Origin of the sequence: uncultured Stenotrophomonas sp. (genome assembly GCF_913778665.1) — a bacterium.
Taxonomy (GTDB): domain Bacteria; phylum Pseudomonadota; class Gammaproteobacteria; order Xanthomonadales; family Xanthomonadaceae; genus Stenotrophomonas.
Genome location: NZ_CAJYVQ010000008.1, coordinates 168996 through 283371 on the forward strand (window position 1 = coordinate 168996; position 114376 = coordinate 283371).

Sequence of the window (114376 nt, forward strand, 5' to 3'; positions counted from 1 at the left end):
CCGGCCGAAACCATCGGCGAGGCGGTGCAGGCGGTACTCGATGGTGGCCTGTGGTTCCCGGCGATGGCCGCCGAGCGCTCCGAGGCCGACGCGCTGCTGGCCAGCCGCCTGGCGCAGCTGACGCCGCAGCAGTTCCGGGTGCTGCTGTGCCTGGCCGATGGCCTGCTCAACAAGCAGATTGCCTATGAGCTGGGCTTGGCCGAGAACACGGTGAAGGTGCATGTCACCGCGATCCTGAAGAAGCTCGAATGCCACAGCCGCACGCAGGCGGCAGTGCTGGTGAAGGCGCTGGAGCCCGAAGGCGATGCGCGCGCTGGGATGGATGGCTGATCGCGGCAAGGCATTGAATTGACTCGTTAACAGGTCGTTGTTGATTCTGTTCCGCTTCCTCGATCAGTTTCCGCTGATCGAATTCAGTTCCGGATCGGTAGAGAACATGAATCTGTTCTCGAATTCCGCGCCCAGACCCACGGATGTTTCGACGTAGCCGTATGTGGGAGACGATCGGTCTGACGCCAACCTCTGGCCCCATGCCTGGTGATCGGCATTGCTTCTGGCTCGAGCGATGCCAATGCATATGCTCAGGCCGCACGCGAGGCGCTCAAGAACCGCGTTCTGACCCATTGCGCGGGTTAAAGATGATCGATAGTGCCTGGTCAGGTCCTGCGCATCAGGGCTGGATGCTGCGTCGATGGTCATGCGTTCGATTGCTTCAGAGGTACTACGGCTGGACCGCAGAAGGTCTTCAGCAGTCTGGCTTGAGATGCCTCCATTTGCCATGAATCCAGATTCGGCCTGGAGGTGCTCGGATGTGCGTTCAATACGATTCATGACCAATGCCGATGCGCTTTGGTTCGAAGATGTGCGGCCACGCGGATTGGCTGACTCGGATATGTCTGGATGACGCTGGCTGGTGCTGCTTTCTTCTGTCGTTCTCTGTTGATTCCCGTCTGCTGCCGGTGATTTTCCATCGATGCATCCGCTGCAGCAAAGGCCGAGAAGCGCCGCCGCGATCGGGCGGAAGTATCTTGCAATTGCAGGAGATGCGGGAGAAACGGGCACGATCAATGCCTCTGGTCTGGCTGGCCGATTGGCCCGGTCATGCAATCTTCCGATCTTCAGCAACGGTGGTAAGTAGGGCAATTACTCGTCTGTTGTTCAGACTATGCCCATCCTCTGTTCATGGGTGGACCGCTTTTCAGCCTCCCCTCAAAGAGCGGCCGATGGTCCTCGCGGGGTGCAGCACCTTTACCCGCGATGCCGCAACAGCAACTGCGTCATCAATGCACGCAGCGCCGGTGGCCGCACCGGCTTGAGCAGGAAGCCCCAACCGTTCTCGGCAGCATGCGCCTTCAGCGCATCATCGCGCTCAGCGGTTACCAGGATCACCGGCGGCCGCGCCTGCCACAGCTTGCACAGCGCTTCATACAGGTCCGGTCCGTGCCATTGCCCCATGCGCACGTCCAGCAGCAACAGCTGCGGCACGTTCAACGCGCTGGCGATTTCCACCGCGCCCTGCGGGCCGTCGGCAAGTTCCACATGGCAGCCCCAGCGTTCCAGCAGCGCACGGGTCGCCGCGCAGACGTGGGGGTCGTCATCGATGCTCCATACCCGACATTGCCGCAGCGGGCTGTCATCGGACGGTTCGGTCGCGATGACCGGCGCCGTCGGCGGTGCAATCACCTCATCGGCGCGCCCGAGTGCCACGCTTACGGCGAATACGCTGCCCTTGCCCAGCGTGGAATGCAGGCTGATGCGGTGGCCGAGCAGGCGGCCGATACGCTCGACGATGGCCAGGCCCAGGCCGGCGCCACGTTCCTGCTCCACGCCGTCATTCAAGCGGCGGAATTCTTCGAAAATCTCGCCCTGCAGGCTTTCCGGAATGCCCGGCCCCTGGTCATGCACCTCGATGCGCAGCTGGTCACCTGCACGCCGGCAACCGATCAACACGCGTCCACGTGGCGTGTAGCGCAGCGCATTGGACAGGAAATTCTGCAGGATGCGCCGCAGCAGCGCTTCGTCGCTGATGACCACCGCGCGGGTGTCCACCCAGTCAAGCTGCAGACCGCGGCTCTGTGCGGCGATGCCGAACTCGCGCGCCAGGGTTTCCAGTAAAGGCGAAAGTGAAAAAGCGCGCACGCGAACCTGCAACGATCCCGATTCCAGCCGCGAGATATCCAACAGACTGTTGAGGATCGCATCCTGCGCCGCCAGCGCGGCGTCGATATGGTCGCTGGTCTGTTGCTGTGCGGGGTCACTGAGCTTCCCGCGCAGCACCGACACGAACATGCGCGCGGCGTTGAGCGGCTGCAGCAGGTCGTGCACCGCCGAAGCGACGAAGCGGGTCTTGTAGCGGTTGGCCTGTTCGGCCTCGCGGCGCGCTTCGTCCAGGTCGCGAGTGCGCTCGGCAATGCGGTGTTCCAGTGCATCAGCCAGCGAGCGCAGTTCGCGCGCGGCATTCTTGTAGCTGGTGATGTCGGCGTAGCTGGTGACGAAGCCGCCGTCGGGCAAGGGATTGCCACGGATTTCCAGCACCGTGCCGTCGTCCTTCTCGCTCTCGCGCATGTGCGGGCGACCACTGCGCAGGTGGTTCAGGCGACGCTCGATCGCTTCATCGACGGGACCGGGGCCGAGCAGGCCGCGACGGGCGTTGAAGCGGAACAGTTCCTCGATCGGGCGGCCGACGCGCACCAGGTCCATCGGGAAGCGGAACAGTTCCAGGTAGCGCGAATTCCACGCGACCAAGCGCAGGTCGCGGTCGATCACCACCACGCCCTGGGGCAGGTGTTCGAGGCTGCGGCTGAGCCCGCTGTCGGCGTCGGTGGCGGCCTGCAGCAGGCCGTCCTGTGCGGTACGCAACTCCTGCGCATGCTGCTTGAGCAGGGTTTCCAGTTCGCGGCGGCTGCGCAGACGGTGTTTGGCCAAGCGCCGGCGCTGCTGCACGAACAGCACCAGGAAGCCCAGTGCCAGCCATGCGGCACCGCCGGTGAGTGCGGCCGCGCGCCCGGCAGAGGTGGCTGCACTCGCATCGTGCAGCAGGTGCAGGTTCCAGCCTTCGGCAGGCAGCGGCAGGCTCTGCCACAGCATCGGCTGCGGCAACGCCGGGTCGAGCAGGCGCACCATGCGGCCGCCGTCGGCCAGCACGTCTTCGGTGCGCGCACGCAGCGGCTGCAGGGCACGATCGGCGTACTGGCGCGCCTCTAGCATTTCGCGGCGCTCGTCGGCGCCCAACGGGCGCAGCAGTCGGTAACGCCAGCTGTCACGGTTGGCCAGGAACACCACGTCGTGGTCATCGCTTGCCAGCACCACGTCCGGGCTGCTCAACCATTCCTGTTCCAGTGCGGACAACTCGACCTTGATCACCACCACGCCCAGCCGCTGGCCGTCTTCCTCGATCGCCTGCGACAGGTAGTAGCCGGGCACGCCGGTGGTCATGCCGATGCCGTAGAAACGGCCGCGGCCCTTGGCCAGTGCCTGGCGGTAATAGGGGCGATAGCTGTAGTTCTCGCCGACGTTGCTGGTTGGCTGGTCCCAGTTGCTGGCCGCCACCGCCACACCGTCGTGGCCGACCAGGGTCAGGGTGGAGGCGCGGGTGACTTCGTTGGCGCGTTGCAGCTTGAGGTTCAGTCGCTGCCGTTCGGCAGGTGAGGGCGGCACCCGCAGCGCGTGCAGCAGGTCCGGATCAAGCGCCAGTACCTGCGGCAACGTGCCGAAGCGGTCGATGCGCTGTTGCAGGCCCTGGCCATACAGCTGCAGCTGGCGTTGCACCTGGCTGCTTTCTTCGCCCAGTGCACGGCGCCAGGCGTAGTGGCCGGCGGCGACCGCACACAGCACCGTGCCGCCGACCATCACCAGGACGGTCAGCAACAGCATCCGGTGGCGGCTGAGCCAGTACATGGCGGCAGTCTACGCAGGGCCGGCGGGCGTGGCGTGCACGCCCGCCGGGATCTGACGTGGAAGGGGTCAGAAGTGCATCTGCGCGCGCAGTTCGAAGATTTCCGGCGTGCTGTGCACGCCACGACGGCTGGCGTCGACCTTCACGTAGTTGGCCTGGAACTTGAAGTGGCTGGTCAGGTACCAGTTCGCACCGACGGTCAGGTCGTGCTGGCGGCCACCGAGGATGCTGCCGTCGTCCAGGTCCAGGCGGCTGTAGCGGGCCACCAGTTCCACCGCGCCGTAGTCATGTGCCGGCTTGATGTTGGCCACCGCGCCGGCGTTGTACGGGCGCGATTCGCCGGTCAGTACCCAGCTGGCCATTGCGTACTGGCCGCTGCCGGTATAGTCGGGCAGGCCCTTGCGGGTGACGGTCGCCTGCAGGGCTTCGGCCTGCAGCGAGAACGGGCCGCGGATCCAGATGCCTTCCAGGCCGGTGCGGCTGATCTGGTCGGCGGTGACCAGCGCACCGGAATCGACGTAGCGGATGTCGGTCAGGCCGGCTTCCGGGCGTGCGCGCAGGCGTGCGCTGGCCTCATGATGCACATCACGGCCATCGCTGTAGCCACGCGGATTTTCCTGCGAATAGGCCACGCCCAGGTGGATCACATCACCCGGTGCCTTCACCGGCGTCCACACCGCACGCACCGCCTGGGTGGTGCCGGGGTTGTCGCCCTGCAGGTCCTTGCCGCCGTAGGCGCCGGCCTGCAGCAGGTACTGCGGGCGCTCCAGCACCCATTCCACGCCGGTGCGGCGGCCAGCGTAGAAGGCCTGTACGGGCAGTGCGGTTTCCAGGAACGTGCCGGCGCGCGAGGACGTGTTCGCGTCCAGGCCGACCGGGGTCTTCATGTAGCCGAAGCGGAAGCGGCCGACATCACGGCCGAAGAAGGCCTTGCTCTCGAAGCGCACGAACACGTCCAGCCAGGTATCGGCCTGGAAGTCGTAGTAGACCATCGCGTCGTACACGCCCTTCTTCTTCAACGTTGCGCCGAACTCCTTGCGACGCACAGCGTCGTCGTCCTCAAGGCCGCTGGCCGAGGAGAAGTCGTTGTAGTCGTAGGCGATGTTGGCGGTGGCGGCCAGTTCGGTGCCGTCGCCGAAGGTGTACTTGGTCGGCCAGTTGTCGAAATCCGCAGCCGAAGCGAAAGCAGGAAGGGCGGCCAGGGACAGGGCCAGCAAGGTGGGAATCGGGCGCATGTTGGGTGCGGCTCTCTCAGATTGCGTGTGGACAGGACAACAACGGCCGCAGGGGCCGAAACTTTCGCAAGGACACGCCCGGCCGTTCAGCCTGGGCCACCGGCCTCCCCAGGATCGGGCGGTGCGTCGCCAGTGTAGGCATCGCCGCCACCTGAACCGGGGGGCTAGTACCAATAGGTTATCTGCGCCGGCGTGCCCGGCGCGTACAAAGGCGTCCATTGGTCGCACCCAGCGCGTGCTGCGCGGGGCCTGCGAGCAGTTTCCACGGTAACGGCCCAGGTGCATCCCGGGACCGTACGTGCCTGAAAACGCCCCTTCCGGAGTCCGCCATGCACATCCCGACCGCAGCACCGGCGCCTGTCAAGCCGTTGCCGATCTATCGCCAGCTGTATTTCCAGGTGATCGTGGCGATCGTCCTGGGCGCCATCCTCGGCCACTACGAGCCGCTGATCGGTGAGAAGATGAAGCCGCTCGGCGACGCCTTCATCAACCTGGTGAAGATGATCATCGCGCCGGTGATCTTCCTGACCATCGTCACCGGCATCGCCAGCATGACCCACCTGCGCACGGTGGGCCGGGTGTTTGCCAAGGCGATGGCCTACTTCCTGTTCTTCTCCACGCTGGCGCTGATCGTCGGCATGGTGGTGGCGCACGTGGTGCAGCCCGGCGCCGGCATGAACATCAACCCGGCCGAGCTGGACCAGACCGCGGTGCACAGCTACGTCGAGAAGTCGCATGACCTGACCCTGGTCGGTTTCCTGATGGACATCATCCCGAAGACGCTGCTCAGCGCCTTCGTCGACGGCAACATCCTGCAGGTGCTGTTCGTGGCCGTGCTGTTCGGCATCGCGCTGGCGATGGTCGGCGAGAAGGGCAAGCCGGTGCTGAACTTCCTGGAAGCGCTGGTCGCCCCGGTGTTCAAGCTGGTGCACATCCTGATGAAGGCCGCCCCGATCGGTGCATTCGGCGCGATCGCCTTCACCATCGGCAAATACGGCGTCGGTTCGCTGATCAACCTAGCCTGGCTCGTCGGCTCGTTCTATCTCACCGCGTTCCTGTTCGTGGCGGTGATCCTCGGTGTGGTCTGCCGGCTGTGCGGGTTCTCGGTCTTCAAGCTGGCGCGCTACCTGAAGGCCGAGCTGCTGCTGGTGCTGGGCACGTCGTCGTCGGAGTCGGCGCTGCCGTCGCTGATGGAGAAGATGGAGCGCGCCGGCTGCAGCAAGTCGGTGGTGGGCCTGGTAGTCCCGACCGGCTATTCGTTCAACCTGGACGGCACCAACATCTACATGACCCTGGCCGCGCTGTTCATCGCCCAGGCCACCAACACCGAACTGACCCTGGGCCACCAGATCGCCCTGCTGCTGGTCGCCATGCTCAGCTCCAAGGGCGCGGCGGGCGTCACCGGCGCCGGCTTCATCACCCTGGCCGCGACCCTGGCCGTGGTGCCGGAAGTGCCGGTGGCCGGCATGGCGCTGATCCTGGGCGTGGACCGCTTCATGAGCGAGTGCCGCTCGCTGACCAACTTCATCGGCAATGCCGTGGCCACCGTAGTGGTCTCGCGCTGGGAAGGCGCGCTGGACCGCAACCGCCTGCAGCTGGCGCTGGACGGTCGCGAAAGCGAGCTGCCGCCGCCGGTGGACGCGCTGCCCGAGGCGCTGCCGGCCAAGGGTTGATCCAGGTGTGTGGTACCGCGGGGCCGATCACGACAGTGGTGCGGCCCCGCGGCGTTTCAGGGCGTCCCCTGGCTGTCATGGGAGACGCCGAAGCTGGTACCCGGTACCGTCGCATACGGCACGGAATTGTGCGGTCGCAGCATGGCTGCGACAGGATAGCGACAGGTCCGGACGCTCCAACGGGGGTATCATCCCCTGTCCCTTCTGCCCATTCATGTAACCCACATCGATGTCCAACGAAGATTTCAAACAGGCCGCCCTCGATTACCACCGGATGTCTCCGCCCGGCAAGATCAAGGTTTCCGCTACCAAGCCCATGCTGACCCAGCGCGACCTGTCGCTGGCGTATTCGCCGGGCGTGGCGTACGCCTGTGAAGCGATCAAGGCCGACCCGCAGCAGGCCAGCGAGCTGACCGCCCGCGGCAACCTCGTTGCGGTGATCTCCAACGGCACCGCAGTGCTGGGCCTGGGCAACATCGGCGCGCTGGCCGGCAAGCCGGTGATGGAAGGCAAGGGCGTGCTGTTCCAGAAGTTCGCCGGCATCGATGTGTTCGACATCGAAGTGGACGAGACCGACCCGGACAAGCTGGTCGACATCATCGCCTCGCTGGAGCCGACCTTCGGCGGCATCAACCTGGAAGACATCAAGGCGCCGGAATGCTTCGTGGTCGAGCGCAAGCTGCGCGAGCGCATGAAGATCCCGGTGTTCCATGACGACCAGCACGGCACGGCGATCATCGTCGGTGCGGCGGTGCTGAACGCGATGGCGATCACCGGCAAGAAGATCGAGGAAGTGAAGCTGGCGACCACGGGCATGGGCGCGGCCGGCATTTCCTGCGTGAACATGCTGGTGCAGCTGGGCCTGAAGCCGGAAAACATCCTGGCCTTCGACCGCGAGGGCGTGATCCACACCGGCCGTACCGATCTGGACCCGGAAAAGCAGCGCTATGCGCGCGACACCGACAAGCGCACCCTGGCCGAGATCGTCGACGGTGCGGACATCTTCCTGGGCCTGTCGGCGCCGGGCATCCTGACCGCCGAGATGGTCAAGACGATGGCGCCGGACCCGGTGATCTTCGCGCTGGCCAACCCGACTCCGGAAATCATGCCGGAAGTGGCGCGCGCTGCGCGTCCGGACGCGATCATCGGCACCGGCCGTTCGGACTATCCGAACCAGGTCAACAACGTGCTGTGCTTCCCGTATCTGTTCCGTGGTGCGCTGGACGTGGGCGCGACCGCGATCAACGAAGAAATGAAGATCGCCTGCGTGCGTGCCATCGCCGCGCTGGCACGTCGTGCCGCCACCGACATGGGCTCGGCCTACGGCGGTGAGACCCCGAGCTTCGGCCGTGAATACCTGATCCCGCGCCCGTTCGACCGCCGCCTGCTGGTGGAGCTGTCGGCTGCCGTGGCCCAGGCCGCGATGGATTCGGGCGTGGCCGCGCGTCCGATCGCCGACATGGGCGCCTACCGCGACAAGCTGGCCCAGTTCGTCTACCGCACCAGCCTGATGATGAAGCCGGTCTACGACCGCGCGCGCAGCGACAAGCAGCGCGTGGTGTACGCCGAGGGCGAAGAGGAAGTGGTGCTGCAGGCGGTGCAGAACGTGGTCGATGACGGCCTGGCGCACCCGATCCTGATCGGACGCCCGGAAGTGATCGAGTCGCGCATCGAGCGCCTCGGCCTGCGCCTGAAGATCGGCGAGAACGTTGAAGTCACCAACATCAACGACGATCCGCGCTTCAACGAGTACTGGCAGTACTACCACGGCCTGACCGGCCGTCGTGGCGTGACCGTGGCTGCGGCGAAGAACCTGATGCGTTCGCGCCCGACCCTGATCGCGGCGGTGATGGTGGCGCGTGGCGAAGCCGATGCGATGCTGACCGGCATCGTCGGCCGTTTCCACAAGAAACTGGGCTACGTGCGCAGCGTGCTGCCGCTGGAACCGAAGGTCACCTCGACCTCGGCGATGACCGGCGTGATCAACCAGCAGGGCGTGTTCTTCTTCGTGGACACCCACGTGCAGGAAGACCCGACCGCCGAACAGCTGTGCGAAGCGACCCTGCAGGCGGCTTACCGCATGAAGCTGTTCGGCATCGAGCCGAAGGTGGCGCTGCTGTCGCACTCCAACTTCGGCAGCCACGATTCCAAGGACGCCCTGAAGATGCGCCAGGTGCGTGAGCTGCTGCTCAGGCGCAACCCGCGTCTGAACGTGGATGGCGAAATGCAGGGCGACACCGCGTGGGACGAAGCGCTGCGCCAGAAGCTGCTGCCGGGCTCGACCCTGCAGGGCCGCGCCAACCTGTTCGTGCTGCCGAACCTGGAAGCGGCCAACATCGCCTACAACCTGGTGCGCGTGTTCACCGACGGTGTGGCGATCGGCCCGATCCTGATGGGCGTGAACAAGCCGGTGCACATCCTGACCACCAGCGCGACGTCGCGCCGGATCCTGAACATGACCGCCATCGCGGCGGTGGATGCGCAGATCCGCAAGCAGCTGGAAGCCGAAAAGAAGGCATAAGCCTTCTCTCCAGCGACAGCTGCAGAAACGCGCCCTACGGGGCGCGTTTCTGTTTCCGCAACACGGAAACGGGCAGGGTCGGCTGTTAGTCGACTGCTCTTCGTCCAGCCACCGAAAATGCCGCGCTTCGCGCGATAGTGGACCACCGGTCGACTCTACCGGTCCCCGCGCGGGGACCGCCGCTGCCACACGCGCGACGCCACCTGGTCATCGCCCTGCAACGCCGTTACGGCCCAATACGCCCACGCGGCCCGGCCGTGGAAGGAGCCGGACCGGGCTTCCCACCCTGGGCCCGCCCCACTTTTCATCAACGAGGGTGTCATGCGCAATCGAGCGACGCGGCGGTACTTCCAGCAGCTGTTCGCGCTGTACGCCGGCTTCGCACGTTCACGCTGAAGCCGCGCCGCCCACGGCGGCTCATTGCAGTGGGGGCGGCGCCAGCAGTTCGATCTCGGCCAGCGGCAGTCGTCCTGGCGCCGTGAGGCGCAGGCGGTACTCACTGTAGCGGCCGGGCTTCGCGATGCGGAACGGACGGGTCTGCCGGGCTGAATCGAAGTCTTCCGCGCTGCGCTGGTCGAGCGTGATCCAAGCGCCGCCGCCAGTGCGTGCTTCCAGAGTCCACGCACCGCCACGGATGCTGCCGTCACCGCTGGTCAGCGTGTACATCGTCGGGGTGCCATCGCTCAGCCCGGTCAGCGCGACGGTCGCACCGCCACCGAGGCCCACCGTGGTACCGGCATCATCATCGACCAGTGCGGGCAGCGCGCGGCCATCAGCCAGCGTCGCCTCCGCGCTGTGGCCAAGCAGATCGTGCAGCACCTGCGGATGCTGGCCACGCGCGGTCAACGAGCGCGGCACATCGTCCACGCCGCTGCCCCATCGCGACGGCTGTGGGCCCATCACGAAGTCCAGTGTGGCGCCCTTGGCGATCAGCTCGTGCGGCACCCAGGTTTTCGTCCACGGCGTGCCGTTGATCTTCAGCGATTGCACGTAGACGTTCTCGCGCGAGTTGTTGGCCGCGTTCACGGTCAACACCGCGCCGCCCTGCAGTTCAACACGCGCATGCCGGAACGCTGGCGAACCGATCACGTACTCCGGTGCGCCCATTCGCAACGGATACAGGCCCAGCGAGGCCAGCACGTACCACGCCGAGGTCTCGCCGTTGTCCTCGTCACCCGGATAGCCCTGGCCGATCTCGCTGCCCACGTACAGCCGCGACAGGATCTCGCGCACGTGCTGCTGGGTCTTCCAAGGCTGCCCGGCGTACAGGTACATCCATGGGATGTGGTGCGCCGGCTGGTTGCTGTGCGCATACATGCCCATGCGCACGTCGCGCGCTTCGGTCATTTCATGGATGGTGCCGCCGTAGGAGCCGGCGAACGCAGGGTCGGCGGTTTCCGGCGTGGCGAAGAAGGCGTCCAGCTTCGCCGCAAGCTTGTCGCGGCCGCCGTACAGCGCGGCCAGGCCTTCGCCGTCGTGGGCGGCGGTGAAGGCGAAGGTCCAGCCATTGGATTCGGTGTAATCGTGGCCCCACACGCGGGGGTCGTAATCCTTGGCGTCCACGCGCCAGCGGCCATCGGCAGTGCGGCCCTGGAAGAAGCCGGCGGCCGGATCGAACATGGTCGTGTAGCTGGCGGCGCGATAGCGGAAGTACTCGGCCTCGGTGCTGTAGCGCTCGCGTGCAGCCGGCGTGGTGGCGTGCTTGGCCAAGGCATCGGCCATGTTGGCGATGCCGAAGTCATTGAGCGCGCCTTCCATCGTCCACGACATGCCTTCGTGCACGTCCGCGCTGGCGTAGCCACGGAAGGTCGAACGGTCCATGCCCTTGCGGCCGACATGGCGGTCGGGCGGGACCACGGTCGCGTTCTTCAGCGCGGCGGCGTAGGCCTCGGCCGGATCGAAGCCACCGATGCCCTTCAGCCACGCATCGGCGAAGGCCACGTCCGAGCTGGTGCCGACCATCAGGTCGGCGTAACCCGGCGACGACCAGCGCGCGATCCAGCCGCCGGCGCGGTACTGCTCGATGAAGCCCTGCACCAGCTGGCCGGCATCGTCGGGCGTGAACAGCGCATAGGCCGGCCAAGTGGTGCGGAAGGTGTCCCAGAAGCCGTTGTTGACGAAGACCTTGCCGTCGCGCACGCCGGTGAAGCTGCGGTTGGCACTGCCGTCGGTGTTGTCATCGCTGGCGCTGGCCTGGTTGGCGTAGCGCCAGTCGGGCGCCGCCGCCGTGCCGGCATTCTCGTGGCCGGAGTTCGGGTACAGGTACAGCCGGTACAGGCTGGAGTACAGCGTGGTCTTCTGGTCGTCGCTGGCATCACCGATGTCGAAGCGGGACAGGCGCGCATCCCACGCATCCTGTGCGCGGCCGGCCACGCTCTCCAGCGTGTCGGCGGCGGCGATTTCCAGCGCGAGGTTGTGCCGCGCCTGCTCCAGCGAGATCAGCGACGTGGCGATGCGCATGGTCACCCGTCGCTCGCTGCCTGCATCGAACTTGATGTAGCCGGTCGGGCGGCCGGTGTCGAGGCGACCGCTGCTGCGCCAGGGTTTGTCGAAGCTGGCTACCACGTACATGCGGCTGGCGCCGTTGGACAGGCCGCTGCGCGTATCGGTGTAGCCGGACAGCGTCTGCGTGGCCGCATCCAGGCTCAGCCCACCCCGTGCATCGACGTTGTCGAACAGCAGGTTGGCGTCGCCACCCTCGGGGAAGTCGAAACGGAACAGCGCGGCGTGGTCGGTCGGTGCGATCGCGGCGTTGATGCCGTTGTCGAAGCGCACGTCGTAGCGGTAGGGGCGGGCGCTTTCGTGGCTGCGATCGAACGACAGCGCGCGCTTGCGGCGATCGGCCTCCGGCACGCCACGGCTGGCCGAGGGCATCACCTGGAAGGTCTGGCGGTCGCCCATCCACGGGCTTGGCTGGTGGCTTAGTGCAAGCGCCTGCAACTGCGGACGATTCTGTGCGTCGTTCTGCTCGTTCCAGCGGTACAGCCAGTTCAGCGCGCCGGCGTCGGTCACCGGGGTCCAGAAGTTGAAGCCGTGCGGCACCGCTGTGGCGGGGAAATTGTTGCCGCGTGAGAAGGTGCCGTTGGCCTGGGTGCCACGGGTGGTCAGCACCCAGTCGGAAGCACGCTGCGGCTGGTGCCGTGGCTGGTCACCCAGGCGCACATCGTCGATCCAGCCGGACACCGGCGCACCGCCGGCGCTGGCCACCTCCAGTTCGATCGCCACCACGCGGCGACCCTTCAATCCCGGCACATCGCCCAGCCGCACGGCCTTGCGTGCCCACTGCTGCGGGTACAGCGTCTTGGAATCGCCCTGTGCACGTGCGCCGATCGCCACGCCGTGCTGGTCGCGTGCTGCACCGGCCGAGACGCGGCTGCCATCGTCCAGGCGCAGATCCAGCGAGACATAGGTCGAGGCCACCGTGTCCTTGCCCACGATTTCCGGCAGCACCAGCCACGACAGCGTGGTGTCGGCCTCGATCGGCAGGTCGGTCTTGAACAGTTCGCGCCGCGCGCTGCCGCCGTCGCTGCTGTAGCGCAGGGCATGCAGGCCGCTGTAGCCGGCGTTGCGCTTGGCCGTGTAGGGCGCGGCCGGGCCGTTGCCGATGGTGACCTGCAAGGCGCCGGCGGCAGCCGCCGGGGCCGGCTCTCCGGGTTCGAACGAGGTCTGCAGCCCCTGTGCCAGCACCGGCGTCGCAGTGGTCGCACATGCCAGGGCCAGGGCGAGCGGAAGCAGGGCGCGGCGAGGATCGGACAGGGTCATGCAGGGGCTCCCGGAAGGGCTGGCGGCGGGCAGAACCCGCATCGGCGGACACCACGGACAGCATCGCTCTGCCCGCCACAGTGGCAGTGGAAGAGGCGATGCCGGTCCGGTGGGGGCGGGCCATGCGATCGGGTCGGATTGGGCAGGTCGGGTTGCGACCTGGGCCGATCCTGCAACAGCCGCCGCAGCCTGACAAGTGCCATTTAGTTCGATCCAAATACGGGAAATATGCGATTTGCCTGATTTCCGGCCACAACCCTGCAGATCCACCATGGAGTTTGAGAGGCCGGCGACAGCCGGCGTGCCTGCCCAGCTGCGCAGAATCGTCCCGCTGCGCCCCCCCCCCCTGCTGCACGCCATGTCGGGGCGGCCCGGATGCTAGAATCACGGGCCTCGCAACCCGTTCACCGACACCCGCCATGAGCCATACCGCCACCGCGCCCGCCAATGCCGAGAAGCGCTACACCGTGCACCGCAGCGATCTGCCGCTGAGCTGCCCGACCCCGGAAATGGCGCTGTGGAACTCGCATCCGCGCGTGTACCTGCCGATTGAAGACGAGCCCAACGGCGAAGCGCAGTGCCCGTACTGCGGTTCCGTGTTCGTGCTGGCCGACTAAGCGGCCGCCCCGTCGATGCGCCGATTGACCGTGGTGCAGTTGCTGCCGGCGCTGCACTCCGGCGGTGTCGAGCGCTCGACCCTGGAAATCGCCGCGGCACTGGTTGCTGCCGGGCATCGCGCGCTGGTGGTCTCGGCCGGTGGCCGCCTGGTGCAGCCACTGCTCGATAGCGGTGCCGAGCACCTCACCCTCGATATCGGCCGCAAGTCACTGCTGACCCTGCGCCACCTGCCGACCCTGCGCCGCCTGTTTGCCGAGGTTGGCGCGGACATCGTGCATGCGCGCTCGCGCCTGCCGGCCTGGCTCGGCCTGTACGCGATCCGTGCCATGCCCGTGGCACAGCGCCCGCATTGGGTGACCACCGTGCACGGCCTGAATTCGCCCAGCCGCTACAGCGCGGTGATGACCAGCGGCGAACGCGTGATCTGCGTGTCCAACAGCGTGCGCGAGTATGTGCAGCGGCACTATCCGAGCGTGCCGGAACAGACGCTGCAGGTCATTCCGCGTGGCGTTGATGTCGGCCAGTTCCCGCGCGTAGCACGTGCCGACCGCCGCCCGCGCCTGGCGCTGGCCGCCGATTACCCGTGGCTGGCCCGGGTCGACGGCCCGCTGCTGCTGCTGCCGGGGCGCGGCACCCGCCTGAAGGGCCACGCCCACGCGTTGCAGCTGCTGGCCGATGTGCGCGCCGCAGGCGTGCCGGCCCAGGTGTGGATGCTGGGCACCGATGAGCCGGGCCGCGAAGCCTACGTGGCCGATCTGCGCCGCCAGGCCACCGCGCTTGGCGTGGCCGAGGCCGTGCACATCAGCACTCCGACCGCGCGTATCGCCCAGGCCTATGCGGCCAGCGATCTGGTGCTGCAGCTGTCGGACAAGCCCGAAGCCTTCGGCCGCACCGTGGTCGAGGCACTTTCGGTGGGCCGCCCGGTGCTGGGCTGGGACCACGGCGGCGTCGGCGAACTGCTGCAGCAGCTGCAGCCCAGTGGTGCAGTGCCGTTCGGCGACGCCCGTGCACTCGGTGAACGTGCGCTGGCCCTGCTGGCGCAGCCGCCATCGCTGCCGGGCCGTATCCCGTTTACCCTGCAGGCCATGCAGCGTGACACTCTCCGCCTCTATGCCGACCTTGCCGGCTGATTCCGCCGTCAGCCTGCGCGATGATCGCGCCGGGCGCTGGGCGCCCTGGTGGGTGCTGGCATACGTGGCGCTGTGGCCGTTGCCGGGCATCGCCGAAACCGTGCTCGGCCTCGGTGCGCTGTATGCCGCCGCGCGCATGGTCATGCGGCGCCTGCAACGCCGCCCGCACCTGCTGAGCACGGCGGCGTGGGCGCTGACCTCGATCCTGTTCCTCGGCTATTGGCTGCCGCAGGCCATTTCCGCATTCGATGCCATCGACCCATCGGCGTCGTGGACCAAGGCTGCGGCCGGCCTGCGCTATCTGCCCTTCATGTGGCTGGTGGCGATCGCGGTGGCGACACCGGAGCGGCGGCGGCTGACCTTCAGCGGCCTGGCCCTGATCACCGGCGCGTGGACGCTGGATGCACTGGTGCAGGCCGTGGCGGGCACCAGCCCGTGGTTCTGGTCGCTGGAGCAGCTGAAGCTGGCGGTCAGCGGCCACGCGTTGTGCCCGGCCAACGAGGCCGCGCTGGCCGACCGTCTCAGCGGCGCGTTGGGGCCGTGCAATCTGAAGTTCGGCCAGGTGCTGGCCAGCCTGTCTCCGTTCCTGCTGCTGCCGGCGGCGCGCCGCTTCGGCAACGCGGGCTGGCTGCTGGCTGCCGCCTCACTGGGTGGCGTGCTGCTGCTGGCCGGTTCGCGCGCTTCATGGATTACCTTTGCCCTGGTGCTGGCTTACAGCGGCGTACGCCAGCTCGGTGTGAAGCGGATGCTGCTGCTGGCGCTGCTTGGCGTGCTGGGCGCCGGCGCGCTCACCGCCAGCGTGCCGCAGCTGCGAGAACGCTTCGCGCGTACCTCGATGGCGTGGGGCGGCGGCGAACGCGGCGTTGACGAGGCGCTGTCGGGGCGTGCGCGGATCTGGGAAGCCGCCGTCTGCATGATTGAAGAACACCCGTTCAACGGCGTCGGCGCACGCGGTTTCCGCGATGCCTATCCGGCCTGCGTGGCCGAAGCGGGACCGGCGGTCTGGGGCGATGCTCCCGCGCTGCATGCGCATCAGATCGTGCTGGAAATCCTCGCCGAAACCGGGGTGATCGGCCTGCTGCTGTGGCTGGCGGCAGTCGCCCAGGCCTGGCGTGCATGGCGCTACGCGCCGGGCAGTGCCCGCGAACGCGCACGCCCGGCGATGCTGGCCCTGGCAGTGACCGTGTTCCCGCTCAATACCCACCTGGCGTTCTACTCGGCGTTCTGGGGCGGCCTGACCGTATTGCTGGCCGCGCTGTTTGCCGGCAGCCTGCTGGCGCGCGACGCAGATGAATCACCGGCGCTGAAATAACGGCGCGTCCACGCATGATGTGGATCTACTGCAATAGCGGGACGAACATTGTCATGGTGAATCTGCGCTACGCGTGGATGGCACGCATCCCGATGCCCGATCATCTGCACTGGCTGATGAAGCTGCGCGGAGCAACCCTGGCCGAGTGCATGTCCCTGCTCAAATCACGTAGCAGGATGTACATCATGGCCAACCCGGTCCGCGCGGGCTGGGCGTGCGCGGTGGGGGAGCACCCTTGCGCCAAGTGCCGCTGGCCGTTGTGATCCCCCCCCGCCGGTTACCTGTAAAAATCGCTCCGCCCGCCCGGCTGCCGCTTGAATCGGCGGTGGATCCACAGGTACTGGTCGGGGGCCTCGCGCACCATCTCCTCGATGGCCTGGTTGACCCGCGTGGTATCGGCTTCCACATCCTCGCTGGGGAAATTCTCCAGCGGCGCGCCGATCTTCAGGAAGTACCTGCCGCCCTCGCGGCGGTGGAAGTACGGGATCACCGCGCAACCGGTCATCCGCGCCAGCTGGTGGGTAGCGGTGATGGTGGACGCGGTGTGGCCAAAGAACGGCACGAACACGGTGTCCTTGCCACGCATGTCCTGGTCCGGCGCATACCAGAGGAAGCCACCCTTCTTCAGGTGTCGCACGGTGGCGCGGATGTCTTCGTTGGCGAACATCGCCTTGGCGTAGCGCAGGCGGCCGAACTTCACCGCCCATTCGTACACCGGGTTCTTGTGCTTGCGGTACATGCCCGAAAGATCAACGTAGTCGCACAGCAGGCGCCCGCACATTTCCAGGGTCATGAAGTGACCCGACACCAGCAGTACGCCACGGCCCTCGGCCTGCATCTGCCGCAGGTGTTCCAGGCCTTCGATCTGCACCTGCGGGCGGATGCGGTCGATGCTGCCCCACCATGCGCGGATGCACTCGAACACGCCCACCCCCAGGGCATCGAAACTGTCGCGCACCAGGCGCTGGCGCCAGGCCTCGTCCTTCTCGGGGAAGCACAGCTGCAGGTTGACCTCGGCAGCGCGGCGGCGGCTGCCCAGCAGGCGCCAACTGATCCAGCCTACGCCCCGGCCCAGCGCGCGCTGCAGCATCCACGGCAGGCGGGCGATGGCGAAGGCGCCCAGCATGGCGGTGAACATCGGCCAGTGGCGGGGGTCGCGCAGCGAAGGGCGGACGGCGGTGGTGGCATCGGACATTGGCCCATTCTACCAAGGCGGCCGCGTGTCTTTCCCAAGGGCCTCCCGTATCCTTGCCGCATGCGCAAAGACCCTGTCGAATGGATCCTGCGCGGCCTGTATTCGGTCGTGCTCTACATCCTGCTGCCGATCACCGTGTACCACCTGGTCTGGCGTGGCTTCCGGGTCCGTGAGTACTTCCGCCGCTGGGACGAGCGCTACGCGTCCTATCCGCAACCGACCGGCCAGCCGCGGGTCTGGCTGCACGCGGTGTCGGTGGGCGAGGTCAATGCTGCCGCACCGCTGGTCAATGCGCTGCGCCAGCAGCGCCCGGACATCCGCTGGGTCATCACCACCATCACCCCGACCGGCTCCGAGCGCGTGCGTGCGCTGTGGGGCGATGCGCTGGACCACGTCTACCTGCCGTATGACGTGCCCGGCAGCGTCAACCGCTTCCTGGGCCATTTCCAGCCCAGCCTGGCCCTGATCCTGGAAACCGAGCTGTGGCCGAACATGCTGTTCGGCTGCCGCGACCGCGGTATTCCGGCGTACATCCTCAACGCGCGCCTGTCGGCCCGTTCGCTGCGCGGCTACCGGCTGCTGGCGGCACTGATCCGCCGCGCGCTGCGCACGGTGACCTGCGTGGCTGCACAGTCGCAGGATGATGCCGACCGTTTCGTACAGCTGGGGGCGGAGCCTGGCCAGGTGCAGGCCCTGGGCAACCTGAAGTTCGATATCACCACGCCGGACGTGCAGGGCTTCGTCGAACAGTTCCATGCCCGCGTTCCGGCGGGGCGACCGGTATGGATCGCCGCCAGCACCCACGATGGTGAAGAGCAGGCGGTGATCGATCTGCACCGGCGCCTGCGCCAGCAGCACCCCGGGCTGCTGCTGTTGTGGGCGCCGCGCCACCCGGAACGCTTCCCGAAGGTGGAGGCGCTGGCGCGTGAGCAGGGGTGGAGCGTCGCGACGCGGCGCGCGCAACAGTGGCCACAGGCGGACTCCGACGTGTTCGTCATCGATACGCTGGGCGAGCTGATGCCGTTCTATGCCTGCGCGCAGGTGGCGTTCGTCGGCGGCAGCCTGCAATCGATCGGCGGCCACAACCTGCTGGAGCCGGCCGCGATGGGGACCGCCGCGGTGACCGGTCCGCACCTGCACAACTTCTCGGAGATTTCGCGGCGCATGCGCGAAGCCGGCGCCCTGCTGATCGGCGAGGACGTACAGGCGGTCGGTGAACTACTGCTGCATCTTCTCGACAGCCCGCAAGCGCGCGAGGACATGGCGCGTGCGGGCTGCACGCTGATCAGCAACGGCCGCGGCGCGCTGCAGCGGACCCTGGCGCTGGTGGCGCCGCATCTGCCGCCACCGCGCAGCTGACAACGCCGTGCGGTCGCGCGGGCACACCGCCGCACTGTCGTGAACGACTGTATCAAGCCTGCTTAGCGACCGGATCGCTGTCGTCGCTGGACCGGAATTGCCTCATCGAGCGTGCCGGCGATCACATCCCTGCAGATGTGGCATCAAATCCGGTACCGCCGTGCCGCGTGGACTGCCAGCCTGCTGTCGACCGCGCTTGGGCGGATATCAAGGGAACTTGCGATGGACAGCGACAGTGGCAGCCTGGACGACATGGGACATGCCCGGCCCGGGACCGATCATCTTGCGGTGGTGGCGCTGACCCTGTTGCTGGGCGGCAGCGTGATCGCGCTGGTGGGTCAGCACACGGCGGCACAGGCCGGACCGGCGATCGTGCTGAGCCTGTTGCTGGCCGCCCTGGCGGCCGGCCTGGTGCTGTGCTGCGTGCGTGGGGTGCACCGGCACCTGCCTGGAACGGCCGGCTTGCACGGGTTGCTGGCGGCAGGTTGGGGCGGCAGGGTGGCGGGCCTGCTGGGTGCTGCCTTGCTGCTGGAACTGCTGGTGACCCTGGCCGGTGCCGCGCAATCGATGGCCGTTCATCTGCAGGTAGCGCTGGCCAATGCCGGCTTCGATCCGGGGTACGGCATGCCCGTCCAGGTCATTGCTGCGGCCGGCCTGGGGCTGTGGGGCCTGTGTGCGCTGATGCCGCCGCGGCGGGCAGTGCTGGCGGCGTGTGCCCTGGTGACGGTGAAGGTCGGCGTCGGCGCGTTGCTGTTGGTGCTGGCGGCCCGCCATGTGCACTACGCGCACTGGATACCCTGGCTGCCCGAAGCGATCGCGCCCTATCGGTTCGGGGTCGGCGGCGTACTTGCCGCAACCTTGCCGCTGCTCGGGGTCTTCGCCAGCGCCGGATTGGCGCTGGGACTGCCCGGCCTGCGCCGCAAGACCTCCGGCCGCCATGTGAACGCGTTGCTGGCGATGGTGCTGGTGGCAACACTGCTGTTGATCGCGCTGGCCGCGCTGCAAGCGGGGCTGGTCGAGTTCCCGGCGCTGGCCAGCTCGCGGCCGTTGTCGGTAGCGTTGCACGGCCACCCGTCCCTGCAGTGGCTGCTGCCGCTGCTGCCGCTGGCCGGGGTGGCCGGCCTGGCGGCGCTGCAGGTGGTGCTGTTGCTGCTGGCCGCGCCACTGGCAACGGCGATCTGGCCAGCAGATGGTACAGGGCCACGCTGCGAACGGCATCGCCGCGCCACCGTGTTCCTGGTTCTGGGCGCGATGCTGCTGGCATTGTGGGTGCCGATGGGCATGCTGCCCGCGCTGCCGGGCGCCGTGACCCTGCTGGTGATGGCTGCGCTGTGCCTGGCCGCGTTGCGCGTGGAGGCGGTGATGCCGCGCGTGATGCCGCTGCTGGCGCCATCGGCGGCGGCGCTGTGCCTGCTGGCGGCCGTCGACCGGATACGCTCCTGGCCGGTGTGATGCCCCGTGGATGCCAAGCTGCACGGAGGCTTCGCCCACAAAAAAGCCACCCTTGCGGGTGGCTTTTCCGTCGCAGGCAGAGCGACGACTCAGCGCGTGGTCGTTGCCGGGTTGCCCGCGTCCTGGGTCAGCAGGCGGTTGACGTCCTGCAGTTCGGCCACGTCCAGCGCACCCAGCGACTGGCTCAGCAACAGGCGGTTCTGCAGGAAAGTGTAGCGGGCCTGGGCATAGTCCAGCTGCGCCGAGAACAGGATGCGCTGGTTCTGGATCACGTCCAGCACCGTGCGGGTACCGACTTCCAGGCCGACCTGCGACGCGTCGTAGGCGCTCTGTGCCGAGACCACCGCCAGGCGGCGGGCTTCCACTTCGCTGATGCCCTGCACCAGGGTCTGGTAGGCATTGCGGGTGTTGCGGTCCAGGGCGCGCTTCTGCTGCTCGTAACCGTCCTGGGCGATGTCACGCTGGGCCAGTGCCTGGCGCACGCCGGACTGGGTGGCGCCGCCGGAGAAGATCGGTACGCTCAGGGTCAGGCCGATGCTGTTGGTGCGGGCATCGGGGGACAGCGAGCCGGAGCCGGTGCTGTCGCCCCAGGTCGCGGTCTTGCCCCAGCTGCCGCCCAGCGACAGGGTCGGGTAGTGGCCACCACGCGCGGCCTGCACGCCGGCTTCCGCGGCGCTGACCTTCAGTTCCTGCGCCTTCAGCGCCGGATTCTGGGTGGTGGCCTGGTGCACCAGTTCGTCGATGTTGCCGCGGTTGGCCGGCACTTCCGGGCGGAAGTCGGCCGGCAGGCCACGCAGGTTGACCACCGGCTGGCCGGTCAGTTCGGTCAGGGCCTGGTAGTTATCGGCCAGCGTGTTCTGCGCAACGATGGTGTTGGCGCGCGCCTGGTCGTACTGGGCGCGGGCTTCGTGCACGTCGGTGATCGGCGCCAGGCCCACTTCCAGGCGCTTGTCGGCGAAGTCGAACTGCTTCTTCGCGGCCGCTTCATTGGTCTGTGCGGCGTTCAGCGATTCGATCGCCACCAGCACGTTGAAGTAGGCCGCCGAGGTGCGCACGATCAGGCTGTCGTTGGCCGAATCGAGGGTGAAGTCTGCGGCCTTGCTCAGCTCGCGCTGCGAACGCAGGTTGTTGATCTGGGTCCAGTTGAACAGCGTCTGGCTGCCGTCGATCGTGTAATTGCGGCGCTTGTTGGTGAATGAGCCGGAGTTGATGTCGGCGTTCGGCTCGCTGCGCGTGCGGTTCAGCGTGGCCTGGCCATTGATCTGCGGCAGCAGGGCGGCGCGTGCCTGCACGGCGCCTTCCTTGTCGACCAGCCGGGTCGATTCGGCGGCGGACAGCTGCGGATCGCCGTTGCGCGCCATTTCGTAGACCTGCAGCAGGTCGGCGGCATGGGCGGACAACGGCAGCAGGGCAGTGGCCAGCGCAACAGCGAGGGATCGGCGGATCATTGCGGCTTCCTTGGACTCAGAGGTGGAACTGGGGGGCCGGGGCGGCACCACGCAGGTAATCGATATCGGTCTCGAACAGGGACTCGGTGCTGCCGTCGGCCTTGACCAGCAGGGCCTCCATTGCCGGCGAGCGACCGTGGATCACGAACAGGCGGCCACCGGGACGCAGCCACGAGGCGAACTGTGACGGCACCACGTCGACGGCACCAGTGACACAGATCACGTCAAAGCGGCGCTCGGTCTGCCAGGCCAGGGCATCGGCCACTTCGACGCGGATATTGCTGCCCAGGCCGGAAGCGTCCAGGCGGGCGCGCGCGGCGGCAGCCAGTTCCGGGTCGATCTCCAGGCTCAGTACGTCGCGCGCCAGCGCGCCGATGCAGGCGGCCAGGAAACCGCTGCCAGTGCCGATTTCCAGCACTTCGTCACCCGGCTGCAGGTCCAGCGCCTGCAGGGTACGGCCCTCGATGACCGGCTTCATCATCTTCTGGCCGTTGCCGATCGGCAGTTCGACGTCGGCGTAGGCCAGCGCCCGATGCGCGTCGGCGACAAAGGCCTCGCGCGGCAGGCGGGCCAGTACGTCGAGCACCTTGATGTCCAGCACGTCCCAGGGACGGATCTGCTGTTCCACCATCAGTTCGCGGGCGTGGGCGTAATCAATCGTCATGAGGTTCAAATCCAGCGCAGTGGGCCGGCCATTTTACCGGTGCCGGAGGCCGGCGGCGCGCCCAGAGCATCAGCTGCCGGGGGGCCGGGGTCGCAGTGCCGGAAGTCATCGCGACCTCCGGTTCATTCAGGTTTGCCGTTTCAGCCGGTTGCGGCCCCTCGCGGCGCGTAGGCGCGCAGGAAGAAGTCGATGCTGGCGGTCACGTGGGTGAGAGGGTCGCACTCCACCGGTGACAGTGGCATGCCGCACATCATATGCATGTGCACTTCGCCCTTCACCAGGGTCAGGAACTGCTGGCCGGCAAGGTAATAGTCGGGAATGTCCAGTTCGCCGCGCTCGCCGCGGGCGCGCAGGAAGTCGGCCAGGGCCTCGCAGGTGCGCTCCGGGCCGGCCTGCCAGAACAGCTCGCGCAAGCGCTCGTCGGTCTCCGGCGCCATCATCATGCGCTGGATCGAGATTGCCGCATCGGAGGTGATCAGCTTGAAGAAGGCCAGGCCGATGCCGATCAGCTGGTCGCGCAGCGGGCCATCGGCGTCGGCCACGAACAGCGCGTCGGGCAGCATTTCAATGCATTTGGACTGCACGGCCTCGGAGAACAGGGTCTCCTTGTCGCCGAAGTGGCTGTACACGGTCAGCTTCGAGACGCCGGCCTGGCTGGCGATGCTGTCCATGCTCACGCCGGTATAGCCCTGTTCGATGAACAGGGCCTTGGCTGCTTCAAGGATCGCCGCGCGCTTGCCGAGGTCCTTGGGGCGCCCGGGGCCGGCGGCCTTGGCAGCGGGCTTGGCCGACGGCTTGCGGGAAGTGGAAGAACTCATCGCATCAATACTAGACCAAGCGGTTCGATATTTATACTATACCGGCCGGTTTACTAAATTGGGCCGGTTGTCGCGGCTCCCCCTTGTTGGACCCTGCGTTTCAGGATGTTGACCGATGAAGATCGTGCGCTGGATGGGCGGTATGGTGTGGGTGGCTGCGCTGGCAGCCTGCTCGGGACAGGAACAGACGCCGCAGGCGGCCGTGCCGGTGCTGGTGGTACATCCGGGCGAGCAGGCCGGTCAGGCGCCGGCGGCGTTCCCGGGCACGGTCCGCGCCCGCCAGGAAAGCCCGCTGTCGTTCCGCGTCGGCGGCAACCTGGTCAAGCGCTACGTCGATGCCGGCCAGCGGGTGAAGAAGGGCGAGGTGCTGGCCGAGCTGGACGTGGCGGACTTCGCGCTTCAGGCCCGTGCCTCGCAGGCCCAGCTGGCTGCGGCCGAAGCTGACCTGGCGCGCGCCCGTGACGACCTCAAGCGCTACCAGGTGCTGGCCGACCAGCAGCTGGTCAGCCGCTCGCAGCTGGACCAGCAGTCTGCTGCGTTCAAGGCCGCACAGGGCCAGGCCAATGCCGCTCGCGCCAACCTCGATGTGCTGCGCAACCAGGCCGGCTACGCGCAGCTGCGCGCACCGGCCGACGGCGTGATCGCGAGCCGCGAGGCCGAAGCCGGGCAAGTGGTGCCGGCGGGCCAGACCATCTTCAATCTGGCCGCCGACGGGGGCCGCGAAGTGCTGATCGATCTGCCCGAAGCCACCATCCGCGACTACGCGGTGGGCCAGCCGGTCGCGGTGGAACTGTGGAACCGCCCGGGCCAGCGCCTGCCGGGCACGATCCGCGAGATTGCCGCCGCCGCCGATCCGCAGGCGCGGACCTATGCCACCCGCGTCAGCCTGGCCGCCGAAGCGCTGGCCGATGTCGAACTGGGCCAGAGCGCACGCGTCTACAGCAGCGCCGGCCGCCTCGGCACCCTGCAGTTGCCGCTGGGCGCACTGCAGCGCGGTGCCGACGGTGCCGCCAGCGTGTGGGTGGTCGATCCGGCCAACAGCACGCTGAAGGCTGCAGTGGTCACCACCGGTGCCTATGGCAGCGAGACGGTGCCGGTGCTGTCCGGTGTCGGTGCGGGTGACTGGGTGGTCGCCGCCGGCGGCCATCTGCTGCGTGCCGGCCAGCCGGTGATCGCGGTGGACCGGCAGAACCGCCCGGTACTGAAGCCGGCCGCCTCGCCCGCCGCTGCCAAGGCCAAGGAGTAAGCCGGTGCGCCGCTTCAATCTTTCCGAGTGGGCGCTGGCCAACCGCCCGCTGGTGCTGTTTGCGATGCTCGCCTTCGCGCTGATCGGCGCGTGGTCGTACAAGCACCTGGGCCAGTCCGAAGATCCACCGTTCACCTTCAAGGCGATGGTGGTGCGCACGTTGTGGCCGGGCGCCACTGCCGAGCAGGTTTCGCGGCAGGTGACCGAGCCGATCGAGAAGGCGCTGATGAACACCGGCGAGTACGAGTTCATCCGCTCTTACTCGCGCCCGGGCGAATCGCAGGTGATCTTCATGGCCCGCGACAGCCTGCGTTCCAAGCAGATTCCGGACCTGTGGTACCAGGTGCGCAAGCGCGTGGGCGACATCCGTGCGACGCTGCCGCGCGAGATCGTCGGTCCGTTCTTCAATGACGAGTTCGGTGATACCTACGGCAACATCTATGCGTTGACCGGCAAAGGCTTCGACTACGCCGTGATGCGTGATTATGCCGACCGCATCCAGCTGGAGCTGCAGCGCGTGCCCGACGTCGGCAAGATCGACCTGGTCGGCCTGCAGGACGAGAAGGTGTGGATCGAGTTGTCCAACACCCGCCTGGCCACGCTGGGCGTGTCGATGCAGCAGGTACAGCAGGCACTGGCCGACCAGAACGCGGTGACCGGCACCAGCTTTTTCGAGACCGCCACCGATCGCGTGCAGCTGCGCGTGACCGGCCAGTTCAATGACATCGAAGCGATCCGCCAGTTCCCGATCCGCGCCGGTGAGCGCACCGTGCACCTGGGCGACATCGCCGAGGTCAAGCGCGGCTTTGCCGATCCGGCGTCGCCGAAGATGCGCTTCATGGGTGAAGAGGCGATCGGCCTGGCGGTGGCGATGAAGGATGGCGGCGACATCCTCAAGCTCGGTGCCAACCTCGATGCCGAGTTCGAACGCCTGCAGAAGACCCTTCCAGCCGGCATGCAGCTGCGCAAGGTGTCCGACCAGCCGCAGTCGGTGGAGGAGTCGGTCGGCGAGTTCGTGCAGGTACTGACTGAGGCGGTGGTGATCGTGCTGCTGGTCAGCTTCTTCTCGCTGGGCCTGCGTACCGGCCTGGTGGTGGGCGTGACCATTCCGCTGGTGCTGGCGATGACCTTCTTCGTCATGCACTACTTCGACATCGGCCTGCACAAGATTTCGCTGGGCGCGCTGGTGCTGGCGCTGGGCCTGCTGGTGGACGATGCGATCATCGCGGTGGAAATGATGGCCACCAAGATGGAGCAGGGCTTCGATCGCCTGCGCGCGGCCAGTTTCGCCTGGGAATCGACCGCCTTCCCGATGCTGACCGGTACCTTGATTACCGCAGCCGGCTTCCTGCCGATCGCCACTGCGGCCTCGAGCACCGGCGAATACACCCGCTCGCTGTTCCAGGTAGTGACCATCGCGCTGGTGGTTTCATGGATCGCAGCGGTGCTGTTCATCCCGTATCTGGGCGACAAGATGCTGCCGGACCTGTTCAATCCGCAGCCGCCGAAGCCGGGCAGCCTGTCCGCGCGCTGGCATGCCAAGCGCCAGCAGTGGGCCGACCGCTACCCGTCGCTGGCCAACCTGATCGCGCCGCCGCAACACGGGCATGACCATGATCCGTACCAGCGTCCGTTCTATCGCAGCTTCCGCCGCTTCCTCGATACCTGCCTGCGCCACCGTTGGTGGGTGATCGCCGCGACCGTCGCCCTGTTCGTGTTCTCGCTGATGATGTTCCGCTTCGTGCCGCAGCAGTTCTTCCCGGATTCGACCCGGCCGGAGCTGATGGTGGACATCGAGCTGGCTGAGGGCGCGTCACTGCGCTCGACCCAGGCCCAGGCCGAGAAGCTGGAGAAGCTGCTGTCCAGCCGCGAGGGCATCGCCAACTACGTGTCCTACGTGGGCACCGGTTCGCCGCGCTTCTACCTGCCGCTGGACCAGCAGCTGCCGGCGACCAACTTCGCCCAGTTCGTGGTGCTGGCCAAGGACATCAAGTCGCGCGAGAGCACCCGCGACTGGCTGCTGCACGAGGTGATCCCGAAGTTCCCGGACGTGCAGATGCGCGTGACCCGCCTGGAGAACGGCCCGCCGGTCGGCTATCCGGTGCAGATGCGCATTTCCGGTGAGCACATCGAGAAGGTGCAGGCGATCGCGCGCCAGGTCGAGGCCAAGGTTCGCGAGAACCCGCACGTGATGAACGTCAACCTGGACTGGAGCGAGCCGAGCAAGGTGGTGCGGCTGGTGATCGACCAGGAGCGCGCCCGCGCGCTGGGCGTGAGCAGTGCCCAGGTCAGCCAGTTCCTGTCCAGTTCGCTGGCCGGGCAATCGGTGAGCGTGTACCGCGAAGGCAATCGCCAGATCGAGATGCTGCTGCGCGGCCCGGCCGATGAGCGCAACCAGCTGGAACTGCTGTCGAGCCTGTCGATGCCCACCGCCAACGGCGGCAGCATCACGCTGTCGCAGGTGGCGACGATGGAATACGGCTTCGAGGACGGCATCATCTGGCACCGCAATCGCCTGCCAACGGTGACCGTGCGCGCCGACATCAGCGATGGGATGCAGCCGCTGGACGTGGTGCACCAGATCCTGCCGACGCTGGACGGCATCCGTGCCGAGCTGCCCAGCGGCTACCTGCTGGAAACCGGCGGTACCGTGGAGGATTCGGCACGTGGTCAGAACTCGATCAAGGCCGGCATGCCGCTGTTCCTGGTGGTGGTGGCCACGCTGCTGATGCTGCAGCTGCGCAGTTTCTCGCGCGCGGCGATGGTGCTGGTGACCGCGCCGCTGGGCATCATCGGTGCGACGTTGTTCCTGCTGCTGTTCCGTGCGCCGTTCGGCTTCGTGGCACTGCTGGGCACGATTGCGCTGGCCGGCATGATCATGCGCAACTCGGTGATCCTGATCGACCAGATCCAGCAGGACATCGATGCCGGGCATGACCGTTGGCATTCGATCATCGACGCCACGGTGCGCCGCTTCCGCCCGATCGTGCTGACCGCGCTTGCCGCTGTGCTGGCGATGATTCCGCTGTCGCGCAGCGCGTTCTATGGCTCGATGGCGATCTCGATCATGGGAGGCCTGATCGTGGGCACCGTGCTGACCCTGGTGTTCCTGCCGGCGCTGTACGCCGCGTGGTTCCGGGTCAAGCCGGACGAATCCGGGGCGTAACGCCAACCAGGGTCGGATCCCTTTCCCTCGGGGAAAGGGCTCTGACCCCACCCATGCCGGTTGTTCCCTTCCCAGGTGGGTGCCAACCTTGGGTGGCACGAATGCATGGATCCACGCATGGCGTGGATCTACTGCAGCTGCAGGCCGGACCGCAGCACCGGCAACAACCACTCGATGAACACCTGCACGCGTTGCGCACGGTGTTGCCGATGAGGCTGCAGCAGGGTCACCGGCAGCGGCTGCGCCACGTACTGCGGCATCACTTCCACCAGTTCGCCGGATTGCAGTTCCGCCTGCACGTCGTAACGCGGAATCTGCAGCAACCCCAGCCCGGCCACGCAGCACGCGATCGACGCTTCTGCGCTGTTCACCCGCACCCAGCCGGGCATCGGCAATGTGCGCAGCTGCGCGCCCTCCTGCCACTCCCACGGTTCCACCCGTGCCGTGGTCGGCGAGGCGTAGTTCACTGCACGGTGCTGCTGCAGGTCGGCAGGCTGCTGCGGCATGCCGTGTTCACGCAGGTACGCCGGCGCGGCGACGTTAACGAAGTCGAGCCGGCCCAGCGTGCGCGCCACCAGGCTGGAATCGCCCAGCTGGCCGACCCGCAGCACCGCATCGCAACCGTCTTCGATCAGGTTCACCGCGCGGTCGGTCATGCCCAGATCCACTTCCACCTGGGGGTGCCGCGCGAAGAAATCCGGCAGGGCCGGGGCGATGATGCGGCGGCCGATGCGGCTGGGCACGTCGATCTTCAGCAGGCCCGTAGGCTGCGCGTCGTCCTGGCGGAACAGGGCTTCGACGTCTTCGACTTCGGCGATCAGGCGCAGGCAGCGCGCATGGAACACGTCGCCATCGTGGGTGGTGGAGACGCGGCGGGTCGAGCGCTGCAGCAGGCGGGTGCCGAGCCGCTGCTCCAGTTCGGCCACCGCTGCCGAAACCGTCGAGCGGGGCAGGCCGAGCTGGTCGGCGGCGCGGGTGAAGCTGGCACAATCAACCACACGGGTGAAGATACGGAAGCGATCGATCCGGTCCATTGTTCGCTGACTCTGGAAAGTTAAGTCAATGTGGCGGGCTTTATCCGCTTTTTCTGCACGATATCGTCGTCAGGGCAGGGTTGCCACCCCGGGCAGCCCCCTCCCGAGACCGAACCCATGTCCGATCATTCCCTCAAGGGCAAGACTGTGCTGATCGCCGGTGGCGCCAAGAATCTGGGCGGCCTGCTGGCCCGTGATTTCGCCGCGCAGGGCGCCCAGGCCATCGTCATCCACTACAACAGCGCCGCCACCCACGCCGATGCCGAAGCCACCGTCGCCGCGGTGCAGGCCGCCGGCAGCAAGGCCGTTGCCCTGCAGGGCGACCTGACCTCGGCCGCAGCGATGGAGCGCTTGTTTGCCGATGCCGTGGCAGCGGTCGGTCGCCCCGATATCGCGATCAACACCGTGGGCAAGGTACTGAAGAAGCCGCTGCTGGAGATCAGCGAAGCGGAGTACGACCAGATGAGCGCGGTCAACGCCAAGGCCGCCTTTTTCTTCCTCAAGGAAGCCGGTCGCCACGTCAACGATGGTGGCCGCATCTGCACCGTCGTCACCTCATTGCTGGGTGCGTACACGCCGTTCTATTCCAGCTACGCCGGCACCAAAGCGCCGGTCGAGCACTTCACGCGTGCCGCGTCGAAGGAGTTCGGCGAGCGTGGCATCTCGGTGACCGCGATCGGCCCCGGCCCGATGGATACGCCGTTCTTCTACCCGGCCGAGAGTGCTGATGCGCAGGCGTATCACAAGACCGCAGCGGCGCTGTCGGCCTTCACCCGCACTGGCCTGACCGACATCGCCGACATCGTGCCATGGATACGCTTCCTGGTGACCGATGGCTGGTGGATGACCGGGCAGACGATTCTGGTCAATGGTGGGTACACCACCAAATAAGGAAGCTACGCATGGAGTGGCTCTACAGCAGAGCCACCCCATGGGTGGCTGCGCACAGTTCAATGTCGGGCAGCGGCCACGACGGGTTGCCCGATGGATCAGGCCAGCTTTGCCAGTACCGCGTCGGTGGCGGCGGCCGTGCTCACTGCCTGGCCCCTGGCGGCCAGGTCGGCAGTGAACACACCCTCATCCAGCACCGCATGCACGGCCGCTTCCACCGCTGTTGCCTCCGCTTCCAAGCCCAGCGAATGGCGCAACAGCATCGCCGCGCTGAAGATCGTTGCGTACGGGTTGGCGATGCCCTTGCCGGCAATGTCCGGTGCCGAACCATGGATCGGTTCGTAGATACCCACCGCGCCCGGCTCTCCCAGCGAGGCCGAGGGCAGCAGGCCCAGCGAGCCGGCCAGCATCGAGGCCTCATCGGTGAGGATGTCGCCGAACATGTTCTCGGTCACGATCACGTCGTATTCGCGCGGCTTGGCCAGCAGGTGCATGGCCATCGAGTCGACCAGCTGGTGCTCCAGGGCAATGTCCGGGAATTCCTCGCGGCCGATGCGCGCGGCCACGTCACGCCACAGGCGCGAAGTCTCCAGCACGTTGGCCTTGTCCACCGAAGTGACCTTGCCGCGACGCTGTTGGGCCAAGCGGAAGGCGCTGCGCAGCACGCGCTCGATCTCGCCCACGGTGTAGCGGCACAGGTCGCTGGCGCTATCGGCGTCGCGGGTCTTGTCGCCGAAATAGATGCCGCCGGTCAGTTCGCGCACCACCACGAAGTCCACGCCCTGCAGCAGCTCGGCCTTGATCGGCGAGGCGTGCAGCGCGGCTTCATGGGTGCGCACCGGGCGCAGGTTGGCATACAGGCCCAGTGCCTTGCGGATCGCCAGCAAGCCCTGCTCCGGGCGCACCTTGGCATTCGGGTCGGACCACTTCGGGCCACCCACGGCGCCCAGCAGCACCGCATTGGCGGCCTTGCAGGCAGCCAGCGTCGAGGCAGGTAACGGTTCGCCGTGGCGGTCGATGGCGATGCCACCGATATCGTGCTCGCTGAAGGTGAAGGTGTGGTTGAAGCGCTCGGCGACAGACTTCAGGACGGCGACTGCTGCGGCGGCCACTTCCGGGCCGATGCCATCACCGGGCAGGACAACAATTTCAGCGTGCATGCTCACTCTCGTAACGTTCGATTTCAGGGACGCGGCCCAACAGATACCCCAACTGGTCGACACCTTCCAGCAGGCAGGTCTGCGAGAAGCCATCCAGCGGGAAGGAATAGACGCGGCCATCGGGGGTGCGCAGTTCGCGCGTGGCCACGTCGATGGTCAGCTCATCGTCCGGGCGCTGCATCAGCACCTGCACGTCGGCTTCGTCCAGCACGATCGGCAGCAGGCCGTTCTTCAGCGAATTACCGCGGAAGATATCGGCGATCTCGCTGCTGACGATGGCGCGCAGGCCGAGGTCGGTCAGTGCCCAGGGTGCATGCTCGCGCGATGAGCCGCAGCCGAAGTTGCGCCCGGCCAGCAGGATGCTGCGGCCGGCGTTGTGCGGCTGGTTGAAGGCGAAGTCGGCCACCGGCGAACCGTCGGCCTGCCAGCGCCAGTCATTGAAGGCGTTGCGGCCCAGACCGGCACGTTCGGTGGTGGACAGGAACCGCGCCGGAATGATCTGGTCGGTATCGATGTTGGTCTGGCGCAGCACCACGCTGGACGAGGTCAGGGTACGGAAACCGGCCATCACGCCACCTCCTGTGCGAACAGTTCGCGGGTATCGGCGACGTGCCCGTTCACCGCGGCCCACGCCGCGCTCATCGGCGACGCCAGCAGCGTGCGCGAACCGGGACCCTGACGGCCTTCGAAGTTGCGGTTGCTGGTGCTCACGGCCAGCTGGTCGGGTGCAACCAGATCGCCGTTCATGGCGATGCACATCGAGCAGCCTGGCTCGCGCCACTCCGCTCCGGCCGCACGCACGATCTCATGGATACCCTCGGCCTCGGCCTCGCGCTTGACGATCTCCGAGCCCGGCACCACCAGCATGCGAACCCGGTCAGCGACGCGACGACCGCGGAGCACCTGCGCCACCTCGCGCATGTCGCTCAGGCGGCCATTGGTGCACGAACCGACGAACACCACGTCCACCGGCGTACCGGCCAGCGCCTTGCCGGCCTGGAAATGCATGTAGTCCAGGCCTTTCTGCGCGGCGGCATCGTTGGCGGCCGGAATCGGCGCGTCCACGGCGATGGCCGTGCCCGGGTGGGTGCCCCAGGTCAGCGTCGGGCGGATGTCGGCCGCATCGATATGCACTTCGCTGTCGAAACGTGCGCCCTCATCGCTGCGCAGCTGCTTCCAGCGTGTGACGGCGGCGTCGAACTCGGCACCCTTGGGACCACGTGGCGTCCGGGCGACGAAGTCGAAGGTGACCTGGTCCGGCGCCACCATGCCGGCACGCGCGCCGGCTTCGATCGACATGTTGCACAGGGTCATGCGCTGTTCCATGTCCATCGCCTCGATGGTGCTGCCACGGAACTCAATGACGTGGCCGGTGCCACCGTTGACGCCGATCACGCCGATGATGTGCAGCACCACGTCCTTGGCACCGACGCCGGGCGCCAGCGGGCCATCGACGGTGATGGCAAAGGTCTTGGCCTTGCGCTGCAGCAGGCACTGCGTGGCCAGCACATGGCCGACTTCGCTGGTGCCGATGCCGAACGCCAGCGAGCCGAAGGCACCGTGGGTAGAGGTGTGGCTGTCGCCGCAGACGATGGTCATGCCGGGCTGGGTGAAGCCCTGTTCCGGCGCGATCACGTGGACGATGCCGCGGTTGTCCGAGGCCATGTCGAACAGTTCGATGCCATGTTCGGCGCAGTTGCGCGCCAGCGTGGCCACCTGCGCTTCGGAAGCGGCGCTGGCATAGGGCAGCGTACCGTCGGCGGCGGCCGGCAGGGTCGGCGTGGAGTGGTCCATCGTCGCCTTGGTGCGGTCCGGCCGGCGCGGCGACAGGCCACGCTCGCGGAGCTCGGTGAAGGCCTGCGGCGAGGTGACCTCGTGGATCAGGTGCAGGTCGATGTACAGCACGGCGGGCGCGCTGTCGGATTCGGGAACCACCACGTGGGCGTCCCACAGTTTGTCGTACAGGGTGCGGGGTGCGGAAGTCATGCGTGTGCCTGGCGGAAGTACGAAGGTGCGGACATCAGGAAAGATAGCGAAAAGTGTTGAGTCAGCGGCGGCGGGCGAGGACCCGCAGCCGCACGTAGTCGGCCAGCGGCTGGCCGGCGGTGTTGCGCGGCAGATCGGCCAGCAGTGCAGCCGCGGCGTCGCGCACAGTGGCACGGGCATTGGCGGGCAGGTCATCCAGCAGCGGCGCGGCGAAGACGCGCAGCCAGCCGGCCACGCCGGTCGGCAGCGCCGTCGGGCGCGGCGTGCATTCGATCAGCTGCACCTGGAAGCCATGCTGGCGCAGGCGGTCGGCGTAGGCATCGGCGGTCGGGAAGTACCACTGGAAGGCACTGGCGCCGTAGCCATGGGCCACGCGTGCGGCCTGCAGCGCTGCGATGATCGTGGCCACGTTGCCATGGCCGCCGAATTCGGCAACGAAGCGGCCGCCAGCGCGCAACGCCCGGCGCACGCCTTCCAGCACGCGGTCGGGGTTGCCCATCCAATGCAGCGCGGCGTTGCTGAACACCGCATCGAACTCACTGTCGAACGACAGCGCATGGCCGTCCATCACCTGCGCGTCGACACCGCGCGCGCGGGCGGCGATCACCAGTTCCGGCGAGGCATCCACGCCGTGGATGCGCGCACCGCTCAGCGCCAGCTCGGTGCTGAGTACGCCATCGCCACAGCCCAGGTCGAGGATGCGCTCACCGGCGCGCGGATCGAGCAGGCGCGCCACCGCGCCGCCGAGCAGTGGCACGAAGCCGGCATCGATTGCATAGTCCTGGGCATTCCACTGCTGGCCAGCGGCGCTGGTCGGGGTGGGGGTATCGAAGGCGCTCATCTCGGCTTCCTCAGGCGGTGGCGGGGGTAGCAATGTCGGTGCTGCTGTGGGCGGCGGCCTGGCGCTGGCGCAGCAGGCGGTTGGCAACATCCAGCCAGGCCAGCGCGGACGCTTCGATGATGTCCTTGCTGGTGCCGGTGCCGTCGTACTCCACGCCCTCGTGGCGCACGCTCAGGTTGGCTTCGCCACGCGCATCGGCGCCGATGCCGACGCTGTGCACGTGGTAGCTGTCCAGCATCAGCTGCACGCCTGTGGCAGCCGACAGCGCGCCAAACAGTGCATCGACCGGGCCGTCGCCCTGCGCGGTCTCGGCCACGCGGTTGCCGTCCGGGTCGGACAGTTCAACCAGCGCGTTGGCGCGGCTGCCGACGTCACTGATGGTCATCGAGGCCAGACGGTAGCCCTGTGCATTGGAGCCGCCCTGCATCAGCGTCTGCAGGTCGGCATCGGTGACCACGCGCTGCTGCTCGCACAGGCCCTTGAACTGTTCGAACACCAGCTTCAGCTCGTCTTCGTCCAGCCAGAAGCCCAGCGCGCGCAGGCGCGCTTCGACGGCGGCGCGGCCACTGTGGCGGCCCAGCACCATCTGCGAGTCCTCCCAGCCCACGTCTTCCGGACGCATGATTTCGTAGGTGCCGCGATGGCGCAGCATGCCGTGCTGGTGGATGCCCGATTCGTGAGCGAAGGCATTGGCACCGACGATGGCCTTGTTGCGCTGTACCGGCATGCCGACCAGGCGCTGCAGCAGCTGCGAGGTGCCGACGATGCGCGGAGTGTTGATCGAACTGTCCTGCTCGTAGAAGGCCTGGCGCACCTTCAGCACCATGGCGATCTCTTCCAGCGAACAGTTGCCGGCACGCTCGCCGATGCCGTTGACGGTGCACTCGACCTGGCGCGCGCCACCTTCGATGGCGGCCAGCGAGTTGGCCACGGCCAGGCCCAGATCGTTGTGGCAGTGCGCGCTGAAGATCACGTTGGCGGCATTGGGTACGTCGGCGACGCCGGCGATGACCTGCTGGAACATCGCGCGGATCTCTTCCGGCGTGGTGAAGCCGACGGTGTCGGGCAGGTTGATGGTGGTGGCGCCGGCGGCGATCGCCACGCGCGAGACTTCGATCAGGTAGTCCAGCTCGGTACGGGTGGCATCCTCGGCCGAGAATTCGACATCGTTGATGTAGGAGCGGGCCAGCGCTACATGCTTGTGCACCGACTCCAGTACCTGCTCGCGGGTCATGCGCAGCTTGTGCTCGCGGTGCAGCGGGCTGGTCGACAGGAACACGTGCAGGCGCGGATTGGCCGCCGCTTCCAGCGCACGGGCGGACGTTTCGATATCGGCCTGCAGGCAGCGCGACAGCACCGCCAGGCTCAGGCTCGGGCGGCGCAGTTCGCGGCCGATCAGTGCCATCGCCTCGCGGTCGGACTGCGAGCTGGCCGGGAAGCCGGTCTCGATGATGTCCACGCCCAGTTCGTCCAGCGCACGCGCCATCACCAGCTTCTGCGGCGGACTCATGCTGCAGCCGGGGGACTGCTCGCCGTCACGCAGGGTGGTGTCGAAGATGCGGATGCGCGGGGTGGTAATTCGTTCGATGGTGGTCACAGGGAAATCTCCTCGACAGCGGGCGTTGCGGCTTGCAGGTGGGAAGGGGAAGAGGTGGGGGCGGACGGCGTGCTGGCCCTGTCGGGCGAGCGGGGTGTTTCGCTGCGCCGTCGCCGCGGTTTGCGTGGCGGGCGCGGACGGATGTCGGTCAGCAGGCCGGCCAGCACGCCGGCATCAATGTTGCCGCCGGACACTACCGCGCACTTGCGGCGGCCGGCTACGCGGCGCCCGGCGGCCAGGGCCAGCGCGCCGGCTCCTTCGGCGATGATGTGTTCTTCCAGCGCCAGCCTGACCAGGGTTTCGCGCAGCTCGGCTTCGCGCACGATCACCACGTCGTCCAGCAGCGAGGTGCACAGGCGGCGGGTCAGGAAGCCGGGGATCTTCACTCGCACGCCATCGGCCAGCGAGGCGACGGGGGCGATCTCACGGATATCGCCGCGGATCGCGCGCGCCATCGAGTCAACGCCTTCCACCTGCGCACCAACCACGCGCACGCCCTGTGATTTCAGCGCCAGTGCAACGCCCGAGGCCAGGCCACCGCCGCCGATCGGCACGATCACCACGTCCGGTGCGTGCGCGGCCAGCTCGATGCCGACCGTGCCCTGGCCGGCAATCACATCGGCATCGTCGAACGCGGACAGGAAACGGTAGCCGTGGCGCTGCGCCAGTTCGACCGCGAAGGCGTAGGCCTCATCGTAACTGTTGCCATGCTGGCGCACGGTGGCGCCCCAGTGAGCGACGCCGGCGATCTTGGTGGCCGGTGCGCCGTGCGGCATCACGGTGATGGCCGGCACATCCAGGCGATAGGCCGCCCACGCAACGCCCTGCGCATGGTTGCCGGCCGAGGCGCAGATCACCGGCCGGGTGTCACCGCGCTCGCGACCGGCCAGCAGCGCATTCAATGCGCCGCGTACCTTGTAGGAACCGGTGCGCTGCAGGTTCTCCAGCTTCAGCCAGGTACCGAAGCGTTCGGCATGGTGCAGCGGGGTTGGTGGCAGGAAGCGGCGCAGGCGGGCCTGCGCTGCCAGGACGTCGGCAACGCTTACGTCGCCGACATCGCTTTCCTGGCTGGCATCAGCGGCCGGCATGGGCCACCAGCGGGGTGCGGGCGACCGCCGCATGCGGGCACGGGCGGCGAAGAAGACGCCTCCGTACCGGCACCGTGGTCGCTACGGTACGGGTGTTCATGACGATACTCCTTCCACGGCGGTGACCTGCACGGACACGCAGTCGTAGATCTTCTCGATCTGCCGGCACAGCGTCTCGGCGGGGCGCTCACCGTCCACCACCAGTTGCAGGTGCCAGCGGCCATCGTCGGCGGCCACGGGCGCACCGCTGATCGCACGCGGTGCGAAACCGCGGCGTTCGGCCATGCCGATCACGCGCAGCAGCGCGCCTTCAGCCGGGTGCAGCACCAGGTCAAGCCGGTAGTGCATTGGGGGTCTCCTGGCGAGCATGGGCGGGGTTGCTTTCCAGCATCGTGCTGTTGGCAGTGTTCGGCGGCACCAGAGGCCACACGTTGGCGCGGGCATCAATGGCCACGTGCAGCAGCGCCGGGCCGGGTTCGGCCAGCAGTGCGGCCAGGCCGCCTTCGACGTCGTCGCGTGCATCGATGCGGCTGGCGGCGATGCCGAATACCTGCGCCAGTGCCACGAAGTCCGGGTTGTCGGACAGGTCGATCTCGCTGTAGCGCTCGGCGAAGAACAGCTCCTGCCACTGCCGCACCATGCCCAGCGAACTGTTGTCCAGCAGCACGATCTTCACCGGCAGGCGGCAGCGGGCGATGGTGGCCAGCTCCTGGACGTTCATCATGAAGCTGCCATCACCGGACACCAGCACTACGGTGCGCTCGGGGCAGGCGAACTGCGCGCCCATCGCCGCCGGCAGGCCGAAGCCCATGGTGCCCAGCGCGCCGCTGGTCAGGTGGTTGCGCGGGTGGTTGAAGCGGCAGTGCTGGGCCACCCACATCTGGTGCTGGCCCACGTCGCAGGCGATCACTGCATCGGCTGGCGCCAGCTCGCTCAGGCGCTTCAGCAGCGCCGGGGCGTAGATGTGCTGGCCCGGTGCGTCATAGCGCGCGGCGAAGCGATCGCGATGCTGTGCACAGCGCCTGCGCCATGCGTCCTGGTGGGCCTTGGGGGAGGGGAAGGCCGCACGCAGGGCGCGGATCGCATGGCCGACATTGCCGGGCACGGCAACATCGGCGCTGCGCAGCTTGGAGATCTCATAGGCGTCAGCGTCAATATGGACTACGCGCGCGAACGGTGCGAACTCGGCCAGCTTGCCGGTGGCGCGGTCATCGAAGCGTGCACCCAGCACCAGCAGCAGATCGCTTTCCTGCACTGCCATGTTGGCCGCGCGGGTGCCGTGCATGCCCAGCATGCCCAGCGACTGCGGATGATGCGCCGGCAGCGCGCCCAGGCCACGCAGGGTCATCACGGTAGGAATCGCGCTGGCTTCAACGAAGTCGCGCAGGTCCTGCACCGCATCACCCAGCGCGATGCCACCACCGGCGTAGACCACCGGCTTTTCGGCTGCAGCCAGTGCGGCGATGGCGTCGGCGATGGTGGCGTCGGCCGGCGCCGCCGGTGGTTCGATGCTGCTCGGCACGTGCGCCGGCAGATGGCTGGCATCGGCCAGCTGCACGTCCTTGGGCAGGTCGATCAGCACCGGGCCGGGACGGCCTTCGCGGGCAATGCGGAAGGCGTCGGCGACCACGCGCGGCAGGTCATCGACGCTGCGCACCAGCCAGCTGTGCTTGACGATCGGCATGGTCAGGCCGAACACATCCAGCTCCTGGAAGGCGTCGGTGCCCAGCAGCGGGGTGCCGACCTGGCCGGTGATGCAGACCATCGGCACCGAATCCAGCATCGCGTCGGCGATGCCGGTGACCAGGTTCGATGCACCCGGGCCAGAGGTGGCCACGCAGACGCCGACCTGGCCGCTGGCGCGGGCGAAGCCATTGGCTGCCAGCGCCGCGCCCTGCTCATGGCGTACCAGGATGTGCTTCAGCGACGAATCCACCAGCGCGTCGTAGAACGGCATGATGGTGCCGCCGGGATAGCCGAACAGCGTGCGGACACCCTCGGCCTCCAGCGCCTGGGTCAGCCAGCGCGCACCATTGGGCGGCGCGCTGCGATGTGTGGAAGAGTTCATGGGGGAACCTTGCAAAGCGGGTGGGGGAGGGCCGCGCGGTTACGCGGCCTGTCCTTGCAACCAGACCATCTTGGCGCGCAGTTCCTTGCCCACCTTTTCGATCGGGTGCTCCAGGTCGGCCTGCTTGAACTTGTTGTAGTTCGGCAGGCCCGCTTCGTACTCGGCCACCCAGTTCTTGGTGAAGGTACCGTCCTGGATGTCCTTCAGCACTTCCTTCATGCGCGCCTTGGTGCCGGCGTCGATCACCCGCGGGCCACTGACGTAGTCGCCGTACTGCGCGGTTTCGGAGATGAATTCCAGCATGCGCGAGATGCCACCTTCATAGAACAGGTCGACGATCAGCTTCAGCTCGTGCAGCACTTCGTAGTAGGCGATCTCCGGCTGGTAGCCGGCTTCGACCAGGGTCTCGAATCCGGCCTGCACCAGCGCCGAAGCGCCGCCGCACAGCACCGCCTGCTCGCCGAACAGATCGGTTTCGGTTTCTTCCTTGAAGGTGGTCTGGATCAGGTTGGCGCGGGCACCGCCGAGGCCACCGGCATAGGCCAGGGCGTAGTCGGCGGCCTTGCCGCTCTTGTCCTGGTAGACCGCCCAGATGCACGGCACGCCGCGGCCGATTTCATACTCGCGGCGAACCAGCGCGCCCGGGCCCTTCGGTGCGACCAGCACCACGTCGAGATCCTCGCGCGGCTTGATCATGTCGAAGTGCACGTTCAGGCCGTGCGCGAACAACAGCACCGCGCCCTGCTTCATGTTCGGCGCCAGCACGTCGTCGTACAGCTTCTTCTGCACCATGTCCGGGGTCAGCACAGCGACTAGGTCGGCATCCTTCACGGCTTCGGCCGGTGCCTTGACGGTGAAGCCATCGGCCTGCGCCTTGACCTCGGTGGGGCCGCCCGGACGCAGGCCTACCACCACATCGAAGCCGGATTCGCGCAGGTTCAGCGCGTGGGCGCGGCCCTGGCTGCCGTAGCCGATGACGGCGATCTTGGTCTGGGGCAGGTCGTTGGTGCTCATGGGGGAGGTTCCTTGCGGTGGGAAGAAAAAGAACGGCCGGTCGTCGAGGTGACGTGCCGGCCGGTCAGGGGAAAACGGTGGAGGAGGCGCCGCGCATCGCACAGGCACAGCCCCCACGAGGCGTCGTGGAGGTGTGGGTCCGGGTTTTGCGATGGGCGGTGTGCATGGTGGTTGCGTCTGAAACCAGGTCCTGAAATGAAAAAACCCGCACCGGGGCGGGTGCGGGTTTTTGATGAGTTCCGGTGTGTTTGTTGCTTACACGCTGGCTCGTCCCGCACCTGTAGGTTGGGTAATAAGTACGAGCACAAGAATCGAACGCAGCGAGGCGGCGCCGGTGTCGGCGGCTTCGATGTGGGTTCGCGGTGGTGTGTTGTGATGCAACATGCAATCGAGAGAAACACAGCCATTTCGGCGGTGTCAACCCTCGTCGAAGAATTTTTTACGGTTTCGCAAGCATCCGGCGCAATCGCTTGCGGCACAAGGATGGTTGCCGCTGAAATTGTTTCGGTGAACCCGAATTCACTCTTTTCAGCACGTTTTTTGCGCGGATTCCGGGTGATTCTCACCCATCGAAAGACCATCGCCCATGACCTCTGCCCGATGCCCGCTGAGGGCTACAGCGGTGAAGATCGGGGAACCACCCTTCCATCGGAACCCGACCGTGTCCCGACGCCTTGCCCGTTCCCTGCTTGCTGCCGCCGTGCTTGTTGCCCTGCCGGCGCTGTCCTTCGCCGCCGACCGCATCACCGGCCACACCTTCGCCACCCGCTCGGAGGTGATCGCCCCGCATGCCATGGCCGCGACCTCGCAGCCGCTGGCCACCCAGATCGCGCTGGACGTGATGAAGGGCGGCGGCTCCGCGGTGGACGCGGCGATCGCCGCCAACGCGGCGCTCGGCCTGATGGAACCGACCGGCAACGGTATCGGCGGCGACCTGTTCGCCATCGTGTGGGACCCGAAGACGCAGAAGCTCTACGGCTACAACGGCTCGGGCCGCTCGCCGAAGTCGCTGACCCTGGCCGAGTTCCAGCGCCGCGGCCTGAAGGACATCCCGGCCACCGGCCCGCTGCCGGTGTCGGTGCCCGGCGCGGTCGATGGCTGGTTCGCCCTGCACGACCGCTTTGGCCGCAAGCCGATGGCCGACAACCTGGCCCCCGCCATCCGTTACGCCCGCGAAGGGCACCCGGTGGCCGAAGTGATCGCCTACTACTGGGACCGCTCGGTGCCGAAGCTGTCGAAGTACCCGGGCTTCAAGGAACAATTCACGATCAACGGCCACGCTCCGCGCAAGGGCGAGATGTGGAAGAACCCGAACCTGGCCAGCACTCTGCAGAAGATCGCCGACGGCGGCCGTGATGCCTTCTACAAGGGCGAGATCGCCCACACCATCGGCGATTACTTCAAGGCCAACGGTGGCTACCTGAGCTACCAGGACCTGGCCGACCACCACGGCGAGTGGGTCGAGCCGGTCAGCAGCAACTACCGCGGCTACGACGTATGGGAGCTGCCGCCGAACAGCCAGGGCATCGCCGCGCTGCAGATCCTCAATGTGCTGGAAGGCTACGATTTCTCGAAGATTCCGTTCGGCTCACCCGAGCATGTGCACCTGTTCGTGGAAGCGAAGAAGCTGGCGTTCGCCGACCGCGCGCGCTTCTACGCCGATATGGCGTTCCAGCCCGCGCCGGTGCAGAAACTGATTTCCAAGGAATACGCTGCGCAGCGCCGCGCGCTGATCTCGATGGACAAGGCGTTGAAGGAAGTGCAGCCGGGCACGCCGAAACAGCTGGAAGAGGGCGACACGATCTACATGACCGTGGCCGACGCAGACGGCATGATGGTGTCGCTGATCCAGTCCAACTACCGTGGCATGGGCAGCGGCATGGCGCCGCCGGGACTGGGTTTCATCCTGCAGGACCGCGGCGAGATGTTCGTGCTGCAGAAGAACCATCCCAACGGCTACGCGCCGGGCAAGCGCCCGTTCCAGACCATCATCCCGGCGTTCATCACCAAGGGCGGCAAGCCGTATGCCAGCTTCGGCGTGATGGGTGGTGCGATGCAGCCGCAGGGTCATGCGCAGATCGTGATGAACCTGGTGGATTTCGGCATGAACCTGCAGGAAGCCGGTGACGCACCACGCATCCAGCACGAAGGTTCGACTGAACCGACCGGGCAGGCCATGGCGATGACCGATGGTGGCGAAGTGAATCTGGAAACCGGCTTCCCCTACGAGACGGTGCGCGCGCTGATGCGCAAGGGGCATCGCATCGTGTTCGCCGACGGCCCGTATGGCGGGTACCAGGCGATCATGCGTGATCCGGATACGGGCGTGTATTACGGCGCGTCGGAGAGCCGAAAGGATGGGCAGGCGGCGGGGTACTGAGTTTCCCGGCCATCGGGCTGAGCCCCCTCGCGGCTGATCGCCAGAGCAGGTTCATGCGCTGGGGCGTGCGGGTGGGAGTGTCGGGGGACGCCGTAAATACGTCCTTGTAGGCTTAGCCGCGCCATCCATGGCGCGGATACCCCCGCCACTCCCACCCGCACGCCCCCCGAAAATTTCCGTGCGCGTCAACCACGGAAGAGAAAGAAGAAGATCAAAAGCAAAGGCAACAGCAACAGCCGCGCGCTGTGAGTTGGGGTCGGATCCGTTTTCCGAAGGAAAACGGATCCGACCCCCTCTTGTTTTCCGATACGCCACATCCACGCATGGCGTGGCGAACCAACCGTCACCGGAAAACTGTCGGAGGCGGGGAGGGGCAGATGGCGGGACCGTCCACGGCATGGATGCCGTGGACGAGCCTACACGGACATACTTGCGGCGTGTCCCGCCATCTGCCCCTTCCCGCCAAGCCAAGTAGTAACCCAGAGCCGCTCTGGCTTTTGAACTTGCACTTGCCTGAAAAAGCGGTGCAGCCGCAGGCTGCAAAACACCCTCAATCCCGATCCTGCGCGCGCGCCGCCTCCGCCTGGGTCTCTTCCTGCGCCGCCATCTCGCGCGCGATCCACGCATCGATCATGTGCCGCTGGCGCTGCGCCTGCAGCCGCTCGCGCGTGTATTCCTGGTCCAGCACCCGGTGCAGCGACACCATCACCAGCACCATCAGCAACGCGAACGGCAATGCCGCGATCGTGATCATCCCCTGCAGCGCATCCAGTCCACCCGCCAGCAGCAGGGCGGCTGCGATCAGGGCCACCGCGATACCCCAGGCCAGCTTGCGCTTCAACGGTGGATCGCCGGCCTCGTCGGTGGACATGCTGGCCAGCACCAGTACCGCTGAATCGGCCGAGGTCACGAAGAAGATCATGAGCAGCACCAGCGCGATGCACGACAGCAACAGCGGCAGCGGCATGCTGTCGAACAGGGTGAACAGCACCGTCTCATAGCCATTGCCCAACGCCTGCACCAGGTCGGCGTGGCCGAAGATCTGTGCCCACAGCGCGGTGCCGCCGAACACCGCGAACCAGAGGAAGCCCAGCAGTGTCGGGGCGAGCACTACGCCGATCACGAACTCGCGCACGCTGCGGCCACGCGAGATGCGCGCAATGAACGATCCCACGAACGGTGCCCACGAGATCCACCAAGCCCAGTAGAAGATCGTCCAGTCCGCCACCCACGTGCTGCCGGAGAACGGTGACATGCGCAGGCTCATCGTCACCAGCTGGTTGAGGTAGGAACCCAGCGTGGTAGTGAACGTATCGAAGATGAATCCGGTCGGCCCCAGCACCAGCAGGGTCGCCGCCAGCAGCGCGGCCAATGCCAGGTTGAAATTGGACAGCCATTTCACTCCGCGTTCCACGCCACTGGCGGTGGAGGCCATGTACAGCACGAAGGCAACGGCAATGATGATCATCTGCACTGCGACGGTGGCCTGCATGCTGAAGACGCGTTCGATACCGGCGGCAATCTGGATGGTGCCGAAGCCGAGCGTGGTGGCGACACCGATCGCGGTGGCAACCACCGCGGCAATGTTGACCACGCGCCCGATCCAGCCGCGATGGTGGCGGCCGATGATCGGCTGCAGCATGTCGCTGACCAGTCCGCGGCCATTGCGGTTGAACTGGAACCATGCCATCGCCAGGCCGATCAGCGCATAGATCGCCCACGGGTGCAGGCCCCAGTGAAAGAAGGCGTAGCGCATCGAGGCGCGCGCGGCGTCCATGCTTTGCGGCGCCAGTCCTTCCGGTGGCTTGCTGAAATGCGAGATCGGCTCGGCCGCACCCCAGAACACCAGGCCAATGCCCATGCCGGCGGCAAACAGCATCGACATCCAGCTGGCGCGCGAGAATTCGGGTTCGGCGTCCTCGCCGCCGATGCGCAGGTTGCCGAAGCGGCCGAAGGCCAGGTACATCAGGAACACCAGCGCCAGGAATACCACCAGCAGGTACAGCCAGCCGACACTTCGGATGACCTCCGCCAGCATGGACTGCACAACGGTATTGAAAGGGCCGGGCGCGATGCCGGCCAGCAGCACCAGCAGCAGAACCAGTGCGATGGAAACGCGAAACACCATGAAGGAGCTTCTCCGATCAAGGGGATTGAGGGGAGCGAGCAGAGCTTGCAGCAAAGGGCCGGCGTCATGCAGCGCGAACCGGGCAGGGGCCGCGGAGGCGGCGAGGGACGCATCGATCTCAGCGACGCGATGGGCGTGCACGTTACTGAACGCGGCGTCATGGTTCTGTTAACGCCGGCCCTGCGGTTGTTCAGTAGGTCCACGCCATGCGTGGATGAGCGGTGGGGGAATTCAGTGTCTTCTATGCTCTAATGCGTACCAAGAAGCGGGGGTACCGCGGCCATCTGGCCACGGTTGAGACAGTCCCTTGGAACCTGATCCGGCTCATACCGGCGTAGGGAAGCTTTGCAATGCAGCCATGCCCGGACTCCGCCCAAGGAGCGTCCGCGCGGGGGGCAGTGCGCCGCCGCTTCGTCCCTGACCTTCCTGGACGATGCCCGATGAACGCACAGCTCTCCGCCCTGCAGCAACAGGCCCAGCAACTCTCCGAATCCGTGACCCGGCCCATTCCCGGCTCGCGCAAGATCCATGTGCCCGGCTCACGCCCGGACCTGCAGGTGCCGATGCGCGAGATCGCGCTGACCCGCACGCCCACGCTGTTCGGCGGCGAAGAGAATGCACCGGTCACCGTCTACGACACCTCGGGCCCGTACACCGATCCGGAGGTGCGCATCGACCTGTCGGCCGGCCTGCCTGCATTGCGCCGTGCGTGGGTCGAGGAACGCGGCGATACCGAACAGCTCGACAGCCTCAGTTCGTCGTTCGGTCGCGGCCGCGAGCACGATCCGAAGCTTGATGCCGTGCGCTTCCCCGCGCGCACCCTGCCGCGCCGCGCGCGCGCCGGTGCCAACGTCACCCAGATGCACTATGCGCGGCGCGGCATCATCACCCCGGAGATGGAATTCGTCGCCATCCGCGAGAACCAGCGCCTGGAAGCGATCCGCGATGCCAGCCTGCTGCAGCAGCATCCGGGTGAAGCCTTCGGTGCGTCGATCCAGAAGATCATCACCCCCGAGTTCGTGCGCGACGAGATCGCCCGCGGCCGTGCCGTGCTGCCCAACAACATCAACCATCCGGAAAGCGAGCCGATGATCATCGGCCGCAACTTCCTCACCAAGATCAACGCCAACATCGGCAACAGCGCGGTGTCCTCCGGCATCGCCGAGGAAGTGGAAAAGCTGGTATGGGCGATCCGTTGGGGCGGTGACACGGTGATGGATCTGTCCACCGGCAAGCACATCCACGAGACGCGCGAATGGATCGTGCGCAACTCGCCGGTGGCGATCGGCACCGTGCCGATCTACCAGGCGCTGGAAAAGGTCGATGGCCGCGCCGAGGCGCTGACCTGGGAGATCTTCCGCGACACCCTGATCGAACAGGCCGAGCAGGGCGTGGACTACTTCACCATCCATGCCGGTGTGCTGCTGCGCTACGTACCGCTCACCGCCAAGCGCGTGACCGGCATCGTCAGCCGCGGTGGTTCGATCATGGCCAAGTGGTGTCTGGCGCACCACAAGGAGAATTTCCTCTACACGCATTTCGAAGAGATCTGCCAGATCATGAAAGCCTACGACGTGACCTTCTCGCTGGGCGATGGCCTGCGTCCGGGATGCATCGCCGATGCCAATGATGCAGCGCAGTTCGGTGAACTGGAGACACTGGGCGAGCTGACCAGGATCGCCTGGAAGCACGAGGTGCAGACCATGATCGAAGGCCCCGGCCACGTGCCGATGCAGCTGATCAAGGAAAACATGGACAAGCAGCTGCGCGAGTGCGGCGAAGCGCCGTTCTACACGCTGGGCCCGCTGACTACCGACATCGCGCCGGGCTACGACCACATCACCAGTGCGATCGGTGCGGCGATGATCGGCTGGTTCGGCACCGCCATGCTCTGCTACGTAACGCCGAAAGAGCACCTGGGCCTGCCCAATCGCCAGGACGTGCGCGACGGCATCATGGCTTATCGCATCGCCGCGCATGCCGCTGACCTGGCCAAGGGCCACCCCGGTGCACAGGTGCGCGACAACGCGCTGAGCAAGGCGCGCTTCGAGTTCCGCTGGGAGGACCAGTTCCATCTCGGGCTGGACCCCGAGAAGGCCAAGGAATTTCACGATGAGACGCTGCCGAAGGACGCGCACAAGCTGGCCCACTTCTGTTCGATGTGCGGCCCGCACTTCTGTTCGATGAAGATCACCCAGGATGTGCGCGACTACGCCGAGGCGGGCATGAAGGAGAAGTCGGAGGAGTTCCGCGCCGCCGGCGCCGAGGTGTACCACCAGGGGTGATGCCGCACCGGTAGCGTCGGGCCATGCCCGGCGGGTGCAGCGGCGCGGGAAAGACGCCGGGCGTGGCCCGGCGCTACCCGCTATGCTCCGATCATCGCCCAGCGGAAAGGACCCCATGCCCATCGCCTTGACCACCCGCTGGCTGGCGATCGCCCGCCGCCATCCCTCGGCCTGGCTGCTGGGGGCGCAACTGCTGGCGGTGCTGTTGTACCCGGCGCTCGATGACACCGCCGGTGGCCGTGCGGCGCTGGGCATGTTCGGCATGGCGGTACTCGGCCTGGCGTTGTGGGTGGTGCAGCGCAGTCCGTTGGGCACCTGGCTGGCATTGCTGCTGGCCATCCCCTCGGTGGTGTTCTCGCTGGCCGGCGCGCTGCTGGACCGCAGCGCATGGCTGACCACCGCGCAGCTGCTGGAGAGCCTGCTGTACTTCTACACGGCGGGCGCGTTGATCGCCTATATGCTGCAGGACCATAAAGTCACCCGCGATGAGCTGTTCGCTGCTGGCGCGACCTTCACCCTGCTGGCGTGGGCGTTCGCGTTCGCATTTTCGGTCTGCCAGCAGTGGTATCCGGGCAGTTTCCACGGCACCGGCGGCGAACCTCAGCGCAGTTGGATGGAGCTGCTTTATCTGAGCTTCAGCTTGCTGTCCGGTGTCGGACTGAGCGACGTCGTGCCGCTGCACCCACAGGCACGGGCGTTGGTCATGCTCGAGCAGTTCGCGGGCGTCATGTATATCGGCCTTGTCGTGTCGCGACTGGTCGGTTTGACGATGCTTCGGCGCATGTGAAAATGAACGCCAGATAAAAATTTCGCGCCCAAAAGGGCGCGAATAGTGATGCAGATTATGTGAATGCGTCGGCGAGAGAGAGCCTGAGTGTCGACCCGACATAGGCGGGGTAACCGGCTTAGGCTAATATCCGTAGGCGTTAGTGTTTTTGCGGTATGCGCCGATGCTTTGTGCGGAATCTGGCTTTTCGATGACCCTGTCCAGGGACGGTGGGGACGGTATTGCTGGTGAACCCTGCCCAGGTCCCGTCCCTACTGTATAGCGGAAAATGAACAGCAGCGAAGTCACGCCCCTCGAGGCCGACCGCATCCAGGTCGGCGACTGCGTCATTACCTTGTCCTCGCGAGAGGTCGAGGTCGAGGGTGCGCGTCGTCCTCGCCGTCTGACGCCGAAAGCGCTGGGCGTGCTGCGGGTGCTGATGCGCCAGCCGGGGCGAGTGGTCACCCGCGAAGAGCTGTTTGCCGAGGTCTGGCCGGACACGCTGCCCACCAATGATGTGCTCACGCAGGCCGTTACCCAGCTACGCAAGGCCTTTGCCAACGACGACGACAACGGCCAGCCCTACATCGAGACCATCGCCAAGAGTGGCTATCGGCTGCTGGTACCGGTGCAGGTGCTGGATGAGCTGGAGCCGCCGCTGGAGGCGGAGACGCTGGCCGAGGTGATGCCGCCGCTGGCCGCTGCCAGCGCGATCCCGATCGCGCCTCTGCCGATGACCCCGTCGCGCCGGCGTGGCTGGCGCCAGGTGCGCCGCCATCTGCTGTGGGTGCTGGGTGTGGTCATGTTGGCGGCCTTGGTGGTGATGGCCGCGCTGCTGCTGCGCCGAACGCCTGAGCCGAGTTCGGCTGTGGATGCGGCGGTGGAGAATGGCGTGCGGGTGATCGGCAGCCCGCAACGGCCGTATCGCCTGATCACCGCGACCAGTGGTTTTGAGACGTACCCCACACTTTCTCCCGACGGCTCCCAGGTCGCCTATGAAGGCGCCAATGAGGACGGTGCCGGCGGGGGCGCCATCAAGGTGCAGACCTCGGGCAATGCGCCAGCCCGGCAGTTGGCACTGCCGCCGAAGGGCGCCAGTGACCGCTTCCCGAGCTGGTCGCCGGACGGGCGCGAGATCGCTTTCGCCCGTTTCAGTGCCGATGGCGGTTGCCAGGTGCTGATCGCCAGCGCCACCGGCGGCGGCGTGCGACAGGCCACCCGCTGTGACGGCACCGAGCTGCTCAGTTTCGACTGGACACCGGACGGCCGCGGCCTGGTGTTCGGCAGCATGGTCGGGCGCTATGCGCACCGCGGCATCCGTGTGCTCGACCTGGGCAGCGGCCAGTGGCGCGCGCTGGATTACGCGGTCGATGCGAATGACTTCGACTACGCGCCGCGCTATTCGCCCGACGGCAAGTGGCTGGTGTTCGTGCGCAATCCACAGATGGGCGATCTGTGGCGGATGCCGGCAGGCGGCGGCCCGCTGGAGCAGCTGACCAACGAAGCCGCCGAACAACGCGGCTGGGCTTGGCTGGGCGATGGCCGCAGCATCGTGTTCGGCCGGCGCGTCGACAGCGAAGTGCGCTTGTACTACCTGGATGTCGAGCGGCGCACGCTGCGTGACGCCGGCCTCGATGATGCGCAATGGCCGGCGGTGTCACGCCATGGCGATGTGTTGGCGTTCGTGCATCGCCGCGCCCAGTTCGGCGTGTTCAAGGTACCGATGGCCGGGGGCGCTGCCGAACGGTTGTTTGCCTCCAGCGGGCGCGACGGACAGCCGATGGCGGCGCCTGACGGACGCCAGCTGGTCTTCACCTCGGACCGTTCCGGCAGTTTCGCGCTGTGGTGGGCCGACATGGAGCGGCCGGATTCGCTGCGGCCGATCGAGGGCCTCCGCCCCGAAGGGCGGCAAGCGCCGGACTGGTCGGCCGACAGCCGCCAGTTGCTGGTGGTCGGACGTGATGAGCATGGCCGCACCGTGGTCTACGAGATCGCACCGCGTGACGAGCGGCTGCAGCCGTTGCCGGTTCCGGTTGAGCAACCGCTGCAGGCCCTGTACGGCGCCACCCCGGAGCAGCTGCTGGTGGTGGAACGCGACGCGGAGCAACGGACCCGGCTGAGCCTGTTCGACCGCAGCGTGACGCCCTGGCGGCGCCTCGCCAGCATCGACGGAGTGTCGCAGGCGCGGTTCGACCGCGGCGCTGGCCGGGTGTTGTTCACCCGCCTGGCGGCCGGCGGGCTGTGGTCGGTGGACGCGAGGCTGTCACCGGCCAGCGTGCAGCAGGTCAGTGAAGACCTGCCCAGCCGCTGGCGCTACCGCACCTGGACCGTGGCCGGCACCGATGGCGTCGGCTATCTCGGCACCTCTACCGCCTGCGGCACCACGCTCGTTCACATCCAGGCCGGCGTCGAAGCCCCGGAACGGTGCCTGGACCGGCAGCGCCTGAGTGCAGGCAATGGCATCAGTGCCAGTGCCGACGGCAGCGACCTGTACATGGCGCTGGCGGTCAGTGACGGTGCAGACATCGGCGTCATGCAGTTGCCGAAGACCGCTCCGGCCCTGTTTCCGGCATTTCTCAAGTCTTTGATCCTGAAGAGAAATATTCATTCGTAATTTCTTCGTGCGGTTCTCGCCGCGAATTCGTGGCGATCTCGGCGGTTTTTCCTGACGGATTCACGCCTGATTAGGCAAAACGGAAGCCTGTATCTGGCAAACCCGTGGTGCTCCATGCGTCAACTCTCGCTGGCCGATCGTGGCCAAACCGTCTCCCTCGACAAGGCGATCGATGATGTCGCGCCTACCTGTTTGGGCGTCGCCCGGCTGGGCAGCCTGCAGACTGCGGGCAACAGCTTTACGGTCTGGCTGCAGGTGCGCGGCAATTCCTGGGTGGAGGCCAAGGAAGGACGCTTCCGTCTGCGTCACGGCGAGTGGATCGCCTTCGAGAAGGAGTCACGCCCACTGGTCCAGGCAGGGCGTAACGGGTTGTGCGTCGGCCTCAGCCTGAATGCGGAAGCGTTGCGGGTGCTGACCGAGATGGCCGATTGCGGCCTGTACGCGGGGCGCGGTCGCATGAACCGCAACGACGCACGCGTGGCGCTGCGCCTGTGGCGCGATGCGCTTGCCAGCGGTCTGCCTGCGCAGGCCCTGCGTCCTCTGCTGCTGCATCTGGCGGGCCTGCAACGCGATCTGGCCGACAACGTGCAGCGTTGCCCGGGCCGTTCGCGCAGCCGCAAGCGCCAGGTCTTCGGCCGCATGCAGCGTGCCCGCCTCTATCTGGAGGGCAACAGCCACCGCGTGGTGCGCATCGGCGAGCTGGCCGAACTGACCAACTTCTCCAGCTGGTACCTCTCCAAGACCTTCCAGAGCCTGTATGAAGAAAGCCCGCAGTCGCTTTCAGCACGGTTGCGCCTCGAACGCGCGGCCGATCTGCTGCGTGACACCGACATGATGGTGGGTGAGGTCGCTGCCGCCAGCGGTTTCGACAACTGCTGCAGCTTCGCACGGGCCTTCCGCGCCCGTTACGGGCAGTCGGCTTCCAGGTTCAGGGAGAACGGCGGATTGCTCCCGCCACACTCTGCAAAGTCTCCGGTTGGGTCGCGCAAATACAGCATCGCAACGCAATCGTAACGTGCTGGAGCGTTTTAACACGCTACTAACACGTACCTTGGAGAGATTGATGAACGTTCGCACCCCTGCCGTGCGGCTGGGCCTGCTGCCCGCCGGCATTGCGCTGGCGCTGGCACCGGCATTTGCTTCCGCACAGGAAGCCAGTGCCCCGACCACCCTTGATCGCCTGGAAGTCACCGGCTCCCGCATCCGCTCGGTGGATGTGGAAACCTCCCAGCCGGTCCTCACCGTAAGCCATGAGGACATCCAGCGTTCGGGCCTGGTCAGCGTCGGCGACCTGCTGCAGAACCTGTCCGTGGCAGGCACCCAGACCTTCAGCAAGGCGGCCGTGCTGGCGTCCAACCCGGAACAGGGCGGCCAGTACGTCAGCCTGTACAACCTGGGTGAGCAGCGCACGCTGGTGCTGGTCAACGGCAAGCGCTGGAGCTCCAGCCTGGCCGGCTTCACTGACATGTCGACCATCCCGACCTCGCTGATCGAGCGCATTGAAGTCCTGAAGGACGGCGCCTCGGCGATCTACGGTTCCGACGCCATCTCCGGCGTGGTCAACATCATCCTGCGCAAGAACTTCGACGGCGCCGAGGCCAGCGCCTACTACGGCCAGAACAGCCACGGCGACGGCGCCAAGACCCAGTACAGCCTGACCCTGGGTGCCACCGGCGAGCGTTCCTCGATCGTGTTCGGTGCGAACTACATCAAGGAAGATCCGGTGTGGGCCAAGGATCGTGGCCTGACCCAGTACACCTATGGCCAGGGTCACAAGGAAGACGGCCTGAGCCCGGCAGGTCCGTGGGGCCGCTTCACCGATCCGCGTGCCGAAGGCACCGCCGGTGCAGGCTCCTACAACAAGGCTGGCAAGTGGGTACCGAATACCTGGGTGGTCAACCACACCGGTTCCTGGGATACCCCGGTCGGCGTTGGTGAAGCCTCCAACAACTTCAACAACTACCACCTGATCGGTCTCGACGACTACTACAACGCCTCCCAGCAGATGATGCTGAACCAGGGCGCTGAGTCGAAGACCATGTTCACCTCGGCCAGCTACGACATCAACGACAACCTGCGTTTGAAGTCGACGGCGATGTACTCCGAGCGTGACTCCAAGCGCCAGATCGCCGGCTACCCGCTGACCGGCACCTCGCAGCCGCAGTTCCCGGTGGTGATCAGCAAGGACAGCATCTACAACCCGCTGGGCAACCTGGCCACCAATGGCGCCGGTGTTGACATTGCCGGCTGGGGCCGTCGCATCTTCGAACTGCCGCGCGTCACCGAGAACAACGTCAAGTCGCTGCACTTCGACGCGGCCCTGGAAGGCAACTTCGACTTCAACAACCGTCCGTTCGACTGGGATGTGGGCATCAACTACAACCAGTATGACGTCACCCAGACCAGCTCGGGCAACATCAACCTGCTGGCACTGAAGAACGCCCTCGGCCCGTCGTTCATCAACGCCAACGGCGTTGCCCAGTGCGGCACCGCTGCCAACCCGATCGCGCTGGGCACCAGCCCGGGCAGCTGCATCCCGTTCGACCTGCTGGGCGGCGCCAGCGCCGCGAACCCGGACGCGCTGAAGTACATCAACACTCTGCTGAACTCGACCGGCCAGAGCAAGAGCAAGCAGTACTTCGCCAACATCACCGGTTCGCTGTTCGACATGCCGGGCAATGCAGGCGAGTTCGCCTTCGCTGCCGGTTACGAGCACCGCGAAGTGTCGGGCTACGACCACCCGGACGCGCTGTCCTCCTCGGGTTACACCACCGAGCTGGCTGCACGCCCGACCGAAGGCAAGTACAAGACCAACGAGTTCTACCTGGAACTGATGGTCCCGCTGCTGCGTGACCTGCCGGGTGCGAAGGAGCTGTCGCTGGATGTCGCCAGCCGCTACTCGGACTACGACAAGTTCGGCAACACGCTCAACAGCAAGTTCAGCGTGACCTGGAAGCCGATCGACGACCTGCTGGTGCGTGCCACCTACGGCGAAGGCTTCCGTGCCCCGACCCTGGACGACACCTTCGGTGGCGGTTCGCAGACCTTCGACAAGTTCACCGATCCGTGCGATGCCGTGTTCGGCCAGCGCAGCAACCCGGCCGTCGCTGCACGTTGCGGCGCCGAAGGCCTGGCGTCCGACTTCCGTCAGACCGACGCTGCGGGTCGTCCGATCACTGCCCGTGACACCCAGGGCAACAACCCGTTCAACTCGGGCGTGGGCAACGACAAGCTGCAGCCGGAAACCAGCAAGACCCGTACCGCGGGCCTGGTCTGGAGCCCGAGCTTCGTCAGCGGCCTGAACGTCTCGCTGGACTGGTACAAGATCACCGTGGACAACGTGATCACCGCGCTGTCGGCGAACTATGTGCTGAACCAGTGCTACCAGAACGGCGTGCAGGCCTTCTGTGACCAGTACAGCCGTGGCGACGTCGCCAACGGCCAGCAGGTCACCGGCCTGAGCCGCGGCAACGCGAACCTGGGCTCGCTGGAAACCGAAGGCTACAACTTCGGCGTCCGCTACCGCCTGCCGGAGTACAGCTTCGGTACCCTGTCGTTCAACCTGGACACCAATTACCTGACCAGCTTCCGTCAGCAGGCCACCAAGGGTGCTGCATGGGATGACTACGCAGGCTACTGGAACTACCCGCGCGTCCGCGGCACCCTGGCCAGCACCTGGACCAAGGGCGACCTGTCGGCCACCTGGACCATGCGCTACTACGGTGGCTTCCGCGACTTCTGCTACGACCAGGAAAATGGCCTGGAGTGCAACCAGCCGGATTACTACACCGAGAACGGTGGCTGGAGCGGTGGCCTGGGTGCCAACAAGAAGGGCGCGATCGTCTATCACGACATCTCGGCCACCTGGCAGGCTCCGTGGAACGGCAGCGTGACCGTCGGTGCCCGCAACGTGTTCGGCAAGACCCCGCCGATCACCTACGCGGTGACCAACGCCAGCGCCGCACAGCTGGACCCGATGCTGGATTACGATCGCTTCCTGTTCATCCAGTACAACCAGCGCTTCTGATCCATCGAAGCCTGAAGGCAGGACCAGGAGGGCGGGCCGCAAGGCCCGCCCTCTTTCTTTCCGTCAGTAGACTTTCTGCGTGCTGTGTCGTCGCAGCAAAAAAAACGGGCCGTGCGGCCCGTTCTTCATTGCATGTGGTGCGCGCGCCGGCTTCATGCCTCGCTCGGCGCAAGCCCCATCAGGCTATTGGCGTGCTCGCGCCATTGCGGCAGCTTGTTGAGCACGCCCGCGCGCTGCAGGTAGTCCTCATCCACCGGATCGCCATTGACCAGCGCCAGTGCCACGTGCACCGCACCGGTCACCCAGAAGCTGCGGGTACTGGCGCGCTGCGGTTGCAGATGGAATGCCACCGCTTCGATGATCGGCATCGGCAGGCCCCACAGGCCCAGCAGGTAGGCACCGGCTTCGGCGTGGCCGGGGCGGAGGTCGCCGTCCAGCGCCGGTTCGCTGCGCTCGTTGCGTACGCCCGGCAACAGCAGGCCGATGTCGGCCAGCAGGGCCGCGGTCGCACCCAGTTCGGCACTCGATTCCGGCAGCAGGCGCGCAGCCAGGCGCGAAGCGAGCAGGGCACGCTGCTGCAGCGAATTGCGCTCGGCGGTCGACAGCGTCGGTGCCGAGAACACCTCACTGGCCAGCACCAAGTCGCGCAGCGTGGCCAGGCCCAATCGGGTCACCGCAGTGCGCAGGTCAGCGATGGTACGGCCCTGGCTGAAGAACGCCGAGTTCGACAGCTGCAGCACCTTGGCGGCGATCGCCGGATCGGCGGCGACCAGCTTGGCGACGTCGGCACTATCGGCATCGTCATCGTGTTCCAGCGCCTGGGTCAGGCTCAGGTACAGGTGCGGCGGTGATGGCAGTTTTTCGATGCGACCGATGGCGTCGCGCAGGCGCGGGCTGTCCAGCACTTCGCGCAGCTCTTCCAGGCTGGTCAGTGCTTCCAGTAGCACTTCCGGTGCCAGCGGCAACGGCAGGAAGCGATGGGCAACACCAATGAGGCGAGCCGGTGGTGGCCGGTTGCCATGCTGGGCGTCGACCAGCGCGATGCGGATGGTTTCCGGACGCAGCGTCCGGATCTGGCCCAGCAGCGTGGTGGCATTGAGGTCCGGCAGCTGCGGGCAGACAATCACCGCGTCCACGCCCTGGGTGGCCACCGCAGTCATCGCGGTGTGGCCATCGGTGGCGGTCAGCGGCTGCCAGTCTTCCCCAAGATCGGCAATGAATTCGGTCAGCTCAGCCGGCAGGCTGGCTGCATCCCCTACAAGCAGAATACGCACGACACATTCCCCTGGCTGTCTCGACGATGGATGTCGATGACGTGTGAAGTGACGCAATTTACCTAATACGACGGCAAGAGTGATGTGCCGTCGTCATGAAACGTGACCCGCATCGCTCCGACGGCCTATGTCGGAGCGATGCCGTTCAGGCTCAGGCCTTGCTGTCGAGGTGGCGCTGGTGCGCCTCGATCAGGATCTGCTTGGCCTCAGCCGCGCCGCCCCAACCGTCCAGCTTCACCCACTTGCCCTTCTCCAGGTCCTTGTAATGCTCGAAGAAGTGGCCGATGCGCTCCAGCCAGTGGCTCGAGACCTGCTCGATGTCTTCAACGTGGGCATAGCCGCTGAAGATCTTCGAGACCGGCACGGCCAGGATCTTTTCGTCGCTGCCTGCCTCATCGCTCATCTTCAGCACGCCGACCGGACGGCAGCGCACGACCGAGCCCGGCACCAGCGGCAGCGGCAGCACCACCAGCACGTCGGCCGGGTCGCCGTCGCCGCACAGGGTGCTCGGCACGTAGCCGTAGTTGCAGGGGTAGCGCATCGGGGTGGACAGGATGCGGTCGACGAAGATCGCACCGGTCTCCTTGTCCACTTCGTACTTCACCGGCTCCGAATCCTTCGGGATCTCGATGATGACGTTGATTTCTTCCGGCGGGTTCTTGCCGGGCGAGACGAGTTCCAGACCCATGGTCGTGCTCCAGGTGGGGGATATAGACGGATAGCCCCCCATTTTATGCCTTTGCCGGGCGACGTGCAGCGGCAGTGTACCCACCGCCGGTCACGGTGCTGGACCACCCGTCGGCAGGGGCTTTCCCGATGGGTACGGCGTGGGGCGCGGCGCAGGCTGACTACTCATCCCCAAGGAGTCCTGTCATGCGCTGGAAGACCTTGTGCTGTGCCGCCATCGCACTGCTTGTCCCGTTGCCCGGCCTGGCACGCGGGCCCCATGTGGATCTGATCGACTACCCGCAGCCGGAGGCCAACTGGAACCGGGCCTACGATCTGGAAGCGGCCCTGGCCCGCGAGTTCAGCGCGATCTGCGCCGATACCTTGTGCGAGGGCGAGTACAGCAACTACCGGGTAATGGAATTCCGCTGCGCCGTGCTGGCCCGCCGGGGCACCGTGCAGCGCTGCGTCTGGGTGATCGCCGCCAGCGAGCTTTCCGTGCACGCCGACAGCGGGCAGGTACAGGTCGACAACGGGCGCTGGACCTGCCAGCTGGCATTGCAGCCCGGCGTGCCCGTCGAGGCGTTCCATGCCGCGCTGGAGGCCCCCGGCGGCTTGACGTCACCGCTGCCCGGCCTGGACCACGGGCTGTTTGACCTGCTGCCCGACTGCCTGCGGTCGCAGGGGAGGGCCGGCTGATGCGGATCGTCCTTGAGTCAACCCTGCGGGTCGTACTGCTGCTTCTGAGCGCCGGTGCCGCGCAGGCGGGTCCGGCGTTCGTGGACGCGCGTGATTACCCCACCTCCGCCATGGGCCATGAGCGCTTCCTGGCCGCCGAACGCCGCCTGGTGCGCGGCTTCGACAATATCTGCGGAGACACCTTCTGCGAGGGACAGTATTACAACCTGTGGGCGATGCGCCTGCGCTGTTCGGTGCAGCGTGATACCGGCGTGGTCGGAAGCTGCGTCTGGACCTTCGCCGGCAGCGATACCCGGGTGCGCAACACCGGCCGGATCGACGTTGATCTGGGCAGCTATGCCTGCGTGCTGCCGGTGCCGCCCGGAACCCCGCTGAGCCAGTTGCTGGAGGTGTGGGAGACGGGTTCCGCGGACGACGCCCTGCATGCACCGTTGCCGGGCACCGGGCAGAACACATACGACGCGCTGGTCGATTGCCTGTAGCGCTTGCGGGGTCAATGCAAACGTGACGGATTCGCATTAACGGAGTAGCATGCGCGGCGCCTCCCCGTTCGTCGCCGGCTCCGCGCATGTCCTCCAATGCCGCCACCCTTACCGAACTGCTGATCCGCGAGCGGCCGGCATTGCTGCGCCGCGTGCAGCGCATCCTCGGCGGTGACAACGGCGCCGAAGACGTGATCCAGGCGATCTGGTTTAAGGCCCGCGGGGTCGACGACAGCCAGGCGATCGACAACCCCCGCGCCTATCTCTACCGGCTGGCCACCAACCTGGCCACCGACCACGGCCGCGAATCGTCCCGGCGCAATCGGCTGCTGGCGGACCACTACCTGTGGGGGCCGGACGAAGTGATCTCGACCGAGGAGCAGGCGATGGCGCAGGACGAGCTGCAGCGCGTGCTGGACGCGGCCGGCCATCTGCCCGAACCCACCCGTACGATCTTCCGGCTCAACCGTCTGCAGGGACTGACCCAGGCCGAGATCGCGCGCCGCCTCGGCGTGTCGGTGACCACGGTCGAGAACCATGTGCGCACCGCGCTGCAACGCCTGGCCTGGGCACGCAGCGGTCGATGATCGCACCGGCTTGGGACTGGGCCTCGCTGAAACGTCTTGATCACTGGACCGCGGATGCGGTCTAGTTCTCCCGCCCGCGCTTGAATGCGCCTGTCCGCCAGCCGATGAGCCCGCCGAACACGCTGCCCGCCGCCACTGATGATGTCCTGGCCGAACAGGCCCGGGAGTGGATTGCGTGGCTGGCCTCGGGTGACCTGACCGATGCGCGCATGCAGGCGTTCGAGCTGTGGCTGGCGCAGCCGGGCCATCGCCATGCGTTCGAACACGAACGCGCGCTGTGGCGCAGTGTCGGTCCGCGTCCGCAGGTTGGTCCGAGCGTGCGACGCCGGCCGCAGCGCTTGCGCTGGGCAATGGCTGCTGCGGCTGCACTGGCGATGCTGGCGGCGTGGCCGGAGGCCTGGTTGCGCCTTCAATCCGATCACCGCAGCACGCACGTCGTGCAGAACGTCCGCTTGCCCGATGGCAGCCGTGCCGTGCTGGATGTCGACAGCGCGATTGCCGTGCGTTTCGATGCGACGGCCCGCGACGTGGTGCTGCTGCGCGGCCGTGTCTGGTTCGAGGTCAGCCCTGATCCGCAACGGCGTTTCAGCGTGCATGCCGGCAATGGCGTGGTCGAGGACATCTCGACCGCCTTCAGCGTGGCACGCGGCGACGAACGCGTGGAAACCCAGGTCGGGCAGGGCCGGGTGCGTGTGGCGAGCCCGGCCGATGGCGGCTGGACCTATCTGCAGGTGGGACAGCGCGCGTCTTACAGCGAGCACAGCGGCGTGACGCGCCAGGGCGATGTGGCGGCCGACAGCGTAGGGGTCTGGCGGCAGGGCGAGCTGCTGCTGGAGCAGGCCAGCGTCGCCGATGCGGTACAACGGGTGGGACGCTACCGTGCAGGCCCGACTTTCGTGCGCGGTGACCTGTCACGGTTGCCGGCGGTGAGTGCGGCGCTGCGCATCGATCGACCGGAGCAGGCGCTGGACGCGCTGGCCGCGACCGCAGGTTTGCGGGTGACCCGCCTGCCGTTCGGCGTCGCCATCGTCCAGTAGATTCACGCCATGCGTGGATGATCATCGCCTTGCGCCGAACAACGATCGGCACTCACCGCTGCAACCTGCCGAGTATCGGTCGGCACCCGCCAGCACTCATCCGATCGAAAATTCCTCTTGGGGCTCTGGCCGGTCCACCCGTCTTACCCCGCGAACGTACCCGCCGCCGCCACGTACGTCCGCCGTGTCCGCCTGTGCTGCGGATGACGCCGCGCCCGCGGCACCGATTACCTGACAGGTTCCCCCATGTTCGATTCTTCCCGTCCGGGCCGCGTGGTGCGCCCGTCCCGCCTGTGCATCGCCCTGCTGGCGGCCGGCCTCGCCGGCGCCGCGCCGTCCGTATGGGCGCAGAGCGCTACCGGCGAGCACGCTGCCGTGCAGCGCTTTGAGATTCCTGCGCAGCCCCTGGCTGGGGCCCTGCGCAGCTACATGCGTCAGTCCGGCGTGCAGGTCGTGTATCCGGCCACCCTGGCCGCAGGCGTGACCTCACGTGCGGTCAGTGGCAGCCTGTCGGCCAGCGCGGCGCTGCAGCAGCTGCTGCAGGGAAGCGGCATGGCAGTGCGCCGGGTCAGCGCAGACGCGGTCAGGCTGGAAGCGGCGACGCCGGTGCAGGCCGACAGCGGGGTGATCGTGACCGGTACGCTGAGCGTCGCCGGCGACCGCATCGATCCCGGCACCGGCAGCGACGAAGCACGCCTGCTCGACAGCTACCGCAGCGTCGGTTCCACGACCACGCTCAGCCGCACGCACCTGGAACGCTTCCGCGGCACTTCCAACGGCGACATCGTCAAGGGCGTGGCCGGTGTCACCGCCGGTGACCCGCGCGTGGGCAATGGGTTCGACGTCAACATCCGTGGTATCCAGGGCCAGGGCCGCGTGCCGGTGATCATCGACGGTGGCCAGTCCAGCATGGATACCTACCGCGGCTATGCCGGCCAGTCGCAGCGCACCTACCTCGATCCAGACCTGATCTCCAGCCTGACCATCACCAAGGGCCCGAGCCTGCAGGCCAACGCCTCCGGTGGCATCGGTGGCGTGGTCGAGATGGAGACGCTGAAGATCGGCGACGTGCTGCGCGAAGGCCGCGGCGTCGGCGTACGCGTGCGTGGCGGCCTGGCCAACGCCAGCGCCAACAACCTGCCGTCCTACAGCGCCGCGCCGCGTTCCGACCGCAGCGCCACCGGCAGCCAGTTCTTCAACGTGGCCGCAGCCGGTCACTGGGACCACTTCGATCTGGTCGCCGCCTATGCTTACCGCGACAACGGCAACTATTTCTCCGGCAAGCACGGTTACGACGACTTCCCGCAGACCCGTCGCACGCTGGCACCGCTGAATCCGCCGCGTACCGAAGTGTTCAACACCTCGTCGCGTTCGAAGTCGGCGCTGCTCAAGGGCACCTGGCGCATCGACGATGCGCAGACGCTGGAAGCGGGCTACCGCCGCTACGAAGGCACCGCCGGCGAGATCATGGCCTCGCAGATCATCCGCGTCGACCGCGATCGCATTCCGCAGTGGGACCCGGGCCATGTCGACATGGACAGCTACACCCTGCGCTACCGCTTCAATCCGGACAGCGAGCGGGTCGACCTGCGTGTCAACGCCACATACACCGATACCGACAGCGTGATGTACAACAGCCTGACCGGCATCACCCCGTGGTACTTCGATCGCCGCACCGAGTGGTACGACGCTCCCAGTTTCAGTGGCGACCCCGGCTACAAGGATGCCTACCGCAATCCGCTGCGGCAGAAGCGCCTGGGCCTGGATGCCAGCAACACATCGAAGTTCGACACCCGGGCCGGCGCGTTCGCGCTGGACTACGGCCTTTCCTACAGCGACGAGGACATCGCACCGGGCAGTTCCGGTCCGGTCATGCACGACGATCTGGTCAACAACCGCTTCCTGCGCAACGCCCAGCGCAAGGAGTACAGCGCGGTGGCGTCATTGAAGTGGCAGCCCGACGAGCATTGGGAACTGCTGGCCGGCGGCCGCTGGAACCGCGTGGATGTGCATGACCGCAACCGCCTGGCCACGCCCGACGCCTATGAGGTACAGGGCCAGTACCGTTACACCGAACTGCTCAATGGCAACCCGGCGCTGCCGTCGTGGCGGGCCAAGCGCATCGCGCTGCTGAACTGGTACCCGGATGCCAACGGCGATTTCACCCGGGAATCGCTGCTGGCCTCGCCATACAAAAAGGGCACCGTGGGCGACATCGCCGGTTGGAATTTCTATGACGCCGGCGCGCCGCAGGATCTGGAAGTGCCGGTCAGCTGGACCTGGTCGCAGCCGATCCGCCGTCGCGACAACGCGTTCTCGCCGACTGCCAGCGTCGCCTACCGATTCAGCGAAGACACCATGGTCTACGTGAAGTACGCCGAGGGCACCAAGCTGCCGAGCCTGTTCGAGACCACGCTGGGCCTGTTCACTGCCGCCAAGCCGGTTGGCGAGCTGAAGCCGGAGCGCGCGCGCAGCTGGGAAATCGGCGCCAGCACCCTCCGCTACGACCTGTTCACTGCCGGCGACCGCCTGGCGCTGAAGCTGGCGTATTTCGATACCCGCATCGACGATCTGATCACCCGCGACTACCGCACGCTGTCGGCGGGCCTGATCCGCAATGTCGACCAGTTCAAGGTGTCGGGCATGGAGTTCCAGTCCAGCTATGACAGCGGCAAGGTGTTCGCCGATCTGTCCGCGCACTACTACTTCAAGGCCAAGACCTGCGCGCCGGACATCGCCGCCGAGCGCCGCGCGTACGGCGTGCAGCGCAGGAACGCGGAGCTGGCCGGCACGCCGGACTGCGTGGATGGCGGCTTCGAGGGTTCGTACACCAACACGCAGAACCCGCCGCGCTACATGGTCAACCTGACCCTGGGCTCGCGCCTGTTCGACGAACGCCTGACCTTCGGTACCCGAGTGATCCACAACGCCGGCCCGATCAGCAAGCTGGACAAGGAATGGAACGTTGGTCTGTCGGCGATCCAGCAGCTGTACCGGCCGAACACGCTGGTGGATCTGTTTGCCAGCTGGAACTTCAACGACCAGTGGTCGGTGGAAGCGGGCGTGGACAACCTGACCGACCGCTACTACCTGGATCCGCTCGCACTGGGCGTGATGCCGGCCCCGGGCCGCACCGCGCGCCTGGCGTTGACCTGGAAGTACTGATCGGTCGCGGATGAGCGGTGGGGTCGGATCCCTTTCCAGCGGAAAGGGCTCTGACCCCAGCGAGCCCCAACCGCCCTCGGTGGGTGCGGACCTTGGTCCGCACCGCCTTTGACGTGCGGAAGACTCCGCTTGCCCGGAACAACCGCTCTATATATTGGTTCTCAATCCGTTGGCTGGAAGGTCCAGTGAGAGCTCGACATCCGCCCAGTCTTCCTCAACCGGGAGGCGGTGGAAAAGGCTGAGAAACAGTTCGCTCAAGTAGCCAGCCCTGTTCCCGACTTCACCAAGCGGAAGTTCGTGTGGAATCAGGTTTCGCCAGTGATCTTCAGCGCTGTTCGTCCCTGCAAGGAAGCCCAGAGTGCTGCGGACCTGGGCACGGGCAGCGGGACCGAATGTCTCCAGGACTTTGACCATCTCACCGAACAGCCAGGCTCTGTCCTGCGCATCGTTCATCTCGAACGCCGCCAGTTCATCGTCCGGCATGGACAACAGCGGGTAGTAGAGGTAATGGATGTAGTTGATGTTCGCTACGTTCGCCATGGCGGATCAGCCTTGCTATTCCGCTCATCGTGATGGAAATGACGCGCTTCATCGAGGGCTGATTGCGACTGGGGTTTAGAATTTTCTCGGCAAGGGAGTTCATCCACGCGTGGCGTGGATCTACCGGACAACGGGTAGCGCCGGGCAGGGCCCGGCGAACGCTTACAGCCCGGTCGCGGCCTTCACTGCATCTTCGTGCAGCGACTCGTTCAGCTCATCCACAACGGTGCTCCACGCCGCATCGGCCTGCAGCGATTCGGACAGGAACTGGCGCTGGGCATCGTTCCAGTACGGTGCCTCGACCACTTCCACATCGGTGGCCAGCTGGTGCTCGCGGATGAAGCGGGCGATGCCCTCAGCACTGGCATCCAGGCCCAGCTGCAGGAACAGGTTGGTCATGCGCGGTTCGGTGGTGATCATCATCGGTTCCTGGTGGAAGTAGGGAGTGCCCCATTATCGGCACACACGGGCTTGGGGAAAGCCCCGCGGCGAACGTCTACAGCAGGACGACCCTCCCGACCTTCCCATGAACGCACATATCGCCCCTGAAGACAGCCGCAGCCTGCGGCTCAAGGCCGCCACCCGCGACAGCCACGGCGCGCTGGACAAGCGCATCATGGCCGGCGACATCTTCGCCGACCGCAGCAACTTCGCCCGCTTCCTGCGCGTGCAGTACCGTTTCCACCGCAGCATCGATGCGCTGTACGCCAACCCTGCACTTGACGCGCTGCTGCCGGACCTGCACGAGCGCCGTCGCCTCAAGCAGGTGTCACGCGACCTTCAGGACCTGGAGCAGACCCTGCCCGGTGCGGACATTGACGCGCTGCCGGCCGACCTGGCACTGCCGGCAGCGCTGGGCTGGCTGTACGTGGCCGAGGGCTCCAACCTCGGCGGCACCCTCCTGTACAAGATGGCGGCCAGGCTGGGCCTGGATCGCGACTTCGGCGCCCGCCACCTGGCTGCGCACCCGGATGGCGCTGCCCGCCATTGGCGTGAGTTCACCGCCGCGCTGGACGCGGTGCCGCTGAGCGCCGAGCAGGAACAGCAGGTAATCGACGCCGCCGACGCCGCGTTCCGCAGCGTGCATGGCCACGTTGAAGTGGAATTCGCCTGATGAACGCCCGCCACCCGCCGGTGCAGCGCTGATGCGCTGGCTCTGGTTCGCGCTGGGCTGGGTGATGGTCGGCCTCGGCGTGATCGGCGCGTTGCTGCCGGTAATGCCGACCACCATTTTCCTGATCCTTGCGGTGGGCTGCTTCGCGCGCAGCTCGCCGAAGTTCGAGCAGCGCCTGCTGGCGCACCCACGCTACGGCCCGTCGCTGCGGCTGTGGCGTGAGCAGGGCGCGGTGTCGCGCAAGGGCAAGGCGTTCGCCAGCGCCGGCATGGCGGTGGGCTTTGCCCTGTTCTGCTGGGGCGCGCACCCGTCGTGGCGCCTGCTGCTGGGCGTGGGCCTGTTCTTTGCGGTCAGCGCCGGCTATGTGCTCAGTCGACCAGCACCACGCATTGAACCCACACCGATGGTTGAAGCGGACGATGCCAACGATCCGCGCGCGGCCCGCCGCCGTGGCGCAGCCCCCGCTAGCGATGGAACCCGTGACGATGCTGCCTGCTGACCTGGCCCCCGTGGCCGCCCCTGCACTGACCCCGTGGGGCATGTACCTGGCTGCCGACGTGGTGGTGAAGACGGTGATGATCGCGCTGGCACTGGCGTCGCTCGCGACCTGGACCGTGCTGTTGGCCAAGGGCTGGGAGCTGGCCCGGCAGGCGCGGCAGCTGCGCGCGGCGCGCGCGCTGTTGCTGCAGTCCGCACAGTTGCCGGCACAGAGCGAAGCGGCAAGCCTGCAGCAGGGCACCGCACTGGCGATGCTGGACGCCGCACGCACCGAACTGCGCCTGTCGCAGGAGCTGGACAGCCGCGACGGCATCAAGGAACGCGTGGCGTCGCGGTTGGATCGCATCGAGCTGGAAACGGCACGCGTGCAGCGGCGTGGTATCGGCGTGCTCGCCAGCATCGGTGCGGTGGCGCCGTTCGTGGGCCTGTTCGGAACGGTCTGGGGCATCATGAACAGCTTCATCGGCATTGCGCACAGCAACACCACCAACCTCGCCGTGGTGGCGCCGGGCATTGCCGAGGCCTTGCTGGCAACCGCGCTCGGCCTGGTCGCTGCGATTCCCGCGGTCCTGGTCTATAACCACTTCAGCCGCGTGCTGGCCGGGCTGCGTGGCCTGCTTGGCGATCTGTCGGCGGCCGTGCAGCAGCTGGTTTCGCGCGATCTTGATCGTTCCGTTCCGTGTACCGCAGCAACGCCGCTGCGCGCGGTGCACTGAGGCGCGGCGATGGCGATCAGGACCGCCTCCGACCGCGACGACACGCCGGAAGAAGCCCACGAGATCAACGTCACACCCTTCATCGACGTAATGCTGGTGCTGTTGATCATCTTCATGGTGGCGGCACCGCTGGCCACTGTGTCGGTACCGGTGCAGCTGCCGGCGAGCAGTGCCAGTGCCACGCCGCCGGAACAGGCGCCGGTGTACATCACCGTGCAGGCCGATCTGTCGCTGCGCGTTGGCGAGCAGGCGGTGGCACGCGAAGGGCTGGCGGCTGCCCTGCACTCAGCCACGCAGGGCGACAGTGCACAGCGCGTCTTCCTGCGCGCCGACACCCGCGTGCCTTACGGCGAATTGATGGCGACGCTGGATGTGCTGCGTGGCGCAGGCTACCTGAAGGTGGCGCTGGTTGGCCTGGAGCAGGACGCGCGATGAGCGGACTGCGGCGCTGGGCGACCAGCCTGGCGATCGTGCTGCTGGTGCATGCGCTGTTGATTGGCGCGGCCTGCTGGTGGGCGGCCCGCGCACCGGTGAAGGCTGCAACGGCACCGCCTGCGGCGTTGATGCTGGAGCTGGCACCGATGGCGCAGGCACCGCCGGTACCGCCGCGCGAAGTCGCCATCGGGCCGCTACAGCAGCAACAGCAGCGGCAGGTGCCGAAGCCGGCCCTGCGCGAGCAACCGAAGGCGCCGGTGCAGCCGCAAGGTGACCTGCCACCGCCGCGTGCACCGGAGCCGACGCCTTCGCCGGATACCGCAGAGGCGAACGTCGCGCAGACCAGCGCACCGCCGCAGGTGGCGGCCGACGAGGCTGCCCGCTATACCGCGCCGCAGACCACGGCCGGCGAACGCAGTCGCGCCGAGACAATCTGGGAAGGGCGCCTGCTCGGCCATCTGCAGAAGCATCGGCGCTATCCGCGCCAGGCCGAGCGGCTGCGCCAGCAGGGCGTGGTCTACGTGCGCTTTGCCGTGTCCCGCGATGGTGCGGTATCCGGATTGAAGCTGGGCCGCAGCGGCGGTTTCGAACTGCTCGACCAGGAGGCGCTGGATACTGTGCAGCGCGCCAGCCCGGTGCCGGCGCCGCCGGCCGAAGTGGCCGGCGACCCGGTGGAAGTGATGGTGCCGGTGTCGTTTTTCCTGCGCGGGCGCTGACCTCGCAGGGTTACGCATGGCGCGGATCTACAGCAGCGGCACCAGCAGCAGTGCGACGATGTTGATGATCTTGATGAGCGGATTGATCGCCGGGCCTGCCGTGTCCTTGTACGGATCACCGACGGTATCGCCAGTCACTGCGGCCTTGTGCGCCTCGCTGCCCTTGCCACCGAAGTGGCCGTCCTCGATGTACTTCTTGGCGTTGTCCCACGCGCCGCCGCCGGTGGTCATCGAGATGGCCACGAACAGGCCGGTCACGATCGTGCCGATCAGCAGGCCGCCCAGCGCGCGCGGCCCGAGCAGCAGGCCGACCACCACCGGCACCGCCACCGGCAGCAGCGAGGGCACGATCATTTCGCGGATCGCCGAGCGGGTCAGCATGTCCACGGCCTTGTCGTACTGCGGCTTGCCGGTGCCCTGCATGATGCCGGGAATCTCGCGGAACTGGCGCCGTACTTCCTCCACCACCGCACCGGCGGCGCGGCCGACCGCTTCCATCGCCATCGCACCGAACAGGTAGGGGATCAGGCCGCCGATCAGCAGGCCGATGATCACCGTGTGGTCGCTGAGATCGAAGCGGAACTCCTGGCCGGGATTGGCCGCCTGCAGGTTGTGGGTGTAATCGGCGAACAGCACCAGCGCGGCCAACGCAGCCGAACCGATGGCATAGCCCTTGGTCACCGCCTTGGTGGTGTTGCCCACCGCATCAAGCGGATCGGTGATGTCGCGGATTTCCGAGGGCAGCTCGGCCATCTCGGCGATGCCACCGGCGTTGTCGGTGATCGGCCCATACGCATCGAGGGCGACGATCATGCCGGCCATCGACAGCATCGCGGTGGCGGCGATGGCGATGCCGTACAGCCCACCCAGCGCGAACGCCCCCCAGATCGCCGCACACACCGCCACCACCGGCAGCGCGGTGGACTTCATCGAGATGCCGAGGCCGGCGATGATGTTGGTGCCGTGGCCGGTGGTCGAGGCCTGCGCCACGTGCTGCACCGGCTTGTACTGGGTGCCGGTGTAGTACTCGGTGATCCACACGATCAGGCCGGTCAGCACCAGGCCGATCAGCGCGCAGCCGTACAGCGCCATCGGCCCGTGCACGTTGTCGCCCATCAGCCCGGTGGTGATCGGGTAGAAGGCAACGGCGGCCAGCACGCCGGAGACGATCACGCCCTTGTACAGCGCGCCCATGATCGAACCGCCCGGCTTCACCTTGACGAACAGTGCGCCGATGATCGAGGCGATGATCGACACCCCGCCCAGTACCAGCGGATACAGCACCGCATTGGCACCGGCTTCGGCCAGCATCAGGCTGCCCAGCAGCATGGTGGCGATGACAGTGACCGCATAGGTTTCGAACAGGTCGGCGGCCATGCCGGCGCAGTCGCCCACATTGTCACCGACGTTGTCGGCGATCACCGCCGGGTTGCGCGGGTCATCCTCGGGAATGCCGGCTTCGACCTTGCCGACCAGATCGGCGCCGACGTCGGCGCCCTTGGTGAAGATGCCACCGCCCAACCGCGCGAAGATCGAGATCAGCGACGAACCGAAGGCCAGGCCGACCAGCGCATGCAGTGCCTGTTCCATCGGCAGGCCCATGCGCAGCAGCAGCGCGTAGTAGCCGGCTACGCCCAGCAGGCCCAGCCCGACCACCAGCATGCCGGTGATCGCACCGCCGCGGAACGCTACGTCCATTGCCGCGCTGATGCCGTTGCGCGCGGCCTCGGCGGTGCGTACGTTGGCGCGTACCGACACGTTCATGCCGATGTAGCCGGCGGCGCCGGACAGCACCGCACCGAGCGCGAAACCAATCGCGGTGTACCAGCTGAGGAACACCCCGACCAGCACGAACAGCACCACGCCGGCCACGCCGATGGTCAGGTACTGGCGGTTGAGATAGGCACGCGCACCTTCCTGGATCGCGGTGGCGATCGCGACCATGCGTTCATTGCCGGTGGGTTGGCGCAGGATCCAGCGCGCCGAGACGATTCCGAACAGGATCGCGAGGATGGCGCAGCCCAGCGCCAATGACAGCCCGTGACGTTCCAGCATTAGACCCCTCCGCTAAATGGATGGACAAGCATCCAGTGGCGATGAACGCACCACGAGGGGGACGACGGGCTGCAGCCTGGAACCAACCCGTACCGACCTTGGCGGTCGTCCGACGTATGGCGGTGTTCAGCATTCCCTGGTGCCTGCAGTATGCGTTCGGCGCACTGCAGAGTCGAGCCGTGCTCGACTGCCTTTTGGGCGCCAGGTGTGACCCACGCGTCTTTTCACCCCGTTAAGCCATGCTCTGCAAGCCTGCGCACAGTCCTGAAGGAGATTCCCCATGCGCCTGTCCCTGTTGATGCTTGCCGCCCTGGTCCCGGCCGTGCCGGCATTTGCCGCGGAAACCCCGGAGCTGCAGCGTGCCGTGGGTGCCGCCCAGGCAGTGGGTGCGGCGCATACGCTGCGCCAGATTCCCGAGGCCTGCGCGCGGCTGGAAGGCGTTTTCACCGGCGATGCGGCAGCGCCCTACCGCTTCTCCGCCGTGCGTACCAGCGAGCAGTGCCAGCCGCGCGCGCGCTTCGTCGACTACGCCAAGGCGCAGCCAAGTGCCGACAAGGGCTGGAAGCTCAATGATGTGATCCGCGTACCCAGCGCCGCGTGCCCGGCGCAGCAGGCGGTGGTGCGGGTGTGGCGCCTGCCGTCCAGCAACAAGGTCGAGCTGGATGGCCAGGGCCAGTCGCGCATCTACCTGGAAGAGGCGAAGAAGCAGGCGGCGGCCGGCCAGATTCCGCAGGTGACGATGTTCGCCGCGCAGCTGCAGATGGAAGGCAAGGCCTGCAATTGAAACTGCGTGGGCAATGCACCCACGCAGTCATTCCACGGGTATTGCCTGCCGCTGGCCGGCAATACCACCGATCAGGCCAACGTCGCTCCCCGTGCCACCAGCAACGCGCGCAGCGCCGTGCGGTGGCAGTGCGCTTCATCCTCGCAGTAGCAGCCCACGCTGATGTCGCTGTGCTGCGACATCGCGGCCAGAAGATCCAGCGCGTGGGCGGCAGCGGGCGCCTTCATCTCAGCCTGGTAGTGGCGGAAGAAGGCATTCCAGTCGGTGGGGGTCTTCGCTTCATGCGCCTGCTTCACCAGTTCCGCGCTGGGTGACAGGGTCGGGAACCAGACGTCGTACCAGTCCTGCCGGGCGAACTCGCTGCGTGGCACACCGCGCGGTGGCCGCCGCACCGTGCCGATGCGCAGGCCTTCGCCAGGGGCGCGCGGCGTACCGAGTCGAACAACACGCAGTGCCATGGATGCCCCTCCGTCCCCTTTTTGCGATCAATCTTCGAAGGGCGGCAGCTTCTGCTTCACCGCCACGTTCTTCAGCGTGACGTACTTCGGCAGGCCGTCGGCGCCGTAGGGCAGTGGCGCTTCGCCCTTGATCAGCGGCGACAGGTAGACGCGCGCCTTGGCGGTGATGCCGAAGCCATCGCGGCGGATGAAGCCGGCCGGCATCTTTTTCTCGTGGTTGGCGATCTTCGACAGCGGCGCTGCCTCGATCTTCCAGCGATAGGGCGCATCGCTGCTGCGCACGATCACCGGCATCACCCCGTTCAGGCCCTTCAGCGCCAGCTGCACGGCGGCCTTGCCCACGGCCTGTGCCTGCTCCCAGTCGGTCTTGCTGGCCAGGTGGCGGGCCGAGCGCTGCAGATAGTCGGGCAGGGCCCAATGCACCTTCAGCCCCAACTGGTCCTTGACCCGGCCGGCCAGGTGCGCGGCCACGCCACCCAGCTGCGAGTGCCCGAAGGAGTCCTTGCCGCCACCGGCGTCGGCGACGAAGCGGCCATCGGCGGTGGCGATGCCTTCCGAGGCCACCACCACGCAGTAGCCGACGCGCTCGACCACTGCCTTCACCTTGGCCAGGAACACCGCCTCGTCGTAGGCGCGCTCGGGCAGCAGGATGATGTGCGGCGCTTCGTCATCGCCGTTGCCAGCCAGACCGGCGGCCGCAGCCAGCCAGCCAGCGTGGCGGCCCATCGCCTCGTAGATGAAGACGCGGGTGGAGGTTTCGGCCATTGCCGCCACGTCCAGTGCTGCTTCGCGTACCGATACGGCGGTGTACTTGGCCGCCGAGCCGAAGCCGGGGCAGGTGTCGGTCACCGCCAGGTCGTTGTCGATGGTCTTGGGCACGCCGATGCAGGTCAGGTCGTAGCCGGAGGCCTTGGCCAGCTGCGAGACCTTCAGTGCGGTGTCGGCCGAGTCGTTGCCGCCGTTGTAGAGGAACCAGCGCACGTCATGGGCACGCAGTACCTCCAGCAGGCGGTCGTAGCGGGCGCGGTCGGCGTCCAGCGATTTCAGCTTGACCCGGCACGATCCGAAGGCGCCGCCCGGGGTATGGGCGAGGGCACGGATGGCCGCAGCGCTCTCCTTGCTGGTGTCGATCAGTTCCTCGCGCAGTGCGCCGAGGATGCCGTTGCGCGCGGCCAGGACCTTGATGCCCTTGGCCCGCGCCTGCTCGATCACCGCCGCCGCCGTGGCGTTGATGACCGCGGTGACACCACCGGATTGGGCGTAGAGGAGAGTACCGTTGCGCATGCGTCTACCTGCTCGGGGGAAAGGACATTGCAGGGACATTACCCGGATGCGGTAAAGTGGCGCTATTGCGGTGCAGCGATACCGGTCCGTCCGGGACGCGAACCTTCTTTGTTTTCAACACGTTGGAGTCAGGTCAATGCGATTGGTTCTGTTGGGACCGCCCGGTTCGGGCAAGGGGACACAGGCGACGCGCCTGAAGGAAAAGCTGGGGATCGCCCACATTTCGACCGGTGACATGCTGCGCGCGGAAATCGCCGCGGGCACGGAGCTGGGCAAGCAGGCCAAGACGGTGATGGATGCCGGCAACCTGGTGTCGGACGACATCCTGCTGGGCATGCTGGAGTCGCGCCTGACCCAGGCTGATGTCGCCAAGGGCTTCATCCTCGATGGCTATCCGCGCAATGTGGCCCAGGCCAATGCGATGGACGGCCTGCTCGCCAAGATCGGCCAGCCGCTGGACGCCGTGGTGCAGCTGGACGTGGCCACTGAGCTGCTGGTCGACCGCATCGCCGGTCGCGCCAAGGAGCAGGGTCGCGCCGACGACAATCCGGAAGCGGTGCGTCAGCGCCTGCAGGTCTACAACGACCAGACCGCCCCGGTGGTCGACTTCTACGCCGGCCGTGGCACCCTGGCCCGCGTTGACGGCGTCGGTGAACTGGACGAGATCGAAGCCCGCATCCTGGCGGCGATCAAGGCCTGACCCGGCCAGGCCGGCCTGCTGCCGGCCCTTCGGGCGAAAAAACACAGGCCTGGTCCGCGAGGATCAGGCCTGCGTCGTTGGATAGGCGCCAGCAGAGGGCTTGCTCAGGGCCCCGCAGCATGAGCTCCCTTGGGGATGGCCTCTTGGGGAGTAGGACCGGTTCGGGTACTGCGGCTGGCAGTTCGAATTGTGTCCGGGTTCACAGAACATCGCTATCGGGAATTCCCTGACAGAAGATTGGAGTTTTCTCACATCCCGTGTAGGACTTGTCTTACCCGGGAGCGGACATTGGCCCTATACAGCCGTCTTCGGTCACAATCCTCGCTCATGAGCAGCGTACATATCCTTGCAATCGCCGGCACCTTCATGGGCGGCGTGGCCGCCCTGGCGCGGGAACTGGGCCATCCGGTCAGCGGCAGCGACCAGGCCATCTATCCGCCGATGTCGACCCAGCTCGAACAGCTGGGTATCACTCTGGACCAGGGCTATCGCGCCGACAGCGTGCCGGCCGGCACCGACGAGGTGGTTATCGGCAATGCGCTGTCGCGCGGCAATCCGGCCGTGGAAGCGGTACTCGACGCTGGCCAGCGTTACATTTCCGGTGCGCAGTGGCTGTCCGAGCAGGTGCTGCCTGGCCGCGATACCCTGGCTGTGGCCGGTACCCACGGCAAGACCACCACCACCACCATCCTCACCTGGCTGCTGGAAAGCGCCGGGCGCTCGCCGGGCTTCCTGATCGGCGGCGTGGCCGAGGACTTTGGCGTTTCCGCACGTTTGGGCCAGGGCCGCGAGTTCGTGGTCGAGGCCGATGAATACGACACCGCCTTCTTCGACAAGCGCAGCAAGTTCGTGCATTACCGGCCGCTGGTGGCCATCCTCAACAACCTTGAGTACGACCACGCCGACATCTTCCCGGACGTTGCCGCGATCCAGCGTCAGTTCCACCATCTGGTGCGCACGGTACCGGCGCGTGGCCGCCTGATCGTCAATGGCGAGGATCTGCACCTGGCCGAGGTGCTGGCGATGGGCTGCTGGACCCCGGTCGAGCGCTTCGGCTTCGACCCGTCGCTGGAATGGCATGCGGAGCTGCTGGCTGCTGATGGCAGCGCATTCCGCGTGCACCATCGCGGGCAGGCGCTGGGTGACGTGCAGTGGTCGCTGCTCGGCCGCCACAACGTGCTCAACGGCCTGGCCGCGCTGGCTGCCGCGCATGCGGTGGGCGTGGCGCCGGCCGAAGTGATCCCGGCGCTGGCGCGCTTCCGCAGCGTCAAGCGCCGCATGGAAGTGATCGGCAGCCATCACGGTATCACCGTCTACGACGATTTCGCCCATCACCCGACCGCGATCGCCACCACGCTGGAAGGCCTGCGGGCCAAGGTCGGCGATGCGCGCATCGTGGTTGCGATGGAGCCGCGCAGCAATTCGATGCGGCTGGGCGCCCATGCGCAGGCGCTGGCCCCGTCGCTGGCGCTGGCCGACGAAGTGGTGTTCCTGCACCGCCCGGAGCTGGCCTGGGATGCGGCTGCGGTGATCGCCGCGGTGCAAGGCGAAGCCCATGCAGTGCCGGATACCGACGCGTTGCTGGCGCAGTTGCAGGCCAGCGCGCGCAGCGGCGATCACGTGGTGTTCATGTCCAACGGCGGATTCGACGGCGCACCGCGCCGCTTCCTCGCCGCGCTGCAGGCGCGATGAGCGCCGATACCTCGCTGCCGCTGTTTCCGCTGCACACCACGCTGGTGCCGGGTGCGGCGGTGGGCCTGCGCGTGTTCGAGCGGCGCTATCTGGATCTGGTCCGCGACAGCGGCCGCAGTGGCGAAGGCTTTGGTGTCTGCCTGATCCTCGATGGCCACGAAGTGGGCGCACCGGCAACGCCGGCGGCTTATGGCGTGCAGGTGCGCATCGAAGACTTCGATGTCGGCGCCGACGGCGTGCTGCAGCTGCGCCTGCGCGGCACCCGCCGCTTCCATGTCGATCGCACTCGGGTGCGTGACAACGGGCTGGTGGTGGCCGACGTGCGCTGGTGCGAGGAAGACCCCGACGACGAACTGCGGCCACAGCATGCGTTGCTGGCCACGGTGCTGGGGCACATCATCGAACAGGCCGGTGAGGCCTACGCGCCGGCCAATCCGGCATTGCTCGACCAGGCCAGTTGGGTCGGCTGGCGGTTGGCCGAACTGCTGCCGCTGAGCGAGCAGCAGCGGTTGCAGCTGCTGCAGCTGGACGACCCGCACCAGCGTCTGCAGCAGTTGCTGGGCTGGATGCCGTAGAAGCCATCCACGCATGGCGTGGATCTACCTTTGCCGGGCAGGGCCCGGCATTGCCCGTCCGTGCTCCGGTAGCGCCGGGTCATGCCCGGCGGCTCCATCACGGTGTGGTCTTCAACCGCAGCACCGGCAAGCCGGTTTCTGTGTGCACATCCTCCCGCTGCGGGAGCCCCTGCACGGCACCCTTCACTGCGTTCATCGCCGGATCGACGCCGCGCACCGGGTGCCACATGCCGATCCATTCGAAATGGCGTTCGTAGCGCAGTGTCTGTGCGCTGCCCAGCCACAGCGGTGTGTTGCCCGGCTGCAGCTGTGCCGGTGCCGGCCATAGCCGCAGCACATAGCGCTCATCCGGCCGCGCGCCCTGGCGCACCATCAGCAGGGCTTCCACGCGGGTTTCCAGCGTCGCCGGCAGTACCGGCAGCTCGTCGGCGCCGGTGTTCTTGTCCAGCATCAGCAGCGCCTGCTGCCAGCCGGCTTGCTCCTGCTGCTTCCAGCCACGCGCTTCCAGCTGCGCCTGCAGCGGTGCCAGCGGGCCTGCCACCTGCACGTCCAGCGGCCAGCGCTGATCGTCGTCGAACTCATTGCGACGCGCAGGCAATGTCGCCCAGTCGTGCTGCCACCAGGCCTGCATGTCCATCGCCTGCGGTGCCGGCAGGGTGGGTTCAAAGCGCTCCAGCTTCACCGGGATATTGCGCGGCGCGTACCACATCGCCGCCACGGCAAAGACGCCGTAGAACAGCCAGGCTACCGGCTTCACCCAGAACGAGCGGTTGAAGCGGCGGCGATAGGCGATGCCCAGCACCAGCAGCCAGAACGTGCCGAACAACATGCCGCCGATCACATCGCTCAGCCAGTGAGCGCCAAGGTACAGGCGCGAGAAGCCGATCAGGCTGACCACGATGCCCGAAACCAGGTACGGCCAGACCCGGGTGCGGCCGGGCATTTCGCGCGCGATCAGCACCGCGAAGAAGCCGAAGGTGATGGTGGCCATGGTCACCGACACCGATGGGAAGCCGAAGCCGCTGCTGGCATCCACCGGGCGCACCACATCGACGGTGGCGCCGAGCAGCATGGTCAGCGCCAGGCCGAAGGCCAGGGCCGCCAGCCAGTGCGCGGCGGCCATCCAGCGCCGGCGCCAGATCAGATAGCCCATTGCCGCTGCGGTGGCCGGCAGCAGGACCTGCCACGCACCCAGCGATGCCAGCGCGGCCATCGGATAGTCGGCCAGCGGGTTGCGCAGTGCCAGCATGGCCTGGTGCACCAGCAGGTCGATCGCCAGCGGTTCGCCATGCGCGACCACCACGGTCAGCAGCGCGAACCAGCCCCAGCCCAGCAACAGCAGCATCAGCGCCAGCATCGCCAGCGGCACCGATTCGCGCCGCTTCGGGTCCAGAACGCCCACTGTGTAGCGGCCCAGCGTGGGGTGGCGGTTGGACCAGTCCAGCAGTCGCGCCAGCCAGTTGTCCATGCGCGCCGCCGACCAGCGGTAGCCATAGAGCACGATGGCCCAGACCAGGCTGAGGATCACGGCCAGCAGGCCGACCACCACCACCAGGCGCCCGGCCACCGCCGCGACCGCGTCATACGCTTCACCGAGGATCCAGCCCGGCGCCAGGAACAGCACCGCCCAGGAAATGCTGGCGATGCCGCTGGCCTGCACGTAGCGGCTGGCCGGCATCTTCATCATGCCGGCGATGGCCGGTACGAACGGGCGGATAGCACCGACATAGCGCGCCACCAGGATGCTCTTGAACGCGTTGCGGCGGAACAGGTTCTCGCCGCGATCCAGCAGCTGCGGATAGCGGCTGAACGGCCACACGCCGCGCAGGCGGTCGCCCCAGCGCCGGCCGATCCAATAACTGATGCCGTCACCGGCGAACGCGCCCAGCGCCGCCGCAGCCACCGCATACGGCCCAGAAATCTGGCCCAGGCCGATGAACACGCCGACGGCGAACAACAGCGGCAACGCCGGCACGATGGCGCCGAGAATGATGACCGCATCGCAGAAGGCGATGAGGAAAATAACGGCACCGGCCAGCACGGGGTGGGCGGCAATCCACGCGAGGGTGGCGTCGATCCATGAAGAGTCCATTGCCCGATTATAGGGGCGTGCAGGTGACTGGTTCCCAGCGCCTTGGTGACCGTTTGCAACCGGCGCCATCGCCTAGAATGGGTCCATGCCGCATACGCCCGACGCTCCACCGCATGCTTTGAAGGCCGACAGCTTCGGCCGCATCCTTCTCGTGGAAGGGCCGCAGGGCCCCTTCGTGCGCCGTGATCTGGGCGCCACACCGCTGTGGCTGCGGTTGCCTGCATGGTGGTTGGCACGTCGTGAAGCACGCGCGCTGCGCCATATCCACGGCATGGCCGATGTGCCGCAGCTGCTGGCCTGGGATGGCCGCCACCTCGACCGCAGCTTCATGGCCGGCGATGCCATGTACCAGCGCCCGCCGTGCGGCGACCTGGCCTGGTTCCGCGCTGCACGGCGCCTGCTGCAGCAGCTGCACCGGCGCGGCGTGGCCCACAACGACCTGGCCAAGGAAGCCAACTGGCTGGTCACCGACGATGGTCGTCCGGCGCTGATCGATTTCCAGCTGGCGGTGATCGGCAACCCCCGCTCGCGCTGGATGCGCCTGCTGGCGCGCGAGGATCTGCGCCACCTGCTCAAGCACAAGCGCATGTACTGCCGACAGTCGCTCACCCCGGTGGAAAAGCGCGTGCTCAAGCGCACCTCGTGGGTGCGCGAGCTGTGGTTCGCCACCGGCAAGCCGGTGTACCGCTTCGTCACCCGTCGCATCCTGCATTGGGAAGACAACGAGGGGCAGGGGCCGAAGCCGTGAGCGCATCGCAGATCGTGACAGGGCCGCCGAGTGCTGCCAGCGTACTGCGCGCGCAGTTGGCGGGGGCCGACTTCGTACATGCCTGCCAGGCCAATACGCATCGCCGTGGGCGGACCGCGCTGCAGGCCTATCGCGACATGGCGGCGGGCATTCCCGGCTGGTTCGATGGCTTGATGGCGCTGCGCAATCGCGGCATGCGCCTGCTCGGCATGAAGGATCTGGGTTCCCTGCGTGCAGTACAGGACACCGTCGATCCGCTTCCCGGCCAGCGGCTGGGCATCTTCACCCTGAAGTCGCTGGACGATGATGCCATCGTGCTGGAAGACGATGATCGCCACCTGCGCGTGCAGCTGGCCCTGCAGTGGCAGGGCGACGTGCTGGAAGCAGCGACCGTGGTGCACACCCACAATGCATTCGGGCGGTTGTACATGCTGCCGGTCGCACCGGTGCATCGGTTGATCGTGCCGCATCTGCTGCAGAAGCAGGTGCAGGCGTACCGGTGATTCGACACCGCGCTCGCCGGGCCATGCCCGGGGACACGCGGCGTTTCCGGGTTACGGCGTCGCCGGCACCACCTGCTGGCCGATGAAGTTGCGCTTGGCATCGAAGTCGTAGGCGATCTGCAGCTGGCCCACGTCCGGGCAAGCGTGGCAGTCGCGCAGCGGTGTGCGGTACAGCAGGCGGATCCCGCCGTTCTCCAGCGGTGTGGCTCCTGCCGATTGCGCCGGCGCGAACGGCGTGGCCTGTGGGTTGGCCTTCAACAGCTCCTGCACGGCTGGGTCGGCACGCAGCGCGTCGTCCAGCTGTACGGCGTCCACATCGATGCGCTTGCCGCTGGCGTCGACCAAGCGGGTTCCTTCGTTGGTGTTGGCCCGGAAGGGATACTCGACCGTGGCAATGCCCAGCCCCTCGTTCTCATGCCAGGCGGTGACATACGCCAGCTCCCCGGCGCTGGACAGTTGCTCGGCCGCGGTGATCGCCTCGGCGCTTGCGCCCCCCGCTCGCATCGCATCGCGCAGGCAATCCCGGGTGGCAGCATTTTCGCCCTGGCGGCATGCGTTCAGATCGCCATCCCAGACCACGGCCTCGCTCCAGCGCATCTTGCCGTCGGCGGCGGCCTTCTGCGCGCTGGGCGCGTCACCGGCGGGTGGCTCCTTGCCGGGTTCCGGCGAACGGCCCTGGCAGGCAGTCAGCAGGGCAAGCCCCAGGGCAGGCAGCAACAGGCGGGAACGGCGCATGGCGTGGACCTCGTGCGTTGGCTGGAGGCTCGAGTATCGTCAAGACCGGGTGAACTTCGTGTCGGCGCGTCATACTAGCGGTTCAAGGCATACGCTGGAGTGTGGAACGTGGGCAGTCTGCAGGGCAAAACGCTGTTCATCACCGGTGCCTCGCGCGGCATCGGCCTGGCCATCGCGCTGCGCGCTGCGCGCGACGGCGCCAACGTGGCCATCGCGGCCAAGTCATCGGTGGCCAATCCGAAATTGCCGGGCACCATTCACACAGCGGCCGAAGCGGTCAATGCGGCAGGCGGCCAGGGCCTGGCCCTGAAGTGTGATATCCGCGAGGAAGAGCAGGTGCAGGCGGCGGTCGCGGCCACGGTCGATACCTTTGGTGGCATCGATATTCTGATCAACAACGCCAGCGCGATCTGGCTGCGTGGCACGCTGGATACGCCGATGAAGCGCTTCGACCTGATGCAGCAGGTCAACTCCCGTGGCAGCTTCCTGTGCGCGCAGGCCTGCCTGCCGTACCTGCTGCAGGCGCCGAACCCGCACATCCTCACCCTGGCACCGCCGCCGAGCCTGGCACCGAAGTGGTGGGCGCCGCACACCGGCTACACGCTGGCGAAGATGGGCATGAGTTTCGTCACCCTGGGCCTGGCAGCGGAGTTCGGTCCGCAGGGCGTGGCGGTCAATGCCTTGTGGCCGCGTACGGTGATCGCCACCGATGCGATCAACATGATTTCCGGTGTCGACGTGGCCGGTTGCCGCACGCCGCAGATCATGGCCGACGCCGCGCACGCGGTGCTTGTACGCGAAGCGGCCGGCTTCCACGGCCAGTTCCTGATCGATGATGACGTGCTGGCGCAGTCGGGCATCACCGATCTGTCCGGTTATGCCGTGGATGCGTCGCGGCCGTTGCTGCCGGATCTGTTCCTGGATTGAGTGCTGCGTTGAACCACGGCCGATCGCTGCGGCTGTCGGCCCGCTACGTTAGAATGCGTGGCTGTAATCGTTTTCAGCAAGGATGTGAGCACATGACACGTACGCTTTCCATCGCGGCGCTGGCCGCTTCGCTGTCGTTGGTCCTGACCGCCTGCGGCGGCGAGGCGCCGGCAACGACGGGGGACTCTGGCGCGTCCGCCGCACCAGACGCCGCCACGGCGCTGTCCGACGCGCAGCAGCAGTTGACCGCCAAGCTCAACGCCTACATCGGCTGCTTCAACGCGCTCGATTCGAAGACCCACCGCAGCATCGAGTCCTACACGCGCTGGATCAAGGACGTTGACGCCGGCCCGACAGGCCGCGAGACGCAGGTCTATGGGCCGTCGGAAATCAGCGATTACGACATGAAGCAATGCGACGCTCCGGTGACCGAGGCGATGGCTGCCAAGCCGGCACTGGCTGATCTCGATGCGGCTGCGGGCCGCTATCAGCAGGCGCTGAAGGCACTGGTGCCGGTCAGCAAGGACGCGCACGACTACTACGATCGGCAGGATTACGAGGACGACCAGTTTGCCAAGGGCAAGCAGATGCACGCGCCCTTGATGGCGGCGTTCAAGGCCTTCGTGGTTGCCAGCGAAACGTTCAACGCCGAACTGGAGCGGCAGAACGACGCGGCCCAGCGCGAGCAGCTCAAGGCACTGGAACAGGCCGAGGGGCGTACGCGCGAGTATTACCGGCTGGCGATGATGCTGGAAGCGAAGGCCATCCTGGAGCTGATGAGCGAGGACGACTTTGATACGACCAAGGCCCGCGAACGGCTGGATGCGTTCAATCGCATTTCCGACGAAGCGCATGCCAAGGTGGCCGATCAGGAGCCGGGCAAACTGGACTGGAACAGCTTCGAGCGCGAAGCCGAGAACTTCCGCCGGGAAGGCAAGGAGCGCCTGCAGCGGGTCAGCAGCAAAACGCCCTACAGCGATTTCGAGCGGCGCATGCTGGACTCACCGTCGATGGCGCCGCGCGGTTCGGCCGGCAAGCTGATGCAGGAATACAACACGCTCGTTTTCCAGAGCAATCGTCAGTAGCCGCAGCGTTCTTTGCGCTATTTGTGTCGCAATCGATCAGGTCGATTGCGACGTACCGCATCACACACTCCCAAACGGTGCGGCCTTCCCGAGGCCGCCAATGCGGGTGTCCGCGTCATGCGCGAGGATGCCTGGCGCCTTTTTCTGCAAGGAATCGATTTGAACGCTCCAGCACGCACACTTCCTCTCCTTCTTCTCGGGACGCTGGCCGCTGTGGCCGGCTGCGACAACGTGCCGGCGCTGGCGGCGGCAGATCCCAGCCTCGGCAAGATCAACGCCTACATCGAGTGCTACAACGGCGTTGAACAGCCCATCCACGAGGGCTTCCAGACCTACACGGGCTGGATGAAGGATCCCGAGGCCGGCCCGACCGGCAAGGAAGCACAGCCGCGTTCGCCCGGCAAGGTGCTGTCGCACCGCGTCGAGTACTGCGGCCAGCCACTGACCGACGCGCTGGCGAAGACCCCGGCACTGCCGCTGGATGGCCCCGCACGGGACTATCAGCAGGCGTTCCAGGCACTGAATACCCTGGTCGAGCGCGCCGATGGCTACTTCACCCGCGAGGACTATCGTCGTGATGGCGGTGAAGGGATGCGCAGCCAGCATGCCCCGCTGATGCAGGCCTATGCCGCCTTCTTCGAGGCCAGCGAAGCGATGGATGTGGCGCTGGAGAAGAACGAGAACGATCGTCGCGCTGCGCAGCTGAAGCAGATCGAAGCGAGCGAGGGCCGCTCGCTGTCCTATTACCACCTGCGCATCGTCGGTGATGGCAAGCAGCTGGCTACGGCGTTCCAGGACGACGCGCCGGACGTTGCGGCATTGCGTAAGCAGCTGGCCGACTATCAGGCACTGGTGACGGAAATCCAGAACGGCGGTGTCGGCAAGGACGACCCGATGTGGGGCCACGTGCAGCGTTCGGCGGACAAGCTGGTGCGTACGGCGGGACGTGGCGTTGAGCGCCTGGAGCAGCACAAGCCGATTACCGCCGAAGCGCTGGCGGCAGAGCGGAAGGCATCAGGCAGCTGGCTCACCACCGACCCGGAAGGGGCGCAGTCAACGATCCTCGCCGCGTACAACGATCTGGTGACCACCAGCAACCGCATGCGGTGAGCAACGGCACGCGCATCCATGCGTAACCGCCGAGGGATAGTGCCGGCCGCTGGCCGGCATGCACCTCAGTGGCTGAACGCATCCGGCAGCTGCCCGCCGCACTTGCGGCAATGGCGGGCATCCGGCTCGTGGCCTTCCAGTCCGCAATGCGGGCAGCCGCGGGCATCGCGTCGCGCGGCCTGCTCGGCTTCGCGCATGGTGCTGGCCAGCTCCGCGGTGTAGATGCCGGTGGGCACGGCGATGATGCTGTAACCGATCAGGATCAGCACCGACGTAACGAAGCGGCCGAGCACTGTCTGCGGCACGATGTCGCCGAAACCGACCGTGGCCATGGTCACCACCGCCCAGTACATGCTGGCCGGAATGTTGGTGAAGCCATGTTCCGGTCCTTCGATCACGTACATCAGCGCGCCGGCGATGATGGTGATGGTGATCACCGTGAACAGGAACACCAGCACCTTGCGCCGGCTGCGCCACAGCGACGTCATGAGGACGCCGCTCTCTTCAATGTAGCGGGTCAGCTTGAGGATGCGGAACACGCGCAGGATGCGCAGTGCGCGCACCACCAGCAGGCTCTGCGCGCCGGGGATGAACAGTGACAGGTAGGCGGGCAGGATCGACAGCAGGTCAATGATGCCCCACACGCTCACCGCGTAGCGCAGCGGCCGCTTGACCACCGCCAGCCGCAGCAGGTACTCGGCGGTGAAGATGAGGGTGAAGCCCCACTCCAGGATGTACAGGCCGGTGGACCACTCGGCATGGAGGTGCTGCACGCTGTCGATCATCACCACCAGGATGCTGGCGACGATCGCCACCACCAGGATCAGGTCGAAATTGCGCGAGGGACGGGTGTCGTGGCGGTAGATGATGTCGAACCACCGGCGGCGCCAGCCGGTTTCGGTGGCGGGGTTCAGCTGGGGGGCGGAAAACGGTCGCATGGGCGCATTGTGCCGCAGGGGTTCCGGCGCGAGAATGGGCATTCCTGAACCCTGCCGACTGCCATGACCGCCCCGACCGATCCGCTGATCTCCCTTTCCCACTACTACCTGCCGGTCTACAAGCCCCGCCAGGTGGTTCTGGAGCGAGGCCAGGGCGCCCGCGTGTGGGACAGCCAGGGTCGTGAGTTCATCGACCTGGCCGCCGGCATCGCCGTGTGCGGCCTCGGCCACAACGACCCGGACCTGGTGGCCGCGCTGGTCGAGCAGGCGGGCAAGCTGTGGCACACCAGCAACGTGTTCTACAGCGCACCGCCGCTGCACCTGGCCGAGGAGCTGGTAAAGGCCAGCCGCTTCGCCGAGCGCGTGTTCCTGTGCAATTCCGGCGCCGAAGCCAACGAAGTGGCGATCAAGATGGTCCGCAAGTGGGCCTCCAGCCAGGGCCGCCCGGCCGACAAGCGCGTCATCATCACCTTCCGCGGCAGCTTCCACGGCCGCACGATGGGCGCGGTGACGGCCACCGCCCAGCCGAAGTACCAGGAAGGCTACGAACCGCTGCCCGGTGGCTTCCGCTACATCGACTTCAACGATGAAGTGCAGCTGGAAACCGCGATGGCCGCCGGCGATGTCGCCGCGGTGATGCTGGAGCCGATCCAGGGCGAGGGCGGCGTGATGCCGGCCAAGTCCGGTTTCCTCAAGCGCGTGCGCGAGCTGTGCGACCAGCACAACGCGCTGCTGGTGCTGGATGAGATCCAGGCCGGCATGGGCCGCACCGGCACGCTGTTCGCGCACTGGCAGGATGACGTGGTGCCGGACATGGTCACCCTGGCCAAGGCACTCGGCGGCGGCTTCCCGATCGGCGCGATGCTGGCCGGCCCGAAGGTGGCCGAGACCATGCAGTTCGGCGCGCACGGCACCACCTTCGGTGGCAACCCGCTGGCCGCTGCCGTGGCCCGCGTGGCGCTGCGCAAGCTGGCCTCGCCGGAGATCGCCAGCAATGTCAGCCGCCAGTCGAAGGCACTGCGCGATGGCTTCGCCCGCATCAACGACGAGTTCGGCGTGTTCAGCGAGGTGCGCGGCCGCGGCCTGATGCTGGGCGCCGTGCTGGGCAAGGACTTCGCTGGCCAGGCCGGTGCGATCCTCGACCACGCCGCCGAGCAGGGCCTGCTGACCCTGCAGGCCGGTCCGGACGTGCTGCGCTTCGTGCCGTCGCTGAACATCACCGACGAAGAAGTGGCCGAGGGCCTCAAGCGCCTGCGTGCGGCGATCGCCGCGTTCGTCGCGGCGCGCTGACTCCGGCGCCGGCCCCCCCTGTAGAGCCGAGCCCATGCTCGGCTCTACAGGATTGCGTAGCGCTTCAACACCTTGCCGAGGCCACGTCCATCGCGCACGGTTTCCGCGTGCAGGCCGGCGGCGCGTGCGCCGCGTACGTTGGCGAACAGGTCATCGACGAACAGCGTGCGCGCAGGCGCTGCGCCCAGTGCCTCCAGCGTGCGCAGGAACACCTCCGGCGCGGGCTTGCGCAGGCCAAAGTCGGCGCTGCAATACACGCGGTTCTGCAGGGCAGGGAACACCTCCGGCAACAGCGTGGGCATCGCCTGCTTCATCAGCGCGCCGTTGTTGGTCAGCACCGCCATCGGCAGTTGCAGCATTTCCAGCCGTTGCAGGACGGCGGACTGCGGATGGCTGGCAGCGTTGCGTGCGGCAATCCAGGTGGCGGCATCGACCGTCCTGCCAAGCAGCGCACCGAGCTGCGCCAGATAGGCGGGGACATCCAGTGCGCCACGATCATGCGCGGCTTCCAGACCGCTGTCGTACAGCGCGGCCTGCACGTGCTGCGGTTCCAGCGCCAGCGCCTTCGCCAGATGCAGTACGCGCTGAGCGCGCTGGTACTGCACCAGCACGCCATCCACATCCAGCAGCAAAAGGTCGATCCGCATCGGCCGAGCATGCCATCGCGGTGGTTGTGCGGGGAACCCTGGAGTGCGCGTGCGACAGACGGTCGCAGCCAGGCGGGCATGGGCCTGCCTAGAATGTGGCTGGAACCTGCAGGAGAGGCAACGATGAAGGCTTGGATGGTGGCAGCGGGACTGGGGGCGCTGATGTTGGCGCCGTCGGCGATGGCGCGGGTGTGCGCGGTGAGCATCGACAGCACCGACCAGATGAGCTTCAGCAGCCGCGAGATCAAGGTGGCCGCCGACTGCAGCGCGGTGGACCTGACCCTGCGCCACACCGGCAAGCTGGCCGCCACCGCAATGGGGCACAACTGGGTGCTGACCCGCACTGCCGACTACCAGCCGGTCGCGATGGCGGGCATGCGCATGACCCTGGCCGACAGCTATCTGCCAAAGGCCGACAAGCGCGTACTGGCGCACACCAGGGTGATCGGCGGCGGCGAGACCACGCGCGTGCGCTTTTCCACCCAGGGCCTGCAGAAGGGCGGCGACTACACCTTCTTCTGCTCGTTCCCCGGCCACTTCGCAATGATGAAGGGCAAGTTCGTCTTCGGTTGATGCCGCCTTTGGAGCCGAGCCATGCTCGACTGTTCTGTGCCAACCAAGGTTGGCACCCACCATGAGCAGGGTTCAGCGCTTGGCGGCCTTGAACGCCACGCGTGCAGCGGCGAGGGTCGCCTCGATCACTGCATCGTCATGCGCGCTGGACAGGAAACCGGCCTCGTACGCCGACGGCGCCAGGAACACGCCCTGCTCCAGCATCACGTGGAAGAAGCGGTTGAACGCCGGGATGTCACAGGCGGTGGCCTGCGCATAGGTCTCGACCTTTTCACTGGTGAAGAACAGGCCGAACATCGCGCCAACGCGGGTGGTGGTCACCGCCACGCCGGCCTCGGCGGCAGCGGCTTCGAGGCCGGCGCACAGGCGCGCGGTGCGCTCGGCCAGGTCGGCGTGGAAGCCGGGCTGCTGGATCAACTCCAGCATCGCCAGGCCGGCGGCCATCGCCACCGGATTGCCGCTCAGCGTGCCAGCCTGGTAGATCGGGCCGGCCGGGGCGATCTGCTGCATCAGCTCTCGACGGCCGCCGTAGGCACCCACCGGCATGCCGCCGCCGATGATCTTGCCGAAGGTGGTCAGGTCCGGGGTGATGCCGTAGTGCGCCTGAGCACCGCCCAAGGCGACGCGGAAGCCGGTCATCACCTCGTCGAAGATCAGCAGTGCGCCATGCTTCGTGCACAGTTCACGCAGGTGCTGCAGGTAGCCGTCGCGCGGCGGAATACAGTTGGCGTTGCCGACCACCGGCTCGATGATCAGGCCAGCGATGTCATCGCCCTGCTGTTCGAACAGCGCAGTGGCGGCTTCAAAATCGTTGTAGGGCAGGGTCAGGGTCAGTTCGCTCAGGCCGGCCGGCACGCCCGGCGAGGTCGGCACGCCCAGGGTCAGCATGCCGCTGCCGGCCTTGACCAGGAACGAGTCGCCGTGGCCGTGGTAGCAGCCTTCGAACTTGACGATACGGTTGCGGCCGGTGGCGCCGCGCGCCAGGCGGATCGCCGACAGGGTGGCTTCGGTGCCCGAGTTGACCATGCGCACCATTTCGCACGACGGCACCAGGCGGGTGATGGTCTCGGCCATGGTCACTTCGGCCGCGCACGGCGCACCGAACGACAGGCCGTTGTCGATGGCCTTCTTCACCGCCTGGCGCACGGCCGGGTGGTTATGGCCGACGATCATCGGGCCCCAGGAACCGACATAGTCGATGTAGCGGTTGCCGTCGACGTCGTACAGGTAGGCGCCGTCGGCGCGCTCGACGAAGAACGGTTCGCCGCCGACCGACTTGAACGCGCGCACCGGCGAATTGACGCCACCCGGCAGCAGTTGCTGGGCGCGGGAGAACAGGGCGTGGGACTGGTCGTGGTTCATGGGGCTTTCCTGGGCATTACGCGAACTGGGCGAGGTAGGCGCGCTGGGTCACGACCGGGTCCTGCGCGGCGTAGATGCCGCTGACCACGGCGACCAGGTCGGCGCCAGCATCGATGATGGGACCGACATTGTCCGGCGTCAGGCCGCCGATCGCCACCCGCGGCACGCCCAGCGCGGCGCTTTGCCGCAGCAGGTCGGTGTGGGCGCGGCTGTTGGTGACCTTGGTGGTGGTGGGGAAGAAGGCGCCGAAGGCCACGTAGCTGGCGCCTGCGGCCACGGCCTTCTCGGCATTGGCCAGCTGGTCGTAGCAGGAGGCGCCGATGATGGCGTCGGGCCCGAGCAGGGCGCGTGCGCTGGGAATGTCGCCGTCGGTGCCGCCCAGGTGCACGCCAGCCGCGCCCACGGCCTGGGCCAGCGCCGGGTCGTCGTTGATGATCAGCGGTACGCCGTCGTGTGCGCACAGCGCCTGCAGCGCGATTGCCTGTTCCTGCCGCAGCGCATCGCTGGCGGTCTTGTTGCGATACTGCAGCCAGGTGGCGCCTGCAGCCAGCAGCGGTGCGGTACGGGCCAGCAGGCGTGCGGTGTCGGGCTCGTCCGGGGTGATCAGGTAGACGCCGCGGGGCGCCCGGGAAGCAGAAGTCATCAATGGCTACCGGTGCGTGGGCTGCGATGGGACAATGGCGGCCCGTGAATCCAGCCCTGATTATCCGATGAGCGACGCCACCCCCACCACCCTGCGAACCTGGATGTGCGTGGTCTGCGGCTTCCTGTACAGCGAAGCGGACGGCCTGCCGGAAGAGGGCATCGCGCCGGGCACGCGCTGGGAGGATATTCCCGAGACCTGGACGTGCCCCGATTGCGGGGTGACCAAGGCCGATTTCGAGATGGTCGAAGTCGATTGATGCGGGTGGGTGCGGACCGTGGGTCCGCACGCCGATAAGCCTCAATGCAACCGCGGCATCGGCCCGCCGAGGTCGATCAGCTTCTCGCGCAGCCACTGCGCATCGCTGGCGCCCGGGTTGCGCTTCAGGTAGTGCCCCAGGTCGTGGCGGGCGCCGGCCAGATACTCCAGCTGCAGGTAGGCCAGGCCGCGGTCGCGCAGGGCGTCGTCCTGCTCCGGGGCCAGCTTCAGCAGGCGGTCGGCACTGCGTGCCGCGCGGTCCCATTCGCCCGCCTCGGCGTACACGCCATGCAGGTTGCGCAGCATGCGCATCAGGATCGCGCGCGCCGGTGCCGGATCGAGGATCTGCGCCAGCACCTGGTCATCAGGCATCTGCCCGCCCAGGTGAGACTTGGCGCGTTCGCGCAGCTCGTCCACGTCCAGCGGCCGGCCGCCGTTGAACGGGTCCATCACCAGCACGCCGTCGTCCACCGGCAGGCGCACCAGGAAATGGCCCGGGAAGGACACGCCATCCAGCGGAATGCCGAGCCGGCGCGCGACTTCCATCTGCACCAGCGCCAGCGAGATCGGGTTGCCCAGGCGCCGCTCGAACACCTGGTTGAGGTAGCTGTTGCGCGGGTCGTAGTACTGGTCGTGGTCGCCGCTGTAACCCAGCTCGTCGAACAGGTGGCGGTTGATCGCCGCCATCTTCATGGGGCTGGTGTCGATGCTCTCCACTTCCGAGCGCAGGTGGTCGACGTGGCTCTGGATCAGCGCGTCGTAGGTGGACGGCTGCAGATCGGGGTATTCATCGCGCGCGATCAGCAGCGCGGTGGGCAACAAGAGCAGCGCCTCGTCTTCGAGGTCGGCCAGTGAATCCCAGTCGGGGAGTGTGATCCGGTCCTGCATGGCCACAGACTGGCGTCATTCGCAGGCGGTTTCAAGCAGTGTCGCGTGAAAAATTCAGGGGTCAGACCCTTTTCGCTTGCGAAAGGGATCTGACCCCACTCGGGTTGCCGGCCGAGATCGACAGCTGCGCTGCCCATCCACGCGTGGCGTGGAGCTACTCGATGCCTGGGCCGAAGGTCAACGCGGTGCCATCCTTCAGTTTAAGCTTTTCGGCCTGGCCTGCATTGAGCTCCAGTACGTAACGCGCCGGGCCGCCGCTGGGGTAGGGCGGGCACATGTCGCCGGCCGAGCACGGCGGCACGTCGCGCTGCTGGCTGACCAGCTTGCGCTCGTTGTCGAAGTACAGGATGTCCAGCGCGATCTTGGTGTTCTTCATCCAGTACGCCTGCATTTCCTCGCGGTCGTGGATGAACAGCATGCCGTGGTCGGCCGCCATCTGGTCGCGGAACATCAGCCCGCGCGCGCGGGTTTCATCGTTGGTAGCCAGCTCCACCTGGTAGCGGGCGCCACCCAGTTCGACCCAGTGGCGGGCCGCGTCGGTGGCACAGCCGGCCAGGGCCAGCAACGGAAGCATGAGCAGCGAACGCAGCAGCGACATCGTCAGGATCCTCCGAAAGGGTCAGAGCACGATCGGCGGCTCGCCGCCGACGATCACCACGTCGGCACGGCGGCGCGCGAACAGGCCCACGCAGACCACGCCCGGCAGCTGGTTGAGCTCGCGCTCCAGCTTTTCCGGGTCGGTGATTTCCAGATTGTGGATATCCAGGATCTGGTTGCCGTTGTCGGTGACCACGCCTTCGCGCCAGGTGGGCTGGCCGCCGGTCATGTCGCGGATCTGGCGGGCGACCAGGCTGCGTGCCATCGGGATCACTTCCACCGGCAGTGGGAATTTGCCCAGCACGGACACCTGCTTGCTCGGGTCGACGATGCAGATGAAGCGCTCGCTGGCCTCGGCGATGATCTTCTCGCGGGTCAGCGCAGCGCCGCCGCCCTTGATCAGGCACTTGTTGGCGTCGCACTCATCGGCGCCATCGACGTACAGCGACAGGTTGCCGCTGTGGTTCAGCTCGATCACCTCGATACCGTGCTGCTTCAGGCGCACGGTGCTCTGCTCGGAGCTGGATACTGCGCCCTTGATGCGGTGCTGGATGCGGGCCAGGGCATCGATGAAATAGGCCACGGTAGAACCGGTGCCGACACCGACGATCATGCCGTCTTCAACGTACTCGATGGCTTTCTCGGCGGCCAGGCGCTTGGCTTCGGACATGGGGAGAACTCTCAGGCAGGGAATCAGGATTTCTTTTCCAGCGACAGCAGCAGCTTCCACTGCGCAGCGGTCACCGGGAACACCGACAGGCGGTTGCCCTTGGCAACCAGCGGAAAGCCTTCGCCGAGTTCTTCGGCGTGCAGCTTGATCTCGTCCAGCGCGATCACCTGCTTGAGCTTGCGGTCGAAGGCCACGTCCACCAGCATCCAGCGCGGATTCTCGCGCGTGCTCTTGGGGTCGTGGTAGTCGGATTCGGGATCGAACTGGGTGTCGTCCGGGTAGGCCGCGCTGGCCACCGTGGCTAGGCCGACGATGCCCGGCACCTTGGTATTGGAGTGGTAGAACAGGATGCCGTCGCCGACCTGCATGCCGTCGCGCATGAAATTGCGCGCCTGGTAGTTGCGCACCCCGTTCCAGGGTTCGACCTTGACCTTGGCCAGGTCATCGATGGAGAAGGCGTCCGGTTCGGACTTCATCAGCCAGTAGCGCTTGCGGGCGGTCATGCGTTCACGGGGGCAGCGGAGGGGAGCAGGATGCCGTCTTCGGTGCAGATCGCATCCACCGGCACGTCCCACGACGCCACCGGCAAGGACTCGACCTGCTGCACCGCGAACGCTGCACCAACCAGCCAGGGCGGTGCCGGCCGATCGTGGCGGAAGGCGAAGCTGCGATCATACCAGCCGCCCCCCATGCCCAGCCGCCGGCACTGCGCGTCGAAGCCCACCAGCGGGGTCACCACCAGGGCCATTTGTGCCGGTTCCAAGGTGTCTGCCGGCGCCACATCCGGTTCGGGAATGCCATAGTGGTTGCTGGTCAGCGGCTGCCCGGGCCGCCACGGCGCGAAGCGCAGCACGTCGCCGGCCAGCACTGGCAGGCAGTAGGTAACGCCTTGGGGCAACTGCAACTGCCAGCGGTGCAGCGCGATTTCGCCATCCAGCGCCCAGTAACCAGCGACGGCGCCTTCGCGCGGGGCGAATGGCAGCGCCAGCAGGGCATCGGCAAGGGATTCTGCGGCGGCGATGCGCGCAGCGGCGGAAAGTTCGCGGCGGCGTTGCCGCAGATCGTGGCGCAGGGCCTGGCGCGAGTCGGTCATGGCAGGTGGCGGCAGGAAACAGCGGCCATTGTGCCGGAAAGAACAAGGGCGACGCCCGAAGACGCCGCCCTTGCTGGAATATTGCATTCTCCGCAATGTCGATGCATGCGAAACGACCTTGAACCCGGGGGCTCAAGTGGGAACGCTGGAGAACCATCGGGCTTCCCGCTACAAGGCGGACCTGCACTCCCGGCGCTGTCGCGCTCCCGGTGTCGTTCTTAAGGGACAAGGCGAATGTTTGCACATGCCGTCGAGTACCGCAGAGAACGCGTGGCCATTATAGCCAGCGCGCAGATTCTGGATAGGCCGTTCGTCGGCAACAGTCCGTGCCAATTCAGATATGAGAAGACGCGTTGTGCACGACCTTCAGGCGCTGCCGTCGATCGCACGGTCCAGGCGCCGGTTCAGGTCGGCCAGCGTCTGCTGCAGGGCCACGGCTTGGCGGGCGTTCTCGTCGCGCAGCAGCTGCAGTTCGTGGGCCAGGTTCAGCGCGGCCAGCACCGCCACGCGATCGACGGCGGCCATCCGGTTACTGCCGCGGATCTCGCGCATGCGTGCATCGAGCAGGCGGGCGGCGGCCATCAGGCTGTCGCGTTCGTCACCGCCGACGCCCACCGTGTATTCACGGTCGAGGATGCGGACACTGACCGGTTCGGCACTCATGTGTGCTGCTCCAGGGATTTGAGCCGGCTGATCATCGCTTCCACCCGCGAGCGCGCCTGCTCGTTCTTGGCCAGCAGCGTGGAACGCTCGGCCACCAGCTGTTCCTGCTGGTGGCGCAGGCTGCGATTCTCCTCGGCCAGACGCTGGTTGCGTTCAAGCAACGCCTCCACGCGGGCGGCGAAGTCCTGCAACTGGGCGAGGGGGGTGGCGGGTTCCATGCGGGCACGATAGGCAAGCCGGGTCAGGGCGGTCAAGCGTTGTCGCAGCAAGGCTGGACGGCCACGGGAAGGAGGCCGTGGGGTTGCTACACTAAGGGGTCTGACGGGCGCGCGCGTGCGCGCTCCGGTTTTCCTTATCCGAACGAGCCGCACGATGACCGAACTTCCTTCCGTCGACGACGTTTCCCGCGCCAGCCAGGAGCTGGGCCTGGGCGCCACCGCTGCCGAGTTGCACGGTGCGCTGTGTGGCTGGCTGGCCGCCGGTGGTGCCCCCGGCAACGACTGGCCGGCGCGGGTGCTGGCCGACGACAACCTGCCGCCGGTGGCCGCTGACAGCGTGCTGGGGCAGCTGCTGCAGGCCACCATCAAGCAGCTGGAAGACCGCGATTTCGCTTTCGAGCTACTGTTGTCCGACAGCGATGAAGTGTCCGCGCAGGCCGATGCCATGTTCAGCTGGACCCGTTCCTTCCTCGGCGGCTTCGGCCTGGGCAGTGGTGGCCACCGCCCGGCCCTGTCCGAAGAGGGCGAAGAAGCGCTGACCGACATGGCCAGCCTGGCCCGTGCCTCCAGCGAGGATTTCGAGGCCGGCGGTGACGACGATGACGAAGCGCTGTCGGAGATCGAGGAGTTCATCCGCGTAGCGGTGCTGCTGCTGCACGGCGATGTGGTGCTGGCCGCGCGCCACCGGCAGCGCCTGAACTGATGGATATCAAGCAGCGCACCGGCATCGCGGCCGGCGAGTACAAGCGTCGCCGCCGCCAACTGATGGACATGGCCGGCGAGGACGCGATCCTGGTGCTGCCGGCCGCAGCCGAGAAGGTGCGCAGTCTCGATACCCATTACCCGTACCGGCAGGATTCGGACTTTCAGTACCTGAGCGGTTTTCCGGAGCCGGAAGCGGTGCTGGTGCTGATTCCCGGCCGTCGCCACGGCGAAGCCATCCTGTTCTGCCGCGAGCGCGATGCCGAGCGCGAGGCCTGGGACGGCAATCGTGCCGGCCAGGAAGGCGCGGTATCGCAGTACGGCATGGATGACGCCTATCCGATCGACGACCTGGATGACATCCTGCCCGGCCTGCTGGAAGGTCGTTCGCGGGTCTACTACCACTTCGGCCGCGATGCCGACTTCGACCTGAAGCTGATCGGCTGGGTGAACCGCGTGCGTTCGCAGGTGCGCCACGGTGCGCAGCCGCCACACGAGTTCCTGGAACTGGGCCACCTGCTGCACGAGCAGCGCCTGTTCAAGTCCGGCGCGGAGGTGGCGCTGATGCATCACGCCGCGCAGATCAGCGTGCGTGCGCACCTGGCGGCGATGCGTGCAGCGAAGGCAGGCATCCACGAATACGAGCTGCAGGCCGAACTGGAGCGCGTGTTCCGCGCCAACGATGCGGTGCCGGCGTATTGCAGCATCGTCGGTGCCGGCCGGAACGGCTGCATCCTGCACTACCGCGACAACAGCGCGCGTTCCCGCGATGGCGAGCTGGTGCTGATCGATGCCGGCGCCGAGTATCGCGGCTACGCCAGCGACATCACCCGTACCTTCCCGGTGAACGGCCGCTTCAGTGCCGAGCAGCGTGCGCTGCATGACCTGGTCGGTGAGGCGCAGGCCGCTGCGCTGGCGCAGGCCAGGCCGGGGATGCCGTACGAGAGTGGCCATCTGGCTGCGGTGCAGACGCTGACCGAAGGCCTGCTGCGCTTGGGGCTGTTGAAAGGCACGTTGGAAAAGAACCTGTCCGAGGGCCTGTACCAGCGCTTCTACCGGCACAAGACCGGGCACTGGATCGGCATGGACGTGCACGACGTGGGCGATTACCGCCTCGCTGGTGATTCGCGCCTGCTGGAGCCGGGCATGGTGTTCACCATCGAGCCGGGGCTGTACATCGGCGTGGACGACACAACGGTGGAGCCGCGCTGGCGCGGCATCGGCATCCGTACCGAGGATGACGTGCTGATCACCGATGATGGCCATCGGGTGCTGACCGAGGGCCTGGCGCGCAGCGCCGACGAGATCGAAGCGGTGATGGCGGGGTAAGGGTTATCGGCAGGGCTTGCAGCCCTGCACCCGCTACACGCCAGAGCAACAGCAACAGCGGGCTTTCCGTGGGGTGGCGGAGCAGTGTGGATTTGCGGGGACGCCGTAAACCCGTCCATGGGGGCTTGGTCGCGGCATCCATGCCGCTCACACCCCGCACACCGACAGTACCCCGCCTTCGACAGGTTCACGCGGCTGTGGGTAACGGCGGTAGTTGGGACGTGCGGCTGTTGGTAGGTGTCGACCTGGGTCGACACGGAGCGAGCGCAGCGGGCGACCCGCTTTTGCTTTTCTTTCTTTCTTCCGTGGTTGGACGCACACCGAAACTGTCAGAGGTGGGGCGGGGTGGGTTCGCGGGGGTGTCCGCGGCATGGATGCCGCGGCCAAGCCTCCAAGGATGGATTCACGGCGTCCCCCGCGAACCCACCCCGCCCCGCCAAGCGCGGCTTTTGCTCCAAGCGCCCAACCACGAGGGGCTCAGCCGTTCGCCGCCGCAAACACCGGCCGCGTCAGGTTGTCCGCCTCGCCCTCGGTGCACAGCACTTCGTCCTCGATGCGGATGCCGCCATAGGGACGGAAGAAGTCCACGCGATCCCAGTTGACCGCATCGCCATGGCCGGCCTCCTTCACTTCGTTCAACAGCATGTCGATGAAGTACAGGCCCGGTTCGATCGTCACCACCATGCCCGGCTCAAGCACGCGGGTCAGGCGCAGGTAGGGGTGGCCGGCGGGGCGCTCGATGCGGCCACCTTCGTCGCTGGCCGCAAAGCCGGCCACGTCGTGCACCTGCAGGCCGATCAGGTGACCAATGCCGTGCGGGAAGAACGCGGCGCTGACGCCGGTTTCGAGCGCGGTCTGCGGCGAGACCGTGATCACGCCGAAGTCCTTCAGCACGCCCATCAGCGAAAGATGCGCGTCCACGTGCAGCTGCCTGTAGTCGAAGCCCGGCCGCACCGCCGCGCACATCTGCTGCTGGGCGGCATCGACGGCGGCGATCATCGCGGCGAACTCGTCATGGCCGTGCGCCGCGTAGGTGCGGGTGATGTCACTGGCATAGCCGTGTGCGCTGGCGCCGGCATCGATCAGGAAGCTGCGCAGCGGCTGCGGCGCCTTGCGTCCCAGCTCGGTGTAGTGCAGCACGGCAGCATGTTCGTTCAGCGCCACGATGTTGCCGTAGGGCAGTTCGTTGGCATCCTGGCCGACGGCCTGGCAATAGGCCATGTGGATGCTGAACTCGTCGGCGCCATTGCGGAACGCTGCTTCGGCGGCACGGTGGCCGCGCACGCCCAGCGCCTGCGCCTGGCGCATCAGCGCAACTTCATACGGCGTCTTGCTGCCACGGTGCCATTCCAGGTAGTTCACCACCGGCGCCGGGTTGTTCGGCACGAACGCACCCAGCGCACTCTGCGGCTCGCCGAGGATCGCGCAGCGCGCCGGATCGGCCGGCAGCAGCGCCAGCGCCTCTTCGGGCTTGCGGATGATATGGATGTCGAAGTGGTCTACCCACCAGCCGCTCGGCGCGTCCGGCACCACGTGCCAGTAGTCGAAGGGCTGGTGGAAGATCACCGCCGGACGCTTGCCCGGGGTGAACACCACCCAGCTGTTGGGCACGCGGGTCAGCGGCAGCCAGGCCTTGAACTGCGGGTTCACTGCGTACGGGTAGTCGCGATCATCGAAGACCTGGTAGTGCAGGGTGCCGCTGGGCACGACCAGATGATCGAAGCCGCCGCGGGCCAGCGCCTGTCCGGCGCGTCGGCACAGCACGGCCAGGTGGTCGGGATACAGGGCGCCGGGGTCTTGCTGGATCATTGCGGTGGCTCGACACGGGAAACGGCCCTAGATTCTGCCGCATACCGCGAAAAACCGCTGTGCCGGAACCGGCGCTCAGGCCGTCGAAAGCGGTCCCTCGTCGCTGTCCTCGCCTACCCACTGGCGCAGCAGCTGCCGATGTTCGCGCGACAAGGTGAGGAAGCGGAAGCCGGTCCAGCTCTGCCCGGGGGCGTGCGCAGGCTCGCTCCACAGCAGGTGCACGCCCACGTCGATGACCTCCTGGCGGCCATCGACCATCGGCAGCGGGAAACGCAGCTGATACAGCGCGTCCTCGCGCAATGGCGCACTGGCCAGCATCAGCATGCCGGTTTCGGACACGTTGCCAAGCCGACCCACCACACATTCGCGCATCTGGTCGGTGACCGGCACCAGGTCGGAGACCTGGCGGCGGGGCGCGCGACGGGTGTCCTGCGGCGGTTGGGTGTTCATGCGGATGCTCCCCCGGCGTGGCCATCGGCCAGTGCACGCAGTGCGTCGAGGCTGGCCTGCCAGGCGCGATCCACCAGCCGGGCTTTGTCCTCGGTGACCAGATGCGCGCGGCCCGCGCTGATCTGCCGGGCCAGCGTATCCAAGTCGGTATCGGCGATCTTCTGCCCGCGCGCATTGACCAGCAGCGCGTGGCCGGTCAACAGGCTGTACCAGGACAGGCGCTGGCGGCGCAGCGTGCCAGCGCCATTGTCGATGTCGAACCAGCTGCCGAACGGCAGCGCGGACAGCTGCTGGTAAGCGGCTTGCTCGGCAGCGCTGCGCGGGCTGGAGCGGGCCGTGGTGGTGAGACCAGCCTGTTCTCCCAGGCGTGCGCGTGCCTTCAGGCGTGCACTGAGTTCGGTACGTGAGGTGCTCTCATCCTCGCCGCCGGGCGTGGCCAGCCTGCGCGCGACCGCCGCGGCTTCCTCGACGTGGTAGCCCACCTGCACCAGTGCGGCTTCCACATCGGCGGCCAGCGCGGCATCGGTGCCACCGGGGGCACCCACGGCCTGGGCCGTCACTCTGGCAATGCGTTCGGTCTGTTGCAGGCGCTGCTGCCACTGCGGCGAGTCATCGCCGTGGCGCAGGCGGGTCAGCGTCAGCGCATCGGCCCAGGCCTGGCGCAGCAGGGTCTGCACGAAGCGCGGTGGCGCCTGCGTATCGCAGCACTGGTCGATCTGCGCATTGGCCTGGCGACGCGCCAGCTCCAGCCGTTCCTTGCCACGGGCAGCTTCCACGTGACGGCGTTCGGCCAGTTCGGCGCGATGTGCCGCTGCGCGCTGGTGCTGCTGCACGTCGTCGTTGGCGGTGGCGAAGACATCCGGCGTGCGTGCATCCTCACCGAGCAGGCCCTGCACGCTCTGCGCCATGCGCTGCAGCAGCTGCGGGTCGACATCGTCGTCGTCCAGCCAGTGTGCGCCCACTTCGGCGATCTGGTTGAGCAGTTCGCGGGCAGGGTGTTGGTCACGCACGAAGAAGCCCGGGTCGGCCATTGCCGCACGCGCCAGCGGCACCTGCAGGCGTGCCAGCAGGGCGGCCGGCACCGGGTCGGGGCGTTGCTGCTGCTGTACCTGCTGCATCAGCAGCCGCAACAGGTCGAGATTGTCGCGGTCGTGGCTGGCCAGCTGGGCCTGCGCGCCATGCTCGCTGCGCAGCTGAGCGATCACCGCGGCTTGCAGGTCGGCCACGCCGGTGGCAGCGCTGGACTGCGCCTGCAGGCGCGCGAGAATGGCATCCACGGCGGCAGTGGGAACGGCAGCGGCCTGCTCGGGCGTGCTGCTGGCGTGCCGCGCCTGCTGCAGCAGTTCGTGCAATGCACTGCCGGCGAAGGCGGTCAGCCCGGGCACGGCGGTGCCGGTGGCGCCGGCATCCTGCACGGCGTCCTGTACCAGGTTCGACCACGAACCGGCACTGGACGGGCCGGTCCAGCCGGTCAGCGGCGTCGCGCTGCGCTTGGCCGGCTGTGTCGCACGGCCGCCACCGACCGACTGGGTGATGATGCGTCGGGTGCTGGACGACCGCGCCAGGTAGGGCGTGTAGACCAAACCTGGCAGCACACCTTGCTGGGCCAGCAGGGCGTTGGCGCGGTCCAGCACATCACCCAGGCGTTCCAGCACCTGCCGTTCGAAGCTGCGGTACAGCGCCAGTTGCACCTCGGTGCCAAGCGAATCCTGCTCAGCCAGCCTGCGCACCATCGCGCACAGCGCCTGCGGCGCCAGCGGCAGGGTGTCGGTGTCCAAGGCGGGCGTTGCCGCCAGCACGCCCATGCGCTGGCCGAGCAGGTTGAGCGAATTGGCTGAGCGCAGGGTTTCCCGGCGCACCATCTCGGTCAGCAGCAGGTCGCGGTCGACATCGTGCTCGGCCACCAGTGACAGGCCCAGCAGGCCGGGCAGTGGGGGCGGCGTAGCGGCGGACGGGATTGCCGTGGCAGGCTCACCCAGCCGCGTCAGCGCCTCGGCAAGCGCATCGAGCATGCGGTCCGGGAAATGCCCGGCAAACGCGTGCAGCTGGCCGCGCTGGGCCATCAGCTCCGCCTGTTGCATGGGATTGCGCGCGCGATCAGCGTCGTGCAGCAGAGCCTGCTCCAGCGCTTCCACGGTCAGGATCAGGGGGGCGGCCAGCGTCTGCCGGCACAACCCGATCAATGCCCCCAGCAGTTCGCGCACCCGCGGCGGCAGGTCGGCAGCGGCCAGGCGGGCCTTGTCGGCGGCAGTGGAGGAAAAAACAGCTGACATCTGCGAGTGGTACCCGGATTCCCGCGGATCGATCTGGTGAATCTACCGTGTCGGCCGATGTCGGCGCTACTTTAGCCTGAACGTGAAATGCATCTGCCGGGCATGGGCCTGGTGCGCGGTAGTGCCGGCCGCTGGCCGGCAACGTGGTCAGCACCGGCCAGCCGTTCATCGCACGGGATCATTCTTCCAGGAACAGGCTCACCACATCGTTGGTGAAGCGCCGCCCCAGTTCCGTCGGCTGCACGTGCCCGTTGTCGATCTGCAGCCAACCGCGCCGCACGGCCTCGGCCAGCGGTGCATCCAGCACACGGCGCGGCAAGCCGGTGCGCGACTCGAAATCGCGCAGGCTGAAACCTTCGTGCAGGCGCAGCAGGTTCAGCATGTATTCGAACGGCAGGCGCTCAGGCGCGATCACGTCGTCGCCACCGAACGAGGCGGGCGTGCCGGCACTGTCCAGGTACGCCTGCGGGTGTTTCAGCTTCCAGCGGCGCAGTACATGTTCTTCAGCGCCCGAGCTGATCTTGCCGTGCGCGCCGGCACCGATGCCCAGGTAATCACCGAAGCGCCAGTAGTTCAGGTTGTGCGCGCTCTGCCGGCCAGGGCGGGCGTAGGCGCTGACCTCGTACTGGCCGAAGCCGGCCTGGGCCAGCAGCGCCTGACAGTGTTCCTGCATGTCCCAGGCGTTGTCTTCATCGGGAATGCCCTGCGGCGGCCGTGCGAAGAACACCGTGTTCGGCTCCAGCGTGAGCTGGTAGTGCGAGATATGCGCCGGCTGCAGGGCGAAGGCACGCTCCAGATCGGTCTCGGCGCCGGCCAGGGTCTGTTCCGGCAGCGCGTACATCAGGTCGATGTTGAAGTTGTCGTAGCCCGCGTCCTGCGCCATCTTCACCGCGCGCTCGGCTTCGCCGCTGTCGTGGATGCGGCCCAGGCGCTTGAGCATCGCGTCGTCGAAACTCTGGATGCCGAAGCTGAGGCGGTTCACGCCGGCCGCGCGGTAACGGTCGAAGCGGCCGTGCTCGGCGGTGCCCGGGTTGGTTTCCAAGGTGATCTCGGCATTCGGCGCGAAGCGCAGCCGTGCGCTGGCCTGCTGCAGGAAGCGATCGATCGCGTCCGGCGGGAACAGGCTGGGTGTGCCGCCGCCGAAGAACACGCTGTGCACCACCCGTCCCCAGACCAGCGGCAGGTCCTGGTCCAGGTCGCGCAGCAGCGCATCGATGTAGGCATCGAACGGCAGCACGCCCTTGGCCTGGTGCGAATTGAAATCGCAGTATGGGCATTTGCGCACGCACCACGGCAGGTGCACGTACAGCGACAGCGGAGGCGGCACCAGCCGCGGCGGCGTGTCGTGGTCAGCGGAGCAGGCTTCGCCGGGCAGATGGTTGCAGTGGTCGTGGTGGTGAGAGTGGGGCATGGACTTCTTCGGTAGTGCCGGCCGCTGGCCGGCTTCCCTGGTTCGATCGGGCAGGGCGTCAGTACAGCGTCGCCAGCTGCCGCTTGAGCTGCTGCAGGGCAAGGGCACGATGGCTGATGGCGTTCTTCAGCGCCGGCTCCATTTCCGCGGCGGTCAGGCCGTGGGTGGTGTCCAGGAACACCGGGTTGTAGCCGAAGCCGTTGGTGCCGCGCAGTTCGCGGATGATCTGGCCTTCCCAGCGGCCTTCGCAGATCAACGGCTGCGGGTCGGTGGCGTGGCGCAGCAGCACGATCACCGCGTAGAAGCGGGCGCTGCGCTGGCCATCGGGCACCTCGGCCATGGCATCGAGCAGCTTGGCGTTGTTGGCTGCGGCATTGGTCGGGTGGCCGGCATAGCGTGCGCTGTACAGGCCCGGCGCACCGCCGAGCGCATCGACGATCAGGCCCGAATCATCGGCCAGTGCGGGCAGGCCGGTCGCTTCGCAGGCCGCGCGCGCCTTCAGCAGCGCGTTCTCGACGAACGTCAGGCCGGTCTCTTCCACGTCGCCCAGGCCCAGTTCGGCGGCCGAGGTGATCTGCAGCGGCAGGTCGGCGAGGATCTCCTGCATCTCCACCAGCTTGCCGGCGTTGTGGCTGGCCAGTACCAGTTTCTTCATTGACGGGGCTCCAGCAGGTCCCAGGTGTTGCCATACAGATCGCGGAACACCGCGACCGTTGCATAGGGTTCTTCGCGCGGCGCTTCCAGGAACTCGACGCCCGCGGCAAGCATCACCGCGTGGTCGCGGTGGAAGTCGTCGGTGTTGAGGAAGAAGCCCACCCGGCCACCGGTCTGGTTGCCGATGCGGCTGCGCTGTTCTTCGTCGCTGGCGCGCGCCAGCAGCAGGGCGGCGGCGCTGCCGTCGGTCGGGCCGACCACCACCCAGCGCTTGCGGCCCTGGTCGATGTCTTCCAGCAGCGTGAAGCCGAGCTTGCCGGTGTACCAAGCGATGGCTTCGTCATAGTCGGCCACCACAAGGGTGGTCAGCGCGATCCGGCGGTTCATGCCGACAGCGCCGCCTGCTGCGCGGCAAGCAGCTCGGCCACGCCCTTTTCGGCCAGGCCCAGCAGCGCGTCCAGCTCGTCGCGGCGGAAGGCGTGGCCTTCGGCGGTGCCCTGCAGCTCGATGAAGCCGCCGCCGTCGTTCATCACCACGTTCATGTCGGTGTCGCAGTCGCTGTCTTCGGCGTAGTCCAGGTCCAGCACCGGGGTGCCGCGGTACACGCCCACCGACACCGCGGCCACCGCGCCCAGGATCGGGTTGCGCTTGATGTCGCCACGCTTCATCAGCACGTTCACCGCATCGACCAGGGCCACGTAGGCGCCGGTGATGGCGGCGGTGCGGGTGCCACCATCGGCCTGCAGCACGTCGCAGTCCAGGGTGATGGTGCGCTCGCCCAGCGCGTTCCGGTCCACGCACGCGCGCAGGCTGCGGCCGATCAGGCGCTGGATCTCCAGCGTGCGGCCGCCCTGCTTGCCACGGGCGGCTTCGCGGTCGCTGCGGGTGTGGGTGGCGCGCGGCAGCATGCCGTACTCGGCGGTGACCCAGCCTTCGCCCTTGCCGCGCAGGAAGCCCGGCACGCGGTTCTCGACGCTGGCGGTGCACAGCACACGGGTTTCACCGAAGCACACCAGTACCGACCCTTCGGCGTGGCGGGTGAAGCCGCGTTGAATGACGACCGGGCGGAGCTGGTCGGGCTGGCGGCCGCTGGGGCGGGAATCGGACATGATGCAGGTTCCGTAATGGCGAGGGAGTACGCCGCCATGCCCGCGGCCTTCACGGGGCGGGCAAGGGGGCTCAGGTGAGGGCGCTAGGGTACCATTCCCCCTTTGCACGCACCGGACACATTCCATGATTCGAAGCATGACCGCCTATGCCGGCGGCGAGCGGGTCACCCCGTGGGGCACGCTGGGCTGCGAGCTGCGCTCGGTCAACCACCGCTTCCTGGAGGTCGGCACCCGCCTGCCCGAGGAACTGCGGGCGCTGGAGCCGCAGCTGCGCGAGCGCATTGCCGCGCGCATGAGTCGCGGCAAGCTGGATCTGGTGATGCGCCTGCGCGCGCCGGAAGCGGCGGCCAATCTGCAGGTGGACGAGGCGCTGCTGGGCCAGCTGGGCCGCCTGGCCCACCGGCTGACCTCCGATTTCCCCAACCTGCAGGTCAGCTTCACCGACCTGCTGCAGCTGCCGGGCGTGACCCGCGGCGAGGCCACAGACGCCGCCGCCCTGCAGGCCGAGTCGCTGGCGCTGCTGGACCAAGTGCTGGACGGCTTCGTCGAGGCCCGTGAGCGTGAAGGCGGCAAGTTGTCCGCGGCCATCAGCGAGCGCGTGGACGGCATCGAACGCATCGCGACTGAAGTGCGGACCTTGATTCCAGCCATTCGCGACGGTCAGCGCGCCAAGCTGGCGGCCCGCCTGGCCGACCTGCCGCACCCGGTCGACCCGGGTCGCGCCGAGCAGGAACTGGTGCTGTGGCTGCAGAAGCTGGACGTGGATGAAGAACTGGACCGCCTCGGCAGCCACATCGTCGAGATCCGCCGCGTGCTCAAGCAGCGCGAGCCGGTGGGGCGCCGCCTGGATTTCCTGCTGCAGGAGTTCAACCGCGAAGCCAACACGCTGGGCTCGAAGTCGGTGGACAGCCGCACGTCCAATGCGGCGGTGGAACTGAAGGTGCTGATCGACCAGATCCGCGAACAGGTGCAGAACATCGAGTGAGGTTGCAGGGGCGCCTTCGGGCGCCCCCATCGTTTCAGCGCACGCTGACCCCCGGCGTTCCCTCGCTCAACCGGCCGACCACGGCCGCCTGGCCGAACCCCGCCTCGCGGAAGCAGGCCAACACCGCGTCCACCGCCTCCGGCGTGCACGAGATCAGCAACCCACCGCTGGTCTGCGGGTCGGTCAGCAGTGGCTGCCAATGCGCAGCCAGGCCATCGGCGAAGCGCACGTCGACACCATACGATGCCCAGTTGCGGCTGGACGCGCCGGTCACGCAGCCGCGTTTCAGCAGCTCCAGTGTCTGTGGCAGCAGCGGCACCTGGGCACTGTCCACCTCGGCGGCAACGCCACTGGCGCGGCATACTTCCAGGAGGTGGCCGAGCAGGCCGAAGCCGGTGACGTCGGTCATCGCGTGCACGCCGTCCAGCGCAGCCACTGGCATGCCGACAGTGTTAAGTCGGGTGGTCGACTCGAGCATCTGCTGGTAACCGTCGGCATCCAGCACTTCCTTCTTCAGTGCCGACGAATACACGCCTACGCCCAATGGCTTGCCCAGCACCAGCACATCGCCGGCGCGCGCATCGGCGTTGCGCTTGAGGCGTTGCGGGTCGAGCATGCCGATTGCGGCCAGGCCGTAGATGGGTTCCACCGAATCGATGCTGTGGCCACCGGCCACCACGATGCCTGCGTCGGCGCAGGCGCGTTCGCCGCCCTGGAGGATGCCGCGGATGGTGTCCTGCGGCAGGGTGTTGATCGGCATGCCGACGATGGCCAGTGCGAACAATGGCCGTGCGCCCATCGCATACAGGTCGGATAGCGCGTTGGTAGCGGCGATGCGACCGAAGTCGAACGGGTCGTCGACGATGGGCATGAAGAAATCGGTGGTGGCGACGATTGCCTGGCGATCATTGAGGCGGTACACCGCGGCGTCATCGCTGGTCTCGCGGCCGACCAGCAGTTCAGCCGGCGCGGGAAGCGCTGGAACGCCACGCAGCAGTTCGGTCAGCACGCCCGGCGCGATCTTGCAGCCGCAGCCGCCGCCATGCGCGAGAGACGTCAGTCGTTGCGGAGCGTCGGCCGTCGAAGGGGCGGGGGACTGCGCGTGCGTGGCCATGCCGACATCTCCTGCGGAAACACGAATGGCGGAAGGCAGCAGGAGTCGAACCTACCAGGGAGCGATCGACGCCCCCTACTGGGTTTGAAGCCCAGCCGCATGCCCGGATGCGCATGCCTTCCGAAAGTACCGCGGTACCGGTCGACTCAGTCGCGGGCTGGGTTCCACAGCAGGTCGCCACGCGGCCGATGCTGGTCACCGACGCGTCGAGTGTAGCCAACGCGATTGAAGAACTCCAAGATCTGGATGCTGCGCTTGCGGCCCAGGCCGATGGCATCGCGGAAAGCGGCTGCATCCACCGTGCCGGTGGCCTGCGACAGCTGCGCGACGATCGCGGCGAGTTCCGAAATGCGCGTGGGTGCATAGAACAGGTCCGGCACCACCTGGAACAGTTCACCGCGTGCAGCGGCCCGGCGCATGACCCCGCGGACCTCATCCTCGGTCAGTCTCAGGTCGGTGGCCAGAGTGCGCACCCATGGCGGATCGAAACCGCCGGCATGCAGCTGCGGCAGCACGCGTTCGAGCAGCAGGCGCTCGCGTTGCGGTGGCGCGTGGTCATGGCCGGGCAGGCGCCACCAAGCGCCCACGCGCTGCACGCTGCCGTCGTCCAGAAGGTTCTGGAGAAGCGCGTTCCACAGGCCCGTTGCCATCGCGGGCAGGGTGCTGCGCTGCAGGCGCCCGCTGTCGACACCCGGTTCGTCCGGGCGTCGCCGATGCCAGCCGCGTAGCGAGGTGACTACCTGTTCGCGCAGCACCTGCCAGTGCGCGGCGAGGATGACCACCGTGTCGTCGCGGGTGACGATGCGCTGCGCGCCCGCAGGAAGATCGATCTGCTCGACCGCACGCCGGCAGTAGCGTTGCAGGGCGGCGACGGAGACACCGGTGGGCGCCTGCTGCAGCAGCGGGCCGATGCCGGCTCCGGCCGCCAGCCGCTCGAGTGCCCCCAGCCATGCCAGTCGTGCCGGGCTGCGCCGTCGCCGTTGTGGCGGATCCGGATCGAGCACGATGCCACCGCCCAGCGTACGCGTTGCCGCCGAATCGCGGGCGATGAAACGATCGCCGCACATCGCGCAGACCGGCGCATCGAATACCAGCTGCACCCGCTGCCCGTCACCGTGATCGTCATCTTCCAGCAGCACAACATGCGCCTGCCGGTGCATCGTGCCCCAGTGGATGTGCAGCGGCGCCCAATCGCGCAACGGCGCCGCCAGCGCGGAAAGCCGCAGGCGCACATCGACACGGGTGGTGGCCAGCAGCGCACGCGGGTCGGCGATCCAGTCGCCACGCTCGATCGCATCGCGAGCGATGGCGGCCAGGTTCAATGCGCAGCGCTGCCCGGCCGTCGCGGTTTCGCTGGCCTGGTTCTGCGCATGGATGCTGCGCACGCGGACCTCATTTCCGGCGGGCATCAGCTGCAGGTGCGCACCGACCCCGGCCACACCACCGTGCACCGCACCGGTCACCAGCGTGCCGTGGCCCGCCAGCGAGAATACGCGGTCCACCGGCATGCGGAACAGCTCGTCGCGCCGTTGCGTCGGGTGCGCGCTGGCCTGCTCGCCGGCCCACGCATAGAGATGATCACGCAACGCCGCGACGCCGTCATCGTCGGCATCCGTGCTGTTGCAGGCGAACACGGGCGCATCCTGCAGCGGCGTACCCGCCAGCAGTGCGGCGATCTCGATCTCGACCCGGGCGATGCGCTTGGCGTCCACACGGTCGATCTTGGTCAATGCCACTGCGCCGCGCTCCACACCCAGCAGCTGCAGGATTGCCAGATGTTCGCGGGTCTGCGGCATCACCCCGTCGTCGGCGGCGATCACCAGCAGGGCAACATCGATGCCCGTCGCACCGGCCACCATCGTATGCACGAAGCGCTCGTGGCCCGGCACGTCGACGAAGCCCAGGGTGGCGGTCGCATCGACCGGCACATAGGCGTAGCCCAGTTCGATGGAAATGCCGCGCGTACGCTCTTCTTGCAGGCGATCGGTTTCGATGCCGGTCAGTGCCCGCACCAGGCTGGTCTTGCCATGGTCGATATGCCCGGCGGTACCGACGATCATGCCTGCAGCGCGCTCCACTGCGCGAGGAAGCGCGCTTCGTCGTCGGGCTCCAGGCAGCGCAGGTCCAGCCACAGGGCATCATCGCCGATGCGGCCCAGCACCGGCTGCGGCAGCTGGCGCAGGCGCCTGGCGAACCGATCCAGTCCTCCGCGCCGGGTACAGGTGATGCGCAGTCCCGCGCTGGCCAGCTGCGCCTGCGGTTGCGCGCCGCTGCCGATCTGGCTGTGCATCGGTGCCAGTTCAATGCTGTAGTCGGCCGCCATCGCGGACCGCATCGGTGGCAGCAGGCGCCGCGCCTGCGCCTCGATATCCTGGCGCGTGCGCGACAGCAGGCGCAGGGTCGGGAGCCGTTGCGCCAGCAGTTCCGGTTCGCGGTACAGCGCCAGCACCGCTTCCAGCGCGACCAGTCCCATCTTGTCCATGCGCAGTGCGCGCTTGAGCGGGTTGCGGTTGATCCGCGCGATCAGGTCGGCGCGGCCGGCAAGGATGCCGGCCTGCGGCCCGCCCAGCAGCTTGTCGCCGCTGAACGAAACCAGATCGGCACCGGCGGCCAGTGTGTCCTGCACGGTCGGCTCATGCGGCAGGCCATAGGCGGCCAGGTCGCACAGGCTGCCGCTGCCCAGGTCGACTGCCAGCGGCAGTCCGTGCTGGTGCGCGATGGCGGCCATCGCCGCAGTGTCGACCTTGGCCGTGAAACCGGTGATCGCGTAGTTGCTGGCATGCACCTCCATCAGCAACGCGGTGCGTGTGCCGATGGCATGGGCGAAGTCGGCCGGGTGGGTGCGGTTGGTCGTGCCCACTTCCAGCAGGCGCGCGCCTGCGCTGCGCATCACATCGGGAATACGGAAGGCGCCGCCGATCTCCACCAGTTCGCCACGCGACACCACCACCTCGCGGCGGTTGGCCAGGCTGTTGAGCAGCAGCAACACCGCCGCAGCATTGTTGTTGACCACGGTCGCCGCTTCGGCGCCAGTCAGTTCGCAGACCAGCGCCTGCACCCGTGCATCGCGGTCGCCGCGGCGGCCACGGGTGATGTCGAATTCCAGGTCAACCGGCGCCGTCATTGCGCGGCTGACCGCGTGCACAGCGGCCTCGGGCAGCAAGGCACGGCCCAGGTTGGTGTGCAGCACGGTGCCGGTCAGGTTGAACATCGGCTGCAGGTCCTGGCGCGCATCGGCGGCCAGTGCCGCATCGATTGCCGCGAGCAGTGCCGGGCCTTCGATAGCGTGCTGCAGGTCTGCGGCCGAGAGCTGCCCGGCGCTGGTCCGTTCGCGCAGCACCTGCAGATGCGAACGCAGCAGGCGGGTGATGCGGATGCGGCCGTGGCCTTGGATCAGTGCCGACAGCGTCGGCGAGCGCAGCAACCGGTCCAGCGAGGGCAGGGCGGACGCCGAAGCCGGCGCAGGGGGTGTGCGTGGCATCGGTCAGTCGCCGTCGGATTGCCAGAGCAGGGGGTTCTGGCTGGCGCGCGCATAGCCTTCCTCGCCCAGCAGCAGGTCCAGCGCCAGCGTGCCGAGGTCGTCGGCCACCGGCTCGAGTGCCGGGTCCTTTTCCAGGTACAGGATCTTTCGGTAGCTGTGGCAGTGGTCGCAGGTCTCGGCGCGTACGGCGCTCTCGCGTACGACCTCAGCGGTATCGCCGTCCCTGTCGGCCAGGGCGCGGTAGGCGATGTCCTTGCCAGCTGCACCGCACTGGCTGCACTGCACGCGGACGTAGTGCCACTGGCAGGCGCACAGCGAGCAGGACAGGTAGCGGTAGGACGCGTACGGCGGACGGGCCTGTACCACGCTGGCCACCGGCAGTGTGCCGCACAACGGGCACAGGCCCGGTGCGTCGGCCAGCGGCTTCAGGTCGGTGGGACGGAAGCCGGCGGCCAGCACCACCCAGTACACCTGCAGCGCATTCATCACCAGCAGCGCAGCGACCGGATCCACCGAGGGCGCATCATCGCGGTCCAGCACGGCATGCGCCTGTGCATCCAGCCACGCGTCATCGGCGGCGGCGATCCGCTGCAGCTCCCGCCGCGTTTCCGCCGGCAGCCCGGCTTCGTCGGCGCAGTGCTGGCACAACGCGCGTAGCCAGTCGCGCCAGCGGCCATCGAGTTGCAGGGTGTTGGCCGGCCGCAACGGCATGCCGGCACCGGCCGCCGCACTCGACTGCTGCGCACGCGCCTGTGCCAGCAGGGCATCGCGTTGTTGAGGCGGCAGCCCGTCGAGCAGCGACTGCTGCGCATCGGCCAATGCCGCGAGCAGTTGCAGGTAGCCTCCGATGGCACTGTGCGCGGCCAGGCTGCGCAGGCGCGTGGCACGCTCAGCGAACAGGAACGACGTGTCAGGCAGGATGATGCGCGGAACATCGCGCGAGGCGAGTGTCTCGATCTCACCGGGTTCAAGGATGCGTTGCGCCATGCAGGGCCAGCCGGAAGAACCAGGCTCCATCCTCGCCGTTGTCGGTGCTGGCGTCCAGCGTATTCCAGGCAGCGCAGTCGAGCGAAGCAGTCGAGCATGGCTCGACTCTACAAAAACCGGTTTCGGTCGTTGCCGCGTTCAGTGTGTCGAGCAAGGTCGCCCCCCGCCTCCCCTCAGGCAGCCCGCCTTTGACGTTGACGTTGCTCCAGCGGGTGCAGGGCTGCAGGCCCTGCCGCTACCCCTGTTCCCGGCGCCCGCGCAGGATGTCGCGGAACCACTGCCGGTGGTGCTTGTACGCCCACCCATAGGTCACCTTGCCCTGGGTCATCGCCCGCACCGAGCCCTTGATCCAGATCGCCGCATAGATGTGCACCACGATCGCGCAGATCAGCACCCAGCCGAACAGCGCGTGCGCAAGCACCGAGAAGCGGATCACCCCGATCGGGAAGAAGTGGCTGAAGTACTGCCGCCAGATCACGAAGCCGGTCAGCAGCAGCGCCGACAGGCAGCCGATGATGGCCCAGAACAGCAGTTTCTGGCCGGCATTGAAACGGCCCACCGGTGGCAGCCGCTCGTCCTCGTTGCGCAGCACGTCACGCATGCCACGCATCCATGCGCGGTCATCGGCCGTCGGCAGATTGTCGCGCCACATGCGGAACGCCAGCAACGCAAAGCCCACTACCATCGCCAAGCCGACGAAAGGGTGCAGGATGCGCGTCCATGGCCCGCCACCGAACAGTTGGGTCAGCGGGAACAGGGCAGGGTGGAACAACGCCAGCCCGGACAAGGCCGCCAGCACGAAGCAGATCGCCACGATCCAGTGGTTGATGCGGGTCGGCGCACGGTAGCGGATGATCTGTCGCGGGTGCGGTGCGTACTTCATGGCCGCTGCTCCTCTTCGATCTTCTTCGCCTCGTGCTCGGCTTCCTCTTCCTCCTCGTCATTGACCGTATTGCGGCCGATGCCGATGTAATGCAGGAAGCCGGCGAAGGCGGTGGCGGCGATCGCCAGCACGCCCAGCGGCTTGGCCACGCCCTTCCAGACGTCCACCATCGGGCTGATCCGCGGGTCCTTGGGCAGGTCGGCGTACAGCTCGGGCTTGTCCACATGCTGCAGCACGTACATCACGTGGGTGCCACCCACGCCCTGAGGGTCGTATAGGCCGGCGTTCCCGTAGCCGCGTGATTTCAGGTCTTCCACGCGGTCGGCGGCATGTTCGGTCATCGCCTGCTTGCTACCGAAGGTGATCGCGCCGGTCGGGCAGGTCTTCACGCAGGCCGGCTCCTGGCCTACCGCCACCCGGTCCGAACACAGCGTGCACTTGTAGGCCTTGTGGTCCTTCTTGGAAATGCGCGGCACGTCGAACGGGCAGCCGGTGACGCAGTAGCCACAGCCGATGCAGTTCTCTTCCTGGAAGTCGACGATGCCGTTGGCGTACTGGATGATCGCGCCGGGCGACGGGCAGGCCTTCAGGCAGCCCGGGTCGCTGCAGTGCATGCAGCCTTCCTTGCGGATCAGCCACTCCAGCTTGCCCTTCTCGTCCTCGTACTCGCGGAACTTCATCACCGTCCACGACTGGTCGCTCAGGTCCGGTGGATTGTCATAGCTGCCGACGCAGCTGCCGACCTCGTCGCGCAGGTCGTTCCACTCCATGCACGCGACCTGGCAGGCCTTGCAGCCGATGCATTTGCTCACGTCGATGAGCTTGGCGACCTGTCCGGTGTGGGCGCTGCGCGCCTGTGGCGAGGGCGTGGTGGTGGCCGAGCGGCGGATGATGTCCAGCGATTGCAGTGACATGGTGTGTCTCCTACACCTTCTCGACCTTGACCAGGATGCACTTCGATTCGGGCGTCTGCGAGTTGCCGTCACCGATGGCGTTGGTCAGCGTATTGGCGATATAGCCGGGCTTGGCTGCACCGAGGAAGCCCCAGTGGATCGGAATGCCCACCTGGTGAACGGTCTTGCCATCGATCTGCAGGGCCTTGATGCGCTTGGTCACCATCGCAACGGCTTCAATATGACCGCGCTTGGAACTGACCCGCACGCGGCTGCCGTTGTTGATGCCCAGCTCGTCGGCCAGGGCAGCCCCGATTTCGACGAACTGTTCGGGCTGGATGATGGCGTTGAGCTTGCCGTGCTTGGTCCAGAAGTGGAAATGCTCGGTCAGGCGGTAGGTGGTGGCCACATGCGGGAACTCGTCCGGTGACCCGATCTGCGCACGGTCGCTGGCGAACACGCGGGCGGCTGGGTTGTTCAGCGTCTGGGACTGGCCGGGGCTGAGCGGATTGCTGCGCAGCGGGGTGTCGAACGGCTCGTAGTGCTCCGGGAACGGACCTTCGGCCATGCCGGCCTTGGCGAAGAAGCGGGCGATGCCTTCCGGGTTCATGATGAACGGCCCCATGCCGCCGGCCGGGTCTTCGTCGGCCTTGAAGTCCGGCACGTCCACACTGCCCCAGTTCTTGCCGTTCCAGGCCAGCAACGTGCGCCGGGGATCGAACGGTTGCCCAGCCACGTCGCACGAGGCGCGGTTGTACATCACGCGGCGGTTGGCTGGCCACGCCCAGGCCCAGCCCAGCGTATTGCCGATGCCGGTCGGGTCGCTGTTGTCACGCCGCGCCATCATGTTGCCGGTAGGGCCCCAGGCGCCGATGTAGATCCAGCAGCCGGAGGAGGTGCTGCCGTCGTCGCGCAGGTCGCCGAACGCGGCCAGCTGCTCGCCGGCCTTGCGCACCAGCCTGGTCGGGTCCTTCGGATCGAACACATCCACCAGCGCCTTGCCGTTGTATTCCATCGCCAGTTCTTCCGGCGTTGGTGCCTCGGGGTTGGAATACTTCCAGGCCAGGTCGCGCACCGGGTCCCACCACGCACCGCCGTCCTTCTGGTACATCGCTTTGATGCGGTGGAACAGCTCGGACATGATCTCAATGTCGCTGCGCGCTTCGCCCGGCGGATTGGCACCCTTCCAGTGCCACTGCAGCCAGCGCGAGGAATTCACCACCGCGCCGTTCTCCTCGGCGAAGGAAGTGGTCGGCAGACGGAACACCTCGGTCTGGATCGCGCTGGGATCGACATCATTCAACGCACCGTGGTTCTGCCAGAACGCGATGGTCTCGGTTTCCAGCGGGTCCATGCTGACCATGAACTTCAGCTTGGAGAACGCGCTGATCAGCTTGCCCTTGTTCGGTGCCGAGGCCAGTGGGTTGAAGCCCTGGCAGATGTAGCCGTGGATCTTGCCTTCGTTCATCAGCTCGTACGCCTGCAGCATGTCGTACGGCTTGTCGAGCTTGGGCAGGTAATCGAAACACCAGTTGTTGTCGGCAGTGGCGGCGTCGCCCCACCACGATTTCATCAGGCTGACGTGGAACTTCGGGTAGTTCTGCCAGAACGACATCTGGTTGGCGCGCAGCGGCTTCTGCGTGCGCTTGGCGATGTAGGCGTCGTAGTCCTGCTCGTCCTGTTTCGGCAGCGTGAGGTAGCCGGGCAGCAGGTCGGACATCAGGCCGATGTCGGTCAGGCCCTGGATGTTGGAATGCCCGCGCAGTGCGTTCATGCCGCCACCGGCCACGCCGATGTTGCCCAGCAGCAGCTGCACCATGGTGCCGGCACGCACGTTCTGCGCGCCGATCGAGTGCTGCGTCCAGCCCAGCGCGTACAGGATGGTCATCGCCTTGTCCTTGCTGGCAGTGGACGCGATCATGTCCCAGATCTGGCGGATGCTGTCGGCCGGCGTGCCGCAGATGCGTTCGACCATCTCCACGCTGTAGCGCGCGTAGTGCTGCTTGAGCAGGGTGTAGACGCAGCGCGGGTCCTTCAACGTCGGGTCGCTGCGCACGAAACCATCATCGCCGTACACGTAGTCCCAGCTGGAACGGTCGTAGCTGCGCTTCTCGGCGTTGTAGCCCGAATACAGACCGTCCTTGAAGGCAAACTCGTCCTTCACCAGGAACGACATGTCGGTGTAGTTCAGCACGTACTCGTGCTGGATGCGGTCCTCGGTCAACAGGTAGTTGATCAGGCCGCCCAGGAACACGATGTCGGTACCGGTGCGGATCGGCGCGTACACGTCGGCCACTGCGGCCGAGCGGTTGAAGCGCGGGTCGACCACGATCAGGAGCGCCTTGTTGTGGGCCTTGGCCTCGGTCACCCATTTGAATCCGCACGGGTGCGCCTCGGCGGCATTGCCACCCATGATCAGGATCAGGTCGGCATTCTTGATGTCGACCCAGTGATTCGTCATCGCACCACGGCCTAGCGTCGGGGCAAGACCTGCCACCGTCGGGCCGTGTCAGACACGTGCCTGGTTGTCGAATGCCAGCATGCCCAGGGAGCGCACGACCTTGTGGGTCAGCACCGCGGTTTCATTGCTGGTGGCCGAGGCGGCCAGCATGCCGGTGGTCAGCCAGCGGTTGACCGTCTGCCCGGCCTCGTTCTTCTGCACGAAGTTGGCATCGCGGTCTTCCTTCATCAGCCGCGCGATGCGGTCCAGCGCATCGTCCCAGCTCAGCCGCGTCCACTCGTTCGAGCCCGGTGCGCGGTACTCGGGGTAGAGCAGGCGCGACTTGCTGTGGATGATGTCGGCCAGGCCGGCACCCTTCGGGCACAGCGTGCCGCGGTTCACCGGATGGTCCGGGTCGCCTTCGATATGGAAGATGCTCGGCTCGGCGTTCTTGGCGCCATCGCCGAGGCTGTACATCAGGATGCCGCAGGCCACCGAGCAGTACGTGCAGGTGTTGCGGGTCTCGGTCGCACGGGTCAGCTTGTACTGCCGGACTTCCGCGAGCGCGATGCCGGGCGCGAAGCCCATCAAAGCCAGGCTGGAGCCCACCAGGGTTGTCCCGGTGACCTTCAGGAACTGGCGGCGACTCATCGAGGGCATGCCGTTCTCCTTGGATGGCGGGGCGGCACGCAGACCACCCGGCTGTCGGTAGGTACCGCCCGGTTATAGCACAGGCCCCCGGATGGCCATGTGGCACAAGGGCCGGGCCGGCCGGGCGGGCGCGCAAAGGGGCCGCTCTGGTAAAGTTGCGTGCCCGCACCCCGGGGAAGCGTCTGCCGGGCCTGGTTCCAGGATGTTCCGCGCAGCCCCCGCCGTCCTTGCGCGATCCTCCGCGCCGGATCTGGAACATCGAGGAAAAATTTTGCGAAATCAACCCGTTGGATTCCCCGCATGAGCGTTCCGTTGAAGCCGTCGAAGCCGTCGGACGCCGTTGCACGCGGCACGCTGTATATCGTTGCCGCCCCTTCAGGCGCCGGCAAGAGCAGCATCGTCAACGCCACCTTGGCGCGCGACCCGCAGATCGCCCTGTCAATTTCCTTTACCTCGCGCGCGATGCGCCCGGGCGAAGTGAACGGCCAGCACTACCATTTCGTCTCAGCGGAGAAGTTCGAGGAAATGATCGCCGCTGGCGACTTCTTCGAGCATGCCTGGGTGCACGGCGACTGGAAGGGCACTGCCCGGCAGTCGGTGGAGCCGCAACTGGCCGCCGGCCAGGACGTGCTGCTGGAAATCGACTGGCAGGGCGCGCAGCAGGTGCGCCAGCTGGTGCCGGGTACGGTCACCGTGTTCATCCTGCCGCCGTCCAAGCAGGCCCTGCAGGATCGCATGCGCAAGCGCGGGCAGGACAGCGAGGCGGTCATCGCCCAGCGCCTGGGCGCGGCCCGGGATGAAATGCTCCACTTCAACGAGTTCGACTACGTCATCGTCAACGAGGTGTTCGACACCGCCGTGGACGAGCTGTGCGCCATCTTCACCGCCAGCCGCCTGCGCCGGGAGGCCCAGAAGGTCCGCCACGCCGGCCTGATCCAAGCCCTGCTGACCCCCGATCCGGGCGCAACTGACTGATTCCAAAAGAATCGAGTGGGGGTTGGCTTGATTTTGTCCAGCCCCTGCAAGTACACTCCGTCCCCTTTCCCTCATTCGACTGAGCGGCCGACCGGTCGCCGGGAGCCCGTATGGCCCGCATTACCGTAGAAGATTGCCTGGAAGTCGTTAACAACCGTTTCGAACTGGTCATGATGGCTTCCAAGCGTGCCCGCCAGCTCGCCAACGGCGTGCAGGCAACGCTGGACAACAGCGAGACCGAGGACAAGCCGACCGTGCTGGCGCTGCGCGAAATCGCCGCCCGCAAGATCGACAACGCGCTGATCGACGAAGTCGAGAAGGCCGAGCGTGAGCGCGCCGAACGCGAAGCGCTGGAGTGGGCCGCCGCCGAAGTGGTCGCCGACGAGGACATGTCCAAGAACGACGATTGATTGCATCGATCAACGTCATTGCTGGATCGCCGAACAGCCCGCCCCGTGCGGGCTGTTTCGCATTCAGGATTTGCCGTAAACGTCGCGCTGGAATAGGCTTCGGGCATGAACCCAGGCCCCACTGCCAAGGTCGCCGCAGCCCCCGCTGCCGCCGTACCCGACTACGTCCTCCAGCTTGAACGCGCCGCCCACTACCTGCCGCCGGAACAGCTGCCCCTGCTGCGCCGCGCTTGGGAAGTAGGAGCCGCCGCGCACGCCGGGCAGACGCGCAAGTCGGGCGAGCCCTATATCACCCATCCGGTGGCCGTGGCGCAGGTACTGGCCGAGCTGGGCCTGGACGTGGAGGCGCTGATCGCTGCGATCCTGCACGACACCATCGAAGACACCCCGCTGACCCGCGAGGCGCTGGCTGCCGAGTTCGGCGAAGCCGTTGCCGAGCTGGTCGACGGCGTCACCAAGCTGGACAAGCTGAAGTTCCGCGACCGCCAGGAAGCGGCCGCCGAGAGCTTCCGCAAGATGCTGCTGGCGATGTCGCGCGATCTGCGCGTGATCATGATCAAGCTGGCCGACCGCCTGCACAACATGCGCACGCTGGGCGCGCAGAGCCGCGAAGCGCGCGGCCGCATCGCCCGCGAGACGCTGGAGATCTACGCCCCCATCGCCCAGCGCCTGGGCATGAGCCTGGTCAAGAGCGAGCTGCAGAACCTGGGCTTCAAGGCGCTGTACCCGTGGCGCCACGCGATCATCGAAAAACACATCCGCAGCCAGCCGGTGGTGCGCCGCGAGGCGATGGCGCAGGTGGAAGTGCAGCTGTCGCAGCGGCTGGCCAAGGAGGGCATCGAGCACCGCCTGGTCAGCCGCATCAAGACGCCGTGGAGCATCTACAACAAGATGCGCGACGAGAACAAATCCTTCGACCAAGTGATGGACGTGTTCGGCTTCCGCCTGGTCGTACGCAGCGTGCCCAGCTGCTACCACGCGCTGGGTTCGGTGCATGCCACCTTCAAGCCGCTCGATGGCCGTTTCCGCGACTTCATCGCCATTCCCAAGGCCAACGGTTACCAGTCGCTGCACACCGTGCTGTTCGGGCCGTACGGCTCGCCGATCGAAGTGCAGATCCGTACCGAGGAGATGGACCTGATCGCCGAGCGTGGCGTGGCCGCGCACTGGACCTACAAGTTCGGTGGCGATACTCCCAACAGTGCGCAGAGCCGCGCCCACGCCTGGATCGTCGAACTGATCGATTCGCAGCGCGCCGCCGGTTCCTCGCTTGAGTTCCTCGACAACGTCAAGGTCGACCTGTTCCCGGACGAGGTCTACCTGTTCACGCCGAAGGGCAAGATCCTGGCTCTGCCGCGCAACTCCACCGCGCTCGATTTCGCCTACGCTGTGCATACCGACGTCGGCAACATGGCGGTGGCCTCGCGCGTGGACAAGAAACTGGTGCCGCTGCGCACCAAGCTGGTCTCGGGGCAGTCGGTGGAAATCATCACCGCGCGCTCGGCCACGCCGAAGCCGCAGTGGCTGGAGTTCGTGGTTACCAGCAAGGCGCGTACCGCCATCCGCCACCAGCTCAAGCAGCTGGAGCACGAAGATGCCGTGCAACTGGGCCATCGCATGCTCGATCGTGCGCTCGAAGCGATGGATTCTTCGCTGGAGCGCCTGCCGAAGGGGCGCTTGGATGCGTTCCTGGCCGAACACCGCTTCCCGCGCCTGGAAGCCCTGCTGGCCGAGGTCGCGCTGGGCAACTGGATGCCGACCCAGGCCGCGCAGGCGCTGATGGCCTATGCCGAACTGCGCGGTGGCCCGCATTCGCGCCACCATTCGCAGGAAAAGATCCTGATCAACGGCAGCGAGCGCGGCGTCGTCACCTTCGCCGGCTGCTGCCAGCCAATTCCCGGCGACGAGATCATGGGTTACCACACCGCCG

Annotated in this window: 99 protein-coding genes, 1 tRNA gene, 1 other RNA gene and 1 riboswitch (2 of these 102 only partly in view); of the genes, 46 read left to right on the forward strand and 55 right to left on the reverse strand. The window is 67.0% G+C overall.

What is annotated here, in order from left to right; all coding sequences use genetic code 11:
• Nucleotides 1-330, forward strand: partial view of a response regulator transcription factor gene (locus QZ853_RS09535; RefSeq protein ID WP_099820992.1) — the 3' portion only. 327 nt of this gene lie to the left of the window's left edge; 330 of the gene's 657 nt are visible here — the last part of the coding sequence; the start codon falls outside the window, past its left edge; it ends in the stop codon at nt 328-330.
• A gap of 63 nt (nt 331-393) precedes the next feature.
• On the opposite strand, the gene QZ853_RS09540 is transcribed toward QZ853_RS09535, so the two are convergent.
• The 3 genes from QZ853_RS09540 to QZ853_RS09550 form a co-directional block, all read right to left on the reverse strand.
• On the reverse strand, nt 394-1068 hold the full coding sequence (locus QZ853_RS09540; protein WP_295572339.1) for a hypothetical protein: 675 nt from the start codon (nt 1066-1068) through the stop codon (nt 394-396).
• A 180-nt stretch (nt 1069-1248) separates the two neighbouring features.
• Complete coding sequence (locus QZ853_RS09545) at nt 1249-3897, reverse strand: PAS-domain containing protein (RefSeq protein ID WP_295572342.1); 2649 nt, start codon at nt 3895-3897, stop codon at nt 1249-1251.
• A gap of 66 nt (nt 3898-3963) precedes the next feature.
• Nucleotides 3964-5130, reverse strand: a complete 1167-nt coding sequence (locus QZ853_RS09550) for a porin (RefSeq protein WP_295572345.1) — start codon at nt 5128-5130, stop codon at nt 3964-3966.
• A 329-nt stretch (nt 5131-5459) separates the two neighbouring features.
• On the opposite strand from QZ853_RS09550, the gene QZ853_RS09555 reads away from it, so the two are divergent.
• Nucleotides 5460-6803 (forward strand): dicarboxylate/amino acid:cation symporter, encoded by a 1344-nt coding sequence (locus QZ853_RS09555; protein WP_295572347.1) that lies wholly within the window; start codon nt 5460-5462, stop codon nt 6801-6803.
• 229 nt (nt 6804-7032) lie between these two features.
• The gene (locus QZ853_RS09560; protein ID WP_295572350.1) at nt 7033-9324 is read left to right on the forward strand and encodes an NADP-dependent malic enzyme; all 2292 of its coding nucleotides are present in this window, start codon (nt 7033-7035) and stop codon (nt 9322-9324) included.
• Between the two features lie 417 nt (nt 9325-9741).
• Here QZ853_RS09560 and QZ853_RS09565 read toward each other — a convergent pair whose 3' ends face one another.
• A complete protein-coding gene (locus QZ853_RS09565; protein ID WP_295572353.1) occupies nt 9742-13086 on the reverse strand; it encodes a GH92 family glycosyl hydrolase in 3345 nt (1114 codons plus the stop codon).
• Nucleotides 13087-13505: 419 nt separating this feature from the next.
• Here QZ853_RS09565 and QZ853_RS09570 point away from each other — a divergent pair, with 419 nt between their 5' ends.
• Genes QZ853_RS09570 through QZ853_RS09585 form a run of 4 tightly spaced genes read left to right on the forward strand, consistent with a single transcriptional unit; the run spans nt 13506 to nt 16409 of the window.
• The gene (locus QZ853_RS09570) at nt 13506-13703 is read left to right on the forward strand and encodes a zinc-finger domain-containing protein (protein ID WP_005410967.1); all 198 of its coding nucleotides are present in this window, start codon (nt 13506-13508) and stop codon (nt 13701-13703) included.
• A 15-nt stretch (nt 13704-13718) separates the two neighbouring features.
• Nucleotides 13719-14834: a glycosyltransferase gene (locus QZ853_RS09575; protein WP_295572357.1), complete on the forward strand. Its 1116-nt coding sequence runs from the start codon at nt 13719-13721 to the stop codon at nt 14832-14834.
• Nucleotides 14815-16146: an O-antigen ligase family protein gene (locus tag QZ853_RS09580; protein ID WP_295573470.1), complete on the forward strand. Its 1332-nt coding sequence runs from the start codon at nt 14815-14817 to the stop codon at nt 16144-16146. Before QZ853_RS09575 ends, QZ853_RS09580 begins: the two co-directional genes overlap by 20 nt.
• A gap of 14 nt (nt 16147-16160) precedes the next feature.
• A complete protein-coding gene (locus QZ853_RS09585) occupies nt 16161-16409 on the forward strand; it encodes a hypothetical protein (protein ID WP_295572360.1) in 249 nt (82 codons plus the stop codon).
• A gap of 14 nt (nt 16410-16423) precedes the next feature.
• On the opposite strand, the gene QZ853_RS09590 is transcribed toward QZ853_RS09585, so the two are convergent.
• Nucleotides 16424-17341: an LpxL/LpxP family Kdo(2)-lipid IV(A) lauroyl/palmitoleoyl acyltransferase gene (locus tag QZ853_RS09590; protein ID WP_295572364.1), complete on the reverse strand. Its 918-nt coding sequence runs from the start codon at nt 17339-17341 to the stop codon at nt 16424-16426.
• A gap of 60 nt (nt 17342-17401) precedes the next feature.
• Here QZ853_RS09590 and waaA point away from each other — a divergent pair, with 60 nt between their 5' ends.
• Both waaA and QZ853_RS09600 read left to right on the forward strand, forming a co-directional pair.
• Nucleotides 17402-18700, forward strand: coding sequence for a lipid IV(A) 3-deoxy-D-manno-octulosonic acid transferase (waaA, locus tag QZ853_RS09595; RefSeq protein ID WP_295572367.1), 1299 nt, complete (start codon nt 17402-17404; stop codon nt 18698-18700).
• A gap of 222 nt (nt 18701-18922) precedes the next feature.
• The gene (locus QZ853_RS09600) at nt 18923-20152 is read left to right on the forward strand and encodes an amino acid transporter (RefSeq protein WP_295572370.1); all 1230 of its coding nucleotides are present in this window, start codon (nt 18923-18925) and stop codon (nt 20150-20152) included.
• 89 nt (nt 20153-20241) lie between these two features.
• Here QZ853_RS09600 and QZ853_RS09605 read toward each other — a convergent pair whose 3' ends face one another.
• From QZ853_RS09605 to QZ853_RS09615, 3 genes are all read right to left on the reverse strand, one after another.
• Nucleotides 20242-21600: a TolC family outer membrane protein gene (locus tag QZ853_RS09605; RefSeq protein WP_295572373.1), complete on the reverse strand. Its 1359-nt coding sequence runs from the start codon at nt 21598-21600 to the stop codon at nt 20242-20244.
• Nucleotides 21601-21616: 16 nt separating this feature from the next.
• Nucleotides 21617-22264: a protein-L-isoaspartate O-methyltransferase gene (locus QZ853_RS09610; protein ID WP_295521874.1), complete on the reverse strand. Its 648-nt coding sequence runs from the start codon at nt 22262-22264 to the stop codon at nt 21617-21619.
• A gap of 140 nt (nt 22265-22404) precedes the next feature.
• On the reverse strand, nt 22405-23082 hold the full coding sequence (locus QZ853_RS09615) for a TetR/AcrR family transcriptional regulator (protein WP_295572376.1): 678 nt from the start codon (nt 23080-23082) through the stop codon (nt 22405-22407).
• A gap of 115 nt (nt 23083-23197) precedes the next feature.
• Here QZ853_RS09615 and QZ853_RS09620 point away from each other — a divergent pair, with 115 nt between their 5' ends.
• Together QZ853_RS09620 and QZ853_RS09625 are read left to right on the forward strand one after the other, a co-directional pair.
• Entirely contained in the window at nt 23198-24328 is a 1131-nt protein-coding gene (locus tag QZ853_RS09620) for an efflux RND transporter periplasmic adaptor subunit (protein ID WP_295572378.1), read from the forward strand.
• A 4-nt stretch (nt 24329-24332) separates the two neighbouring features.
• Complete coding sequence (locus tag QZ853_RS09625) at nt 24333-27494, forward strand: efflux RND transporter permease subunit (RefSeq protein ID WP_295572381.1); 3162 nt, start codon at nt 24333-24335, stop codon at nt 27492-27494.
• A 128-nt stretch (nt 27495-27622) separates the two neighbouring features.
• Here QZ853_RS09625 and QZ853_RS09630 read toward each other — a convergent pair whose 3' ends face one another.
• The gene (locus QZ853_RS09630; RefSeq protein ID WP_295572383.1) at nt 27623-28528 is read right to left on the reverse strand and encodes a LysR family transcriptional regulator; all 906 of its coding nucleotides are present in this window, start codon (nt 28526-28528) and stop codon (nt 27623-27625) included.
• 117 nt (nt 28529-28645) lie between these two features.
• Between QZ853_RS09630 and QZ853_RS09635 the strand changes: the two genes are divergently transcribed.
• Nucleotides 28646-29419: an SDR family oxidoreductase gene (locus tag QZ853_RS09635; RefSeq protein WP_295572386.1), complete on the forward strand. Its 774-nt coding sequence runs from the start codon at nt 28646-28648 to the stop codon at nt 29417-29419.
• Between the two features lie 98 nt (nt 29420-29517).
• Here the strand turns inward: QZ853_RS09635 and leuB are convergent, their stop codons facing one another.
• From leuB to ilvC, 9 genes are all read right to left on the reverse strand, one after another.
• The gene (leuB, locus tag QZ853_RS09640) at nt 29518-30579 is read right to left on the reverse strand and encodes a 3-isopropylmalate dehydrogenase (RefSeq protein WP_295572388.1); all 1062 of its coding nucleotides are present in this window, start codon (nt 30577-30579) and stop codon (nt 29518-29520) included.
• A complete protein-coding gene (gene leuD, locus QZ853_RS09645; RefSeq protein WP_295572391.1) occupies nt 30569-31147 on the reverse strand; it encodes a 3-isopropylmalate dehydratase small subunit in 579 nt (192 codons plus the stop codon). Before leuD ends, leuB begins: the two co-directional genes overlap by 11 nt.
• Nucleotides 31147-32565 (reverse strand): 3-isopropylmalate dehydratase large subunit, encoded by a 1419-nt coding sequence (leuC, locus tag QZ853_RS09650; RefSeq protein WP_295572393.1) that lies wholly within the window; start codon nt 32563-32565, stop codon nt 31147-31149. The genes leuD and leuC overlap by 1 nt, the downstream gene beginning before the upstream one ends.
• A gap of 61 nt (nt 32566-32626) precedes the next feature.
• Nucleotides 32627-33406 (reverse strand): class I SAM-dependent methyltransferase, encoded by a 780-nt coding sequence (locus QZ853_RS09655; protein ID WP_295572396.1) that lies wholly within the window; start codon nt 33404-33406, stop codon nt 32627-32629.
• A 10-nt stretch (nt 33407-33416) separates the two neighbouring features.
• On the reverse strand, nt 33417-35003 hold the full coding sequence (locus tag QZ853_RS09660; RefSeq protein WP_295572399.1) for a 2-isopropylmalate synthase: 1587 nt from the start codon (nt 35001-35003) through the stop codon (nt 33417-33419).
• Nucleotides 35000-36091: a threonine dehydratase gene (locus tag QZ853_RS09665; protein WP_295572401.1), complete on the reverse strand. Its 1092-nt coding sequence runs from the start codon at nt 36089-36091 to the stop codon at nt 35000-35002. The genes QZ853_RS09660 and QZ853_RS09665 overlap by 4 nt, the downstream gene beginning before the upstream one ends.
• Before the next feature lie 96 nt (nt 36092-36187).
• A complete protein-coding gene (locus QZ853_RS09670; RefSeq protein ID WP_295572403.1) occupies nt 36188-36439 on the reverse strand; it encodes an ACT domain-containing protein in 252 nt (83 codons plus the stop codon).
• The gene (ilvG, locus tag QZ853_RS09675; RefSeq protein WP_295572405.1) at nt 36423-38159 is read right to left on the reverse strand and encodes an acetolactate synthase 2 catalytic subunit; all 1737 of its coding nucleotides are present in this window, start codon (nt 38157-38159) and stop codon (nt 36423-36425) included. Before ilvG ends, QZ853_RS09670 begins: the two co-directional genes overlap by 17 nt.
• 39 nt (nt 38160-38198) lie before the next feature.
• Nucleotides 38199-39173, reverse strand: coding sequence for a ketol-acid reductoisomerase (ilvC, locus tag QZ853_RS09680; protein WP_008265163.1), 975 nt, complete (start codon nt 39171-39173; stop codon nt 38199-38201).
• Between the two features lie 661 nt (nt 39174-39834).
• Here ilvC and ggt point away from each other — a divergent pair.
• Entirely contained in the window at nt 39835-41553 is a 1719-nt protein-coding gene (ggt, locus tag QZ853_RS09685; RefSeq protein ID WP_295572409.1) for a gamma-glutamyltransferase, read from the forward strand.
• Nucleotides 41554-42103: 550 nt separating this feature from the next.
• Here ggt and QZ853_RS09690 read toward each other — a convergent pair.
• Nucleotides 42104-43681 (reverse strand): BCCT family transporter, encoded by a 1578-nt coding sequence (locus QZ853_RS09690; RefSeq protein ID WP_295572411.1) that lies wholly within the window; start codon nt 43679-43681, stop codon nt 42104-42106.
• 257 nt (nt 43682-43938) lie between these two features.
• Nucleotides 43939-44040: riboswitch (TPP riboswitch) on the forward strand.
• A gap of 81 nt (nt 44041-44121) precedes the next feature.
• Here QZ853_RS09690 and thiC point away from each other — a divergent pair.
• The 5 genes from thiC to QZ853_RS09715 all read left to right on the forward strand — a co-directional run bounded on the left by thiC (nt 44122) and on the right by QZ853_RS09715 (nt 53373).
• Entirely contained in the window at nt 44122-45966 is a 1845-nt protein-coding gene (gene thiC, locus QZ853_RS09695; RefSeq protein WP_295572413.1) for a phosphomethylpyrimidine synthase ThiC, read from the forward strand.
• 115 nt (nt 45967-46081) lie between these two features.
• Complete coding sequence (locus tag QZ853_RS09700; protein ID WP_295572415.1) at nt 46082-46753, forward strand: ion channel; 672 nt, start codon at nt 46082-46084, stop codon at nt 46751-46753.
• A 268-nt stretch (nt 46754-47021) separates the two neighbouring features.
• A complete protein-coding gene (locus QZ853_RS09705) occupies nt 47022-49346 on the forward strand; it encodes a winged helix-turn-helix domain-containing protein (RefSeq protein ID WP_295572417.1) in 2325 nt (774 codons plus the stop codon).
• 114 nt (nt 49347-49460) lie between these two features.
• A complete protein-coding gene (locus QZ853_RS09710) occupies nt 49461-50360 on the forward strand; it encodes a helix-turn-helix transcriptional regulator (RefSeq protein WP_295572419.1) in 900 nt (299 codons plus the stop codon).
• Between the two features lie 49 nt (nt 50361-50409).
• Nucleotides 50410-53373 carry a TonB-dependent receptor gene (locus QZ853_RS09715; protein ID WP_295572422.1) on the forward strand — a complete coding sequence of 988 codons (2964 nt, stop codon included), beginning with the start codon at nt 50410-50412 and terminating at the stop codon, nt 53371-53373.
• A gap of 152 nt (nt 53374-53525) precedes the next feature.
• Here the strand turns inward: QZ853_RS09715 and QZ853_RS09720 are convergent, their stop codons facing one another.
• On the reverse strand, nt 53526-54647 hold the full coding sequence (locus QZ853_RS09720) for an HDOD domain-containing protein (RefSeq protein ID WP_295572425.1): 1122 nt from the start codon (nt 54645-54647) through the stop codon (nt 53526-53528).
• A gap of 151 nt (nt 54648-54798) precedes the next feature.
• Nucleotides 54799-55335: an inorganic diphosphatase gene (ppa, locus tag QZ853_RS09725; RefSeq protein WP_295572428.1), complete on the reverse strand. Its 537-nt coding sequence runs from the start codon at nt 55333-55335 to the stop codon at nt 54799-54801.
• 185 nt (nt 55336-55520) lie between these two features.
• On the opposite strand from ppa, the gene QZ853_RS09730 reads away from it, so the two are divergent.
• The 5 genes from QZ853_RS09730 (at nt 55521) to QZ853_RS09750 (ending at nt 61283) form a co-directional block, all read left to right on the forward strand.
• The gene (locus tag QZ853_RS09730; protein WP_295572431.1) at nt 55521-56012 is read left to right on the forward strand and encodes a hypothetical protein; all 492 of its coding nucleotides are present in this window, start codon (nt 55521-55523) and stop codon (nt 56010-56012) included.
• A complete protein-coding gene (locus QZ853_RS09735) occupies nt 56012-56494 on the forward strand; it encodes a hypothetical protein (RefSeq protein ID WP_295572433.1) in 483 nt (160 codons plus the stop codon). Before QZ853_RS09730 ends, QZ853_RS09735 begins: the two co-directional genes overlap by 1 nt.
• A gap of 86 nt (nt 56495-56580) precedes the next feature.
• Nucleotides 56581-57081, forward strand: coding sequence for an RNA polymerase sigma factor (locus tag QZ853_RS09740; protein ID WP_295572435.1), 501 nt, complete (start codon nt 56581-56583; stop codon nt 57079-57081).
• Nucleotides 57082-57185: 104 nt separating this feature from the next.
• Nucleotides 57186-58118: a FecR domain-containing protein gene (locus QZ853_RS09745; protein WP_295572437.1), complete on the forward strand. Its 933-nt coding sequence runs from the start codon at nt 57186-57188 to the stop codon at nt 58116-58118.
• Between the two features lie 246 nt (nt 58119-58364).
• The gene (locus tag QZ853_RS09750; RefSeq protein ID WP_295572439.1) at nt 58365-61283 is read left to right on the forward strand and encodes a TonB-dependent receptor; all 2919 of its coding nucleotides are present in this window, start codon (nt 58365-58367) and stop codon (nt 61281-61283) included.
• 147 nt (nt 61284-61430) lie between these two features.
• On the opposite strand, the gene QZ853_RS09755 is transcribed toward QZ853_RS09750, so the two are convergent.
• Both QZ853_RS09755 and QZ853_RS09760 read right to left on the reverse strand, forming a co-directional pair.
• The gene (locus QZ853_RS09755) at nt 61431-61823 is read right to left on the reverse strand and encodes a hypothetical protein (RefSeq protein WP_295572441.1); all 393 of its coding nucleotides are present in this window, start codon (nt 61821-61823) and stop codon (nt 61431-61433) included.
• Between the two features lie 162 nt (nt 61824-61985).
• Nucleotides 61986-62243 (reverse strand): DUF2789 domain-containing protein, encoded by a 258-nt coding sequence (locus tag QZ853_RS09760; protein WP_010483993.1) that lies wholly within the window; start codon nt 62241-62243, stop codon nt 61986-61988.
• 106 nt (nt 62244-62349) lie between these two features.
• Here QZ853_RS09760 and QZ853_RS09765 point away from each other — a divergent pair, with 106 nt between their 5' ends.
• From QZ853_RS09765 to QZ853_RS09785, 5 genes are read left to right on the forward strand one after another with little or no spacing between them, the layout of a single operon-like run.
• Nucleotides 62350-62937 (forward strand): biliverdin-producing heme oxygenase, encoded by a 588-nt coding sequence (locus QZ853_RS09765; RefSeq protein WP_295572443.1) that lies wholly within the window; start codon nt 62350-62352, stop codon nt 62935-62937.
• 31 nt (nt 62938-62968) lie between these two features.
• Nucleotides 62969-63436, forward strand: coding sequence for a YbaN family protein (locus QZ853_RS09770; protein WP_312707359.1), 468 nt, complete (start codon nt 62969-62971; stop codon nt 63434-63436).
• Nucleotides 63423-64151 (forward strand): tonB-system energizer ExbB, encoded by a 729-nt coding sequence (gene exbB, locus QZ853_RS09775; RefSeq protein WP_295572447.1) that lies wholly within the window; start codon nt 63423-63425, stop codon nt 64149-64151. The genes QZ853_RS09770 and exbB overlap by 14 nt, the downstream gene beginning before the upstream one ends.
• Nucleotides 64152-64160: 9 nt before the next feature.
• Nucleotides 64161-64586: a TonB system transport protein ExbD gene (exbD, locus tag QZ853_RS09780; RefSeq protein WP_295572449.1), complete on the forward strand. Its 426-nt coding sequence runs from the start codon at nt 64161-64163 to the stop codon at nt 64584-64586.
• Complete coding sequence (locus QZ853_RS09785) at nt 64583-65302, forward strand: energy transducer TonB (protein WP_295572452.1); 720 nt, start codon at nt 64583-64585, stop codon at nt 65300-65302. The genes exbD and QZ853_RS09785 overlap by 4 nt, the downstream gene beginning before the upstream one ends.
• A 27-nt stretch (nt 65303-65329) precedes the next feature.
• On the opposite strand, the gene QZ853_RS09790 is transcribed toward QZ853_RS09785, so the two are convergent.
• Entirely contained in the window at nt 65330-67357 is a 2028-nt protein-coding gene (locus QZ853_RS09790) for a sodium-translocating pyrophosphatase (RefSeq protein ID WP_295572454.1), read from the reverse strand.
• Nucleotides 67358-67637: 280 nt separating this feature from the next.
• Between QZ853_RS09790 and QZ853_RS09795 the strand changes: the two genes are divergently transcribed.
• A complete protein-coding gene (locus QZ853_RS09795) occupies nt 67638-68141 on the forward strand; it encodes a hypothetical protein (protein ID WP_295572456.1) in 504 nt (167 codons plus the stop codon).
• Between the two features lie 71 nt (nt 68142-68212).
• Here the strand turns inward: QZ853_RS09795 and QZ853_RS09800 are convergent, their stop codons facing one another.
• Both QZ853_RS09800 and QZ853_RS09805 read right to left on the reverse strand, forming a co-directional pair.
• Nucleotides 68213-68599: a DUF488 family protein gene (locus QZ853_RS09800; protein WP_295572459.1), complete on the reverse strand. Its 387-nt coding sequence runs from the start codon at nt 68597-68599 to the stop codon at nt 68213-68215.
• 27 nt (nt 68600-68626) lie between these two features.
• Nucleotides 68627-69883 carry a 6-phosphofructokinase gene (locus QZ853_RS09805; protein WP_295572461.1) on the reverse strand — a complete coding sequence of 419 codons (1257 nt, stop codon included), beginning with the start codon at nt 69881-69883 and terminating at the stop codon, nt 68627-68629.
• 136 nt (nt 69884-70019) lie between these two features.
• On the opposite strand from QZ853_RS09805, the gene QZ853_RS09810 reads away from it, so the two are divergent.
• From QZ853_RS09810 to QZ853_RS09820, 3 genes are all read left to right on the forward strand, one after another.
• Nucleotides 70020-70583, forward strand: coding sequence for an adenylate kinase (locus QZ853_RS09810; RefSeq protein WP_014038375.1), 564 nt, complete (start codon nt 70020-70022; stop codon nt 70581-70583).
• Between the two features lie 327 nt (nt 70584-70910).
• Nucleotides 70911-72275, forward strand: coding sequence for a UDP-N-acetylmuramate:L-alanyl-gamma-D-glutamyl-meso-diaminopimelate ligase (mpl, locus tag QZ853_RS09815; protein ID WP_295572463.1), 1365 nt, complete (start codon nt 70911-70913; stop codon nt 72273-72275).
• Complete coding sequence (locus tag QZ853_RS09820; RefSeq protein ID WP_295572467.1) at nt 72272-72850, forward strand: LON peptidase substrate-binding domain-containing protein; 579 nt, start codon at nt 72272-72274, stop codon at nt 72848-72850. The genes mpl and QZ853_RS09820 overlap by 4 nt, the downstream gene beginning before the upstream one ends.
• Before the next feature lie 97 nt (nt 72851-72947).
• On the opposite strand, the gene QZ853_RS09825 is transcribed toward QZ853_RS09820, so the two are convergent.
• Complete coding sequence (locus tag QZ853_RS09825) at nt 72948-74942, reverse strand: bifunctional DedA family/phosphatase PAP2 family protein (protein WP_295572470.1); 1995 nt, start codon at nt 74940-74942, stop codon at nt 72948-72950.
• A gap of 85 nt (nt 74943-75027) precedes the next feature.
• Here QZ853_RS09825 and QZ853_RS09830 point away from each other — a divergent pair, with 85 nt between their 5' ends.
• Both QZ853_RS09830 and QZ853_RS09835 read left to right on the forward strand, forming a co-directional pair.
• The gene (locus tag QZ853_RS09830) at nt 75028-75690 is read left to right on the forward strand and encodes a serine/threonine-protein kinase (protein ID WP_295572473.1); all 663 of its coding nucleotides are present in this window, start codon (nt 75028-75030) and stop codon (nt 75688-75690) included.
• Nucleotides 75687-76193 carry a DUF2867 domain-containing protein gene (locus QZ853_RS09835; RefSeq protein WP_295572475.1) on the forward strand — a complete coding sequence of 169 codons (507 nt, stop codon included), beginning with the start codon at nt 75687-75689 and terminating at the stop codon, nt 76191-76193. Before QZ853_RS09830 ends, QZ853_RS09835 begins: the two co-directional genes overlap by 4 nt.
• Nucleotides 76194-76244: 51 nt before the next feature.
• Here QZ853_RS09835 and QZ853_RS09840 read toward each other — a convergent pair whose 3' ends face one another.
• The gene (locus QZ853_RS09840) at nt 76245-76928 is read right to left on the reverse strand and encodes a hypothetical protein (RefSeq protein WP_295572478.1); all 684 of its coding nucleotides are present in this window, start codon (nt 76926-76928) and stop codon (nt 76245-76247) included.
• Between the two features lie 108 nt (nt 76929-77036).
• Here QZ853_RS09840 and QZ853_RS09845 point away from each other — a divergent pair, with 108 nt between their 5' ends.
• The 3 genes from QZ853_RS09845 (at nt 77037) to QZ853_RS09855 (ending at nt 80050) form a co-directional block, all read left to right on the forward strand.
• Nucleotides 77037-77855 carry an NAD(P)-dependent oxidoreductase gene (locus QZ853_RS09845; protein ID WP_295572484.1) on the forward strand — a complete coding sequence of 273 codons (819 nt, stop codon included), beginning with the start codon at nt 77037-77039 and terminating at the stop codon, nt 77853-77855.
• 92 nt (nt 77856-77947) lie between these two features.
• Nucleotides 77948-78940, forward strand: a complete 993-nt coding sequence (locus QZ853_RS09850) for a YiiG family protein (protein ID WP_295572486.1) — start codon at nt 77948-77950, stop codon at nt 78938-78940.
• Nucleotides 78941-79099: 159 nt separating this feature from the next.
• Entirely contained in the window at nt 79100-80050 is a 951-nt protein-coding gene (locus tag QZ853_RS09855) for a YiiG family protein (RefSeq protein WP_295572489.1), read from the forward strand.
• Between the two features lie 65 nt (nt 80051-80115).
• Here the strand turns inward: QZ853_RS09855 and QZ853_RS09860 are convergent, their stop codons facing one another.
• Nucleotides 80116-80988 carry an ion transporter gene (locus tag QZ853_RS09860; protein ID WP_295572492.1) on the reverse strand — a complete coding sequence of 291 codons (873 nt, stop codon included), beginning with the start codon at nt 80986-80988 and terminating at the stop codon, nt 80116-80118.
• Between the two features lie 63 nt (nt 80989-81051).
• Between QZ853_RS09860 and QZ853_RS09865 the strand changes: the two genes are divergently transcribed.
• Entirely contained in the window at nt 81052-82278 is a 1227-nt protein-coding gene (locus QZ853_RS09865; protein WP_295572495.1) for an acetylornithine transaminase, read from the forward strand.
• A 44-nt stretch (nt 82279-82322) separates the two neighbouring features.
• Here the strand turns inward: QZ853_RS09865 and QZ853_RS09870 are convergent, their stop codons facing one another.
• The gene (locus tag QZ853_RS09870) at nt 82323-82925 is read right to left on the reverse strand and encodes an HAD-IA family hydrolase (RefSeq protein ID WP_295572498.1); all 603 of its coding nucleotides are present in this window, start codon (nt 82923-82925) and stop codon (nt 82323-82325) included.
• 123 nt (nt 82926-83048) lie between these two features.
• Here QZ853_RS09870 and azu point away from each other — a divergent pair, with 123 nt between their 5' ends.
• Nucleotides 83049-83498, forward strand: coding sequence for an azurin (gene azu / locus QZ853_RS09875; protein ID WP_295572500.1), 450 nt, complete (start codon nt 83049-83051; stop codon nt 83496-83498).
• A gap of 72 nt (nt 83499-83570) precedes the next feature.
• Here the strand turns inward: azu and hemL are convergent, their stop codons facing one another.
• Complete coding sequence (hemL, locus tag QZ853_RS09880) at nt 83571-84860, reverse strand: glutamate-1-semialdehyde 2,1-aminomutase (RefSeq protein WP_295572502.1); 1290 nt, start codon at nt 84858-84860, stop codon at nt 83571-83573.
• 16 nt (nt 84861-84876) lie between these two features.
• Complete coding sequence (thiE, locus tag QZ853_RS09885; protein WP_295572505.1) at nt 84877-85503, reverse strand: thiamine phosphate synthase; 627 nt, start codon at nt 85501-85503, stop codon at nt 84877-84879.
• A 34-nt stretch (nt 85504-85537) separates the two neighbouring features.
• Between thiE and QZ853_RS09890 the strand changes: the two genes are divergently transcribed.
• Nucleotides 85538-85762, forward strand: coding sequence for a rubredoxin (locus QZ853_RS09890; protein ID WP_006467103.1), 225 nt, complete (start codon nt 85538-85540; stop codon nt 85760-85762).
• A gap of 41 nt (nt 85763-85803) precedes the next feature.
• Here QZ853_RS09890 and QZ853_RS09895 read toward each other — a convergent pair whose 3' ends face one another.
• The 8 genes from QZ853_RS09895 to QZ853_RS09930 all read right to left on the reverse strand — a co-directional run bounded on the left by QZ853_RS09895 (nt 85804) and on the right by QZ853_RS09930 (nt 89890).
• A complete protein-coding gene (locus QZ853_RS09895) occupies nt 85804-86649 on the reverse strand; it encodes a SirB1 family protein (RefSeq protein WP_295572510.1) in 846 nt (281 codons plus the stop codon).
• Between the two features lie 154 nt (nt 86650-86803).
• Nucleotides 86804-87247: a DUF192 domain-containing protein gene (locus tag QZ853_RS09900; protein WP_295572513.1), complete on the reverse strand. Its 444-nt coding sequence runs from the start codon at nt 87245-87247 to the stop codon at nt 86804-86806.
• Nucleotides 87248-87268: 21 nt separating this feature from the next.
• Complete coding sequence (rpiA, locus tag QZ853_RS09905; RefSeq protein WP_295572516.1) at nt 87269-87916, reverse strand: ribose-5-phosphate isomerase RpiA; 648 nt, start codon at nt 87914-87916, stop codon at nt 87269-87271.
• A 23-nt stretch (nt 87917-87939) separates the two neighbouring features.
• Nucleotides 87940-88419, reverse strand: a complete 480-nt coding sequence (locus QZ853_RS09910; protein WP_295572518.1) for an EVE domain-containing protein — start codon at nt 88417-88419, stop codon at nt 87940-87942.
• A complete protein-coding gene (locus QZ853_RS09915) occupies nt 88416-89009 on the reverse strand; it encodes a 5-formyltetrahydrofolate cyclo-ligase (protein WP_295572520.1) in 594 nt (197 codons plus the stop codon). Before QZ853_RS09915 ends, QZ853_RS09910 begins: the two co-directional genes overlap by 4 nt.
• A gap of 83 nt (nt 89010-89092) precedes the next feature.
• Nucleotides 89093-89278: non-coding RNA, 6S RNA (ssrS, locus tag QZ853_RS09920), on the reverse strand.
• A gap of 97 nt (nt 89279-89375) precedes the next feature.
• Nucleotides 89376-89672, reverse strand: coding sequence for a cell division protein ZapA (locus tag QZ853_RS09925; RefSeq protein WP_295572524.1), 297 nt, complete (start codon nt 89670-89672; stop codon nt 89376-89378).
• Complete coding sequence (locus QZ853_RS09930) at nt 89669-89890, reverse strand: TIGR02449 family protein (RefSeq protein ID WP_295572526.1); 222 nt, start codon at nt 89888-89890, stop codon at nt 89669-89671. Before QZ853_RS09930 ends, QZ853_RS09925 begins: the two co-directional genes overlap by 4 nt.
• A 154-nt stretch (nt 89891-90044) precedes the next feature.
• Between QZ853_RS09930 and QZ853_RS09935 the strand changes: the two genes are divergently transcribed.
• The gene (locus QZ853_RS09935) at nt 90045-90593 is read left to right on the forward strand and encodes a YecA family protein (RefSeq protein WP_295572528.1); all 549 of its coding nucleotides are present in this window, start codon (nt 90045-90047) and stop codon (nt 90591-90593) included.
• 5 nt (nt 90594-90598) lie between these two features.
• Nucleotides 90599-91921: an aminopeptidase P N-terminal domain-containing protein gene (locus QZ853_RS09940; protein ID WP_295573472.1), complete on the forward strand. Its 1323-nt coding sequence runs from the start codon at nt 90599-90601 to the stop codon at nt 91919-91921.
• Between the two features lie 477 nt (nt 91922-92398).
• Here the strand turns inward: QZ853_RS09940 and pepQ are convergent, their stop codons facing one another.
• From pepQ to rph, 7 genes are all read right to left on the reverse strand, one after another.
• On the reverse strand, nt 92399-93730 hold the full coding sequence (pepQ, locus tag QZ853_RS09945) for a Xaa-Pro dipeptidase (RefSeq protein ID WP_295572531.1): 1332 nt from the start codon (nt 93728-93730) through the stop codon (nt 92399-92401).
• 75 nt (nt 93731-93805) lie between these two features.
• Nucleotides 93806-94180 carry a PilZ domain-containing protein gene (locus QZ853_RS09950; RefSeq protein WP_295572533.1) on the reverse strand — a complete coding sequence of 125 codons (375 nt, stop codon included), beginning with the start codon at nt 94178-94180 and terminating at the stop codon, nt 93806-93808.
• Nucleotides 94177-96453, reverse strand: coding sequence for a DUF1631 family protein (locus tag QZ853_RS09955; protein WP_295572534.1), 2277 nt, complete (start codon nt 96451-96453; stop codon nt 94177-94179). Before QZ853_RS09955 ends, QZ853_RS09950 begins: the two co-directional genes overlap by 4 nt.
• A 178-nt stretch (nt 96454-96631) precedes the next feature.
• Nucleotides 96632-97864, reverse strand: coding sequence for a radical SAM family heme chaperone HemW (gene hemW / locus QZ853_RS09960; RefSeq protein ID WP_295572537.1), 1233 nt, complete (start codon nt 97862-97864; stop codon nt 96632-96634).
• Nucleotides 97865-97922: 58 nt separating this feature from the next.
• Nucleotides 97923-98519 (reverse strand): RdgB/HAM1 family non-canonical purine NTP pyrophosphatase, encoded by a 597-nt coding sequence (rdgB, locus tag QZ853_RS09965; protein WP_295572540.1) that lies wholly within the window; start codon nt 98517-98519, stop codon nt 97923-97925.
• Nucleotides 98516-98905, reverse strand: a complete 390-nt coding sequence (locus QZ853_RS09970) for a VOC family protein (protein WP_295572542.1) — start codon at nt 98903-98905, stop codon at nt 98516-98518. Before QZ853_RS09970 ends, rdgB begins: the two co-directional genes overlap by 4 nt.
• Nucleotides 98902-99627, reverse strand: coding sequence for a ribonuclease PH (rph, locus tag QZ853_RS09975; RefSeq protein WP_049426699.1), 726 nt, complete (start codon nt 99625-99627; stop codon nt 98902-98904). Before rph ends, QZ853_RS09970 begins: the two co-directional genes overlap by 4 nt.
• A 124-nt stretch (nt 99628-99751) precedes the next feature.
• Here rph and QZ853_RS09980 point away from each other — a divergent pair, with 124 nt between their 5' ends.
• Complete coding sequence (locus tag QZ853_RS09980; RefSeq protein ID WP_295572545.1) at nt 99752-100612, forward strand: YicC/YloC family endoribonuclease; 861 nt, start codon at nt 99752-99754, stop codon at nt 100610-100612.
• Nucleotides 100613-100646: 34 nt separating this feature from the next.
• On the opposite strand, the gene selD is transcribed toward QZ853_RS09980, so the two are convergent.
• From selD to fdnG, 8 genes are all read right to left on the reverse strand, one after another.
• Nucleotides 100647-101726 carry a selenide, water dikinase SelD gene (selD, locus tag QZ853_RS09985; RefSeq protein WP_295572547.1) on the reverse strand — a complete coding sequence of 360 codons (1080 nt, stop codon included), beginning with the start codon at nt 101724-101726 and terminating at the stop codon, nt 100647-100649.
• Between the two features lie 26 nt (nt 101727-101752).
• A tRNA-Sec gene (locus tag QZ853_RS09990) sits at nt 101753-101848 on the reverse strand.
• Nucleotides 101849-101872: 24 nt separating this feature from the next.
• Nucleotides 101873-103786 (reverse strand): selenocysteine-specific translation elongation factor, encoded by a 1914-nt coding sequence (gene selB, locus QZ853_RS09995; RefSeq protein ID WP_295572549.1) that lies wholly within the window; start codon nt 103784-103786, stop codon nt 101873-101875.
• Nucleotides 103783-105207: an L-seryl-tRNA(Sec) selenium transferase gene (gene selA, locus QZ853_RS10000; RefSeq protein WP_295572553.1), complete on the reverse strand. Its 1425-nt coding sequence runs from the start codon at nt 105205-105207 to the stop codon at nt 103783-103785. Before selA ends, selB begins: the two co-directional genes overlap by 4 nt.
• Nucleotides 105208-105210: 3 nt before the next feature.
• Nucleotides 105211-106194: a formate dehydrogenase accessory protein FdhE gene (fdhE, locus tag QZ853_RS10005; protein ID WP_295572556.1), complete on the reverse strand. Its 984-nt coding sequence runs from the start codon at nt 106192-106194 to the stop codon at nt 105211-105213.
• A gap of 235 nt (nt 106195-106429) precedes the next feature.
• On the reverse strand, nt 106430-107077 hold the full coding sequence (locus tag QZ853_RS10010; RefSeq protein ID WP_295572559.1) for a formate dehydrogenase subunit gamma: 648 nt from the start codon (nt 107075-107077) through the stop codon (nt 106430-106432).
• Entirely contained in the window at nt 107074-107991 is a 918-nt protein-coding gene (gene fdxH, locus QZ853_RS10015) for a formate dehydrogenase subunit beta (RefSeq protein WP_295572561.1), read from the reverse strand. The genes QZ853_RS10010 and fdxH overlap by 4 nt, the downstream gene beginning before the upstream one ends.
• A 10-nt stretch (nt 107992-108001) precedes the next feature.
• Nucleotides 108002-111070 (reverse strand): formate dehydrogenase-N subunit alpha, encoded by a 3069-nt coding sequence (gene fdnG, locus QZ853_RS10020; protein WP_295572566.1) that lies wholly within the window; start codon nt 111068-111070, stop codon nt 108002-108004.
• 291 nt (nt 111071-111361) lie between these two features.
• On the opposite strand from fdnG, the gene gmk reads away from it, so the two are divergent.
• The 3 genes from gmk to QZ853_RS10035 all read left to right on the forward strand — a co-directional run.
• Nucleotides 111362-112036 (forward strand): guanylate kinase, encoded by a 675-nt coding sequence (gmk, locus tag QZ853_RS10025; RefSeq protein ID WP_295572569.1) that lies wholly within the window; start codon nt 111362-111364, stop codon nt 112034-112036.
• Nucleotides 112037-112146: 110 nt separating this feature from the next.
• Entirely contained in the window at nt 112147-112446 is a 300-nt protein-coding gene (gene rpoZ, locus QZ853_RS10030) for a DNA-directed RNA polymerase subunit omega (RefSeq protein WP_005410877.1), read from the forward strand.
• A 105-nt stretch (nt 112447-112551) separates the two neighbouring features.
• On the forward strand, nt 112552-114376 hold the 5' portion of the coding sequence (locus QZ853_RS10035) for a bifunctional (p)ppGpp synthetase/guanosine-3',5'-bis(diphosphate) 3'-pyrophosphohydrolase (RefSeq protein WP_295572571.1). Its footprint extends 338 nt past the window's final position; the window shows 1825 of its 2163 coding nt (coding positions 1-1825); the start codon lies at nt 112552-112554; its stop codon lies beyond the right edge, outside the window.

Bases quoted from the DNA above. Each gene is read 5' to 3' on its own strand.
- QZ853_RS09545 (WP_295572342.1), bottom strand. From the start codon at position 3,897: ATGTACTGGCTCAGCCGCCACCGGATGCTGTTGCTGACCGTCCTGGTG.
- QZ853_RS09550 (WP_295572345.1), bottom strand. From the start codon at position 5,130: ATGCGCCCGATTCCCACCTTGCTGGCCCTGTCCCTGGCCGCCCTTCCT.
- QZ853_RS09555 (WP_295572347.1), top strand. From the start codon at position 5,460: ATGCACATCCCGACCGCAGCACCGGCGCCTGTCAAGCCGTTGCCGATC.
- QZ853_RS09560 (WP_295572350.1), top strand. From the start codon at position 7,033: ATGTCCAACGAAGATTTCAAACAGGCCGCCCTCGATTACCACCGGATG.
- QZ853_RS09565 (WP_295572353.1), bottom strand. From the start codon at position 13,086: ATGACCCTGTCCGATCCTCGCCGCGCCCTGCTTCCGCTCGCCCTGGCC.
- QZ853_RS09570 (WP_005410967.1), top strand. From the start codon at position 13,506: ATGAGCCATACCGCCACCGCGCCCGCCAATGCCGAGAAGCGCTACACC.
- QZ853_RS09575 (WP_295572357.1), top strand. From the start codon at position 13,719: ATGCGCCGATTGACCGTGGTGCAGTTGCTGCCGGCGCTGCACTCCGGC.
- QZ853_RS09580 (WP_295573470.1), top strand. From the start codon at position 14,815: ATGCCGACCTTGCCGGCTGATTCCGCCGTCAGCCTGCGCGATGATCGC.
- QZ853_RS09585 (WP_295572360.1), top strand. From the start codon at position 16,161: ATGATGTGGATCTACTGCAATAGCGGGACGAACATTGTCATGGTGAAT.
- QZ853_RS09590 (WP_295572364.1), bottom strand. From the start codon at position 17,341: ATGTCCGATGCCACCACCGCCGTCCGCCCTTCGCTGCGCGACCCCCGC.
- waaA (WP_295572367.1), top strand. From the start codon at position 17,402: ATGCGCAAAGACCCTGTCGAATGGATCCTGCGCGGCCTGTATTCGGTC.
- QZ853_RS09600 (WP_295572370.1), top strand. From the start codon at position 18,923: ATGGACAGCGACAGTGGCAGCCTGGACGACATGGGACATGCCCGGCCC.
- QZ853_RS09605 (WP_295572373.1), bottom strand. From the start codon at position 21,600: ATGATCCGCCGATCCCTCGCTGTTGCGCTGGCCACTGCCCTGCTGCCG.
- QZ853_RS09610 (WP_295521874.1), bottom strand. From the start codon at position 22,264: ATGACGATTGATTACGCCCACGCCCGCGAACTGATGGTGGAACAGCAG.
- QZ853_RS09615 (WP_295572376.1), bottom strand. From the start codon at position 23,082: ATGAGTTCTTCCACTTCCCGCAAGCCGTCGGCCAAGCCCGCTGCCAAG.
- QZ853_RS09620 (WP_295572378.1), top strand. From the start codon at position 23,198: ATGAAGATCGTGCGCTGGATGGGCGGTATGGTGTGGGTGGCTGCGCTG.
- QZ853_RS09630 (WP_295572383.1), bottom strand. From the start codon at position 28,528: ATGGACCGGATCGATCGCTTCCGTATCTTCACCCGTGTGGTTGATTGT.
- QZ853_RS09635 (WP_295572386.1), top strand. From the start codon at position 28,646: ATGTCCGATCATTCCCTCAAGGGCAAGACTGTGCTGATCGCCGGTGGC.
- leuB (WP_295572388.1), bottom strand. From the start codon at position 30,579: ATGCACGCTGAAATTGTTGTCCTGCCCGGTGATGGCATCGGCCCGGAA.
- leuD (WP_295572391.1), bottom strand. From the start codon at position 31,147: ATGGCCGGTTTCCGTACCCTGACCTCGTCCAGCGTGGTGCTGCGCCAG.
- leuC (WP_295572393.1), bottom strand. From the start codon at position 32,565: ATGACTTCCGCACCCCGCACCCTGTACGACAAACTGTGGGACGCCCAC.
- QZ853_RS09655 (WP_295572396.1), bottom strand. From the start codon at position 33,406: ATGAGCGCCTTCGATACCCCCACCCCGACCAGCGCCGCTGGCCAGCAG.
- QZ853_RS09665 (WP_295572401.1), bottom strand. From the start codon at position 36,091: ATGCCGGCCGCTGATGCCAGCCAGGAAAGCGATGTCGGCGACGTAAGC.
- QZ853_RS09670 (WP_295572403.1), bottom strand. From the start codon at position 36,439: ATGCACTACCGGCTTGACCTGGTGCTGCACCCGGCTGAAGGCGCGCTG.
- ilvG (WP_295572405.1), bottom strand. From the start codon at position 38,159: ATGAACTCTTCCACACATCGCAGCGCGCCGCCCAATGGTGCGCGCTGG.
- ilvC (WP_008265163.1), bottom strand. From the start codon at position 39,173: ATGAGCACCAACGACCTGCCCCAGACCAAGATCGCCGTCATCGGCTAC.
- QZ853_RS09690 (WP_295572411.1), bottom strand. From the start codon at position 43,681: ATGGTGTTTCGCGTTTCCATCGCACTGGTTCTGCTGCTGGTGCTGCTG.
- thiC (WP_295572413.1), top strand. From the start codon at position 44,122: ATGAACGCACAGCTCTCCGCCCTGCAGCAACAGGCCCAGCAACTCTCC.
- QZ853_RS09700 (WP_295572415.1), top strand. From the start codon at position 46,082: ATGCCCATCGCCTTGACCACCCGCTGGCTGGCGATCGCCCGCCGCCAT.
- QZ853_RS09705 (WP_295572417.1), top strand. From the start codon at position 47,022: ATGAACAGCAGCGAAGTCACGCCCCTCGAGGCCGACCGCATCCAGGTC.
- QZ853_RS09710 (WP_295572419.1), top strand. From the start codon at position 49,461: ATGCGTCAACTCTCGCTGGCCGATCGTGGCCAAACCGTCTCCCTCGAC.
- QZ853_RS09715 (WP_295572422.1), top strand. From the start codon at position 50,410: ATGAACGTTCGCACCCCTGCCGTGCGGCTGGGCCTGCTGCCCGCCGGC.
- ppa (WP_295572428.1), bottom strand. From the start codon at position 55,335: ATGGGTCTGGAACTCGTCTCGCCCGGCAAGAACCCGCCGGAAGAAATC.
- QZ853_RS09730 (WP_295572431.1), top strand. From the start codon at position 55,521: ATGCGCTGGAAGACCTTGTGCTGTGCCGCCATCGCACTGCTTGTCCCG.
- QZ853_RS09735 (WP_295572433.1), top strand. From the start codon at position 56,012: ATGCGGATCGTCCTTGAGTCAACCCTGCGGGTCGTACTGCTGCTTCTG.
- QZ853_RS09740 (WP_295572435.1), top strand. From the start codon at position 56,581: ATGTCCTCCAATGCCGCCACCCTTACCGAACTGCTGATCCGCGAGCGG.
- QZ853_RS09745 (WP_295572437.1), top strand. From the start codon at position 57,186: ATGAGCCCGCCGAACACGCTGCCCGCCGCCACTGATGATGTCCTGGCC.
- QZ853_RS09750 (WP_295572439.1), top strand. From the start codon at position 58,365: ATGTTCGATTCTTCCCGTCCGGGCCGCGTGGTGCGCCCGTCCCGCCTG.
- QZ853_RS09755 (WP_295572441.1), bottom strand. From the start codon at position 61,823: ATGGCGAACGTAGCGAACATCAACTACATCCATTACCTCTACTACCCG.
- QZ853_RS09760 (WP_010483993.1), bottom strand. From the start codon at position 62,243: ATGATCACCACCGAACCGCGCATGACCAACCTGTTCCTGCAGCTGGGC.
- QZ853_RS09765 (WP_295572443.1), top strand. From the start codon at position 62,350: ATGAACGCACATATCGCCCCTGAAGACAGCCGCAGCCTGCGGCTCAAG.
- QZ853_RS09770 (WP_312707359.1), top strand. From the start codon at position 62,969: ATGCGCTGGCTCTGGTTCGCGCTGGGCTGGGTGATGGTCGGCCTCGGC.
- exbB (WP_295572447.1), top strand. From the start codon at position 63,423: ATGCTGCCTGCTGACCTGGCCCCCGTGGCCGCCCCTGCACTGACCCCG.
- exbD (WP_295572449.1), top strand. From the start codon at position 64,161: ATGGCGATCAGGACCGCCTCCGACCGCGACGACACGCCGGAAGAAGCC.
- QZ853_RS09785 (WP_295572452.1), top strand. From the start codon at position 64,583: ATGAGCGGACTGCGGCGCTGGGCGACCAGCCTGGCGATCGTGCTGCTG.
- QZ853_RS09790 (WP_295572454.1), bottom strand. From the start codon at position 67,357: ATGCTGGAACGTCACGGGCTGTCATTGGCGCTGGGCTGCGCCATCCTC.
- QZ853_RS09795 (WP_295572456.1), top strand. From the start codon at position 67,638: ATGCGCCTGTCCCTGTTGATGCTTGCCGCCCTGGTCCCGGCCGTGCCG.
- QZ853_RS09800 (WP_295572459.1), bottom strand. From the start codon at position 68,599: ATGGCACTGCGTGTTGTTCGACTCGGTACGCCGCGCGCCCCTGGCGAA.
- QZ853_RS09805 (WP_295572461.1), bottom strand. From the start codon at position 69,883: ATGCGCAACGGTACTCTCCTCTACGCCCAATCCGGTGGTGTCACCGCG.
- QZ853_RS09810 (WP_014038375.1), top strand. From the start codon at position 70,020: ATGCGATTGGTTCTGTTGGGACCGCCCGGTTCGGGCAAGGGGACACAG.
- mpl (WP_295572463.1), top strand. From the start codon at position 70,911: ATGAGCAGCGTACATATCCTTGCAATCGCCGGCACCTTCATGGGCGGC.
- QZ853_RS09820 (WP_295572467.1), top strand. From the start codon at position 72,272: ATGAGCGCCGATACCTCGCTGCCGCTGTTTCCGCTGCACACCACGCTG.
- QZ853_RS09825 (WP_295572470.1), bottom strand. From the start codon at position 74,942: ATGGACTCTTCATGGATCGACGCCACCCTCGCGTGGATTGCCGCCCAC.
- QZ853_RS09830 (WP_295572473.1), top strand. From the start codon at position 75,028: ATGCCGCATACGCCCGACGCTCCACCGCATGCTTTGAAGGCCGACAGC.
- QZ853_RS09840 (WP_295572478.1), bottom strand. From the start codon at position 76,928: ATGCGCCGTTCCCGCCTGTTGCTGCCTGCCCTGGGGCTTGCCCTGCTG.
- QZ853_RS09850 (WP_295572486.1), top strand. From the start codon at position 77,948: ATGACACGTACGCTTTCCATCGCGGCGCTGGCCGCTTCGCTGTCGTTG.
- QZ853_RS09860 (WP_295572492.1), bottom strand. From the start codon at position 80,988: ATGCGACCGTTTTCCGCCCCCCAGCTGAACCCCGCCACCGAAACCGGC.
- QZ853_RS09865 (WP_295572495.1), top strand. From the start codon at position 81,052: ATGACCGCCCCGACCGATCCGCTGATCTCCCTTTCCCACTACTACCTG.
- QZ853_RS09870 (WP_295572498.1), bottom strand. From the start codon at position 82,925: ATGCGGATCGACCTTTTGCTGCTGGATGTGGATGGCGTGCTGGTGCAG.
- azu (WP_295572500.1), top strand. From the start codon at position 83,049: ATGAAGGCTTGGATGGTGGCAGCGGGACTGGGGGCGCTGATGTTGGCG.
- hemL (WP_295572502.1), bottom strand. From the start codon at position 84,860: ATGAACCACGACCAGTCCCACGCCCTGTTCTCCCGCGCCCAGCAACTG.
- thiE (WP_295572505.1), bottom strand. From the start codon at position 85,503: ATGACTTCTGCTTCCCGGGCGCCCCGCGGCGTCTACCTGATCACCCCG.
- QZ853_RS09890 (WP_006467103.1), top strand. From the start codon at position 85,538: ATGGCGGCCCGTGAATCCAGCCCTGATTATCCGATGAGCGACGCCACC.
- QZ853_RS09895 (WP_295572510.1), bottom strand. From the start codon at position 86,649: ATGCAGGACCGGATCACACTCCCCGACTGGGATTCACTGGCCGACCTC.
- QZ853_RS09900 (WP_295572513.1), bottom strand. From the start codon at position 87,247: ATGTCGCTGCTGCGTTCGCTGCTCATGCTTCCGTTGCTGGCCCTGGCC.
- rpiA (WP_295572516.1), bottom strand. From the start codon at position 87,916: ATGTCCGAAGCCAAGCGCCTGGCCGCCGAGAAAGCCATCGAGTACGTT.
- QZ853_RS09910 (WP_295572518.1), bottom strand. From the start codon at position 88,419: ATGACCGCCCGCAAGCGCTACTGGCTGATGAAGTCCGAACCGGACGCC.
- QZ853_RS09915 (WP_295572520.1), bottom strand. From the start codon at position 89,009: ATGACCGACTCGCGCCAGGCCCTGCGCCACGATCTGCGGCAACGCCGC.
- QZ853_RS09925 (WP_295572524.1), bottom strand. From the start codon at position 89,672: ATGAGTGCCGAACCGGTCAGTGTCCGCATCCTCGACCGTGAATACACG.
- QZ853_RS09930 (WP_295572526.1), bottom strand. From the start codon at position 89,890: ATGGAACCCGCCACCCCCCTCGCCCAGTTGCAGGACTTCGCCGCCCGC.
- QZ853_RS09935 (WP_295572528.1), top strand. From the start codon at position 90,045: ATGACCGAACTTCCTTCCGTCGACGACGTTTCCCGCGCCAGCCAGGAG.
- pepQ (WP_295572531.1), bottom strand. From the start codon at position 93,730: ATGATCCAGCAAGACCCCGGCGCCCTGTATCCCGACCACCTGGCCGTG.
- QZ853_RS09950 (WP_295572533.1), bottom strand. From the start codon at position 94,180: ATGAACACCCAACCGCCGCAGGACACCCGTCGCGCGCCCCGCCGCCAG.
- QZ853_RS09955 (WP_295572534.1), bottom strand. From the start codon at position 96,453: ATGTCAGCTGTTTTTTCCTCCACTGCCGCCGACAAGGCCCGCCTGGCC.
- hemW (WP_295572537.1), bottom strand. From the start codon at position 97,864: ATGCCCCACTCTCACCACCACGACCACTGCAACCATCTGCCCGGCGAA.
- rdgB (WP_295572540.1), bottom strand. From the start codon at position 98,519: ATGAAGAAACTGGTACTGGCCAGCCACAACGCCGGCAAGCTGGTGGAG.
- QZ853_RS09970 (WP_295572542.1), bottom strand. From the start codon at position 98,905: ATGAACCGCCGGATCGCGCTGACCACCCTTGTGGTGGCCGACTATGAC.
- rph (WP_049426699.1), bottom strand. From the start codon at position 99,627: ATGTCCGATTCCCGCCCCAGCGGCCGCCAGCCCGACCAGCTCCGCCCG.
- QZ853_RS09980 (WP_295572545.1), top strand. From the start codon at position 99,752: ATGATTCGAAGCATGACCGCCTATGCCGGCGGCGAGCGGGTCACCCCG.
- selD (WP_295572547.1), bottom strand. From the start codon at position 101,726: ATGGCCACGCACGCGCAGTCCCCCGCCCCTTCGACGGCCGACGCTCCG.
- selB (WP_295572549.1), bottom strand. From the start codon at position 103,786: ATGATCGTCGGTACCGCCGGGCATATCGACCATGGCAAGACCAGCCTG.
- selA (WP_295572553.1), bottom strand. From the start codon at position 105,207: ATGCCACGCACACCCCCTGCGCCGGCTTCGGCGTCCGCCCTGCCCTCG.
- fdhE (WP_295572556.1), bottom strand. From the start codon at position 106,194: ATGGCGCAACGCATCCTTGAACCCGGTGAGATCGAGACACTCGCCTCG.
- QZ853_RS10010 (WP_295572559.1), bottom strand. From the start codon at position 107,077: ATGAAGTACGCACCGCACCCGCGACAGATCATCCGCTACCGTGCGCCG.
- fdxH (WP_295572561.1), bottom strand. From the start codon at position 107,991: ATGTCACTGCAATCGCTGGACATCATCCGCCGCTCGGCCACCACCACG.
- gmk (WP_295572569.1), top strand. From the start codon at position 111,362: ATGAGCGTTCCGTTGAAGCCGTCGAAGCCGTCGGACGCCGTTGCACGC.
- rpoZ (WP_005410877.1), top strand. From the start codon at position 112,147: ATGGCCCGCATTACCGTAGAAGATTGCCTGGAAGTCGTTAACAACCGT.